We start from the raw sequence: 115343 nt of genomic DNA, 5'->3' as shown, positions 1-115343 counted from the left end.
TTCCGAGCGGCGACATCGCCGCGCTCAACAATGCCTTCGGCTTCGGCGGCCACGACATGTCAGTCGTATTCGCGAGCGCATAAACCGCGCGCACATATAGGCGTACGAAAACGGGGTCCGACGGTTGTCGGGCCCCGTTGTTCCGCATATGAGGAGTATTCGTAGGCCCGGCGGGGCTTGAACCCGCGGCCGACGGAATATGCCCGTGTGTGAGTCAACCAAAATCGCATACATCGCATTTGCGCAGGTATACCAACGAGCGCGGGGATCATCGAGGCCATGTTGAGAGCAGAGTCGATCGTGTTTTGAATGTCCTCGAAAAACCCGCTCGGCGGCTTCGTTTGGAACTTCCCGATCGCGTTATTGGATGTCCACCGGATCACCGGCACGAACCTGTTTTGACTGCTCACGTTGCCATAGCACTTTGAGGTCGTCGAAGTGGACGAATCAAACGTCCCATCTGCCAAGACGACCGACCCATCTGACCCTCGAGGCACCGGCGTGCTTTCACCAACGGCACCCATGCCCTCGCCCGTGAGCGCTTCGTTGCCGATCTGGAGCACACCTTCACCGTGGGCAAGCGCCCGCGCCGGAGTAATGACAAGTGTGAGGGCTGCAAAGATCACCGCCGCGATAACAGCGAAGCGGCTAAGGCGTTTGGCGTGCGTGAGGGTCTTAGCGTCCATGACCGGCTTTCCTTGAGTGGGCATATAACCCGAACCATGCACACGCCACCCACCCGAGACCGAGACCGAGCCCGAGCCCGAAATACGAGGGCGCATAACCCCGTGCAGCAAAATGCTTTAAGCGAGCAGATTTCTTTAGTTTTGAGGAGTACCGATGGATCCCGTACGAAACCCCTATTCCCCCGGTGGGAGCTTTCAGTAAACTCCCCGACCAGTTGTACCGGGTTCGTGGCTACACCCCGGTCACACCGGGTTCCGATTCCGGTTACACGACAGAAGTCAATTATTTGACGTGAGCAGAAGCGCTCCTTAGAACGGGAAGTCAGGAAATTCCGCTTCCGCCTCTTCCTGCCTCTCGGCAAGCTCCACGCTCCACCGTGAACGCTCGACAAGCTCGTCAAAGGTGAGCACCTCCGGTGACTTGCGGTTCGAGCGGAAACTTTCAAAGCTAAGGAATTTCGAGCCAATTCGGTTGCCTTGGGCGCGGCTCAAATCGCACATGGGCCGATCTTCAGAAACGAGCGTGGTTCAACCAAGTATGCACCGTCGCCAGTGTTGTCTCCCTCGTTGTCCCTCTCGGCAATCCATCCGGCAAGGTTCTCCTTGGCGGCGCGAACCGTCGTCGAACCCCGAGGTGTCCCCGCTGCAAACGGGAATCGAGTCGAGGCTGCGGATGAGGTAGATAAGTTTGTTCGAGCCTTCCCGGTTCAAGATGATGTGGCCATCGAGTTTTATCCCCTTCGTATCATTGCTTGGGGCCTGAAAACCGATCTCCCGAACTACGCCAGGCTCGTGCGCAACTTGAATCTCGAATTGGCGACGCTGTTTTTGCAACTTTGCCGGAATCTCTGCCATCTCTGCTCCTTCCACTGTCTCTTGAGCAGCACACACAGCTGCACCGCTACCCGGAACTTGACTAATTCAGTGCTCGCTGTATAGTTCAGTGCATGCTGACTATTACTTCGCGTCTCGACGTAATGAACCGCCTGGGTCGTGCACTGGCCGACCCCACTCGATCCCGGATCATCTTGACCCTGCTCGACCATCCCGCTTACCCGGCGGAACTATCCCGAGATCTGGACCTGACACGCCCGAACGTGTCCAACCACCTGGCATGCCTGCGCGATTGCGGGATCGTCGTCTCCGAGCCCGAGGGTCGTCGGACACGATACGAGATCGCCGATTCGCACCTGGCGCAGGCGCTGACGGCACTGGTCGATGCCACCCTGGCAGTGGACGAAGACGCCCCGTGCATCGACCCCGCCTGCTCGCTTCCCGAATGCAACGTAGCTGGGGAGGGCGCATGAACCTCACCACGGTCTTGCAGGCGATAGGCCTGTTCGCAGCTACCAACATCGACGACATCATCGTGCTCTCCCTCTTCTTCGCGCGAGGGGCACGCCAGAGCGGCACCACCGCCCGTATTTTGGCCGGCCAGTACCTCGGATTTGCCGGCATCCTCGTCGCCGCGATCCTTGTGACCATCGGCGCCGGAGCATTTCTGCCCCCGGCAGTCATTCCATATTTTGGTCTCATCCCGCTGGGCATCGGCCTCTGGGCCGCATGGCAGGCCTGGCGCGGAGACGATGCCGACGATGACGACGAGGCCAAGGTTGCCGGCAAGAAGGTCGGCGTGTGGACAGTCGCAGGCGTCACTTTTGCCAATGGCGGCGACAACATCGGTGTCTACACCCCTGTATTCCTTAGCGTGCAACCTCTCGCAGTGGTCACCTACATCGTTATCTTCCTCGCGCTCGTTGCGGTCCTGGTGGCCCTGGCAAAGTTCGTCGCCACCCGCCCCCCGATCGCGGAAGTGCTCGAACGCTGGGAGGACATCCTCTTTCCCATCGTTCTCATCGGCCTCGGCATCGTGATCCTCGTCAGCGGCGGAGCCTTCGGGCTCTGACGTAGCGGCAGTGTTCCAAAAGGCCCCGCCCGTGCCAACCTCATCAACAAGGGTCTCGTGTACGCTCCCGATTGAAGCGTCCTGGGTTTGGTTCCGCTTCTTTTACGGCCCTGTGTTGATGGGCTGGGTGAGATAGTACTCGGTTTCTACTTCCTGTGGGGTGGTGTACTCCAATGCTTCGTGAAGACGCTTGGTGTTCCACCAATGCACCCACCGCAAGGTGGCCAATTCGACTTCTCCGACCGACGTCCACGGACCTTGAGCATGAATCAGTTCCGCCTTGTAGAGGCCGTTGACTGTTTCGGCTAGAGCATTGTCATAAGAATCCCCGACTGTTCCCACACTCGGACGGATTCCGGATTCCGCTAGCGCGGTGGAATACGTCAGTGACACGTACTGGCTGCCCCGATCACTATGGTGAATTAACTGGTTTTCATGAATTCGCCCGCAGTCGTTAACGCATGCTCCAAAGCCTCCATGGGCAGCGCATCGGTACGCATCGTCGAGCGTGTAGCAACACCAACAATTTTTCGGCTGTAGACATCCACGACAAACGCGGTGTAGGCGAATCCTGACAGGGTACGAACATAGGTAATGTCGGTAACCCAAAGCCTGCCTGGCGCTTGTGCACGAAAGTCTCGCTGTACAAGGTCTGGGCGATGATCCGGTGCCTTCGGGCTAATCGTTGTCACAGGGGTTCGTCCACGCCTGCGGCCCCAAACACCAGCGAGCTTCATCAGGCGTGCGGTCTTGTCGCGGCCAATATGGAAGCCTTCACGGTTCATCGCGTGCCACATCTTGCGGATGCCGTAAACCGAGAAATTCTCCGCATGCACACGCTGAATCTCTGGGATAAGCAGGCTATCGCTTAAGGCCCTTGCACTGGGAACACGTGTAGAGGCTTTGCGGTAGCCGCGTGAAGTAATGAGGCTCTTCGCCGTTCCGATAGGGATCAGGTGATCAGTCCGCCGGCGACGAGGAGCACGCGGAGGCGGTAGTTGTCGCGGTTGCGGTAGCCGCGGGCGAGGCGCCGGTGCAGCTCGATGATGCCGTTGACGGCCTCGGCGCCGCCGTTGTTCGCGCGGTCGGTGTCGAAGTAGGCCAAGAACGCCTGCCGCCAGCGGCGCAGGGTGCGTCCCAGGCGGGCGACCTCGGGGATCGGGCAGGTGTGGAACGCGTCCAGGATCTTCTCGGCGCGGCGACGGCCCTTGGTCGTGTCCTTCGCGCGGTAGGCGGCTCGGAGGTCTTGGACGCAGCGCCAGGCGACGTAGACCTCCTCGTGGGCGGGATCGGCCAAGATCGCGGTCTCGAGGCGGGCGAGCTGGCGGTCGGTGAGGTTCTCGGCGCCGGCGCGCAGGATGGTCTGGATTCCGAACAGGGGGTCGCCCTTGCGGCCGCGGTGCCCGGTGGTGTCCTGCTGGACTCGGCGGCGTACCTCGTCGACGACCTGCGTGCCGAGCTTGACGACGTGGAACGCGTCCAGGACGGCGGTGGCGTCGGCGAGCTCGGCGTCGATCGCGGACTTGTAGCCACCGAACGGGTCCAGGGCAGCGACCTCGATCCGCGCGCGGAAGTCGACGCCGCGGTTGAGCAGCCAGTCGGTGTAGGCCTTCTTCGAGCGGCCGGGCACCAAGTCCAGGAGCCGGGCGTGCACGCGTCCGGCCTGGTCACGGGTCAGGTCGACCATCCCGGTCAACTCCTTCGGGCCGCGCTCACGCACGTCACCGTAGTGCCAGATGTGCTCATCGACCCCCAGGGACGTCACACCGGCGAACCTGGTCGGGTCACCGGCCAGACATTCGAGCTCGGGCTTGACCGCGCGCCACAGCGTCGCCCAGCCGACCCCAACCGGCGGGCGAGCCCAGCGATCGTGGCGTGCTCGCGGCGCAGCTGTCCGACTGCCCACCACACCGCGCGGCGGGTCAGGACGCCGCGAGCGGCGACCAGGGTCGGGACCTGCTCGGCGAACGTCCCCCGCGGGCACTCGACCTCGCCGCAGCGCCAACGTCGTTGCCGCCAGACGATCTGGACCCGAACGTCGCCGTGCGGCACGTCGCGCAGCACCCGCACCCGCCGGCCGCGGCTGAGCGCGACGACCCCGCAGTCCGGGCAGCACGCCAGCTGCCAGGGCGTCGAGACCGTCACCCGCATGGTGATCGGGTCGCGATCAACCCGCTCGACTCGAACGCCATCGAGCCCGAACAGAAGATCGCAGCGAGCGCAGGGATTGGTGGTCGTGCGCGCGTCGGCGCACCCCGTAGCGTGAGACACGTCGAGGTCCTCGCGAACAAATCGGGCAGCTTGGTCGCTCCTGATCCTCGGGGACCTCGACCCCTACCCGCCGCTCAACCCGCCGAACCCCTCACTCCCCACCGCAACGGTGAAGAGTCGAACAAGGGTCAGGCCCCAGGAGACTTCGCAGCTCGTCGCGCGCAAGGAGGAGGCGACCCCATGAGGTCGACCCCTCCCGTACTCGCCGGCGGTGCAGGCCGGCCCGCAGTCCGACCGGCCACCCCGGGTGAGCAGCCAGCGTCTCCGCCAGACCCGGCAGAACTTGCGCACCGCTGACTGTAAGCATATACTTACACCTGACATCGTTCGATTACGATCCGGAGGGGTAATGGACGCAGCACGGCTCGCTCAGATACTCAGTGCTCTCGGAAGTGAGCCTCGGTTGCGAATTATCGCCTCTCTAGAGACGGAGTCGACCCATGTCAGTGAGCTGGCCCGCCGACTCGGGATGTCTCGGCCACTGCTCTACCAGCACCTCAACCGCTTGGAAGCTGCTCGACTCATCGAGAGCGGCCTGGAACAGCTCGGAGAGAGCCGAGTGAGGAAACACTACTGGGTCGCTCCGTTTCAGCTTGAAATAACTCCAGACCACATTGTGCGCCTGATTAATCAAGAATAGGAAAGGGAATCTTCATGACACTTACCACTACCGTATTTGTTGTCATCCTCGCCGCCGCAATACCACTCGCGATCTTCGTTGTTCTTACCGTCTGGGTGGTAGGCACCGTCACCAGCGCACGACGCGAAACAGCGACGGCGATCGATGGTTCGAACCAACTCATCGTGGAGCACCTAAGCAACATCACCGAGCGGTTGGATCGGATTGAGGCCCAACTCAGCGAGATCCCCGAGTAATCAGGCCCTCCAGAGAGCCGGTGACCGCCACGCCCCTCTTCATGACGCTGGAGGGCGTGCAGACCATCATGCCCATTGGCCGCTCCCAGCCCTACGCACTCGTCCGCTCCGGTGACCTGTGAGCGATCCAGGCCGGCGGCCGCGGACTTTGGCGCGTCGAGCGCCCCGGGCTCGAGGCATCCAAGCCCACCCACCGTCAGACCTCCAACCTCCACGACCTTAAGAGGCTCTTCCCAGATGAGGGTGTAGCGCACGTAGAGTTCAGCATTGTCGAGGTCCTTGGTGCGAGCAGAGGTAAGAGTCCGCTCATCATCGGGGACCTCGACGCCTACCTCCAGCTACCCCGCACCACCGGCGCGCCCACACTCAGCTCTGAAGAGCCAGTAATGAATCCACGATCTGCTTGTTTAAGGACTCGGCAGATGGCCTCGACCCCAAACTGATCTTTATACGTGTCGATGTAGGAGATCATTTGGTCGTGGGTCGGTCGAGTTCCGCTGCGAAAAAACCGAAGCAGTCTTAAGAATCCCGTTTGCTCGTTTCAACTCGCGGTTTTCACGGCGCAGACGCTTGAGCTCTTCTTCCATTGTCTCGCCGCCTGAAGCGTCAGAGTCATCACGTACTGAAGCGCTGTCACGGTACCAAGCCCGCAACGTGTGGTGAGATACTCCAAGGAGCTCACCAACCTCCGTGTAGGCGCGTTGCAGTGAGCAAGACTCCAAGCGGACCATTTCGATGATCTGATGGACCGCCTTCTCCTTGAACTCGACGGAATACCTTCTAGGCATAGTTCAATCCTTCCTTAGCTGAGGTAAGAACTAAATCCAGGACGCTTCACAACCTCCGGCCTTCCAGGGGTTCTAGCGCTCCAAAGCTAAATCAAGCCGACGGTTTTCCCTTTCACGCTTACGCCGCTGGCGCTCAAGCCACGCCTGAGGCTGCTCCGGCGTCATGCTCGTCAGGTGCCACCGCTTGCGCTGTTTGCAGAAATAGGCTTCCTGGGGGTGTTTGTGCAGGCCAGACTTGCCAACCCATCGCCCGTTGTCGAGCGCTTTTTGCACCTCGCCACGCGATCCGTAGATAACTTTGCCGCTTGGACAGCGACGCTTTCCGTTACTGTCGCGGTTTTTGCGGTATCCCATGACGCTTCCTTTCAAACTGGCCGATGCAATTTTGTGTACCGCCAAGGGCTAGAAGCCTTCTCGTGGTGAGAGACTAAGAGCGACCTCGCCTTGATCCACCTGGAGTACAGCCATACCACGCCAGTCCCTCGCGCCCGGAGAAATCGGAACCATCTCGCACCAGGTGAAGCTCGAAGGGAAATGGGTCATTGAGGAGGAGGCGAAGCTCAAGGGGTCAAGCCTTCCTCTCTTCCGCGTCGGGCTAGAGCGCGCGCAAAACTCAGCAACGGCAGAGATGTCCGGTTCATGGTCTCGGGCCCTACGAAAGGCGCGATCGAACACCGGATCAAGCTCAAAATGCGCGAGGCAGAAGAGAAGCTTGCGCGAGAAATCGAGGAGCGCTCTTCTCGGCAGCCCCTCGGTGAGTACGCGCAGCGCTACCTTGATGGAATCGACGCAGGCGTTCTCGAGCGCGAACGCTCCAGCGCCACGAGAACGAAATATCGCTACACAGCAAAAACCTACGCACTCAATAGCCCGCTCGCCGACCTCAAGATCGACGACATCACGAGAAACCAGCTCACCGACGAGCTGCTGCGCCTTGGTCGCGAAGGGCTGACGGGAGAGCGCAAGCACGTCCTGACAATCTGGCGAAAACTATGGGAGATCGCCGATGGCGATGTAACCGACACCCCGCCACCTTCACCACTTGACCGGCTACGCCTTCCCCGCGACGGCGCAGTCAGCAAAAACCCGCAGGTAGTTCATAAAGACCGCGCCTACACCGATGAGGAAATCGCGACCCTCATGGATACGGTGATGAATGACCCGCGCGCCCAAGGTAATAACTCCTCTGACGCCATCATGCTGCTTCTCCAAACCGGCTGCCGTATCGGAGAAATCGCCGGGCTGCGCTGGCAAGACGTCGATCTTAAAACTGACCCGCCCGCGATCCACCTGCGCGGCCAGATCCATACAGAAGGTGGCGAGCGTCGATGGGAGCCTCGGCTGAAGTCGAAGCTCTCCTACCGCTCTATCCCGCTCACGCAGCAAGCGTGCGAAGTGCTCAAACGGCAGCTTTCACTGCGCATGAGGCCTGGAGCAACAGATGCCGAAATGGAGTTTGTCTTCGCCACGGCTCGAACCGGTAACATCCCCGACCCCCGCGCCCTCACCCGGTCAATTAAACGCACACTATCCGATGCCGGGCACCCAGAGATGAGTTCACATACTTTCCGCCGCATCGTTGAACGCAGGTTAGAAGAGTCAGGACTTTCACGAATGGATCGTGAATCCCTCATGGGGCACACCATCCAAGTGGCAGAGCGCCACTACTCCACCCACGGTGTGCCCCAGCGTGCCCTGGAAGCGTTGCAGTCGAAGAACGAAAAGTTGCACAAAGATTGCATCGGTGAGATTTCCCGAGAAAATCAAACCGAAAATTCGTCAAAAACTACGCTCTGACCTGGGCATATGGTAGGCCCGGCGGGGCTTGAACCCGCGACCGACGGATTATGAGTCCGGTGCTCTAACCGACTGAGCTACGGGCCCGTATGCGCGCTCCATTATCGCCGCTCGGGGGGTTCCTTGGAAAGTTGAGGCTCCGTGGCGGGCGCCAGCGTGGCCTTTGGCACATCCTGGCCGGATCTGGCCTCTGAATTGGCGATCTGAGGGCGGTCGCTGCTAATGTATTTCGAGTCGATCCCCCATAGCTCAATCGGCAGAGCATTCGACTGTTAATCGAAGGGTTATTGGTTCAAGTCCAATTGGGGGAGCAAGAGAAGGCCCCGGGGAGACCCGGGGCCTTCGTTTTTCTCGTGTGCAGAAGCGCCAGCCGTGACTGGAAAGGAAGAATCCATGAGCGTTCACTCACCCGAATCGTTTGAACGCCCCGAGGGCTTCGGCCCGGGAAGCGTGTGGGTCGATAGGGTCGCGACGCGCCAGTTCGTCGGCCACACGCAAAGCGGGGTTGAAATCCCGATCGGGCTCGAGGACGGGCGTGTGAGCCCCGGCGAGCTCTTGAAGCTCGCGCTCATCGGCTGCGCTGGAATGTCGATGGATCACGCGGTCGCGCGGCGCCTCGGCGAAGATTTTGCAGCCCGTCTCTACGCACACGGCACGTCTGACGAGAAGGACGACCGCTACCATGAGATCGACGAGTCGATCCAGCTGGACCTTTCGGGGCTTGACGAGCGTGAGCGAGAAAAGCTCGCTTCCGTGATTGACCGCGTCATCGACGCTGCGTGCACGATTCAGCGCACTGTCGTTCCGGGTGCTGAGGTGCGCCACGCAATTAGCGACGCAGGCGGCTCGGTAGGTACTGCGTCTCACGAGGAGGAGAAGTAATGGCGAAACGCGATATCCGCGTCGTTGGCGATCCGGTTCTGCGCACCGAATGCGATCCGATTAAGGAGATCACGCCCGGCGTGCGTGCCCTCGTGGATGATCTCCTCGAAAACGTCAACGAGGAGGGCCGCGCCGGCCTCGCCGCCAATCAGATTGGCGTGAGCCTCAGGGCCTTCTCATGGAATATCGATGGCGAGCTCGGATACATCCTCAATCCCGTCATCACGTACCTTTCGGACGAGAAGCAAGGCGGCGACGAGGGCTGCCTCTCCGTGCCTGGGCTTTGGTTCGAACGTGAGCGTTCGGCGAAAGCCGCGTGCGAGGGCATCGACCTTGACGGCAAGAAGGTCACGCTCGAAGGCGAAGGCATCGTCGCGCGCCTCATTCAGCACGAGGTTGGTCACCTCGATGGCGCCCTCTACATCGATGGCCTCGAGAAGAGCGAAAAGAAGAAGGCATTGCGGGCAATCCGCGAAACCCTCTAGACTGTTCGAAGGCCCGAGCTAGGCCGCCACAAGTATCAACGCGAATCGTGGGGAAGACGTTTCGATTGATACGAAAGGTAAGCCCATGGCTCGTGGAACCCTTACAATCCACTCCGTGTCGCGTGCCCTCGCACCTCATCTTGAATGGGCCGTCAGCGGAGTCCTCGGCGTGCCCGTACGCGTGAAGTGGCATCGCCACGAAGGCGATCCCTCGCAGTTGCGCATGGCGATCAACTGGACAGGCCCCGAAGGCATGGGCGCGCGTCTCGCGACCGCCCTTCGTGGTTGGGACAGCGTGCGTTTTGAAGTCACGCAAGAACCGCATGCGGGCGAAGAAGGCTCTCGATGGATGTATACGCCGTCGCTCGGCATTCATCACGCAGCGATCGATGCGGCGGGAAACGTCACCCTCACTGAGGATCGCATCCGCTACTGCATCGCCGCCGGAGCCGGAGACGCCGCGCGTATCGAGCACGAGATCGGCAAGGCCCTTGGTGAAGCATGGGATCACGAGCTCGAAAGTTTCCGCGCTGCCGCGAGCGGTGAGGAGCCGCGCCGCCTTCACCTCGTCGGCTAAAAGAGCCTTCAGTCCCCCCGACCGCTGATCTCTATTCTTTGAGTGAACGCAATTTCTGCTGCGCCTCTTGAAGCGCCGCCATCGTCGCGCGGAACTCTTCGGCATCCCGATCGGGTGTGAGCCTGCCGAGCTTCCTGCGAAGTTCCGAAATCTCGTGCGTGTAGCTCAGTTGCTGGAGGCGTCGCATGAGCGCGGGGCCCAGGCGGTTGAGCTGTCGCTCGTCGCGCGCGGGAAGCGGGTACGAGGCAAGATCACCGATGAGTGGCCGTAGCGACTCCCCCGCGATCTCCATCACTGCCTCGACGAACGCCCGCACGCTTACGTTGTTCTCGGCCGCCTCTTCGAAGAGGCCGGTCGCGATCACGCAATCCCACACGCTTTGGAGCGTCACGGTGCGGAAGGGCTCGTCGGGAAGAGCGTGCACATCGGCAAGGCTCACGGACGAGGGCGCCTGGAGCATGAGCGCGAGCGCTTGTAACTCAGCGGTCTCGATCGGGTCGCGGGTTTGCGTAATGTCCCGCAGGCGAATGGGCGACAGGAGAGGTTCGGTCTCCTCGGGTGCGTGGGTGGCGTCGGAATTGCCATACCCCCGGCCCTCGGGCGGGTGTTCCGACGCTTGCTGCGCAATCCGGCGCTGCTCATACACCGCTTTGCCGGCGTCCTGGACCGCCCGCTGAACGGTGCGTTCATCAAGGCCTAACCAGCCGGAGAGCCGCCGCGCGTACTCGGGTCGAAGTGCGTGGTCCCTGATTTGAGCCACCACCGGCGCGGCCATGCGCAGCCCTGCGATCTGCCCCTCGGCGGTGTCGAGATCCACGGACCTCAGTGCCGCGCGGATTGCAAACTCGAACATCGGAATGCGCGCAGCGATGACGTCTTTGAGGGCCTCCTCTCCGCGCTTCACGCGAATGTCGCACGGATCCATGCCTTGGGGGTCCACGGCCACGTAGGTCTGAGCGACGAAGCGTTGATCTTCGCGGAAGGCTTTGAGCGCGGCATTTTGGCCCGCTTCGTCCCCGTCGAACGTGAAGATCACCTCTCCCCCGGCACCGGCAAAAGCACTGCCCGCGCCGCTCGCGAGGCTCAGCGAACTCAGCGCTGACGTGTCCCCCATGATGCGGCGCACGAGGGTCACGTTTTCGGAACCAAACGCGGTTCCGCACGAAGCAACCGCCGTGTCTATTCCGGCAGCATGCGCCGCCATAACGTCGGTGTAGCCCTCCATGACGACCACCTGGCGTTTCGAGGAAATGTTCTTGCGCGCGAGGTCGAGACCGTAGAGAACCTGCGATTTCTTGTAGATAGGAGTTTCGGGTGTGTTGAGGTACTTCGGGCCCTTGTCATCATCGAAAAGGCGACGCGCACCAAAGCCGATGGTCTTGCCCGTGACGTCGCGGATGGGCCACACGAGACGGCCGCGGAAACGGTCGTAGACGCCACGCTGCCCCTCCGAGACGAGCCCGCTCAGCGTCAATTCTTTTTCCGTGAATCCGCGCCCGCGCAAGTGCCGCGTGAGGTTGTCCCAGCCTTGGGGAGCGAAACCGATGCCGAAATGCGCGGCGGCGCGCGGGCCGAAGTCTCGCTCGGCGAGAAACCGGCGGCCAATCTCCGCCTCGGGACTCGTGAGGTGCTCGCGGAAGAACTCCTCCGCGACCTCGTGCGCGGCGAGCAAACGCTGGCGCGTGCCGAAGTCAGTGCGCGGGCCCGAATCGCGATCGCCTCGCGCGTTCGACTCCTCGTAGCGCAGCTGCACGCCATAGCGCGAAGCGAGGTACTCAACCGCTTCGGTGAAGCTCATGTGGTTGATCTTTTGGACGAACTCGATCACATCTCCGCCTTCGCCGCAGCCAAAGCAGTGATAGCGGCCGATCGCGGGGCGGATGTTGAACGAGGGCGTTTTCTCGTCGTGGAAAGGGCACAGCCCCTTCATCGAGCCGAGGCCGGCGCTCCTGAGCGACACGTGCTCGGACACGATCTCTTCGAGGTTCGCGCGTTCACGCACGGCGACGATGTCTTCGCGCTTAATGAGACCTTTCACGCGCACCTTCCTCGCACTCTAAAAGGGGATCTCCGGGCCAAAGCCCGGAAGCGGCACATCGCCCGCGAGAGCGTCCGAATAGGCCCCCGAGAAGAATTCAGAATGAAGGCGCACGGCGGAGACGTCAGTGAGCGAAGCGATCTGATCCACGATAACCCGCTCGCGCTCCTCAAGGCTGTTCGCACGCTCGTAGAGCACCGTGAAGATGGGGTCGAGGTGCGCCGCGCCGGTGCGGCGAAAGAGCGCGAAAAGATCGGTAAGGATCTGCTCCTGGAGCGCGTACACACCCTGCTGCGCCCTACTCGACATGACGTAGGCGGCGGCGAGGCCTTTGAGCACCGAGATCTCCCGCTCCGTGTCTTCGGCCACCACGACGCTCCCCTCGAAGCGCGCGAGGGCATGATCGCCGTGCGCCGCTCGAGTCGCCTCAACGACCGATCCCACGAATCGACCGATGAGTTGCGAGCTCATATCCTTGAGCGCCGCCGCGGAAAAGGGATCACCCGAGTACTCCCATTGCCACACCGTCTCGGTTTCAAGGCGAGTGAGGGCTACATCCAGCTCCTCGAGGGAGAGGTGCGGGGCATACCAATCCTGCACGACGTAGAGCGCGGCGGCGCGCTCTTGGGGATCCTTGAGGGCGCTGAGCGTGATTGAGCCACCCGTGATCGCGTCCTCAATGTCGTGCACCGAGTAGGCGATGTCATCAGAAATATCCATGACTTGCGCCTCAAGGCACTTGCGATGCTCGGGTGCGCCCTCGCGCGCCCACTCGTACACGGGCAGGTCGTCTTCGTACACCCCGAACTTTGGAGAATCGGGGTTCGGTCCCTTCTCGCGCTGCCACGGATACTTAATCGCGGCATCGAGAGCCGCGCGAGTGAGGTTGAGCCCGAAACTCTTTTCACCGCCGAGCACCTTCGGCTCGAGCCGCGCGAGTAAACGCAAGGTTTGCGCATTCCCTTCGAACCCGCCGATATCGCTCGCGAGATCGTTGAGTACACGTTCACCGTTGTGCCCGAAAGGCGGGTGTCCGAGATCGTGCGAGAGGCACGCGGCATCCACCACGTCTGGGTCGCAGCCGAGCTCGTGAGCAATGTCGCGGCCGACTTGCGCGACCTCGAGCGAGTGTGTGAGGCGCGTGCGGGAAAAATCGTTGGAGCCAGCGCCGAGCACTTGCGTCTTCGCCCCGAGGCGCCTAAGAGCCGAGGAATGCAGCACCCGCGCGCGGTCGCGCTGAAAGGGCGTGCGGGCTTGCGACTTCGGGGGCTCTTGGAAGAAACGCTCGATGTCGCGCGAATGGTAAGGGGCGGGAATATGCGGTGGCACGATTTACCCTCCCGAGACGGACAGTTCCGCCTCGTGCAAACGGGCGCGATGGTCGTCGGAAATCTCGCGTGAGTCGAGCCAGCCGTCGGGCATGTGCGTGCGCTTCGGGTGGCCCGCTCTCCCTCGCGGGCCCTCGACCGGCTCGCCTGGGTACGGGGCCTCCCAATCAAGCGCGGAAAGCTTTTCCTTGAGGTCGTCGAGCGATTCCATTGTCGCGAGCGCGTGCCGTGCCTTGCCACCTACGGGGTACCCCTTGAAGTACCACCCAACGTGCTTGCGCAGATCCCGCACGCCACGGCCCTCATCCTCGAAAAATTCGATGAGAAGTTCCGCATGGCGAATGAGCACCTGGGCAACCTCACCGAGCGTGGGTTTCACGCGGTCCGGTTTACCGGCAAATCCTGCCGCGAGATCGGCGAAAAGCCACGGGCGGCCCTGGCACCCGCGCCCCACAACGACGCCGTCGCACCCGGTTTCTTCGACCATGCGAAGCGCATCCTCGGCGCTCCAAATATCCCCGTTGCCGAGAACGGGAATGCTCGTGACAGCTTGCTTGAGGCTCGCGATCGCCTCCCAGCGAGCGTGCCCGGAGTAATGCTGATTGGCGGTGCGGCCATGAAGGGCGATGGCTGCAGCGCCGGCTTCCTCCGCAATCCGACCAGCATCAAGGTAGGTGAGATGAGAGTCGTCGACGCCCATGCGGGTTTTTACCGTCACGGGAACGTCCTCGGCCGCTTTCACTGCCTCCGTCACGATCCGCGTGAAAAGCTCCGTTTTCCACGGAAGCACCGCGCCGCCGCCCTTGCGGGTCACCTTCGGAACGGGGCAGCCGAAGTTGAGATCCACGTGGTCAACGAGGTCGAGCTCGCGCAGTACGCGAATCGAAGCCGCGATGGTGGCGGGATCTACGCCGTACAGCTGAATCGAGCGCGGAGTTTCGCGCTCCCCCATGGTGACGAGGCGCATCGTTTCGGGGTGGCGTTCGACGATCGCGCGGCTCGTGACCATTTCGGAGACGAAGAAGCCACCGTCGTTCGCCGAATGACGGGCACCGAACTCGCGGCACAGAAGCCGAAACGGCATATTGGTGACCCCAGCCATCGGGGCGAGAACAACGGGAGTATCGCTCGTGTGAGGGCCAATCGTGAGGGAACGGCTCATGCGTGAAAGGCGCTCCTTAGCAGCCCGCAAGGCGCTCAGCGAGGTAACCCTTGATCTTTGATAGGGCCACGCGCTCTTGCGCCATTGTGTCGCGGTCGCGCACCGTCACGGCCTGGTCATCGAGAGTGTCGAAGTCGACCGTGACGCAATAGGGCGTACCAATTTCATCCTGGCGACGGTAGCGACGACCAATCGCGCCCGAAAGGTCCATCTCGATGTTCCACAGGGCGCGAAGCTCCGCGGCGAGGTTGTGCGCGGTGGGTTGAAGATCTTCGCTCTTGGAGAGCGGAAGAACGGCGACCTTGACGGGGGCGAGGCGTGGATCGAGCTTGAGCACCGTGCGCTTATCCACACCGCCCTTGGTGTTGGGCGCCTCATCCTCCTCGTAGGCGTCGATCAGGAAGGCCATCATCGAGCGGGTGAGGCCGAACGATGGTTCGATCACGTACGGCGTGTAGCGCTCGCCGCTCGCCTGATCGAAGTACTGCATCTTTGTTCCCGAGGCCTCCGCATGGCTCGTGAGGTCGAAGTCGGTGCGGTTCGCGACGCCCATGAGTTCACCCCATTCACTGCCTTGGAATCCAAAGCGGTATTCGAGGTCAATCGTTGCATCGGAGTAGTGCGCACGCTCCTCCTCTGGAACGTCGAAGCGGCGAACGTTTTCCGGCTTGATGCCGAGGTCGAAGAACCATTTTTCGCACGCCTCAACCCATTCGTCAAAGAACTCACCGGCGCGCTCAGGCTGCGTAAAGAACTCAATTTCCATCTGCTCGAATTCGCGCGTGCGGAAAATGAAGTTGCCGGGGGTGATCTCGTTACGGAAGGACTTGCCCACCTGGCCAATGCCAAACGGCGGTTTCACGCGCGCGGAGTTCACAACGTTCAGGAAGTTCACGAAAATCCCCTGCGCGGTTTCGGGACGCAGGTAGTGAAGGCCCGCTTCGTTATCAACGGCACCGAGATAGGTTTTCATGAGGCCCGAGAACTGCTGCGGTTCGGTGAATTCGCCCTTCGTTCCGCAGTTCGGGCACGGGATCTCGCTCATGCCTTCGGCCTTGCGCCCCTTGCGCTCTTCGAACTCTTCTACAAGGTGATCCTCGCGGAAACGGTTGTGGCAGCTGCGGCACTCGATGAGGGGGTCGGTAAAGGTTTTCACGTGACCCGAGGCCTCCCACACGCGCGTGGGCAGAATGATCGAGGAGTCGAGCCCCACCATGTCAGCGCGGGAGGTCACGAAGGTGCGCCACCACTGGCGCTTAATGTTTTCCTTGAGCTCAACGCCGAGGGGGCCGTAATCCCACGCCGAGCGCGTGCCGCCGTAAATATCGCCGGCGGGGAACACAAAACCACGCTTCTTCGCGAGGGCGATGACGTTATCGAGCTTCGACGGTTGGGGCTTCGCCACGAGATCTCCTTGGGACGCTGGGCATGCATGGCTTGCACGCTTTGTTCCACCCTAACCAGAAACCGCGAAAACGTTGCTTCTTCTCATGCATGCGCGGCCTCAGATTTGCCGCATGCCACAAGCCTCACTGATAATAGTTCTCATGAATAACTCACGGTCTTCGTTCGGTCTGTCCACCCCGGTCTCGCGCCGCGCTTTCACCCTCGGCGGCGGGCTTTCGTTCGCTGCCCTCGTTGCAGGGTGCGGCGGAACTTCGGAGAAGGGCAAGGGTTCCGACGCCAGCTCGGGATCCGGAGATCTTTCCGTCATGATCACGTGCTACCCCACCCAATACCTCGCCGAGAAGGTGGGCGGTGAGCACGTGTCGATCATCAATCCCGTGAAGCCGGGCATCGACCCGCACGGTCTCGAACTGTCGGTGCAGCAGGTGGCGCAGATGGCTGATGCTGACCTCGTGGTGCAAATCGAGCACTATCAAACCGCGGTTGACGATGCGATCAAGGCGCACGAGCCGAAGAAGCTGTTGAACCTCAACGAGTTCGTCGACATCCTTCCCGCAAGCGGCGACGACGATCACGACCACGGCGACGAGCATGATCATGAGCACGAAGCGAGCGACGGCGGTGGCGATGACCACGCCCACGAGCACGACGATCACGACCACGATGATCACGACCACGGGGGCCACCACCACGATCACGGCGGAATCGATCCTCACTTCTGGCAGGATCCCCACCGCATGATCAAGGCGGCTAAGGCACTTGCCGACGCCCTTTCGGACATCGACTCCGAGCATGCCGAGGATTACGCGAAGAACTACGAGGCACTCGAGAAGGAGCTTACGGACCTCGACGAGGAGCTTCACCAAAAGTATGAGTCGGTGGACCGCGAGAAGGCCTTCATCACGAGCCACACGGCTTTCGCTTACCTCGCAGACACCTACGATCTGCACCAGATCGGTATCGCCGGTATCGACCCCGAGAATGAACCGTCGACCGAGCGCCTGCTCGAGCTTGCCGAACTCGTGAAGAAGGAAAAGCTCACGACCGTGTTCTTCGAAACCTCCGCGACTCCCGCCGTCGCTGAGGCACTCGCGAGCCGCACCGGTGCGAAGGCCGAGGAGCTCGACAATCTTGAAACGCAGCTTGATGCGAAGAAAGATTATGCTCAGGTCATGCGAGAAAATGCCGACAAGCTCGTTGCCTCCTGGCAGTGAGTAGCGCCACCACTCACGACGCCGCCGCGTTTGAGGTTCGACATGTGAATCTCAAACGCGGCGGCTCCGTCGTACTCAAGGACGTCACAGCCCGCATTAACGAGGGTGAAGTCGTCGCTATTCTTGGGCCAAACGGCTCGGGCAAGTCGACGCTGCTCAAGGCCATGATTGGGGTGCTCCCCCTTTCAGGTGGAAGCGCTCAGATTCTCGGGCGCCCCTCGACTACGCGCGGTGTGCATGACGCGATCGGGTACGTCCCGCAGATGGCCGCGTTCAGCGGAAATATCGCGGCAAGCGCGTACGAAACAACCGCGAGCGGACTGCTCACAAGCAAGCATTTGTTTACGCGAGCCTCAAAGCACAAGGTTGATCGAGCCCTCGATTTTGTGGGGCTCGGAGACCTCTCCGGCCGCGCCGTGACGGAAATGTCGGGCGGCCAGCGTCAGCGCGTCATGATCGCGCGTGCCCTCGTACGCGAGCCGCGCATTCTGGTGCTCGACGAGCCGTTCACCGGCGTCGACGCCGGGACCCAGGAGAACATCTCGAGCCTCATCGCGAAACTTCACGCGAAGGGTACGACGGTCGTCGTTGTTCTTCACGACCTCGACCCGCTACGTGATCTCATCACGCGAGCGATCGTGATGGACCAAGGACGCGTCGTCCACGACGGGCCGCTCCCCCACGATGATCCACACGCCTCGGCGAGCGAAAGCGAAGACGGCAAACACCACGTGAATGAGACCATCGACCAGTGCCTAGGGAATGAGATTCACCCGTGAGCCCTCTCGACCTTCTCCTCTCTCCGATCGTTCGCTACCCGCTCATCATTGCGGTACTGGTGGGGCTCACCGCTCCCGTCGTTGGCACGTACCTCGTGCAAAAACGCCTCTCGCTTCTCGGTGACGGACTCGGCCACGTGGCGCTCACGGGCGTTGCCCTCGGTTGGCTCGCGGGTTCGATCTTCCAGCTCTCCAGCAGCGATGCTCTCGCGATCCCCGGCGCTCTCGTGGCGAGTGTGGTAGGCGCGGTGCTCATCGAGTACGTGCGCGAAGTGGGCCATACGAGCAGAGATACCGCCCTCGCGATCCTCTTCTACGGTGGTATCGCCGGTGGAGTCGTGATCATCCAACTTGCGGGCGGCACCTCGCAAAGCCTCATGGCCTACCTCTTTGGTTCACTCGCGACCGTGACGCACTCGGACCTGTGGGTGGCCCTCGCGCTCGCGCTCGCGATCCTCGTGATTGGCGTGGGGGCGCGCCCGCTGCTTTTTGCCGTCACGAGCGATGAAGAGCATGCGCGTGCCATTGGCCTACCCGTACGTGCCGTCAACGTTCTCATCGCCATCATGGCGGCGCTGACCGTGACGCTCGCGATGCGAATCGTTGGTGCTCTCATGGTCTCCGCGCTCATGATCGTGCCGGTCGCCGCTTCGCAACAAATCGTTCGCGGCTTCGCCCGCACAATGCGTATGAGCATGCTCCTCGGTGTGATCTGCGCGGTGAGTGGGCTGGTACTGACCGTGTACGTCGACCTCCCACCTGGCGGCGTGATCGTGCTGATCGCGATCGGGTTCTATATCCTGGGAGTTCTCGCGCAAACGATTCTTGGCCGTGCGCGAATCTCGACGGAACCGAAGGGCATGTGATTGAAGTGGCGAAACCACTGCGCACCACAAAGCAGCGCACCGCGATTTTGCGCGCGCTCGAATCGGCAAAAGATTTCATGACGGCTCAGCAGCTTCACGATCTTTTGAGAGCCGACGGTGAATCAGTGGGCCTTGCGACCGTGTACCGCAACATGCAGCCGCTGGTGGATGCCGGACTCGTTGACGTCATCATCACCGATTCCGGCGAAGCAATCTACCGCCAGTGCACCACGGAATCGCACCACCACCACCTCGTGTGCCGAACGTGCGGCAAAACCATCGAGTTCCTTCCGCCGGAGCTCGAGGAATGGGCAAACACCATCGCTCGCGAAAACGGCTTCACCCAGATTGAGCACACGATGGAAATCTTCGGCTCGTGCCCCGAGTGTTCCGCAGCATCAGCGTCGAAGTAGGCGCGATCCGCTCGAATGCTTGATTGGATCACTTCACTCCCCCTCATCCCCGCTATCGCCTTCCTTCTCGTCGTCATCTATTGCCGAGCAGGAGGCACGTACCTTTTGGGGCGCCTCGCCTACAGGCTCGCGAACCGTGGCCGCTTCCACACGATCCTCACGAGCCCACGCGTGGAAAATGCCGCGGAGAAGGTCAATAGGTGGGGTGCGCCTATCGTCGCCCTGAGCTTCCTCACCATCGGCTTTCAAACGGCCGCGAACCTCGCGGCGGGTGTGACTCGCATGCCGCTGACGCGCTACCTCCCAGCCCTCATCGTGGGGGGATTCGCGTGGGCCGTGATATACGCGACCGTGGGCCTCGCCGCTTTTGCACTGTGGTGGGAGGTGGCACTCTCGAACCCTTACGTGGCCGCGGCGATTGCCCTGGCAGCCGTCGGACTCCTCACGTTCCACATCCTTCGTAAGCGTGCCGAGCGGAACCGGGCCACGCGAAAACTTGCCCATGAGCGTGATGTGACGGGTGAGCGGGCGCCCCTCCTTCCCGATGAGACCACGAACGATGCCAACGGGCGTGGGATCTAGCAGGCCCTACGCGCTGCTCTCAGGGGAACTCGCGACTTTGTCGACCGCGCCACCGAAGCGACGATCGCGCTTCGCGTAGTCGAGGATTGCGCGCCAGAGCGTTCGCCTATCCACATCGGGCCACAGCTCGGGAACGAACAGCATTTCGGCGTACGCGGCCTCCCACAGGAGGAAGTTCGAAGTACGCTGCTCGCCCGAGGTGCGGATGAACAGGTCAACATCCGGCATTTCCGGATCGTACAAATGCGCACGGATAGTCTTCTCACTCACGCGCGAGGGCGAGAGTTTGCCACTTTTGACCTTCGCGGCGATCTCCTTTACCGCATCCGCGAGTTCCGCCTGGCCACCGTAATTGACGCACATGTAGAGCGTGAGACCCGGGTTGCTCTTCGTCAGCTCTTCGGCCTCTCGCAGTTCCTTAATCACGCTCGGCCACAGACGCTTCGCCTGACCGATCCACTTGATGCGAACCCCCCACGAGTGAAGGGTGTCGCGTTGGCGGCGAAGAACGCTGCGCGAAAAGCCCATGAGGAAGCGCACTTCGCTTGGGGATCGCGACCAGTTTTCGGTGGAAAAGGCGTACGCACTCAGATGGGTGACACCCGCCTGGATCGCGCCTGCCACTACATCAAGCAGCGCTGCTTCGCCCGCGGCGTGACCTTCTGTTCGCGGCAGGCCACGCTTATTCGCCCATCGACCATTTCCGTCCATGACTACCGCCACGTGTTTCGGGATAAAGCGTTCCTCGAGAATCGGGGCGGTTTCGCCCGAGGGGTGCTCGGGCGGTTTCACAAACGAGGGTTTCACGCGTGCTCCTTCGGCGCCGGGGCGCTTTCAATGGATCGATCCACCAAGTCTAGGGCAGTGAGCGGCCGTTCCAGGTGATAGGCAAGGATGCGCGCGATAAGCCGGCCGGCCTCCCCCTGCGCCGCGCCCTCGGTTGCGAGAGCCTCCTCCCAATCGCCCGCGAGGAGAAAAATCATATGCTCGGTCACGCTCGGCCGCGCGGCAATGGCGCCAGGGCGCCGACAATCACGGCACACGACGCCTCCTTGGGCCACATCGAACGCGTGATGTGGGCCTTCGGCGCCGCACACGGCGCAGCGTCGAAGCTCCGGGCGCCAGCCTGCCATGGCGATCGTGCGCAAAAGAAAAGCGTCGAGAATGAGCACGGGTGGGCGCCCCGAATGCACGAGCGCATGAAGCGCTCCTACGAGCATCATGTAGTGTGCGCTCGTGGGGTCGAAGCCTTCATTGGTGAGCCGTTCGACGGCCTCTCCCATGGCCGCTGCGGCCGTATATCGGCCGTAGTCACCCGCGATCTGCTCGGCATAGGCCGTGATTGTCACGACCTGCGAGACGGTATCGAGCGAGCGGCCGCGATAGCACTGCACGTCGACGCGCTGGAAAGGTTCAAGTCGCGCTCCGAACCGCGAGGAGGTTTTTCGTACCCCCTTCGCCACGGCCCGAAGCTTCCCGTGATTTTTCGAATAGAGAGTGACGATGCGATCGGCCTCCCCCAGATCCTGGGTGCGAAGAACAATCGCATCGTCACGGTACAGCCTCGAGACCACCCGACTGGCGCTCCTAAAGGATCCCGGCGCGTGCCGCCCGGTTGAGTGCTGAAACGAGGGCCTGGAGCGAGGCACGCGTAATCGAACCGTCGACGCCCACGCCCCAATAGATCGATTCGCCGATTTCCGCTTCGATATACGCGGCGGCGAGCGAGTCATCGCCTTCGCTAAGGGCGTGCTCCGCGTAGTCGAGAATCCTCAGCTTCACGCCACGTGAGGCGAGCGCCTTGACGAACGCGTCGAGCGGGCCGTTGCCGAGCCCCTCGACCGTGCTCTCGTGGTCTTCGACGCGCAGCTGTACGGCGATCCGATCGGTGCCGTCGCCTTCGGAGTGCTGAGTGACACCGCGGAAACCGTAGCGCCCCCAGCGTTTTGCCGCATCGGGGTGCGGCAGGTATTCGTCCACGAAGGTCTCCCATAGCTCTGCCGGGGTCACCTCGCCACCAGCGGTATCGGTGCGATGCTGCACGATGCTCGAGAACTCGATCTGCAAACGGCGCGGTAGGTCCAGGCCGTGCTCGGTGCGCAGAAGGTACGCCATGCCGCCCTTACCGGACTGCGAATTGACGCGGATGACGGCCTCGTAGCTGCGGCCAATGTCCTTCGGGTCAACCGGCAGGTACGGGACGCGCCACGTCGCATCGCTCACCTCGACGCCGGCCTCGGAGGCATCGGCCTCCATGCGCTCGAGGCCCTTCTTGATCGCATCCTGGTGCGAGCCCGAGAACGCCGTAAAGACAAGGTCGCCGCCGTAGGGGTGGCGCTCATGCACATCGATCTGGTTGCAGTGCTCAACCGTGCGGCGAATCTCGGGCACGTTGGAAAAGTCGATCTGGGGATCAACGCCCTGCGTCGCAAGATTGAGGCCGAGTGTCACAAGATCCACATTGCCCGTGCGCTCGCCATTGCCGAAGAGGCACCCCTCGATGCGGTCAGCACCGGCGAGGTAGCCGAGCTCCGCTGCCGCCACACCCGTACCGCGGTCATTGTGAGGATGAAGCGAAAGCACAACGCTGTCGCGCGAATGAAGGTTCCTATCCATCCATTCGACCGAATCGGCGTACACGTTCGGGGTCGCCATCTCGACGGTCGCGGGGAGGTTAATGATGATTTTCTTGTCGGGCGTGGGCTTAATGATGTCGATGACCGCGTTGCACACGCGCGCCGCGTACTCGACTTCCGTGCCCGTGAACGACTCCGGTGAGTACTCATACGTGATATCGCAGCCCTCAAGCGACTCCTCGTACTTCTTCGCGAGCAGCGCTCCCTGCACGGCGATGTCGAGGACCTCGTCTTCGTTCGCGCGGAACACGACATCACGCTGCACAATCGAGGTGGAGTTGTAGAAGTGCACGATCGCACGCTTGGCGCCCTGAAGCGCCTCATACGTGCGTTCGATGAGGTGCTCGCGGCATTGAACGAGTACCTGGATCGTCACGTCATCGGGAATGAGGTCCCGCTCGATGAGCGTGCGGCAAAAATCGAAATCCGTTTGCGAGGCCGAGGGGAAACCGATTTCGATTTCCTTGTAACCCATCTCCACGAGAAGGTTGAACATCCGGAGTTTACGCTCGGTGTTCATGGGGTCGATGAGGGCCTGATTGCCGTCGCGAAGATCAACCGCGCACCACCGCGGGGCGCGCGTCACCACGCGGTTCGGCCACTGACGATCCTCGAGAGTGAAGGGAATGTGCTCGTGGAAGGGCGTATAGCGATCCACGGGCATACCAGAAGGGGTTTGCGGCGCATCGCCGTGCTGACCCACAACGGGCGTACTCGGATCTTCGGTCGCGGAGACGGTACGAGCGTGACGGTTCATGGCCGTCACCTTACACCTGAGGGCGCAAACCTCAGGGCGGCAACCGTCGGACACTCAAACTGTGAGATGAAAACGCCCAAAATATTAGAAGCCCAGGCGGCCGAGCTGTTTCGGGTCACGCTGCCAATCCTTCGCGACCTTGACGCGAATATCGAGATGAACGGGGCGGTCCATGAGATCCCGAATACCGCGGCGCGCCCGCGTGCCGACCTGCTTGAGACGCTTGCCGCCCTTGCCAATCACGATGCCCTTTTGCGAATCGCGTTCGACGAAGAGGGACACGCGTACCACAAGCCGCCCCTCCCCTGGTGCCACCTCGGCAAACGGATCTCCATCGAGAGACTCCTCGACGATCTCCTCGACCACGACCGCGAGCGAATGTGGAAGCTCGTCGCGGACGCCCTCGAGGGCCGCCTCACGCACAAGCTCCGCGATACGGTCGCTCACGCTCTCCTCGGTGAGTTGATCATCCGGGTAGAGTGCCGGTCCTTCGGGAAGGTGCGAGGCGATGACGTCCATGAGAACGTCGATCTGTTGTCCCTCGACGGCGGAGATGGGAACAATGTCCTCCGCCTGAACGAATCGCTCAACTTCCATGAGGTGGGCGGCCAGATCATCACGGCTCACGAGGTCCGCTTTCGTCACGATCGCCACGATCGCGGGGGTCCGACGGTTGCCTCGCAACTGCCGAAGATCCTCCGCGATATAGCGGTCGCCGGGCCCGATCTTCTGATCCGCCGGAAGGCAAAAGCCCACGACGTCAACCTCGGCCAGGGTCTCGCGTACAAGATCGTTGAGGCGCTTACCCAAAAGGGTACGCGGTCGGTGCACACCCGGCGTGTCCACGATAATGATCTGATCGTTTTCGCGGCTCACGATCCCTCGGATCGCGCGCCTCGTCGTTTGGGGTTTCGAACTCGTGATCGCGACTTTGTCGCCTACCATCGCGTTCGTGAGCGTCGATTTACCCACGTTAGGCCTGCCCACGAGCGCGACGAAGCCACTTCGATGCACAGTTTCCACCTTTGCTCTCCTAGTCGTCGCTCTCGCGCGAATCGTTGGCCGTCTCGCGCGGGGCGCGGCTCACGAGGATCGCCGAGACCTGCTTGCGCCTGCCGCTCGTGCGATCGGCCTCCATGTGGAGACCGTGCGCGTCCCCTTCGGCTCCGATGATGGGCACTCGGCCAACGGTTTTCGCGAGAAGGCCACCGATCGTATCGACATCTTCATCTTCAATCTCGAGATCGAAGAGTTCCCCCACCTCGACGACGGTCATGCGCGAGGGCACGCGGTATTCAGCGTCGGAAACCTTTTCCGCCTCGTGTTCACGACGGTCGTGCTCGTCGGCAATTTCGCCCACGATTTCTTCCAGGATGTCCTCGATGGTGACGATGCCGGCGACGCCTCCGTACTCGTCGACGGGGATGCCCACGTGGACGCGCGAGGTGCGCATTTCCTCCATGACCCGGTCCGCGGTAAGAAACTCCGGGTAGAACTTCACGGGCCGCATGATCTCGGTGACGGGGCGATCCCCACCTGGATTCCACGGCGAGTGGATCACGCGCATGACGTCCTTGAAGTAAAGCATGCCCTTTAAGTCGTCAACGCCCTCTTCACCGATCACGGGGATGCGGCTGTAGCCCGAACGCACGAAGAGGCGCATCGCTTTATTGGCTGTTGCATCCGCATCGATCGTGACCATGTCGGTGCGCGGCACCATGACCTCGCGAATCATCGTGTCGTCGAGGTCGAACACGCCCTTGATCATGTTGCGTTCGTCGTCTTCGAGCGCCTCGGTTTCGCTCGCTCGATCAACGAAGTGGCGAAGCTCTTCTTCGGTGGCGAAGGGACCTCCCGCAACCTTGCCGCCGGGGGTAAAGGCATTGGAGATATGGATGAGCACCTTCGACGGCACCGCGAGCACAATGCGAGCGAAGCGCACGAGGGGGACGAGAACCGAGATTGTCTTCTCTGGAGCGCGACGCCCGAGGGTTCGAGGCGAGACGGAGGCTCCCATAAAGGACACGAGGAACGTCACCGTGATCGCGAGGAGCAACGGAAGCCACAGGCCCTCGAGGCTCTCGAACATGCAGGCCGTAATGATGACCGCGTAGGTTGCCTCGGCAAGGACGCGCCCGAGCGCAATGGTCGCGAACGTCGTGTGCGTGTCATCGTGCATCGTGAGGATGCGGTCGCGCTTCTTCTCCTCATCCTCAAAGTAGCGTTCGATGCTGTGGCGCGACAGCGTGCTCAGGGCGGCATCGGCCGCCGAGAAACACACCGCGAGGATGATCGCGATGATGGCGAGGGGAATAAGAATAGCGATCGTGTTCACGGGCGCGGACCCCCGGTATCGGAGATGCCCACCCGCGAGGTACGGCCCGCGAGGAACGTGAGGAGAAGCTTGCGCTGGAGCGTGAACATCACGCGTTCATCCTCGGGTTCAACATGGTCGTAGCCAAGCAGGTGAAGGATGCCGTGCGTGAGCAAAAGGAGCATCTCTTCTTCGGTGCTGTGCCCCGCAATGCGCGCCTGGGTGGCGGCAACGGAGGGGCAGATGACGATATCGCCGAGAAGCCCTTCGGGGGCGAGCTCGCCTTCGCTTCCCTCGCGCAATTCATCCATGGGGAAACTCATCACGTCGGTGGGGCCCTCGAGGTCCATCCACTCCTCGTGAAGGTCGCTCATTGCGCTCTCATCCACGAACGTGATGGAGAGTTCCGTTGCGGGATGCAGGAACATCGCATCAAAGACATATCGGGCAAGGTCCACGAATTCGCGCGCGTCGATCTTCGCGGTGGTCTCATTATTGACTTCGATGCTCATCGCTTGGCCTTCTTTTTCGGAGAGAACTCGGAAAGATCCCAGCGTGCGTAGGCATCAACGATGTCACTCACGAGGCGGTGGCGCACAACGTCCTTCGAGCTCAAGTGGCAAAAGGCGATGTCGTCAACGTTGCCGAGGATTCGCTCAACGACCTTGAGGCCACTCTTCGTTCCGCCCGGAAGGTCGACCTGGGTGGCATCTCCCGTGATGACCATTGTCGAATTGAACCCAAGGCGCGTGAGGAACATTTTCATCTGTTCGGCCGTGGTGTTCTGTGCCTCGTCAAGAATGATGAAGGCATCGTTGAGGGTGCGCCCGCGCATGTAGGCGAGCGGAGCAACCTCGATGGTTCCGGCGCCCATGAGGCGCGGAATCGACTCGGGATCGAGCATGTCGTGGAGGGCATCGTAAAGCGGGCGCAGGTACGGGTCGATCTTCTCGTTGAGCGTGCCCGGGAGGAAGCCGAGCCTCTCCCCTGCTTCGACCGCGGGGCGGGTGAGAATGATGCGGTTGATCTGCTTATCGAGCAGAGCCCGCACGGCTTTCGCGACGGCGAGGTATGTTTTGCCGGTGCCCGCGGGGCCAATGCCAAACACGATGGTGTTCTCGTCGATCGCGTCCACGTATTCTTTTTGCCCAACGGTCTTCGGGCGGATCGTACGGCCCCGGGACGAGAGCACGGACTGGCTGAGGATCTGCGACACGTGCTGATCCCGGCGTCGATCATCGCCGTAGAGTTCCGCCGCGCGGTGGACCGCCTCACCCGTCACGGTTTCGCCGCTCGCGGCGATTTCAATAAGGGAGTTCATGATCGCGGCTGCGCGATCGAGCGAGCCTTCCGGTCCGCGCAACGTGATCTGGTGCCCGCGCATCGACACGTCGATGTCCGGCATGATTTTTTCGATGACGTTGAGTGCCTGGTCGTTCGCGCCGAGGACGGCAACGGGGCGCAAGTGATCGGGGATCGCGACGTAGCGCTCGAGAATATCGGTGGTCTCCTGCACGGTTAGAAGAGGTCTCCTTCAGACTGGGGCGTACCGGCGAGAATATGTCCGTGTACATGGAAAACGCTTTGGCCAGCGCTTTCACCGGTGTTGAAAATGAAGCGGAACTCCCCCTGGGCCTGTTCCTTCGCAACGGCGCCCGCGGCCTTGACGACCGCGGCGAGCAGGTCTTTATTGGCGGAGAGTTCCACGATGTTGGCGTAGTGCTCCTTGGGCACGGCGAGCACGTGCACGGGAGCTTTGGGTTCGAGGTCCTTGAAGCACACGACGTTGGCGTCCTCGTAGACCTTGGTCGACGGGATCTCGCCAGCAACGATCTTGCAGAAGATACAGTTCGGATCGGTGGTGGTCATCGGCTCCTCCTCGGGTGCATGAGAGCGTTGGCCCCACCAGTCTAGTGGGCAAGCGGTGTGCGCACGTGTGGGGTCCGACGCCTTCGAGCGTGCACCTGGGGCCACGGGTGTCATTGTGAACGAGCTACTGCCATCGACCGATCACCGAGCAGAGTGCGGCAAGAGCCGCTGGTCCCGCGCTTGACGCCCGAAGAATCTCGTTCCCGAGTAGAACTGGGGCCGCGCCGGCGGCGGAAAATCGGCGAATCTCCTCGTCGCTTATGCCCCCTTCGGGACCGACGAGGACCCACACTTCCCCAGGCATTTCTCCCGCGTTCGCGGCGCGCATCGCGAGCTCGCGAGTCACTCCACCGAGCCTCTCGGTTGCACTCTCGTGGAGAGCAAGGACCATGGCCCCACGAGAAACCGCACTCTCGATGAGGGGCACAAGTTCCGCACTCGTCACAGCGGTCTCCAGGGCAGGGATGCGTGCGCGGCGCGATTGCTTGACCGCGGCGATAATGCGCGAGCGCCATTTCTCGCGCCCCTTTTCTTCCTTCACACCCTTCCACTGGACGACGCTGCGGTCCGCTTGCCACGGAATCACTCGGTCCACGCCGAGTTCGGTCGCCATTTCAATCGCCGATTCGTCGCGGCCCCCCTTAGCGAGCGCTTGGACGAGCACAAATGTCGTCTCCGGCGCTGGCTCGTGCATGGGCGCGCTGCACAGCTGAATGTCGAAGCTGCTCTTCGAGACGCTCGTGACGGTAGCTTCCACCTGGTATCCGTCCGTGTCCGTCACGAGGATGTTCTCGCCCGGGCGAAGCCGCATGACGCGCGCCCCGTGGTGCCCTTCGTCCCCGCCGATCTCGATTGAGCTTCCGGCGGTGGCGTCCTCGAGAGTGCCCTCGAGGAGAAGGAAGTTCTTGAGGCTCACAGATCGCGGAATTTCTCGCGGAGTTTCGCGAAGACGCCGCCATCGCTGTGCTGGGCATTTTTCGCCGCTGAGCGAAGGTCGGGTTCGTTACGCATCTCGCCGAACTTCGCGAGGAGATCTTTTTCGGCTCCCGAAAGCTTCTTCGGGATCTCGACGCCTACTTCGATGAGGATGTCGCCACGCGAATCGCCGCGAAGCGAGGTCACACCGAGGTTCCGCATGCGAATCACATCGCCCGGTTGGGTGCCCGGCTTGATTTCGACCTCGCGCTCACCGTCAAAGGTCGTGAGCGTGGCCTTCGTGCCGAGGGCCGCGGCCACCATCGAGATCGTGAGACGCGCGAGCAGGTCGTAGCCCTCGCGGTGGAAGATTTCATGCTCCTTGACACGCACTTCGACGAACAGATCGCCGGCGGGGCCGCCGGCCTCGCCCGCTTCGCCTTCGCCACGAAGCTGAATGCGGCGGCCGGTATCGATACCTGCGGGCACGCGAAGCGTGATCGTGCGCTCCTCCTGTACGCGTCCGTGTCCCTGGCACTCGCTGCAGGGGTTCTCGATCGTCGTGCCGTGCCCCTGGCAGGCCGAGCAGGGCGCGAGTTGCACCATCTGTCCAAGAAGCGAGTTCACGGTGCGCTGCACGTGGCCGCTTCCGCTGCACACGGAGCATTTCTTCGTTCCGGTTCCCGGTTCACAGCAATTGCCGTGGCAGCGTGAACAGGTGACAGCCGTCGGGAACGTGAGCTCTTTTTCGGAGCCGAACACAACGTCGTCGAGTTCGAGCGTCATGCGTCGGAGAATGTCGTTGCCGCGCCGCTCACGGGGAATGGGGCCGCGCCCGCGCCCGCCCATGCTACTCGCGCCCGCAAACGCCTCAAACAGGTCGGAGAAGTCGAACGTCGCTCCCCCACCGAAGCCACCGAAACCACCGCCGCCGAACGGGCTCTGCCCGCCCATGTCATACATGCGACGCTTTTCAGGATTGGAAAGCGTCTCGTAGGCTTGCGAGACCTTCTTCATTTGATCGGCCGCAGAAGGATCGGGGTTCACGTCGGGGTGAAGCTTGCGGGCCTTTTTACGGTAGGCCTTCTTGATCTCGTCCGCGCTGGCGTCTTTGGAGACGCCGAGGATCTCGTAAAAATCGTCGTTCACGAAGTGTGGTTCCTTGAGAGTTGGGTGCAGTTCTTAACCGATGAAACGGGAAATATACCGGGCGACGGCGCGCACGGAAGATATGGAGGTCACGTAATCCATGCTCGAAGGGCCGAGGATCGCAATGCGTGAAGACGGCGAAGCGCCACCAGCCGCTTCGGTATAGGCGCTCCCCACGAGGGCTGCGCGCTGAAGAGCATCACCGGAAACGCTACTGAGCTCCTCGCCGATCAGCACGTCGACCTCGCCGAAGTTCGAATGCATCTCGCCAAGAAGCCGCAAAAGCACGAGTTGCTCCTCGAGGAGGTCGAGCATGGGGCCAACTTCGCGCGAGAACTGTTCACCGCGCGCGAGGTTCGAGACGCCGCCGACGATCATACGATCCTCGCGACGCGAGGCAAGCAGTTCGCCGAGCGCCTCGAGCACTTCGGTGGCGGCAGCGCGTGTTGATGCGGATTCCTCCTCGAGGAGTGCATTGAGGTCCCCGCCCACTGAGGTCACGGGCCTCGATGCGCACACGCGATTGATGCGCTCGCGCAGGCGTTCATAGAACGCGGCATCCTGCGAGTGCTGAAGAGAAATTGTTTGCTGATCCACCCGGCCCGCATCGGTGATGAGCACAACGAGCAAGAGGGTTTCGGAAGTCTTCACGAGTTCAACGTGGCGCACGTGAGCCTGGCGCAACGCGGGGTACTGCACAACGGCGACTTGATTCGTGAGGCGTGAGAGCAGACGCACCGTGCGGGACAGCAGATCATCGAGGTCGTGGGCACCGTCGAAGAACGTGTGGATTGCGCGACGCTCGGGCGCTGAAAGGGGCTTGACCTGCGCGACGTAATCGACGAACACGCGGTAGCCCTTATCGGTGGGGATGCGCCCCGCCGAGGTGTGGGGCTGCATGATGAGCCCCTCTTCTTCGAGCACCGACATGTCGTTGCGTACGGTCGCGGCACTCACGCCTAGCTCGTGACGTTCCAGCAGTGACTTCGAGCCCACGGGTTCGCGGGTCGCCACGTAATCTTCCACGATTGCGCCGAGGATGCTGAGCTTGCGCTCATCCATGTGTCTCATCCTTTCGCGCATTAGCAGTCACGGGCTTCGAGTGCCAATACTACGCGCACTGCTCGCTCCTCGCACGGTGTGGCGATCCCCTGTGAGCGAACACGCCCCTGGTAGCGTAAACCGCCGTGAATATCGATCGCTACGGCCACGACGTCCTTTCCGGTACCGGGGATGCCTTTCACCCGAAACGCCCCGCGAGCAGGGATGTCCCCGCCGAGCGCGGGCTCGTCGTCGAGGATGTCCAAACCGGCTGGGTTGGCGCCGTTACGCGCGTGGAAAAGTCTGGCGGCATCCACATCGTCGAGCTCGAGGATCGCCACCACCGGCTGCGCACCTTCCGCCTCGGCCCGGGGTTTTTGATCGATGGGAAACCCGTCCGCCTCGTTCCCCCTACGAAGGGCGGTCCGACGGCTGCTCGGCAAACGTCGGCCCCTAAACGCAGCGCCTCGGGCTCAACCTACGTTGAAGGGGTGCGTGCCCGCGTGGCGCGGGACTCGCGGATTTGGGTGGAAGGCAAGCACGATGCGGAACTCGTGGAGAAGGTGTGGGGGCATGACCTGCGTATCGAGGGCGTTGCTGTCGAAATGCTCGATGGCGCCGATAATCTTCTCGAGCGCGTTCGGGCTTTCCGGCCGGGCCCAGGCCGCAGGCTCGGGATCCTCGTTGATCATCTCGTTCCCGGTTCGAAAGAAACGCGGATCGCCGAATCCGTGATGCGGGAGAAGGGCATGCGGGAGCATGCGCTGATCCTCGGCCACCCGTACGTGGACGTGTGGCAGGCCGTCAAACCCGCTCGCGTAGGGCTCGAGAAGTGGCCCCACATCCCCAAGGGAACAGACATCAAGGTCGGCTCGCTCAGAGCGCTCGGGCTCCCTGCCGAGTCGCAGGCGGATATCGCCGAAGGGTGGCAGAAGATTCTCGGGCGGGTGCGCTCGTACGCGGATGTCGAGCCGACCCTTAGCGGGCGTATCGAGGAACTGATCGACTTCGTCACCGCCACTCCCTGAATTGCATAGGGGTTGTGGGGGTTTGGACACGGGGCCAAATCCGACGCTTACCTCGCCCGCGCTCAAGGACCATCGGAAGCGTCGACTAAGCGGCCGAGTCCCCGCTTCTGCCAAAAACCATGCGGTGCTCTGTATTCATTCAAGATCAAGCTGTAAGCCGCAACCGAGACATCGCGCACTCCCCTAACGGACGTCACGACTGCCCGTCCGCCTCTCCGGGCCTTCATCTGCACTAAACGTGACCTAAAGCACGCGATGGGTTCAGGTAGGTGTAAAATCGGGCCATCCGCGACTTTCGAAAGCGTAGGAATCTCATGATTTTTAGGTCCGCGTGGTTTATGGTCATTTTCGTTGTTGTCGTGATGATCGTGGCGATCCTGCTTCTCGGCTTTCTCATTTTTACCGTTCTTCAACAATTCGTTGCCCGGCATAAGAACGCGGACAACGAAAGTGATCAACATGAATCGTAGGGATCACCCGAGTCTTCGCCGCTTCAAAGGCGCTCTCAAGGCAAAACATCGCGCGTAATGGCATCGGCGACAAGCCGGCCGGCGTCGGAAAGCCTCACGATCCCGTTATCCCACGCAGTCGCATCCAACCGCCCCGCCGCCACGTGCCGCTCGAGCACCTCGCGTGCCTCATCGCTCGAGGTGAGCGGATTACTCGCCGCGGAAAATCCTTCGCGAAGGCGCATCTCGAGCATGAGGCGTTCGAGCGCGCGATCCTCATCAGAGACCTGCTCGGAGCCATCCACGGGAAGCCGGTTCTGCGCAAGAGCCGCCGCGTAGCGCGAGGGGTGCTTGAGGTTCCACGAGCGGTAGCCGTCGCGGTGTCGATGCGCGCCGGGGCCGATCCCCCACCAGTCGCGGCCCCGCCAGTAGGCGAGATTATGGCGGCACTGAAACTCCTCGCCCCGCGCGAAATTCGAGACCTCGTACCACTCGAAACCCGCGGCTCGCGTGCGGTCGGCGATGAGTTCGTAGGCATCGGCCATGAAGTCCGGATCGGGCTCGTTGAGCTCGCCGCGGCGCAGCTGGCGGGCCATTTTGGTGTTGCCCTCGACGATGAGCGAGTAGGCACTCACGTGATCCGGCTGCATCTCGGTGATCGCGTCAATCGTGGTCTCGACGTCCGTGAGCGACTCCGCCGGCGTTCCATAAATCATGTCGAGACTCACTTGAAGGCCCGCTTCCCGGGCCCACGCGACGGCCCGTGGCACGGATTCGGGGTTGTGGGTGCGGTCGAGGATCGCAAGCACGCGCGGCACCGCCGATTGCATCCCAAAGCTGACGCGAGTAAATCCGGCATCGGCGAGGCGGAAGAGGGAGTCTCGCGTGACGGAATCGGGGTTCGCTTCGGTCGTCACCTCGACATCGGAAGCGAGAGGGATGAGCGAGGTGAGGTGCGCGAGCATGCGCGCCTGGTCATCGGCAGGAAGCAGCGTGGGGGTTCCGCCGCCAAAGAACACCGTGTCAACTCGGTCGTAAGAAAAGCCCGACGCTTCATCATCCGCGAGCGTGAGATCCATTTCGCGCATCGCATTAGCGGGGTATTCGGCCTGGGAGCCTCCGCCGCCGAGTTCCTTCGCGGTGTAGGTGTTGAAGTCGCAGTACCCGCACCGCACCGCGCAGAACGGCACATGAATATAGACCGAGAGGCATCGGCCCTTGGCGTTAGTTGCCGCGGCCATCAGTGATGAGCGAGGCGGGGAATTCGAACGCGATATCGGCACTTTGGAGCGCCGCGAGGCACCCCCTTGCCATAGACGTGTACACGGGCGTTTCAGTGTCGCGGGCCCAGCTAAGGAGCGCGTTGGCGCTCGCCGGATCAATCTCGCCCGTGAGCCCGCGGAATATTTCGCCGATACTGACGCCGTGCTCGGGAACCGACAGGACCTCGATCTCATCGCCCGGGCGCACAACGCCCTCGCGCACGATGCGGAAGTACGCGCCGCACTTGCCGTAGGCAGTGAAACGGCGTCCCCACGGGCCCCGCTGTTCGAGCCCCACCTGATCGGCGAAGCGCCCCATCCAGACGGCAAAGGTCTTGCAGGGTTGGCGCGGCACGCTCGCCTCAAGCTCGGCACCACCGATCCGCCAGCGCGAGCCGATGACGACCTCGTCGGTATCAATGCCCTCCGTGACCAGATTTTCGCCGAAGGCGCCGTCGGGCAGACCACTAAAACCTTCTTGGCGAGCAAGCTCCTCGCGAGTTTCGCGGGCGAACGCGTACACGGCTTTGAAAAGGCCGCCGTGATGTTCGGTATCGCCCTGCACGTCGCCGAGCACGCCGTGCGTCAAGAGCTTGATCCCCTCCGGGCGTGGGACCTTGTTGATCCCCGAGCGAATCCCCGTTGCTTCGACGTGGAAGAGGGAATCCACCGTGCACGTCGAGACCACGCGCGCCGGGGCGTCAGTAATGGTGACCGAAAGCGGTTCAACGTTCATGTTCGCGCCTCTCACTTGTTTTTGCCGTCGGCCGAGCCGCCGTCCGAGCGCAGAGCCGCGATGAACGCTTCCTGCGGCACGTCAACCGAGCCGATCGACTTCATGCGCTTCTTGCCTTCCTTCTGCTTCTCGAGCAGCTTGCGCTTACGTGAGATGTCGCCGCCGTAGCACTTGGAGAGCACGTCCTTGCGGATCGCGCGGATGTTCTCGCGAGCGATGATGCGCGAACCGATCGCCGCCTGGATGGGCACCTCGAACTGCTGGCGAGGAATGAGGTTCTTGAGCTTACCGGCCATCTCTACGCCGTAGTGGTAGGCCTTATCGCGGTGCACAATCGCGCTGAAGGCGTCCACCGTTTCGCCCTGAAGCAGCATGTCCACCTTGACCAGATCGGCCGCTTCCTCACCCTGCACGTCGTAATCGAGCGAGGCATAGCCCTTCGTTCGGCTCTTGAGCTGGTCGAAGAAGTCGAACACGATTTCGGCAAGGGGAAGGGTGTACCGAAGCTCCACGCGGTCTTCGCTCAGGTAGTCCATGCCCTTCATCGTTCCGCGTTTTGACTGGCACAGTTCCATAACGGTGCCCACGAATTCCTTGGGCACGAGAATCGTGGATTTCGCGACGGGTTCGCGGATCTCGTGAACCTTGCCCTCAGGGAAGTCCGAGGGGTTGAGAACTTCGACCTCGGTGCCGTCCTCCATGGTCACGTGGTAGATCACGCTCGGCGCAGTCGAGATCAGGTCCAGGTTGAATTCGCGCTCGAGCCTCTCGCGCACAATTTCGAGGTGAAGCAGGCCCAAAAAGCCCACGCGGAAACCGAAGCCAAGCGCGGTCGAGGTCTCGGGCTCATAGTTGAGCGCGGCGTCATTGAGTTTGAGCTTGTCGAGCGCGTCGCGAAGCGCCGGGTAGTCGGAGCCATCAATCGGGAAGAGCCCCGAGAACACCATCGGCTTCGGTTCGGAGTAGCCGGCTAGCGGTTCTTCGGCGCCGCGCAGCGCAGCGGTCACGGTGTCACCGACCTTCGACTGGCGCACGTCTTTCACGCCCGTAATGAGGTAGCCGACCTCGCCGGGGCCGAGCCCCTTCGTGGGCTTCGGCTCGGGCGAAATCACGCCGAGCTCAAGCAGTTCGTGAGTCGCACCGGTTGACATCATCTGAATTTTCTCTCGCGAGTCGAGTTGCCCGTCAACCACACGCACATACGTGACAACGCCCCGATAGGTGTCGTACACGGAATCGAAAATCATCGCGCGCGAGGGCGCATCGATGCGCCCATGGGGCTTCGGAATCGTGCGTACAACGTGATCGAGAAGCGCCTCAACTCCCTCGCCGGTCTTACCGGAAACCTTGAGCACGTCTTCGGGTTCGCAGCCCACCAGCTGGGCGATCTCCGCGGCGTACTTTTCCGGATCGGCAGCCGGCAGATCAATTTTGTTGAGCACGGGGATGATCTCAAGGTCGTTATCGAGCGCGAGGTAGAGGTTCGCGAGGGTCTGTGCCTCGATCCCCTGCGCGGCATCGACCAGCAAAATCGCGCCTTCGCACGCCGCGAGCGAACGCGAGACCTCGTAGGTGAAGTCCACGTGGCCCGGCGTGTCGATCATGTTGAGCGCATAAGCCTCGCCATCCACGACCCACGGCATGCGCACGGCCTGGCTTTTCACCGTGATGCCGCGCTCGCGTTCGATATCCATGCGGTCGAGGTACTGGGCCCGCATCGCACGCTCATCAACCACGCCGGTGAGCTGGAGCATGCGGTCGGCGAGAGTCGATTTGCCATGATCGATGTGCGCGATGATGCAGAAGTTGCGAATCCTCTCCATGGAGGTCGCGGCTGGCTCGATCTCGCGCATGTTCGCGGGGGCGCTAGTCAACGGGAATCCTTTCGACGGGCAAAGATGCCTTCATTGTCCCATGCACACTCGTTTTTGGCCCGTTCACTCCCACCATCGCACGGGTTGATACGGTCACACCATGAGCGTTCTCTCGTCACTCAAGTCCATCGCTGGCACACTCGCCCGAAACCGGCGGGTGCAGCGCGCCGCTGGCCACCTCGCCCGGGAGGGGGTTCGGGCCTTCGAAAACAAACGAAAAAGGTCCGACGCTGGCCCGGCAAGCGTCGGACCACAAACCCGCGATGGTGCCGGCCCAAGCGAAGCGCACTCCGCGCTCCCCGATCGCGCCAGCAGCGCTCCCCTGACCATCACGTATGCACCTGCGGCAGACGGCAACCCCGATCCGGGCGAGGTCGTGTGGGCGTGGGTACCGTTCGAGGAAGATCCCTCGAAGGGCAAAGACCGCCCCGTACTCGTGCTTGCTGAGGAGGGCAATGGCGTGATCGTGGCACTCATGCTTACCTCGCGCGACCGTGGCAAGGGCGATCACACCGATGAACACGGCAATCGCTGGGTGGACATCGGCACCGGTTCGTGGGACGCCAAGCACCGTCCCTCGGAAGTGAGGGTCGATCGCCTCATTCGCCTCGAAGCCTCCAAGGTGCGACGCGAGGGCGGCAAGCTCGACAAGGCTCGCTTTGATCGGGTGGCTAATGCCACACGCGAAGAACACGGCTGGTGAGCTGAAGCCCTGTGCTTTCGCGCCGGCCGCTGGTAGAGTTGACGGCTGTATGTGTGAACATACTGCGCTGAGTGCGGCGTGCTTACACCCCTTTCGTGTCTCTGGGGCGTGGTACTGCATGCGCCGGCGTGAGTTTTTCCGTTCGTGATGCGAACGTTTGACGTCTCCAGGCGATACCCCACCGCCCGTCCCCGTCGAGCGTGAGCACCTCTCATGAGCGGCGTTTCACCTCAACATCTAGAAAAGGCACCTCGTGGCAAACATCAAGTCCCAGATCAAGCGCATCAAGACCAACGCGAAAGCTCAGGAGCGCAACAAGGCGTACCGCAGCGAGCTCAAGACCTACGTGCGTAAGGTTCGCACCGCGGTTGCCGCTGGCGATGCAGATGCGTCGGCCAAGGCTCTTCGTGAGGCTTCGCGCAAGCTCGACAAGGCTGTGTCGAAGGGCGTTATCCACAAGAACCAGGCCGCGAACCGCAAGTCGGGTCTCGCGAAGCTTGTGGCGACGCTCGAGAAGTGAGCATAGTGCGCGCGTTTTAGCGTGACGGAAGGCCCCGCTTCGGCGGGGCCTTTTTCGTTGCCTCTTTAGCGGCGTGAAGTCCGACGGCTGGCCGCTTTAAATGCGAGCGCACCCCGGCAGTTGCGGATGGCAACCACCGGGGCGCGCCCTTCGTCAGCGTCGCGTTCGCAGCGTTTGCTTAATCGCGGCGTGCGCGACGGCCAGAGCCGCTCCGCGCGGCGAGGCCCGCACCGCTGATCATGCTGAGGGCTGCGAGACCTGCGAGACCCGCAGCGCCAAAGCCGGTACGTGGAAGCGCGTCCAGGCGTGCATGATGATCACTCTCGATCACGGTGTACGAGGGGTGGCGCTTTCCATCCCGCGTGGTTCGCTCATCGCCGGCGCCTTGGCCCGCAGCGGCACTATCTCCAGGCGCATCGTCTACTTCCTCGCTGACCTGCCCTTCGTCTCCGGCCGCAGGATGCTCAGCACCCTCCTCGCCACCGCCATTGGAACTGTCGTCGCCAGTGCCATCGGAGATGGGCTCTTCCGTGCCGGGTTCGTCAGTACCAGGGGCTTCTGGTGCGACCAGTGCTTCAAGGCGTGCGAGTTCCGCCTCTGCGGCTGCAAGCTGCGCTTCGGCCATACCGAGCACCGCCTTTGCCTCGGCCACCGCATTTTCGGCAGGAGCAACAGCGGCTCGAGCGTCGTTAAGAGCCGCCTCTGCCGCCAGATAGGCCGCGCGTGCTGCTGCAACCTCGGCGTACGCAGCCTCGTCAACGCCGTCAGCGACAACGCCGTCAAACGTGAGAGCCTTGGCCGCGGCGAGTGCCGTTGCAGCAGCGTCGCGCTTAGTCTTGGCCGGCTCCACAGCGGCAACTGCGGCGTTGTACGTCTCCGCGGCATTCTCGGAAGCAGCCTGAGCCCTATCCAGGTTCTCGGATGCGGCGGCGACAGCGGCTTTCGCATCGGCGAGGTTCGTGTTCTGGGCCGGTGCCGCGGCGAGCGCGACGTCGGCGCTAGCCTTCGCCTCCTCGAGCTCAGCAATGGGCGCCTTCGCCTCCGCAAGGGCCTTGTCAGCCTCTGCCTTGGCATTCTCAGTATCCGCAAGAACATTGGCGGCGTTCGTGGCTTCTGCTTGTGCGGAGACGACCGCAGCCTCGGCATTCGACAGTGCCTGCTTCGCTTCGGAAAGTTCCTGGTCGGCCGCTGCGGCCGCTGCGCGAGCGTTGCCGAGCTCCGTGCCGTTCGCGAGGTCGGCGAGGGCTAGTTGAGCCTCCTTCACGCGAGCCTCGGCATCATCGTAGGCCTTCTGTGCTTGGGCTACGGCCTGCTGCTTGGCTTGCGTATCAGCCTCAAGCTGCTTCAAATCCGATTCAGCCGTAGCGTGAACCTGCTGCGCCTGCTGAAGGGCGTTTTGAGCCGGATCGAGCGCCTCTTCCGCCGCGGTGAGAGCCTGCTTCGCCTCCTCAACCTTCACGGCGAGCTCATCGCGCTTGTTTGAGTATTCTTCCAGGTCCTTCTTCAGATCCGCGATAGCAGTCGTATTCTTTGCGAGCGCATCCGCGGACGTATTGGCATTCGCCGCTGCCTGATCACTAGCGCGCATTGCCTGAGCCAAACGCTCTTCGGCGTCCTTCAACTCAGCTTGAGCGGCATCCAGGTTGGCCTTCGCGTCCGGGGTCGCAACCGCTGGTTGTTCAGTGAGACCCTCATACTGCTTCAGAAGCTCCTCGAAGCGGTCGACGCTCATGAGCTCTTTGGACTCCGCTTCGCTAATGGCCCAACCCGTTGGTGTCTTTCCGTAACCAGCCGCCATGCCGAGGCTATGCGTTTCTGCGAAATTGAACCCGTCCACCTCATTGGCATCCGTATTGAGGCCATATCCCATGGCCACAATCTTGGCGCCAGAATTCATATCAGCAATCAATCTGTAGTGCCCTGTGGCGCTACCCACCTGCGGATATTTTGCCTTGAAATCAAAGCCATACTCCTGCTGCGATTTGAGCACAAATTTTTCGAGCCAGAACCACCCCTGAGGCAAATCATTGACGTCTGGAGTTTGACCAGCCTTAACTTTGGCCATAGCGGCTTCGTACTGCTTTTGACCGTCAACCTCCGTACCGGGCATGTAGTAAGGGCGTTGACGCGAGGTAGTGCCATAGGGATCGAAGCTTTCCCAGCCCCACGCGAGATTTTCTCCTGCACCAAAAACATTCGAATGTTTCAACGTGTGCTCTTGGGACCAGTTGGCTTTCACCTGAGACACCGCCATGAGTCGCAGGCTCACTTGCGCCTCCGGCAGTTTCTCTACATCCTTCCGCAAGCGGTTTGCTTCCTTCATCCACTTGACGGAGGCCAGCATGTTCTTAAGGCTCGTCGCATCGTTGGCGTCGTCCTCGTTCGTTAGGGAAGTGACCACCCGAGAATCAACGGGGCTTCCATCCTCTTTCTCCGCTGGCGAAACCGTAGTTTTGTCATCAAGAATCTCAAGCGCCATGGTGGCCGACTCTGTATACCCCTGGCCCTTCATCCATTCGTAGAAGCCACGTGCAATCTTCGGGTAGGTGACGGCCGTTTCTTTCAGTGACTTTTCCGCCTCAGCCACGTTCTGTTGGGCCGTCGTTACCGCAGCCTGAGCCTCCTCCACCTTTTGTTGCGCTGCAGAAAGTGCCCTACCATCAGCATCCTTCTTGGTCTCAAGGCTCGCTGTTTTGTTCTGTTCAGTCTTAAGAGCAGCAGTCGCATCGTCGAGCTGTTCCTGGGCTTGATCACGCTGACTCTCTAAACTGGAGAGGTTGCTTTGCGCCGTAGTGACAGCATTCTCAGCTTCGTTCGCCGCTTCCTGTGCTTTCTCAAGCTCACTCTTTGCCGTCTTGACTGCATTCTGCTGGTTCTCAACGGCAGTGTTTGCCTCCGCAAGCGCGGCATTTGCCGCACTCAATTCGTTCTGCGCGGTGTCGCGGGCAGCCACGGCGCTGTCGAGCTCTGCCTTAGCTTCAGTAGTGTCGGTCCCGCTCGCCGTTTCGAGCTCAGCGACGCGCGAATCGGCTTCGTCCTTGCGCGCCTGGGCGTCATTGACACGCGACTGAGCGGCTTTTTGTTCCTCTTGAGCTTTCGTGAGGGATTGCTCGGCCTCGGCCTTTGCGGCTTCGGCGTCGCTCACCTTCGTGGCAGCTTCATCGGCGGCCTTTTGCGCTTCGTCGACTTGTGATTGGGCTTCGGTCAACGCTTGCTCGGCAGCGGCGGCGTTTTCCTCAGCCTTGGCAAGATCCTCGGCCGCGGTCTCGGGCGTGGTCGATTCGGCAGCACCAAGAGTCGCCTGCGCATTCTCCAGTTCTGCCTGCGCGTCGGCGAGAGCCTTGTCCGCGGCCTCCTTCTCGGCCAGGGCCTGCTCCATGGCAACGGTCACCTGATCGAACTCTTCCGCAGCAGCCTGATCCGCGGCCTGAGCCTCGGCAATCTCGCGATCAATCTCCCCCTGCAGCTTCTGCGCCGCAGCAGCCTTGGACTCCTCAGCGGCCGCCCTCTCCTCAGTTATCGCCTCGAGATCCTTCTGCGCAACAGCGAGCTCGCCGCTAGCTACATCGCGCGCCTCGGTAGCCTTCTCGACGTCGACCTTCGCATCGGCGATCTGCTCCTCGAGGCTGCGCTCAGGGGCGGAATCACCATCAGTTTCCGGGATATCGACGCTCTCAGGGGCGGGTGCCTCGGGCGTTTCGGTACCGACGTGTGCAGCAGGGTCGGCCTCGGCGGGGGCGGCGATGGCAGCTGCGGGAGCGAGAAGTGACGTGACGGCAAGGGCGCCAATGCCAGCGTTGAAAGCACGGTGGCGAGGGGAAGCGGCAGAGCGGTTCGGCATGGGGGTAACCTCCGGTGGGAAAACAAACCACCTTATGGATACCACTGTTATGCGCGTGCCAGTAGAGGCCCTCCACAAGAGTTATCAAAGTGTTATTGAGCGTGAGGGGGAACCTCGAGATTATTCGCGACGCCAGAGCCCTAAGTCCCAATGAGACACGGAATCGGCGGTTCGCTCAACCGAGGATGGCATGAAGTTGCGCTACGAGGTCCTTCGCAAACGACAGGACGAGAAGAAGGGTGAGAAGCGCACCACCTACCACCCACAAAGCGGTTCGCCAGTCGAAACGATTCATGCCCGCCCCCTCTTCGCACGCGAGATCTCAACGATAAGGCGTTGAAGTGCCCACATCGGGTCGCGATCATTGCCTTTGACGGCAGCGTCAGCCTTCGCGAGTGACTCAAACACCGAGGCGAGGGCTCGATCCGAGTAGTGCCGCGCGAGCTGAGCGTTGTTGCGGAACATCCAATCCTGCATGCCCACGCTCTTCGCCGTCGCGCCAGGAATCGCTACCTGCGCAACCTGCCTAGCCTTACGCACGATCGTCGCCACGATAGCCACGGGAGAAAGGCCCGAGAGTTCCGCCTGGCGAAGAAGCACGAGCGCTTCACGCTCTTTGCCGGCGAGGCAGGCGTCGGCAATCGCAAACCCCGTGGTTTCCGCACGCCCCGCCGTGAGTGCCTCCACGTGGCGGAGCGTGATTGGACCGGCCTGCTGCCCCGATTCTGGCTCGGTGTCACGCATGAGCTGGGTGCTGACGGCCGCGAGTTCCATGAGGTCGGTGCCGAATGCATCAACGAGCGCTTTGACGGCATCGGAATTGACGCGGCGTCGTGCGCGTGAAAACTCGCTCATGGCGAACGTCATCTTCGCCTTCGGCGTTTTAATCTCGGCTGCATTGACCCATGGTGCTCCCGACTTCTTGACGGCGTCGAGGAGCTTCTTGGCACGTTGATCCCCCCGGTTAATGAGCACGAGCGTGACATCTTGCTCGGGGCTCTTCACGTATTCCAGAAGAGCGTTGATGAGAGGCTCCGCGCCGCGTGTCACCTCGTCGATAATGACGAGGCGTGGCTCGCCGAACAGCGAGGGTGCCGTGTATTGGAGCAGGTCACTCTTCGTGATCTCAGTCGAAATGAAACGGTGAACCTCAAGGTCCGCATGGCGTTCGCGACTGAGGTCGACGATGCGTTCAAGCGCGCGCTGGGCGAGGAGCGCCTCCTTGCCCGCGATGAGCACAACGGGCGCGGGTTCGATACTGTGCCACTGGACTTCGGCCATGGGGAGAGTCTATCGACCACAGGGCGAACATCCCGCGTCTACGCGCCATCAACCGGCTAGCGTAACGCCTATCGTTTCTATGTATACAAAGCTTCGGAGGTGGGTCGCGTGGAGATCCTGAGCGTGTTGCTCCTGTTCGTCATGGGCATACTCGCGGGCATCGTCAACGCCGCCGTGGGCTCCGGGTCTCTCCTCACGCTCCCGGTGCTCCTCGCACTCGGAGTTCCACCCGGCGTCGCCGTTCGCACCAATACGATCGGCATGTCATTCGCCACGATCGCCTCGGTGCTCGGCTTCCGCAAGGAAATCGCCGCGGAAAAAGCTCACCTCGCCCCGCTATCGATCACGACTATTCTGTGTGCAAGCGCCGGCTCAATCCTGCTGCTGCTCTCCCCCTCACGCGCACTCGATATTGTCGTCCCCATTCTCATCATCGTTGCGCTCATCCTCGTGATCGGCCAGCCTTCCCTCACGGCATGGCTCAAAAAACGACGAGAGACAGAGCCGAGTGAGCCCACAGGTCCCGTGGGGGCGGCATACGAAAGCCCGTGGCTCGTGGCACCCATGGGCGCCGCAGCAATCTACGGCGGGTATTTCACCGCCGCCCAGGGCGTGCTCTACATGGGCATCCTCGGTATCACCACCTCGCGCAGCATGAAGGACGTCAACCCCGTCAAGAACCTCATGCAGTTGTATGTAAACGCGACCGCGGCGCTCGTGTACCTCGTCGCCTTTGTCTTTTTCGACGCACACGTGTGGTGGGCTGGAGTCGCCATCCTCGCATTCGGCGGAATGATCGGGGGGTACGTGGGTTCACACGTCGCAAAGCGCCTACCGAACTCTGTTTTGCGTGCAACGATCGTCGTCGTAGCGCTCGTCGCTCTCGTGCGCCAATTCGTGTGAATTCTGAGGCGGTTACGGTCTAACGATCCTCGTCCGCGAGTTTGGCGAGACTCGCGAGGAAAGAATCGCGCGAGGCCTTGAGATGCTCGCCCATGAGCGTTTGCGCCTTTTTCGCCTCTCCTGCTCGCACAAGTTCGTAGATCCGCTTGTGCTGGTCCCACGCGGACGTGTCGCGAGTGAGCGTGAACCCGTGGTGGGCGCTGTGAAGCCACTCCACACGCCCCCCAATCTGTTGAAGAATGTTGCTGAGAACCGGGCGCATGGCGAGATCCGCGAGCCCCTGGTGCACGCGAAGATTGGCCTCGGCGATTCCCGCACCATCGCGGTTCGCGAAGGCTTGATCCCCCTGCGCGAGGGCTTCCTCAATTTCCGTGCACAGACGGCGCGAACGTTCCACATGGGCGGCGCCGGGCGCGGAAAACTCGGCAAAATTGGCGGCAGCATCATGCACGAGGGAGGTCTCGAGAGTGATGCGCAGGTCAAACAGCTCGCGCGCGTCATCAAAGGGTGGGTGGGCCACGCGGGATCCGACGTTTGCCCGCGTCTCCACGAAACCTTCGGCTGTGAGAATGCGCAACGCCTCACGGATGGGAACGCGGGAGAACTCGAACTCCTTTGCGAGCGCTACCTCGCGAAGCGGCGTGCCAGCCTGATACTGGGCGGCAATAATTCGCTTACGGAGAGTGGCGGTCACGGTCTTCGCCGCGGCGTCAGACACGCATGAACTCCCTTCCGGGGACGGCATCGAGCAACCCCCGGGTGTACTCATGTTGGGGGGGTTTCGCACGACATCGTACACCGGGCCCATTTCCACGAGCTTTCCGGACCTCATCACGGCAACGTGATCCGCGAGATTCGCCACCACCGCGAGGTCGCGGGGTCAAGCTTGTCGGGTTCTGCTGAGAGAGCCATGGCGAGATCGCCACCATTGCGAAAGCTCTGTCCCGTGGAATTACTGTCCACAATGTCGGGCCGCTCCGGTGGATCTTCGAGACTTTGGCGTGGGACGCACCCCGCGCCGACGAACGCCACGAGGCCTGCGCTAAGTACCGTTCTGCGCTTCATCCCGGAGCCCCCTTCAGAGGAGCTTTCGAGGCACCTCCCCGAAGCTTTGTATACGACCTGAAGGGTGACATCGAGTGCGTCGACTTGGTTCACATCTTGAGATCTTTTGTATGCATACTCATGGCAATGGGACAACCCTCCACCCTTCCGGGGTGCGCTCAAAGGCCAGCATTCCGTCCGTGTCGGTGCGCCTCAGCACCGCCCCTTGCCGCTCAAGCATCGTGAGCGTTCGTGGATGCGGATGCCCGAAGGTGTTCTCACCAACACCGATGACGGCGAGTGCGGCTCGCGAGCGCTCATAAAGCTCGGGCGCCTGCCGCCGGGAACCGTGATGCGCAACCTTAACGAACTCAACGGGTTCCACGACCCCCGAACGCGCAAGGCTAGCTTGCGCATTTGGCTCTAGATCCCCTAGCGTCAAGGCGCTCCATCCGGGCGCCTTCACAAGCATCGAAATTGAACAGTCATTAAGCGCGGACTCCTCTCCCCCACCCTCGCCAGCACCAACGACTCGCGCTTCCTCGGCTGAGCGCGGCCACACAACCTCGAGGGAAAGCGCCCCCAGGGTTTCCGTGCGGGGTGCGAGCACCGCTTCCACCTCAGCACGCGGGAGTTTGGGTTCCGTAGATGTATCCAGAGGGCACACCCATGCACTCTCTGGTGCCCACTGCCCCTCAAGTGCAGGGATACCCCCGTCGTGGTCGGCGTGAGGGTGGGTCACGACGAGAAGATCGATCGACTCTACGCTGGCCCGATCGAGGCAACTCGCGAGCTTTGCCGGGTCGGGTCCCGTATCGATGAGCACCGTGTGCTCGCCCGCGCGCACGAGCATGGCATCGCCTTGCCCCACGTCGCACATCACGACATCCCAGTCCCCCGCGTCGTGACTCACGATCCGTGAGCCACCAACCACGAGAAGAACGATCACAACGAAGGCAATCGCGAGGCGCACTTCTCTCCGCTTGCGAAGCCATAGCGTGAGACCCACAAGCACAATCACCCCAGCCACGGTCAGCGCCCCTGTTGCACCGACAGGAAGAGCAATATGCGCACCCGGAAGTGAGGAACTTACCTGCGCGATGAGCACAAGGATGTGTGCGCCTGCCCCGGAGACGGCGAAAAACGGCATCGCCAGCGGCGGCCAGACGTGCGCGACAAGAATGCCCGCGAACCCCACCACGGTCGCGGGAGCCACAACAATTTCGGCAGCGATATTGGCAGGTACCGCCCACACGGAAGTTTCGGGAGCGAGCAAAAGCAAGACGGGAGTACACGCAGCCTGGGCAACCGTCGGAACGGCAAGCACGAGCGCAAGATTCCGCGAGATTCGCCCACCGCTGACCTGCTGGAGGACATCCGCGAGTGGAACTGAGAGAGCGAGGATCGCCCACGTGGCCCCGACGCTCAGCACGAATCCCACTTCCCCCACGAGTGAAGGGTCAAGGAGGCACCATGTGAGTACGGTGAGAGCGAGGGCGTTCACGGCTGGGGTGCGAAATCCCCAGTAGCGACCAATCATGAGGGGCACGGCCATGAGCGCGGCTCTCAGCAGACTAGGTTCGGATCCCACGGCAGCGACATACACGACGATTCCCACCGCACCCGCGACTACCCTCGCCTTGCGTCGCACGCCGAACGCGAGAAGCGGCAGAGTGACAAACGCGTAGGTTAGCGCGATGTTTGCGCCCGAGGCGGCAACGAGGTGGGTGAGACCCGAAGTCGCCATGGCATCCTTCGTGTCTTTGTCAAGCCCGGTCACGTCGCCAAGCGTCATGCCTACCACGAGCGCGGATTCATTTAGCGGGAGGAATGCCGATGTCTCGCGCACGAGGTCCTTGCGTGCGTTGCGCCAGTCTTCGAGGAAGCGCCCTATTCGTGACGCAAATCCCTCATTCTTCTCATTCGCGACCTTCGATCGCTCCCACTCGGTGACGTCGAGGAAAAGGGTCGAACCGTCCCGTTCAGCGTAGCCCCGCGCCGTGAGAATCTCGCCCCGTGCAAGCGAAAACGGATTTTCCCCGCGCGTCTTCTCGCTCCACGTCAACACAATGCGTCCGTTGCCAGGAAGCTCCTGCTTCCCCGCTCCCACCGAAATCGTCGGCGTCACAGGCCGAGCGGATGCGCGGGCGCGTGCCGTATCCCATGCGCGTGTTTTCCTGGGTTCCGACGGTTGCTCGCCAAGAGCGACCTGCACCTCGGTCACGACGTTTCTTATCGAGAGCGCCTCGTCGAGGCTCAGCTCCGCGGCGTGCGCACGCCCGACCGGCCCGGCGATCGCCGCCCCGAGAGCAACGGCAAGGAGGGCGTGTGCCCGCACGCGCCTATCGCGAACCATGAGCATGAGGAGGCCCGGGAGGATCACGGCGAGCAGAACAACGGGGCCGAAGGCAACCCCTGCAATCGTCGCGGGCCATACCACCACAGCGTGAGGGATAAGGCTTAAACCCCGAACGGGCTTCTCGCCGAAACCGCCGACTCCAGCGCCGAGAGCGTCACACGGTGATGCGTTCACGAAGTTTCTCGAAGATCGCGGGACCAATCCCTTTGACGTCTTGGAGCTGTTCGATACTCGTGAAGGCGCCGTTTGTGGTGCGATGTTCAACAATCCGGGACGCGATGGCGGGCCCCACGCCGGGAAGTTCTTCAAGCTCGCTTTCCGTGGCGGTGTTGATGTTGAGGAGTCCGTGATCCGAAGGGTTCTCTCCCGTGGAGTCACCGGGTGTTGCACCTTGCTGCGGCGAAGGAGCGGGTAGCCCTGCGGGAATATCCTCACCTTGGCGCGGAACGAACACCTGCTCACCGTCACTCACCACTCGTGCGAGATTGAGCCGGCTGAGGTCAGCTTCATCCGTGGCGCCACCCGCCGCTTCGAGTGCCTCCCCTACGCGGGAATCGGCGGGAAGTTCCACAACGCGAGGATCCTTCACGGCTCCCACAACATGAACGAGTATGGTGTGCGGCGCCTCTGGCGAGGCTACGGGCTGGGCTGCACCGCCCACAATTGCGGGAGGGCTTGAGGCCGTGGGCGCTGCACTCGCGAAGTCCCGCGGCGAACTAGTGGAGTGCGGCGGTCCCGGTGGCGCCTCCTCATTGACGGCAACCGTGTCCTCACGTGGTGTCATCGATGTCGCCATGTGGGCACCGCCGAGGGCGAGTGCACCCGCCGTGAGAATGCCGAGGAGCACTCGAGGCTCCTTGAGCGCTGACCATCGAAACCCTCTGCGTTCCCCCGAACTCTCGCGGGACCATTCCTCGATCTCGTCCCACGAGCGCGTGCCCGTGCTCCCGTTGATGTCCGCGCGATGCCGCCCCTCGCGCCCCGTGTCAGTGTTCATAGCCTCACACTAAAAACAAGAAACGACCATGAAAATAGCCCGGCCATCCGCTGGGGATAACCGGGGCATGTGGAGGCAGAAGCGCAGCAGGACTAGAAAAACATCGCCTGCCACTCAGGAAGGAATACGAAGAACGCCGTAATAATCACGAGCGCGTACCACGCAAGCGAAAGCACAACCCATGAGCGCAGTACAGCGCGCACCGGCCCCCTCACCTCAATCACGTTCTCCTCAACGAGGAAAGCCACGAAGGAGAAGAACATGGGCGCCACCACAACCCACACAACGAGACACCACGGGCACAGCGCGCGAATCGCGAACAGCGCGTTGCTCGAGAGCCACAGCACGAAAGCAAAGGCAAAGGCAAGCCCACCGAAGGTCGCCCACTGGAACCATCGCGGAAGCTCGACGCGCGAAAGATGAAGCGCCCCCACAACCCCCATGATCGAAAAGCCGAAAAAGCCGAGGTACATGTTGGGCATGCCGAACGTTTGCCCCTGCCATGTTTGGAGGAACGTCCCGCACGAAATGAACGGGTTGATATCGCAGGCCAGCGACGCGTTCGGATCTTCAAGAATCGCGAGTTTATCCTGCATGAGCGCGAAAGACGCGATGAGGCCAAGAGTCGATCCGAGCACCAACACGAGCCCTACGGTCAATCTCGACGCGCGAGGCTTCGCATCCCGCTCGGCACGAATCTCGGCATCAATGGCAGCAATCTCCGCATCATGAGCGGAGGAGATGGTTAAATCTTCAGTCACGCTGCTTATCGTAGTATACCTTGAGGTTCGCGAAGCCCTCGTCCATACTTACGCGCGGCTTCCACTGCAAACGCTCGCATGTGCGGCGCTGATCAAACCAGTGCGCGGTCGAAAGCTGCTCCGCGAGGAACTCGGTCATGGGCGGCTCATCATAACCTGGGCGAAGCTCCCACACCTTCTCGATGACGCGACCGGCAATCCGCGCAGCAGGGCCGGGAACCGTGATCCGTGGGCGTGAGACGCCTGCGGCGTCGCACAGCCCCACTACGAAGTCGCGAACGGTGCGCGGCTCGCCATTCGTGATCACGAAGCTCTCGCCATGCACGTGCTCGATGCGGTTGAGAGCTGCCACGAACGCCTCCGCGGCGTTGTCGATGTACGTCGTGTCAATGAGCGCCATACCGCGGTCAAGGAGAGGCATGGTGCCTTTGCGGCCACGCTCGACGATGCGCTCAACAAGTTGCGTGTCGCCAGGCCCCCACACGATATGCGGGCGCAAAGTCGTCACGAGAATACCATCGCTGCCGTCAGCCTCCATCGCCACGAGCTCGGCGGCGGCTTTGGTACGGGCGTAGGGCCCGCGGGCGCGCGTGGGTTCGGGGGCGGTCGCGTCGAGTCCGACGATCGCCTCGCCAAAGTGTGCGACCGACGGCGAAGAGGTGTTCACGAGCTTTCCGCCGCCCTGCGCGCGAAGTGCATTCACGACGTTGCGGGTGCCATCGATATTGACGGCGCGGTACTCCTCTTCGGGGCCCGAGATCGAGACCTTGGCAGCGAGGTGCACGACTGCATCGTGACCGTCAACGGCGCGTCGCACATCAGCCGCTTCGGTGAGCGAACCGCACACGTCCTTGACGCCGTCGATCCCAGCGGGGCGGCGCTGAAACGCGCTCACCTCATGGCCTGCATCGCGGAGCCGCTTTGCTACTTCACCGCCGAGCATGCCGCTCGCACCGGTCACGAGAACCTTCACAGCGCGCTCCTTTCACCGGCAAGTTCACGCTCGGCCCACGCTCCGAGACGCGCCCGCTCGATCTTCGAGTTATGGCGAATATCGGTGGGGAGCGTTGTCGTCTCAAAAGCGGCGGTCACGGCGATGCCGGTCGCTGCCTCAACCGCTTCACGAATCGCAGCCTGACGCTCCGGGGTCGCAGGCTTCGGCGTCTGGCCCTTGCCCGGGCGGAACGTCGCGGGATCCTCATAGATGACCACTACCTGCTGGGTGCCCGAAGGGCCCACACCGCACACACCCGCGCGGCGCACAAACTCGAGGCTTTCCGCGGCCTTCTCAATTTGCACGGGAGTCACGGGGCCCGCCGCGGTGGTCAGCACGTGGGCGAGGCGGCCCTCGACCCAAAGACGCCCCTCGGCATCAAGTTGGCCAACATCGCCCGTCGCGTGGTAGCCCTCGCAGCGCATCGACTCGCGGGTCGTATCCCACAACATGAGGTAGCGGTCGCGAACGTGCGCAGCGCGCACCATGATCTCGCCAGCGACGCCTGGCTCTGTCGTCACAGTCGAGGCTGCGCAACCGTCGGACTCAAGCGGTGCAATTGCAAGCTCCACGCGTGGTACGGGCCCGCCCACGCACACACCGCTGCCCTCGCCTGCGGATTCGATTCCCTCAAGATCAATCGCGGCAACCGCGAGACACTCGGTCATGCCATACGGCGAGTACGAGTGCGCATTCGGCAACACATCGCGTAGCGCGCGAAGAAGAGGCGCCGGGATCGGCGCGCCGGCGCTAAAGAAGCTCGGCACACGCGAAAGCGCTTCGCGCTGGCGGTCGTTGAGATCACCTGCGGTATCGATAATGTTCTGGAGCGCCGCCGGCGCGGTGAAGACCGCGGGCGAACCGAGTTCATCAACGGCATCGGCGAGGGCGCTAGCCGTGAGCTCTCCCGGTCGTGTCACATCCATCTCAGGCACGATGCTCGGCGCACCAAGAGCCGGCCCGAGCAGAGCAAACGGCGCGAAGCCGGCAACCAGGCCGCGCTCCGGGCGAAGCTGAAGCGTGTCGCCAACGGCCGCAAACATCGCGCTCGCCTGGCGGTGCGTGTACACGGCACCCTTCGCGGGCCCTGTGGAACCAGACGTGAACAACACGAGCGCATCCGCATCCGGATCAATATCCGCGGTGTCATCCCCGCCGCCCAGCGCATGGATCTGCTCCCCCTCGCGCATAAGCTCGTCAATCGACGTACTGACGCCAAAAACGGTGCGATCAATCGTGGGGAGTGTGCGCACCGAAAGGCGTTCGCCCGGCCAACCGAGTGCCCGCGCCCCCGCGAGAGCCGTGGGGATACCCACGACGTAGTCGATGTGCGCACCCACGATCGCCCGGGTCAGGCCCTTAATGCCGAGGCCTGCATCGGCGACGACCGCGACCGCGCCGATACGCAAACACGCGTACAACACGGCGGTGAGGTCAGCGCCCGGGGTGACGAGAACGCTTACGCGATCTCCCGCCTTGATTCCGTGCGCGCGCATGCCGCTCGCGAGCTGCGAGACGCGCTTTTCAAGCAGGCTCCACGTAATCGTTCGCGGCCCTTCGGCGAGCATCTCCACGACCGCGGGTTCAAAGGCCGTTGCGGGATCGCTCGCACGCTCCGTGATGAGAGATCCGAGGCGTTGATATTCGGGTTGCTCAGCGTAGGTCGACACGGAACGCTCGCGCAGATTTTCGCCCTTGACGAGACGCTCATCGAGCCAGCGACTCACGACACCCGCAACGGGCGCGTCCTCCCACACAAGATGCGACGCACCCTCGAAGCGATGCACATCCGCGTGCGGTACACGTTCGAGAAGATCACGCAGGTAGCGGTCCGAGAACACGACATCTCGCGGCCCCCACACCATGAGGGTCGGAACGGCCATGCTCTTGAGACCTTCGGCAAGACGCTCCAAGGTCGCGCGCGACGGGTGTTCTGCACTCGCCGGGATATCGGCCACAAAGGTTTCAATTCCGCGACGGCGCGCCTTCCCACGGTACGGAGCGTAGTAGCCCTCGCGCACCTCGCGAGGCAGCGGCGGCTTGGAAAGATTGACGGTCGTGCGGAGGAAAGCGTCGGTGCGCGAGGTCGAGAACGGTAAGAAGCCAGGCGCGGTCGCGAGCTGAAGCGAGGCCGGCAGCGATTCGCCGAGCTTCTGGTGAATCGCGGTGTTCGTGAGAATCATGCCGATCACGTCGTGGCGATTATCGAGTGCCCAACCAATCGAGACGATGCCGCCCCAATCATGACCCACCGTCACGACATTGCCCGCAAGGCCGAGCGCATCCGTGAAAAGCGAGAGATCGGTGATGCGATCCTGAAGGCGGCGCTCGTGACCCGTGCGCTCCGAGTACCCCATCTCAAGCTGATCAACGGCAACGACGCGCCAGCCGGATGCGAGCATCTCCTCGTTGAACAGGCTGCGATACAGGAAGGAATAGGTGGGATTGCCGTGCACGCACAGAAGCGTGCCACGGGGCTCGACGCCTCGCTCCTCTAGCTGGCGGGCATTGTCGAGGTAGTGCCAACGGCGCACATCGCCAAACGAATCACGCACCTCAAGGGTGTGGTGCAGTTCAGGCTGCACTCCGGGAAGGTCGGGAACGTCCTGTACATCGTGGAAGTCCTTGGCGCTCACCACTGCACCTCCATCATCGCGGTGTTGAGGCCCGAGCCTACGCCGAGGAGCAGCAGCTCATCACCCTTCGCGAAACGGTCTTGGTTGAGGGCAAGCGTAAGCGGAACGGCCTCGGCGGCAATGTTGCCAAGTTCGGGGAACGTCACCGGAATGATCTCAGGGTTGATTCCCATGGCCTTCGCGAACGCACGCGTGTACACCATCGACACCTGATGGGTGATGTACCACTGCTTATTCGAATATTCGCGACCGCTTTCTTCGGCGGCGCGCCACGTTTGCGTCACGAGCTCGAGGCCGTTTTCGAGCAGACCAGCCGTATCGGTACGCATGTCGTCCATATTGCCGATGCACAGCTCGTGATGCTCGGTGCCCGCGCGCGTCTGCGTGTGCACGATCCGGTGGCCATCCGGGTGCTTATCGAAGCGTCCCACGACAGCCGCGGCAGCGCCCGAACCGAGCGTGAGCGACGCAAACTGGTTATTGAAATCCTGGCGGGTCGAGTTCTTGTCGTTGAGGCGCGCGATGGTGCGTCGCTGCACCTCTTCAACATCCTCCGCGCCCACGATGAGTGCGTAGTCGATTTGACCGGCGTCGATGAGCCCGGCGGCGAGGGTCATCGCATTAACAAAGCCGAGGCACGCATTCGTGATGTCAAAATTCATGCACGAAGCGGGCATACCGAGCGCCGCGTGAATATGGGCACTCATCGCCGGCTCGAGGTGCTGACGCGAAACGGAAGCGTTGATGAGGATCCCGATGTCCTCGCGCGTGATGCCCGCGCTCGCCATCGCACGCTCAGCGGCAATCACAGCACCCTGTTTCCACCCGTTCTCGGGATCTTTCCACCATCGCCGCTCGTACACACCGGCGACGCGCTGAAGTGTGCCCTTCGGCAACCGCAAGCGCTTGCGGGCCGGTGAAAGCATCTCGTCGATCGAGTCAGAAGTGACGGGAACCTGAGCTTCCACGGCGGAAACGGAGAGAATGGCGGCGTTTTTATGGTCAAACGCGGTGTTGGGAATCACTACTACTATTCGCTTTCGGTCTCGGTTCGCGCCTCTCAAAGCGCCCCATTATTGTCCACCGAAGCACTGGAGATTTGGTGAAAAAGTGACCAGTTCAAAGGGCTTTGGCGCTCAAACGTGACTGAGTTCTCGGCGCGCAACGACGAGCGAACGTTCGATAGGGGCGAGCTTCGCGTCGAAGTTCCGGCTCGTGCCCGTCGCGATCTCCACGATGACAGACCCGCCCCATCCACGACGCGCGAGCCTCTGCAGAATCTCGGCAACCGGCTGATCCCCCTCGCCCGGCACAAGGTGTTCATCGCGCAGCGTGTGGCCTGAACCGTCGGTGAGGTGGAGGTGGCTGAGCCGATCCCCGACACGTTCGATCATCGCGAGGGCATCATCACCCGCGGTTGACGCATGAGAGAGGTCGATCGTCAGGTGGGCGTAATCCTCATCGGTCGGGTCATGATCCGGGTAATACGGAAGGGCCTCGCGCACCCCGAGGCGCCACGGATACATATTCTCGACGGCAAGCGCGATCCCGTAGCGCTCTTCGAGCTCGGCAACGATCTCCACGAAGTTCTTGGCGTAACGCCCCTGCCATCGGAACGGCGGGTGGGCGACAACCGTCGGAACCCCAAGATCCACGGCGAGACGCATCGTGTCCTCAAGCTTCTTTTTGGGGTCAAGGCCGCCTGCGAACTGCAAAAAGAAGAGGGTCGGGGCATGAAGCGACAAAATCGGCAGGTCATACACACGCGTGAGGGTCTCAAGGCGCATGGCGTCACGGGTAGCCGGGTCGAGCGAACACATGACCTCGACGCCGTCGTAGCCCGTGTGCCGCGCAGCCTGGAATGTTTCCTCGAGGCCGAGCGGGAACAGCGACGAAGTGGAAAGCCCAATGGGAATCGTGCGACCAGCGCGGGTTCTCGGGTGTGCGGCTTCGCTTGTTTCAGTTCGGCCCGCCCCATCATTGGAGTGAGAAGCGCTGGGTCCGACGCCTGCTCGGCTCCTCTCACGCCACGCTCTCGAGTTTTTTCTCGCCTGGTTCTTACGGGTGAAGACCTTTCGGCCGTTGCCACTTTTGTCGCTTGTCGTCACGCCTTCACGCTAGCAAGGCCAGGTGCACTAAGGTTGTGGAGGATATATTCACGCGCGCCGAAGGGATGCTCAGGAGGAACCGATGGCTAAGCTCCACTTCAAATACGGCGCGATGAACTCGGGAAAATCCGACACCCTTATCAAGACGGCCTACAACTACGAGGAACGCGGCCTCGGCACCATTACCGTCAAGCCCGCTGTCGATACGAAGGGCGAAGACTGGGTGCTCGCGCGCGGAGGCGCGAAGCGACGGGTCGATGTTCTCATTGAGTCCGGGCACGACCTTCGCGAAGAAATCAAAGCGTTCATCGCTGCTCGCCCTGAGCGAAACTTTCATGTCGTTCTCGTCGATGAGAGCCAATTCCTGGACCGCGATCAAATCGACCAGCTGTTCCTCGTCGCCAAGAACGACCAGATCTCCGTCATCTGCTACGGGCTTCGCACCGATTTTCTCGCCTGTCAATTTCCCGGCTCGTCGCGCCTGTTCGAGCTTGCCGACAACTTCGAGAAACTCCCCACGATGTGCCGCTGTGGGTCGCAAGCCGAGTTCAATTGTCGAAGCGTGAACGGCGCGTTCGTGTTCGAAGGCGACCAAGTAGCGATCGATGGCGCGGGCCGCGTGACCTACGAGTCGCTGTGTGGCACGTGCTACCTCGATGAGAAAGCTCAAGCGCTCGGCCCCGCTCTCTTCTAAACACCGATGTTTCCCGTTCCCAAGCCGTCAAGGAGTGACGCATGAAAATTCTGTCGATCCAATCTGCCGTGGCCTACGGCCACGCGGGCAACTCCGCGGCGGTGTTCCCGCTCCAGCGTCTCGGCCACGAAGTGTGGCCCGTAAATACAGTTCTCTTCTCCAATCACACTGGCCACCCCACATTCCGTGGCCCCGTGATCGACGCGAAGGACGTACACGAGGTCGTTCTCGGCATCGAAGAGCTCGGCATCCTCGGCGAAGCCGACGCTGTTCTCAGCGGTTATCAGGGCTCCGCTGCCGTCACTGACGTCATCCTCGATGCCGTTGAGCGCGTCAAGAAGCACAATCCACGCGCCGTGTATATCGCCGATCCAGTGATGGGCAACGCGGGCGAAGGTTTCTACGTCGATTCCGATATCCCGCCGCTCATGGCGAACAAGGTTGTTCCGGCCGCGGAGGTGCTGACTCCGAATCACTTCGAGCTGGGCGTGCTCACGGACACCGATGTGTCCACTCTCGAGGGCACCCTCACTGCTGTCGAACAACTGCGCGCCGAGGGCCCCGACACCGTTCTTGTCACGAGCGTACTCACCGATAAAACCACGCCCGGCACCCTCGAACTTCTCGTGGCCGATTCTTCCGGCGCTCACCTTATTTCGACACCGCGCCTGAAGCGCAAGGTTCACGGCAGCGGCGATGTGACGACGGCTCTTTTCACGGCACACTTGCTTGGCGGCGCCGGCCCCGTTGAGGCGCTCGAGAAAACTGCCGCGTCGGTGTTCGAGCTCATCGACCGCACCCTCAAAGTGAATGCACGTGAGCTCTTGATCGTCGAAAGCCAGGACGCGTTCGTCAATCCCGACACGAAATTCAAGGCCCACCCCCTCCCTCACTGAATTCCATAGGGGTTGTGGGGGTTTGAATCCACAGGGTTTAGGGGATATTGGATCCTAGGTCGTTTCGGCTTTGACTCTATAGGGTCCTGAAGCTTTGATTCCAGCGCACTTGCGCGACATACGCCGCGTCATGAGGGTGGAGAAAAACGGCGAGAGCATTTCCGAAACGGTGCCGCCTGATTTTTCCCGACCCTTGCCTTGCCCCACGGGAGGCTAGTTTTTAGTTCTTCTTGCGCGGTTTCGTTAACGTTTTCTTCTCCGCGTCCGGGTTCAACGGCCCCAGCGTTTCCTTACCCCGCTGGGGAATACCGAGATACTCCGTTGGCTCTTCATCCCCCACAAGACGCGCCTGACGAAGATCCGAATACATCCACTTCGGTTCAGACCTCACCTGCACAGTGCCATCAATCGGCTGCCACGCACCCCCACCAACCGAAAACTCCCCACTAAAAACCGTCACCAACGACACCTCATACCACCCCTCAAACGCATACCCAAATGAGCGCCACGCTCGTAGTTACTGGCCTTAGGCGCCGTGAACAGGGAGTGACGCGGATCTCTCTCGCAGTAGACATAACTACACCATCCATCCGGTACACTTACGTTGTTCACGATTAAACGATTAAGGAGACGCGCATGTCCACGATGACGAAACGGCGACGCTGGTCGCTGCTGGTGACTGTCGGAGCGGGGCTCCTACTGATCACCCTCGACAACTCGATCCTGTACACGGCATTGCCGACACTGACCGAGGACCTTCAGGCATCAAGCACCCAGAGCCTGTGGATCATCAACGCCTACCCCCTGGTGATGGCGGGCCTGCTGCTCGGTAGCGGGACCCTCGGTGATCGCATCGGCCACACGCGGATGTTCGTCGTCGGCCTGGTGATCTTCGGGTTGGCGTCCCTGCTCGCAGCGTTGGCGCCGTCGCCCGAGGTGCTGATCGGTGCACGCGCTGTGCTCGCTGTCGGTGCGGCAGCGATGATGCCGGCAACCCTGGCACTGATCCGCACGTACTTCACGGTCGAGCGCGAGCGGAATTTTGCGATCGCGATCTGGGGCAGCCTCTCCGTGGTGGGTGCCGCGCTGGGCCCCATCCTCGGCGGAACTTTGCTCGAGAACTTCTGGTGGGGCTCGGTGTTCCTGGTGAACGTGCCCGTAGTGGCGCTGGCGCTGGTTGCTACCTGGTTGATCCGCCCGGCCAATGACCCGGATCCTTCGAAGCGCTGGGATGCCGTGTCTTCGATACTGGTGATGATCGGGCTCGTCGGAACGGTGGTGGCCATCAAGGAGATCGGCCACGCGCCCCCGTCTGTCGCGACCATTGTTGTTGCGCTGCTCGTTGCTGCCATCGGGTTCTGGCTCTTCGTGCGCCGTCAGCGGCGCCTGGAGAATCCGCTGCTGGAGTTCTCCATCTTCCTCAACCCGGCGTTCAGTGCTGGCGTGCTCGCCGCGGCGTGCGCGATGTTCGCCATCGGTGGCATCCAGCTTGTCACCACGCAACGGTTCCAGCAGGTCGTCGGCTTCAGTCCGCTGGAGGCTGGGCTTTTGGTTGCCGTGATTGCCGTGGGCTCGTTGCCGACAGCGCTCCTGGGTGGTGCCTTCTTGCACCGTGTCGGGCTGCTCGCGCTGATCACCGGTGGTCTCGCCGTCGCCACCGGCGGCGTCGTGGTGACGGTAGTCGGGTTCCAATCATCCTTCGGCGTGCTGGTTCTCGGCCTTCTGGTGACGAGTGCCGGTCTCGGAGCTGCCATGTCGGTCGCCTCCACCGCCATCATCGGGAACGTGCCGGTGCGCCGTGCAGGCATGGCCGCTTCCCTCGAAGAGGTCTCCTACGAGTTCGGCAGCCTCATCGCCGTGTCCGTGCTCGGAAGCCTGCTCACGGCCATCTATACCGCCAGTGTTGTCCTCCCCAACGGCGCACCGGCGGCGGCTGGTGACGGTATCGCCGAGGCACTGGAGGCGGCGCAGGGAGACGCCGCCATCATTCAGGCGGCCTCCACGGCCTTCGACTCCGCGTACCTCGTCGTGATGCTAGTCGTTGCCGGCGTCCTGGCAGCGGCCGCTGTCATCACGGGAGTGCTGCTGCGTCGGTACCTGCCTGGCACGCAGTCGCAGCTGCACTCCGAGCACTGACCACGAAAGGACCGCTCATGCGGACCAGCAAACGAGACTCCATCCTCCAAGCCGCCCTCCACGTTGTCGAAACCGACGGCGTCACGGCCGTCACGTACGAATCGGTGGCCGCCGCCTCCGGACTCACCAAAGGTGGGCTGCTCTACCACTTCCCCTCGAAGGACGCCCTGGTGCTCGCGCTGCACGAGCATCTTGCCGAGCGCTGGGACCACGAGATGATCAACGTCCTGGGCAAGGACCCAGACGAGGCAACGCAGGACGAGCGCGTCGCCGCCTACGCCCGCGTGAGCGCTCGCAGCGCCACTGGCCCCGAGCTGCTGTTCATGCTCGAGGCGAGCACCGACAGCGAGCTCAACAAGCCGTGGAGAAGGGTCATCTCCCGATGGATACCCGACCCTGCCGAGATTGACCCGACTGACCCTCGGGCGCTGCAGAAGATGGTCGCGTACCTTGCCGCCGACGGACTCTGGCTTAGCGAATCCGTCGGAGCCGCCCCCCTTCCGCCCGAACTGCGCGCCGCGCTGGCAGAGCACCTCGCCCACTCCGTTGCGGACGCAGCCGGAACCTCGAGCAACGCGGCGAACCGATGAGCGCATCCATCTCGCAGATCTGAACCGATCCAGGTTCGCTGCCGCTGCCTTTCGCCTTCTCAAGAGGCTGCTCGTTCGCGGCCTCGTCGAGTCAGTGCCATACAGGGGCACCCCAGCGGGACAGTTACGGCGCAGTAGTTTGCTGTTGCCAATAGGCTCGGTCTCGCCATTTTTGCGACACATCTGTCGCACTGGGTATACCCCATCGACACATCCTTACTCGGAAACGGCCTACCGGGAAACAAAGTCGTCAACACCGTCCCATCACCAAAATCCCAGATATATTTCACCGGCGTCGCCCGCACACTCACAGCTTGACCGAGCATCTCCACCTCAAAAGTCTGCACCCGAGACTCCGCCCAGACCACCATGTCCAACCCGATCGGGATCCACTCACCCGGCGGTCCCAAATGCGCCTCAAGCGGCTCCACACCAAGCGACCGAAAATCCTCCTGCGACACCACCGGCATCACAGAACCACCGCCACCCGAGCTCGAAGACGGCGACGAACACCCCGACACACGCTCCGTCCCCAAAATCGGCGCCCCCGTCGATACCTCTACCTCATGTCCCACCACAACTGACGCCCCCGGAAACGCTACCGGACACGCTGCCCGCGCAGTGCGACAAAACGACGTCACAGCAAGCAACCGAAACACATCAGGCCCACCACTACGACAACCCAAATCCCGATCACTCGCCGACACCCACACCCGCCGCGGGCCATCCGTCACCGCATCACGCTTGCCCGAAGGTTTATCCGGCGCCCGCCCATTTGACCCGCCATTAATGGGGCCTCCAGGTTTTCTACCCTCGATTGTCAAAGATCCAGTTTCAGCGACTCCATCAAAATCAATATCTGAGTTCTCTTCACCTAAGACCGGTGCCGACCAACTTGAAATGGCGATTGCCGCACCAATCAACAAGCCGAAAATTTTACCGCGAGACATCGTCCGCCCCTTTCCAAACACCCTCTTGGATCTTCCAAGATCCGTTCAGGTAACGGAGGCGAAATGCTGATGCTTTTCTTTCACCTTTAACCGTTTCACTACTTAGGCCCGGCTCTGTCACCACCACATCGTTGACGGTGTATCAATATTCCACTTGAGTGAAGTCGTCGTTAGTCTCAACGACCCAAATATCATCTTCAGAGATCTCGGCGGGCGAAATATGTTTAGACTTCTTCCGCCACCGATCTATGCCGTCAATAACACGTTGGCAATTTTCGCACTGACGGGAATCAACCACGTTCCCTAGCGGTTCCGTATCGCCCGTGGCATACCCGTAATACATCCATCAACAAAGTACCTAGCTGTCTCCTGGGCGCCCTGATCGGTTTCGTACTTTATGCCCGTGTAGTCCTTGAAATCAGGAGCCTCAAGCGCCGCGTTTTCCGGCGGAAGATTCGGCGTGCGGCCGGACGCTTCACCACCGCCATCACTGCCACCACCCGAATCTGCACCGCCAGCATCACTGCTCAGCGGAGAACTGGATGACTGCGCGGCAGGCGTCGGACCACCCGCAGACTCACCACCACAGCCCACGAACCCCGCCGCCACCACAACCGCGACACTCAACGCACCAAGAACCTGTGCCCGCCCACTCCGCATACACTCCCCCATCCAGCTCGACGCGGCCCCACTCCCCCGAGCGAGGCCTATGTCACATAGCCAACCAGACCGCTAAAGCCTGCGCAACGGGGGTTTGGAAATTGTGGAAGCTCTTCATGGGCGAAGAGAGTTTGGCGAGCCGGCATCCGCTCGACTTAGCGGCGCCTCGCCTCGGCCAGGCGCGTCAATGACGACTGGGCGGCGGCGCAGCATGGAAACGGGGGCCTGGGCGGGCCACATGCACCGCGCCAAACCCCCGCAACCCCTATGCAATTCGAGGAGGGGAACTACGGGAGGATTCCGCCCTCAGCTCCGAGGGTCACGTCACCTTCAATCCGGACGCCCTCATTGAACGTCCAATCCCCCTCAACGGTGAGCGAAGACGCGTCTTTAAGGCTCGGCGCACCACCCGGGAAACGCTTCTCGAAGTCACCCACGAGCTTGTAGGGGCTGTCGGCGAGCTTGACGAGCGGGGCCTTCTCGATGACCTTCTCAAGAGCGTAATCCTCGGTGAGCTCGTAGACATCGGAGCGCACGAGCAGCAGGTCGCTCGTTGTTTTCACCGGCAGGAAACGCGAGCGGTCCACCACAATCGCGGTCGCGCCCTCGAACACCTCGATGGCCGCTCCCATCGCCGATTCAATCTGGTAGACGGGGGTGCTTGACTTATCGGAAGGATCAACAGTCTTTTCGTTGCGGATGAGTGGAAGGCCCATGACACCCTCACGCTCGGTGAGGATCTCCTTGAGCTTCACGAGATCAAACCACAGGTTGTTCGTGTGGAAGAACGGGTGGCGGTGTTCATCGGTGAAGTACTCCATCTGCTCCGCCGGGGTTTGGGCGGTATCACGCAGGATGAGGCGGGAGTCGGATTTGCGGATCGCAAGGTGCCCGCCCTTGCGGTCTGCGGCCGTGCGGCGGCACAACTCCGCGGCGTACGGTGCACCCGAGGCGGCGAACCACCCGGCGATTTCGGGCGAAGGAACCGTGCCGAGGTTGTCCGAGTTCGAGATCGATGCGTAACGAAAGCCCTGCTCAAGAAGCGCATCGAGCACGCCCGAGGTGAGAAGCGCCGTATAAATATCGCCGTGGCCCGGCGGGCACCATTCCAGCTCCGGGTTTTCCGGGAACTCCACGGGGGTGAGGTCATCGCGCTTGAGCTTTGGCTCCTTGTTCTGGAGGAAGTCAAGCGGCAGATCCCCCACCTGAAGATCCGGGTACTTCGCGAGTACTTCGAGGGTGTCCTCGCGCGTGCGGAAAGAGTTCATAAACAAAAGCGGGAGGCGCGCTCCGGTCTTCTTACGGGCCGCGAGTACCTGCTCAACGATAATCTCGAGGAAGCTCTTTCCCTCACGAACGGGGAGGAGGGACTTCGCGCGGTCCATGCCCATCGAGGTGCCAAGGCCACCGTTGAGGTTAATGACAACGAGCTTCGAGAAAGCATCCTTCGCAACCTCGGGATCAACCTCGACATCGGCAAGTCGATCCACCTCGGTGAGCGGCGAGATCGTCTCTTCCGGGATCGAACCGGTCACGCCTTGCGCAAGCTGGTGGTAAAAATCGCTGAAGACATTGATAGCGGCTTCGGCCACGCCCGCCTCGCGCATTTTCTGCTGAGCAAGCGTGAGTCCGGTGGCATTCGTGTCGTTGTCGTAACTCATGAGTCCAGGATAAGGCGCTTCCCTCATAAAACGTCGTAGAATTGGTGCCCTATGAGTACTGTGCTTTCTGCTGTCGCCTGGCCCTATGCAAACGGACCCCGCCACATCGGCCACGTTGCCGGATTCGGTGTCCCCTCCGATGTTTTTTCGCGCTACATGCGCATGGCCGGGCACGACGTGCTCATGGTCTCGGGAACCGATGAACACGGAACCCCGATCCTCGTGGCTGCCGATCAAGAAGGAATTACGGCGCGCGAGCTTGCCGATCGCAACAACCGCGTGATCGTTGAAGACCTCGTGAACCTCGGGCTCTCCTACGACCTCTTCACGCGCACGACTTCCGGCAATCACTACGCGATCGTGCAGGAAATGTTCACGACCGTGCGCGACAACGGCTACATGATCGAAAAGGTGACGCGCGGCGCAATCTCCCCGTCGACCGGCCGCACACTCCCCGACCGCTACATTGAAGGCACATGCCCGCTGTGCAAGACGGCCGGTGCCCGCGGCGACCAATGCGACGCATGCGGCAACCAACTCGACCCAACCGACCTCATCGACCCGGTCTCGCGCATCAATGGCGAAACCCCACAGTTCATCGAAACCACCCACTACTTCCTCGACCTGCCCGCACTCGCCGATGCACTCGGCAAATGGCTCGATGAGCGCGAGGCCACGGGGCTGTGGCGCCCGAACGTGATTCGCTTCAGTCAGAACATCCTCAAGGACATCAAGCCGCGCGCGATGACCCGCGACATCGACTGGGGAATCCCCGTTCCCGGCTGGGAAGATCAGCCCACGAAACGCCTGTACGTGTGGTTCGATGCCGTGATTGGCTATCTTTCGGCGTCGATCGAGTGGGCGCGCCGCTCTGGCGACCCTGAGGCCTGGCGCAAGTGGTGGAATGACCCGGAAGCCCTCTCGTATTACTTCATGGGCAAGGACAACATCGTTTTCCACTCGCAGATTTGGCCGGCTGAGCTCATTGCGCACAACGGCGGCGGCAGCAAGGGCGGTGAGCCGGGAAGGCTCGGCACGCTCAACCTTCCGACGGAAGTCGTGAGTTCGGAGTTCCTCACGATGGAGGGGAAGAAGTTCTCGAGTTCGAAGGGCATTGTGATTTATGTGCGCGATGTTCTCGAGCGTTATCAGGCCGATGCCCTGCGCTACTTCATTTCCGCGGCAGGCCCCGAAAACCAGGACGCCGACTTCACGTGGAGCGAGTTCGTGTCGCGCACGAACAACGAGCTCGTTGCTGGATGGGGCAACCTCGTGAACCGCACCGCTGCCATGATCGCCAAGAACGTGGGTGAAATTCCCGCAGCGGGCGAGCTCACGGAAGCAGACAGCGCCCTCCTGACGAAGATCACCGAGGGCTTTGACACCGTCGGAAACCTCATTCGCACCCACCGCCAGAGGGCGGCCATCTCCGAAATCATGCATCTCGTGGGAGAAGCGAACGCGTATGTGTCGGCGACCGAGCCGTTCAAGCTCAAAGCCGAAGAAGAGCGCCCACGCCTGCTCACGATTTTGCATGTGCTGGCACAGGCCGTGACCGACCTCAACACGATGCTCTCGCCGTTCCTGCCGTTCTCCGCGAACCAAGTCGAGAAGGTTCTGGGCGGCACGCTCGAGATCGCGCCGATGCCACACATCGAAGAGGTTGAGGATCTCGATGCCGACGCTACCTACCCCATCATCACGGGCGATTACACGCACGTTCCTGCTTGGGGGCATCGCGATGTCACGGTGGGCGCTCCGGTCGCAAAGCCCAAGCCGATTTTCCAGAAGCTCGACCCCAGCATTGTCGAAGAGGAACTCGAGCGCCTCGGTATCGCGAGCGAATAGTTCGGGAGAAGCGCTGTGAGCACCGTTTCTCTTGTGTCAACAGCGGTTGCTTTAGCGCTCTGCCTCGCACTCACCCTTGCGCTCAGGCGCGCATGGACGATACCAAAGTGGGCTGATCCCGCCGTGGCACTGCTGCGGGCGCTCGTGCAACTCGCGATCCTCGCGAGTGTTCTCAGCATCGCGATTACGCAGGTAAGCTACGTTTTCCTCGCACTGCTCATCATGCTTGGTTTCGGCATTTGGACCTCCTCACGCCGACTCGGGGCCAATGCACGCACGGTCGCGCTCGTCGCAGGGGCCATGACCGCCGCAGTCGCGATCTCCGTGCTCACGGTGTTCCTCACCGGTGCACTCGAGTTCACGGGCCAGAACCTTCTCGCCTTTGGCGGCATTATCACGGGAAATGCGATGAGCGTCGTGACGCTTTCGGGCCGCAGGCTTTCGCAGGACGTCGCTGAGCATTGGGGTGAGATCGAAGGGTGGCTCGGCCTCGGTGCGACAAACCGTCGGGCAGTGCGCGATATTGCCTCGAGGGCGATGAGCGAGGCGCTCATTCCAAACGTTGATCAAACGCGTGTGACGGGCATTGTCACGATGCCGGGGGCATTCGTGGGGGCCGTCTTCGCGGGTGCCTCCCCCCTCGAAGCAGGCCGGTTCCAACTTCTCGTGCTTGCAGGCATCATGGCAACGGGGACGGTCGCGGCGGCGCTCGTGATGTGGGGCTCGGACCCCGTCGCGAGCGGGCGGCCCTCGCGCGCCGTAAGCGAGAAAAAATCCCACCTCGGGTAGGGTTTTTGCATGATGCACACCGAAACACCCGCCCTCATAGGCATCGCCCACGGCAGCCGCAACCCCGCCGCTGCGGTCGCCACCGAGTCACTTGTGGCCAAAGCGGGCGCGATTCTCGGGGTCGAGGCTCACGCGGCGTACCTCGAGGATTTCGCCTCCCCGTCGATTCCAGAGGTGGCGGGCGCGCTTGCCGACCACGGGTACTCCTCGGCGATCGCTGTACCTCTCCTTTTCACTGAGGCCTATCACGCAACCGAGGATGCGCCGAGCGAGCTGCGTGACGCGACGCTCGCCCACGGCCTCGATCTCGTCCAGGCTGACGTGATCGGCACGGGTGAGGATCTCGTCGATGTTCTTGAGACACATCTTGCCGGCACCGAAGATCAAAGCGCACTAGGCGAGATCGTTCTGCTCGCCGTTGGTTCCTCTCGCCCCGGCGCTAATGAAGCGGTGGAGGTGCTCGCGATCGCACTCGCCAAGCGTACGGGCCGGGATGTGCGCGCGCGTTTCGCCACGTGTGCCCCGCGCTTAAACGACCGTCTCGAAGCCGCCACCACGCCGGGCACGGTTCTGCCCCTTTTCACTGCGCCCGGGCTTTTGCTCGATAAGGCACGTGAGCGCGCCACAGGGGCCGGCTGGCAGGTTCTCGCGCACCTCGGCGATGCTCTCGCTCCGATCGTGGCGGCACGCTACGAAACCGCACTGGAAGCGATCAGCGCCCGCGAGGACTGAGCTTCTCCCCCATGAGCTTGACCATCGCCCCAAGGCGCTCGCGCTCAGGGTACAGCGGCACAAGACCCTCGTCTTCGAGAGGTTCGGCGGTGACGTGTCCGACGGCAACCGGACGCACATCGCTGCCGAAGGCTTCGAGGAGCTCCTCGCGAGCACCCATTTCGGCGGCCACCTCACACAACGCCACGACGGCCGGGGCCGCCGTGAACGTCACGGCATCAACCTCGCGAGCGATGATGCTCTTCACGAGATCGTGCACGGGCGTGACGTCTTCCGCGAGCTCCCACCGGTAGGGAGCCACCACATACACTTCACGGTCGCCAAGCGGGGCAAGCGCCTTTTCGGGAACGTAGCCGTGACGCTGAAGGCCCACGGGGCCCTCGGCAATACCGAGGTCGAGGGCGAGTTCGACCATCGACGTGCTCGTTTCCTTTTCACTGCTCGGCGCGTCGGGAAGGCCCCACTTACGAACCGCGCCGCGCCCTTTGGCGCCGCGGCAAATGATCTGAGTTGACGAGAGGTAGTCGAGAACCTGCTGCTTGAGGGGCTCGTCGAGAATCTGGAGCCACGAGTTGATGCCCTGCCCGGTCGTCACGAAAAACGTGGGCGGCGCCGCCTCGAGCAGAGCGCGGGTCTCGTCGATGAGGGCGGTATCGTCTTCTACCGGCACGATCCGCATCGTTGGGGCATGTACGGTCCTCGCACCAGCTCGCTCAAGAGCGGCGATCTGGTCGTTGGCACGGCGTGCCGCGGTCACGGCCACGCGAAGGCCCTCGAGGGGACGCTCGTGAGAGTCAATCGGGCTCGTGGGGTTGGGGTGACTCACGCGAGTTCCTCTCCTTCGGTAGGGGTATCGGTGCGGGATTCGATGATTTCTGCCGACGCTTCCCTGACGTTTACGACGTCGCCTATGACGATGACCGCGGGATTCGTGACGCCTCGGGCGCGCGCCTCGTCGATCGCGGCGCCGAGGGTTGTAAAAGTGTGCCGTTCGTTCGCGGTGTACCCCTGCTCGAGGAGTGCAACGCCCGTAGAATCGGGCAGGCCGGCCTTTCGAAGCCCCGCGACGGTTGAGGGGAAGGTCGCGACTCCCATGAGGATCACGATGGTGCTTCCAAGAGACACGAGAGAAGAGAGTTCGGCCTGGTTGAAGGGCTGATGGCCCGACATGATCGTGACGGCGCGCGTGACCTCACGATACGTCGCTGAAACTCCCGCGTGTGCGGGAACGCTCAGGGCGCTCGTCAGGCCGGGAACAACGTCGACTCGGATCCCCTGTTCCGCGAGGAACCGCCACTCTTCGCCACCGCGCCCGAAAATAAACGGATCGCCGCCCTTGAGACGCACAACCCGCGCACCCGCGCGGGCGAAAGCCAGCATGGTCTCGTTGATCGAATGTTGCGACATTTTGTGGCGGCCCGGGGCTTTACCCACATCGATCACGAGGGCGGCGGGCGCGAAGTCCACAACGTTCAGTGCAATCCCAAGCCGATCAAGAAGAACGACGTCGGCACGCGCAATCGCGGTAAGTGCGGCCACGGTCAGGAGGCTCGGATCTCCTGGGCCACCGCCTACGAGCGTCACAACGCCGGCGGGATTCTCCCCATTTTCCGACGGTTCCTCAGCCTCATGGAGCGCAATCTTCTCGGCGTGGGGCGCACAAGCGTCGGAGCTGATCTCCCCACGTAGCTCCGCCGCCCACTGGAGGGCAAGGTTCTCAAGCCCGTGCTCCCTCGCAAGCCGATCGAACCCGTGCGCTCGATCGCGAGCGCGCGAATCGCCGATGTAGACCGTAGCGCCCTCAAGCGCGAGGGCTTGCGCCGCCCGCCAGCTGGCGGGGCCGCGATGATCGGAAAGATCCACGACGCGGCCCTGCCATCGGTGGGCTACTGAGAGAGCAGAAGCCTTCACGAAGTTACTTGCGCTCGAGAACCTGCGCGGCGGGAACCTCCTGGCCGTGGGCATCGCGGAAGGAAATCACCGGGCCAGAGATCAGTACCTGTTCACGCTCTTCGAGGGTGGCCGGGCGGTTCTGATCGCGCATCGGCACGCGCGCGAACAGCGGATCCGGGGTCTCGGGGGCGTTGATGAAGGACCGGAAGCGCGAGAGCTTCTCGGGATCCTTCACGGCCTCGACCCACTCGTCCTTGTGGTTGTCCACGAACTTCTGCATCTCGTGTTCCCACTGCTCGCCCATGCCGAGCGAATCCTCGAGCACAGCTTCCTTGACGTGGTCGATGCCGCGGGCCTCAACCCACGATGCGGTCCGCTGAAGCTTATCGGCATCCGAGATGTAGTACATGAGGAAGCGGTCAACGTACTTCACGAGTTCTTCGTCACTCAGGTCGTGCGCGAATTCGTCGGCGTGGCGCGGGGTAAAGCCACCGTTGCCGCCTACGTAAAGGTTCCAGCCCTTATCGGTCGCGATCACGCCGATGTCCTTGCCGCGGGCCTCAGCACACTCACGTGCACACCCCGATACGCCGAGCTTGAACTTGTGGGGCGAACGAAGCCCCTTGTAGCGGTTCTCAAGAAGCACGGCCATGCCAACCGAATCCTGCTGACCGAAACGGCACCAGTCCGTTCCCACGCAGCTCTTGACTGCGCGAAGGCTCTTGCCGTAGGCCTGGCCCGACTCGAAGCCGGCCTCGACGAGGCGGGTCCAAATGTTCGGGAGCTGCTCGAGGCGGGCACCAAAAAGGCCGATGCGCTGAGCGCCCGTGATCTTGGTGTAAAGGTTGAAGTCACGCGCAACTTCGGCGAGAACCACGAGGGCTTCGGGGTTCACTTCGCCACCGGGCATGCGCGGGATCACCGAATAGGTGCCATCCTTCTGCATGTTCGCGATGAAGCGATCGTTCGTGTCCTGAAGCTCCTGGAGGCCCCTGCCGAGAATGTAGTCATCGCGGAGCGACGCAAGAATCGACGCCACGACCGGCTTACACACGTCGCAGCCGTTGCCCTGACCGTAGCGACCGATCACCTCGGGGAAGCTCTTGAGGTCGTGTTCTTTCACGATCTGGAACAGTTCGGCGCGGGGCATCGAGAAGTGCTCACAGAGGCCGCGCGACATGGCAATGCCCGACTTTGCGAGTTCGTTGCCGAGAATCTTGGTCAGGAGAGGAACACACGAGCCACACTGCGTGCCTGCCGTGGTCGCCGCTTTGATTGAGGGAATATCGTGGCACGCTTCGGCGAAGTCGCCCTCACCGTTGATCGCTGCCTTGATGGTGCCCGCGGAGATGTTGTTGCACGAGCAGACGATGACGTCGTCGGGCATGTCGCCCGAGTCGGGTACCTCGCCGCCACCCGCAGCGAGGTAAGCGGCGGGATCGCCCGGGAGCTCGCGACCAATGTAGGCGCGAAGCGTCGAGTAGTTCGAGGCATCACCCACGAGGATGCCACCGCGTAGAACGGCTGCATCGGGGCTCATCACGAGGCGCTGGTAGATGCCGCGGGTGGGATCGGCGTAGACCACATCGAGCGAATCCTTTTCAGCGCCCTTCGCGTCGCCGAAGCTGGCAACGTCGATGCCGGAAAGCTTGAGTTTGGTTGAGCCGTCGATCTCGCCGAAGAGCTTGTCGCCTCCAAGGAGCTGATCGGCAACAACCTCGGCCATCGTGTTCGCGGGAGCCACGAGGCCAATTGTTCGGCCTTCCATCGCGGCGCATTCGCCGATCGCCCACACGTGCTCAACGGAGGTGCGGCAGTCCTGGCCAACCATGATGCCGCCGCGCGGCCCCATTTCGAAGCCGTTGACTTTGCCGAGCTCGTCGCGAGGGCGGATGCCCACGGCGAGACACACGAGGTCGGCATCGAGTTCTGTGCCGTCGGAAAGCTTGACGCCGCGCACGTTCGAGGCGGCGGCGTTGATTGCTTCCTCGTCTGCTGTATTGCCCTTGCGGTACTCCACGCGCGGGAGCACCTGTTCGAGGCTCACACCCGTGTGCAGCACGATGCCGCGCTGCTCGATGAGACGATTGAGGAGGTTGCCACCACCCTCGTCGAGCTGAGCAGGCATAAGCCAGCCCGCGAGCTCAACCAGGTGCACTTCGTAGCCTTCGCTTGCGAGACCGCCGGCAGCCTCGAGGCCGAGCAAACCGCCACCGAGAACAACTGCCTTGCCCGTGCGCTTATCGTCGTTTCGTAGCCCTTCGACGGTTGCACTCATGCCGTCAACGTCATCAACGGTGCGGTACACAAAAACACCCTTCGTGTCCCAGCCGCTAATGGGCGGGGTGAAGGCGTTCGAACCGGTCGCGAGCACGAGCTCGTCGTAGCCGTAGACCGTGCCGGAAGACGTACGCACGAGTTTCGCGTCGGGTTCAATGGAGTTCACGCGGTCGCCAAGGCGCAGGTCAATGTGCGGATCTTCCCACAGCGAGCGATCACCGAGGGTCAGGTCGTAGCTCTTATCCCATCGCTTCGCGAGGTTCACGCGATCGTAGGGCTCGACCTTCTCTTCCGAGATGACGGTGATCTTGTAGGCGCCGGCTTTGTCGCGCGACTGCATCGTTTCAGCGAATCGCTGAGCCGCAGGCCCGCCGCCCACAACGACGACGTGCTTGACGAGGGTTTCCTCGCTAGCGGTTTCAGAGTTGGGGGCAACGTCGGTAGTGCTCACGGCAGCTCCTACTTCAAGGCTAAGGGGTGTAGACGTCTGTCCACCCTACACAAAATCATTCCTCATTTTCGAGTACAGTGGAGGCCATAAGCGAGGGATTTTTCGCGCCAGTCCACACGAGCACCCCGAGGGGCTTTGGTCCGCGAAAACGCCGGCCTCACGTCGTACCGGTCGCGCTCCCCCGCCTTCGACACTGCCCGCCACTTGACCGACAAGCGAGGACACCCATGAGCAACTGGCAGAGCATCTGCAAAGAGAGCGACATCAACCAGGACCTGCCCGAAGCCGCACTCTTCGGCACCGAACAGGTTGCCGTGGTGAAGGCGTGGGACGGCAAGATCTACGTGGTCTCGAATGTGGATCCGCGCACCCAGCAGGGCGTCATGTCGCGCGGCATCGTGGGTGACCGCACCGTGGAAGGCACTTCACGTGCAACCCTCGCGAGCCCCATCTACAAAGAGGTCTACGATCTCGAAACCGGCAAATGCTACGGGAGCGATGCCTACGTTCTGCCCGTCTACGACTCGCGCGTGAGTGACGGCGTGATCGAGGTGGACCTCGATTCGAAAAACCCCGCCTAGCCTCACCTCCTCTTAAAAGGTCGCAGTGTGAGCGCGGCGACCGTCGGCATCAAAAACACCCGAGGTGCCCCTGCGCGGCGACGTCATGAGGTGAGTATCGACGATCCCGATCGCCTCCATCAAAGCGAAACAGGTCGTGGGCCCTACGAACGAGAACCCTCGCGCTTTGAGATCTTTCGACATTCGTGTCGAGGTCTGATCGTGCGAGGGGATCTCTTCCAACGCCCGAGGAGCGTAGGTTTCCTCGGGAACATACCCCCACAAAAACCCCGCGAGATCGGTGCCCTCCTCTCGCAGCGCCCGAGCGGCTCGCGCGTTGCCGATGGTCGCCTCGATTTTCCGACGGTTGCGGATGATCCGCCGATCCTCCATGAGGCGCTCGATATCGCTCACCCCCATAGCGGCGACCTGGTCGACCGTGAATTGATGGAAGACCTCGCGGAAAGCCTCGCGCTTGCCCAGAATCGTTTTCCACGACAGCCCGCATTGAAAGACTTCGAGGCTTAGGCGTTCGAAAACGCCCTGTTCATCGGTGACGGGCATTCCCCACTCGGTGAGGTAGTAGTTCTCCATGAGCGGGCTTGCGCTCGCCCAGCTCGGTAACTGCTTGACTGTGCTGTTCATAAGGCGAGGCTAACGGCCTTCCCTCAACGTAGTGGAACGTCATGTGTCTTTGTGGAGGGCACGTCTTTGTGAAGCTTTAGCCGCTAGGTGCATAAAAGCGGGCCCCACCGTGTCGGTGGGGCCCGCCTCAGACGCCTTATACGCGGGGCTTACTTGCCCTGTTTCGCCTGCTGCTCTTCGTAGGCCTTGCGGACCTCGTCCATGTTGAGGCCGCGCACCTGCGAAATAAGCGAATCGAGATCAGCCTGGCGAAGTGCACCGGGCTGGCCGAAAACGGGGATGCCGTCACGGTAGGCCACGATCGTGGGGATCGAGGTCGCACCGTACTGCATCTGGAGTTCGGTCTGGTCCTCGGTGTCGACCTTCGCGAAGGTGAGATCGGGGTTGTCCTCCGAGGCCTTCTCAAAGATGGGCGCGAAGCGCTGGCAAGGGCCGCACCACTCCGCCCAGAAGTCGATGAAAACGATCCCGTCTTTAACGAGTTCGTCGTGATTGTCCTTGGTCATTTCTACGGTAGCCATGTTCCATCCAACTCTCTGATCGGTTCACTTATTTCCGTTTAGTTGCCCGGCGTGGCCGCTACCACACGGGCGGACATATCGTCCTCCGGCGGCTGCCAGGTGTGTGCGTCGGCGGCGGCTTGTTCGCCGGTGCGGATGTCCTTCACTTCGCCCGCGCCCCCCTCGGCGGGGAAGAACACGAACGGAATGCCGCGACGGTCCGCATACTTGATCTGCTTACCAAATTTTGCCGCGCTCGGCGCGATCTCGGCGGAAATGCCGCGCGAGCGCAGAACGCGAGCGACCTCGACGCTTGCCACTCGGTGCTCCTCATCCGTGACGGCCACGAGCACGACGGTCGGTACGGCCCTCGGGGCCGTCACGAGCGAACGCGTCACGAGCCTTGATACGAGACGTGAAAGACCGATCGAGAGGCCAACGCCCGGATACGAGTGGCGGTTGTCGGTCGCGAGCGTGTCATAACGGCCGCCAGAGCAGATCGAGCCAAGATCCTCATGGCCCTCCACGAACGTTTCGAACACCGTGCCCGTGTAGTAGTCGAGCCCACGCGCGATCGAAAGATCCGCAATGCATGCGCCCGGCACCGAAGAGTTAACGGTGCGGATCACGAAGCTCAGTTCCTCGAGTGCGTTCGTGATGTCGTCGCTCGAGACCCCGAGCGCCCCAACCTTGTCGGCGAGATCCTCGTGAGTCGCCTTGATACTCGCGAAGGCAAGGCAGGCGTCGGCCTGCTCTTCGCTTGCCCCCACCTGTTCGATGAGGAGCTTGCGCACCTCCGCTTCACCCACCTTTGCGAGTTTGTCGAGTTGGCGCAAAACGCCCTCGATATCGCTCAGGCCAAGCGCTTCAAAAACCCCCTGCGAGAGCTTGCGATTGTTAATCGAGATGGTGAAACCGGGAATCGGAAGCTTGCCAAGCACTTCGGCCATGACGATCGCGACGTCGGCATCCATGTGCGACGGCAGAGTATCCTGCCCGATGATGTCGATGTCGGCCTGGTAAAACTCCCGAAAGCGACCGTCTTGGGGGCGCTCGCCGCGCCACACCTTCTGGATCTGGTAGCGGCGGAACGGGAACGCAAGGTCGTTCTGGTGCTCAAGCACGTAGCGCGCGAGCGGAACGGTGAGGTCAAAGTGAAGGCCGAGTTTTTGGCTTTCCTTTTCTCTCTCCTCCTCTTCAGCCTGAAGGCGTGAGATCAGGTAGACCTCTTTGCTGGTCTCGCCCTTACGGAGGAGCTGATCGAGAGGCTCAACCGCACGCGTTTCGATGTTGGAGAAGCCATGCAGCTCGGCAACCTCGCGGAACGTGTCCATCACGTGCTGCTCGATTCGGCGTTCGGCGGGAAGCCATTCGGGGAATCCGGAAAGTGGCGTCACTTTCGCCATGGGCACTTCTCCTTTTGCGGTCGTGGTGTCGTGTGCGCGAAACCCGCTTTAGAAAGCGGTGCGCAGGTATCCATTATCGGCAAGTTCATCGCGGAAGGTGCTGAGCGGGCCGTGCCCCGGCACGATCACGGCTTCAGCGTGCTCAAGCGCGAACGCACGAAGCTTGGTGAGCGAGGCTTTCATGTCCTCGGCATTGCCACCCGGAAGATCGGTGCGACCAATCGTGCCTTTGAACAGCACGTCGCCCGTGAACGCAAGCGCGGGTGCGGTCATCGCGCGCGGCGTGACACCAACGAGTGGATTGATCTGCACCTCACCGTCGAAAAAGTAGAGTGTCGACCCTTCGGTGTGGCCGGGGTAGGAGTGCGCGACGAGGCGAAGGGTCCCAGCTTCGAGGACGTCACCATCGGCGAGGGCATGTACTGCCCGAGGCTTCGTCCATCCACGCTCGTCCCAGCGGGGGCGAATGTGATGCGTAAAGGCCGACGGTAGCTGGCCCAAGGGGTTCTCAAGCCTGTATTCATCCGCTTTGCCCACGTACACGGGTACGCCGTACGTCTCGGCAAGCAGCGACACATCGGCGACGTGATCGAGGTGGCCGTGGGAAACGAGGATCGCGCGAAGTTCACGGTCATTCTTCTCGAGCAGCGCACTCACCTCTTTCGCAACGTCGAGACCGGGATCGACGAGGAGCGCATCGCGGTCGTTGTGGAGAAGCGAGCATGTCGCGCTGAGATAAGGGGATACAACAAAATCGAGGGTGGCACGCTCTGCATTCATACTCACCATCGTGCCCCTTTTCCCAGAAAGACACATGAAATTCCGTTAGCAGTGTTATCCGCGATACAGTTTTACGTGATGCCGTGACCCAAGCGCCGCCGTTGGTGCGAGGCAATACGCCCCGCCCCCTGTCCGAGGCACTCCGGTGCCCTCGAATCCTAGGAGAAGCTCGTGAACGAGAACGACCAGAAAACCCCCGAGACCACCGCGCCTGAAACTCCCGAAGCCGTCGAAACACCCAGCACGACCGAAGTGCCCGAGGCTACCGAATCATCCACGGCAACGGAGTCTCCTGAATCCTCGACGAACGGTTCGGAAGCCGAGCTCACGCCTGAGGCCTCCGCCGCAGCCAACGACCTCGAGGCAAAGGACGCATCGGGTAACGCGGCAAAGCCCCAGACACCGAAACCCGCCGCTCCAAAGCCGCAAGCGCCAAGGCCCGGGGCCCCGAAGCCCGGCTCCCCCGCGCAGCTCAAGGGCAAAGCCCCCCGCACTCCCCTGGTGCCCATCGTTCCCACCGCAACGAGCTATGACGACGCCAAGGTCACCGAGGCACTCGCTTACGGTGAGGTCAACGCGGAAGGCACGGTCACGGTGAAAGACGGCACGCAGATCCGCGAGATCGGTACCGTCGAAAAGGGCACCGAGCGCGACAAGGCTCTCACGCCTTTCGCCCACGCATATCTCGACCTGAGCGCGTTTCTCGATGTTGTGGATCAAAAACTCCAGGTCCCCGGGCTCACCCAGGCCGATCTCAATCGCATCCTTGAGCAGATGCGAAAAAACATGAAGGAACCGAAGGTTGTTGGCGATATTCCCGCGCTTCGCGAGCGCGCCCATGAGCTTCGAGAAAAGGCCAAAGAACTGATTGGTGAACTTGAAAAAGCTCGCCTTGAGGCTCGCGAGGAATCGACCAAGAAGCGCACGGCCTTTGTCGAAGGAATCGAGGACCTCGTCGCAACTGATTCGCACCGCATTTCCTGGAAGAAGGCTGCCGCGCGCATGCGTTCGATGGTTCCGGACTGGAAGGAAATGCAGAAGAACGAGGTTTCGCTCGAGCGCGAGGTCGAAGACAAGCTCTGGAAGCGCCTCTCGGCTGCCCGCAGCGAGTTTGACCGCAAGCGGCGCGCCCACTTCAGCGAACTCGATGAGCAGCACGCCGAAGCGGAGAAGATCAAGGCGCGTCTCATTGAGCAGGCCGAGGCGATTCAAGACTCGGAAGATTTCGGCCCCACGGCACGCGAATTCCGCTCGCTGATGGACCAGTGGCGTGCGGCTCCGCGCGGCAACCGCAAGAAAGACGACGCCCAGTGGGCCAAGTTCAAGGCCGCGCAGGATTCGTTTTTCGAGCGCCGTAACGCGGACCTCAAGAAGATCGACGCCGAGCAGTCCGAAAACCTCAAAGTTAAAGAAGGCCTCCTCGCCGAAGCCGAGGCACTCCTGCCCATCACCGACCTCGGCAAAGCAAAAGAACAGTTCCGCTCGATCGAAGACCGCTTCGATGCCGCGGGGCGGGTTCCGCGCAACGCGATGCGCCGCGTCGACGAGCGCATCCGTGCCGTGCGCGCCGCTTTCCAGAAGGCTGAGGACGACGAATGGCGTCGCACCGACCCGCGCACGAAAGCCCGCGTTGAAGGTGCTTCCTCGCAGCTACACGCCGCGATCGCTAGCTACGAGGACGACCTCGAAAAGGCGAAAGCCACAGGCGATGCAAAGAAGATCGAGAAGGCGCAAGCCGCTCTCGATGCGCGGCGTGAATGGCTCGAAGTGATCGAGCGCAGTGCAAAGGATCTCGGCTAAGCTACGGCTCACGAGGTACGCCTCACGCTCCGGAGAGAAAGTTCTCCACAATGAAAGGCGGGGTTCCAGCGGGACCCCGCCTTTCGTGTGACCCTTGAGCCATGACTCGGCACTCACACGCCACAGCGGCACTCGCTCCCCTGCTTCGCGACGCTGCCCGCTCGCCGTTTGCGTTCGAAGCAGGAAACGACCTTCTCGTTTCTCCCGGCGCATCCCTCCCGTTTTACGCACGCGACATACCGCTCGCACCGATTGGAGCCGGCTTTGCCGTCATGCTCACTCACGACATGGGGGTTCGAGAAAGAGCAGCCGCCGTCGGAATAGCCCTTGAGCGCTCTCCCCAGGCTGCGACTGCTCCCGGCGCCGTGCTCGCCGACCACACAGCCGCGTGGGTGTGGTGCGGAGGTGAGCCCCACGAATGCCTCATCGTCGCATCCGAGCGGCACAGCCAAAAACACGAGGGCATCCACCTGCGGAAAATCACCATCACCACGGGAGACGTCGCCTACCCGGCCGGAGTCCCTACCCTCGCGCCTCACCGCGTGTTCGCCGAATTAACGCGTGCGAGCGCCCCGAAGGGCGCGAGCGACTTCGCCGAAAGGCTCGTGGCGCAGGGCTGGGTCACAAGCAGCGACCTCACGAGAATTGCCTTTCGTGCCCGTCGCTCAGGCCGCGGCCGCGGTTATTCAGGTCCACGCACGGGGAGGGCACTCTACAAGCGACTCGCCGTACTCGCGCGAGAGATTGAGGAAAGACTCGAGGCCCACAGCCCAGCGCCGGGCAATCAGAGGGTGGATCCCATCGGTTTGCCGTCGCTCGTCACGCGGTAGGCATCGAACACTCCCGAGACCTTTCGCACCTGCTTGAGCACTGTTCGAAGATGCGACGGATCAGCAAGCTCGAACGAGAACAACGCGATTCCAATCCGATCCGGCAAAGAATGAGCGGAAGCGGAAAGGATATTGACCTCAAGCTCCGAAATCACGTCAGCGAGATCCGTCAGGAGCCGCGCGCGGTCGAGCGCCTCCACCTTGATATGCACGAGGTACGCCTGGTTCGTGGCACCCGACCACCTCACGGGAACAAAACGATCCCCTTGCTGTTCGCGCATTTGAATCGCGTTCGCGCACGCCGCATGATGCACGCTCACGCCGTTGCCACGCGTCACGAAGCCCACGATCTCGTCACCAGGAACGGGCGCACAACACTTGGAAAGCTTCACCCAGAGGTCGCGCTGACCATCAACGACCACTCCCTGATCAGCGTGCGTGGTACGGCGTGGTTTCGCGAGTGCCCTCGAGGGCACGACCGACTCAACGATGTCATCTTGTGCCCCTTCCGCGCCACCAACCTCAGCAACGAGGCGACCCACAATGTTCTCGGCGCTCACATGGTGTTCACCGATCGCCGTGTAAAGGCCATCAACCGAATCGTAGTTGAGGTCTGCAGCGACGTTCGTGAGCATCTCGTGCGTGAGCATCCGTCGAAGAGGAAGGTTCTGCTTGCGCAACTGGAGAGCAAGCTCATCACGTCCGCGCTCGAGGGCTTCCTCGCGTCGCTCCTTCGAGAACCACTGGCGGATCTTCGTGCGCGCACGTGTGGACGCCACAAAGTTAAGCCAATCCTGGCTCGGGCCTGCCCCTTCGGCCTTCGATGTGAACACCTCGACGACGTCGCCAGTGGCGAGCTCCGACTTGAGCGACACGATCTTGCCGTTCACGCGCGCGCTCATCGTGCGGTGCCCGACTTCCGTGTGCACCGCGTAGGCGAAATCTACCGGCGTTGCCCCCTGCGGCAGAGAAACCACGTCGCCCTTCGGGGTGAACACATACACCTCGTTCGAGGCCATCTCGTAACGCAGCGAGTCGAGGAATTCATCCGAATCGGTCGTGTCTCTTTGCCAGTCAAGGAGCTGGCGCAACCACGACATATCCCCACCCACGGCCGCATCCTGGGGTGAATCATCGATTTTCTCCCCGCGAGCGGTCGCCGCCTTGTACTTCCAGTGCGCGGCAACGCCGTACTCGGCGCGCCGGTGCATATCCCACGTACGGATCTGAATTTCGACTGGCTTGCCGCCCGGACCGATCACGGTGGTGTGGAGCGACTGATACAGGTTGAACTTTGGAAGCGCGATGTAGTCCTTGAACCGGCCGGGCATGGGGCTCCAGCGCGCATGAAGAATACCGAGCACCGCGTAGCAATCGCGCACCGTATCCACGAGCACGCGGATTCCCACGAGATCGTAGATGTCGCTGAAGGAACGCCCGCGCACAATCATCTTTTGGTACACCGAGTAATAGTGCTTCGGGCGCCCCGTCACGGTGCCCTCGATGTGTGCCGATTTAATGTCTTCCTGAATCGTGCCGATCACGCCTGCGAGGTATTCCTCGCGCGCCGGGGCGTGCTCAGCCACGAGTGCGACCACCTCGTTGTACAGCTTCGGGTACAGCACCTGGAAGCTCAGGTTCTCGAGTTCCCACTTGATCGCGTTGAGGCCGAGGCGGTGTGCGAGAGGAGCGTAAATCTCGAGTGTTTCCTTCGCCTTGCGTTCGGCGCTCGAACTCGACACGTACTTCCACGTGCGAGCGTTATGAAGGCGATCGGCAAGCTTAATGAGCAGCACGCGAATATCGCGGCTCATCGCGATGATCATCTTGCGGACGGTTTCGGCCTGGGCGGCCTCGCCGTAACGCACCTTGTCGAGTTTGGTCACGCCATCAACCATGACCGCGATCACTTCACCGAAATCCTCGGTCAGTTCCTCGAGCGTGTAGTCGGTGTCTTCAACCGTGTCGTGAAGGAGGGCAGCAGCGAGCACATCGGGCGGGGAGCCCATGCCTGCGAGGATAGTCGCGACCGCAATGGGGTGCGTGATGTAGGGCTCGCCGCTTTTTCGAAACTGCGGGCGATGCCAGTACTCGGCAACCTCGTAGGCCCGATACACGAGGGCGAGATCGGCGTCAGGATGCAGCTCCCTGATCGCTTCGATGAGCGGCACAAGCAGAGGATCATCCTTCGTTCCCCATACGCTACGCGGGCGGGAGTCATCACGATCCGCGTCCATGCCGCTCACCGCCTTCCTCATCGTTGAATCATCCCAGTCTAGAACGTTTTTGCTCACGGCCTGCACCGGGATGCGACTCTTCAGTTCTGAATGCTCCAGACCGTGTGCAAGGGAATATCGCCGAGCTTGTCGCGGCCGCCCAGGCCAAGAAGTTCGATCAGGAAGCTCGCCGCCACAACCTCGGCACCGAGCGACTCCACCAGCTTGATCGTGGCCGCAGCCGTGCCACCAGTTGCCAGAAGATCATCGAGCACGAGCACGCGAGAGCCCTTCGGCACGGCATTCTCAGCGATTTCGATCGTTGCACTGCCGTACTCAAGGTCGTACGTCAGCGACGTGGGCTTACCGGGCAGCTTTCCGGCCTTGCGAACAGGCACGAAGCCCCGATCCATCTCGTACGCGAGCGGTGCCCCGAAGACGAATCCGCGAGCTTCGGTACCGACGATCAGATCCACGTCGCCCGGAACGGTGCTCGCCCAATACTTGATGACGCTCTTCATCGCTTTCGGATCGCGCAGCAGCGGGGTGATGTCGCGAAACAGCACACCGGGCTGTGGGAAGTCCTGATAGAGCCCGATGTGGGTGCGCTCGATCTCGGCGATTTCGGGGGGAACTGGAGTGGTGGTCATGCCGTGGCAACGTCCTTTTCATGTGTGCGCTCAACACGCGCGGTGTGGTTTTTGATGGCTTTCTCGCCCTTGCGCAAGTCCACAAGGAAACTGGGCGCGAGAAAGATGGAGGAATAGGTACCGGCGATGATGCCCACGAAGAGGGCGAGCGAAATGTCCTTGAGAGTGCCGGCACCCAAAATAAATGCGCCGATCACGAGGATCGACCCGACGGGAAGGAGCGCCACGACCGAGGTGTTGATCGAGCGCACGAGGGTTTGGTTGGTAGCGCGGTTCACTAGCGATGCAAAAGTCGCATCCGTTTGCTCCAGGAAGCCCTCGGTATTCTCACGCACCTTGTCGAACACCACCACGGTGTCGTAAAGCGAGTAGCCCAGCACCGTGAGGAAACCGATCACGGTCGCTGGTGTGACCTCGAAGCCGATCGCACCGTAGGCCACAACCGTGAAAAGAAGGTCGTGCATCAGTGCGGCCATTGCCGCAATCGACGACTTCACGTTGCGGAAGTACAGCGCCATCACGATGGTCACGAGGAGCATGAAGATCACGATGCCTTGGATGGCCTTGGCGGTGACATCCCCACCCCAGTTCGGGCCAATGAACGAGCTCGAGACGTCCTCTGCCGGAACGCTATAGGCCTTCGCAAGGTCAGCGCTGAGTGCCTTGGTGGCGTCGGTGGAGAGTTCCTCGGTTTGCACGCGAAGAATGTTGCCGCCCACCTGGGAGATGCGCGGTTCATTCGTGGGGACGTGCTCGCGAACGACGTCACGTGCGAGCGACTGGTCCGGATTTTGCACGTGCGAGATCTGGAATTCGCTCCCGCCCGTAAATTCAATGCCCCAATTGACACCACGCACACCCGTGATGACCGCGAGGATCACGAGGATGGTTGCGGAGGCGAGGTACCACCACTTGCGGCGGGTCACGATGGGAAGCGAACGCTCACCGGAATGCAGTTCGTTGCCGAACGTGGAAAAGCGCGACATCAGCGATCCTCCTTCGGGGTCGTGGTGGGAGCGGAGGAATCCCCGCTCGTCGCTGCGTGCGAGCCAGAGCGCTCAACTAAGGTGTCCGAAGTGTGCGAATCCTCCGCAGCTTCACGAGCAAGCCGCGCCTTTCGCTCGGCGAGCGTTTCAGTTCCGACGCTTGCCGAGCCTTGATCGCCCACTTTCTTCTTGCGGCTCTTCCCGCGCTCCTCAGGGCTGCGGAAGCGCGCGCGTCCGGCATACGCGGGAAGGTCGCGGCCGAGCAGCGCCGGGTCGAGACCCGAGGCCGGGTGCCCCTTGCCGAAGAAATTCGTGCGACCGAGACTCTGAAGAAGAGGGTGGGTGAACAAGAAAACCACGAGAAGGTCGAGGATCGTCGTGAGTCCGAGCGTGAAGGCGAAGCCTCGAACACCGCCAGCACTCACGAGGTAAAGCACGACCGCGGCAATGACGTTGACGGCATCGGAAGCGAGAATCGTGCGCTTCGCGCGATCCCAACCGTGATCAATTGCCGCGACGATTCCGCGGCCATCGCGGATTTCATCACGTACGCGTTCGAAATAGACGATGAACGAGTCGGCGGTGAAGGCGATCGACACGATCAGGCCGGCAACGCCCGCAAGTGACAGGCGGTAGCCGATCTCCGGCATGTTCGACATAAGCGTGATGATCAGGTAGGCGAGCACGCCCATGATGGCGAGTGAGGCAGTCGTGACGATCGAAAGCACACGGTATTGGAAGGCCGCGTAGATCACGACGAGAATGAGGCCGATGAGGCCCGCGATGAGACCCGAAGTGAGCTGATCGGAACCGAGGGTCGCCGAGATCTGCTGCTCGGATTGCACCGTGAACTCGAGCGGAAGCGCACCGAATTTCAATTGGCTGGCGAGTTCCTTCGCCTGATCAGCCGTGAAGTTGCCCGTGATCGTGGACTGTGTTGTGGTGACCGCTTGCACTTGCGGAGCGGAAATCACGAGCGAGTCGAGAACGATACCGAACTGCTGAGTTGCGCCCTGGCCGCCATACAGCGCAGAGCTCATTTCCCCGAAGGCCTTGCCTGCGGCGTCATTGAAAGAGAGGTTGACCGCGTAGTACCCGGTGGCCTGCCCCGCTTGGTTGTGATCAGCACCGGCGTTCGCATCCTTGATGGCCTCACCGGAGACGACAACGGGGCCGAGAATGAGCTTCGAGGTACCGCCAGCCCCGCACGCGACGACTGCCTCGTCGTCACGCCCCGAGATCGTGTGATTGTTGAGAGTATCCGGGTCGGTGCAGTCGAGTTTTGCGAATTCTTCTTGGTCTACGGTGTTCAGCCAAGCTTGGCTCCAGGCCTTCTCACCTTCGTAGGTGTTCACGCCCTCGCTCGAAGAAGACGACTTCTCGCCCCCACCGTCCGATGCCGACGCCACATCCTGGGCAACGGGCCCGAGGGATGCCGCGTCCTGCCCCGAGGTGCCGTCGCTTGCACCACCAGCATCCGAAACCCCCGCATTGGGCCCGACCTGGAGGAGAACGGGCCTAAAGCTCATCGTCGCGGTGCGTCGAAGTGCCTCGCTCGTGGCTTCATCGATTTTTCCGGGAACGTTGACGACGATATTCGTGCCGCCCTGGACGGTGATCTCCGTTTCGGCAACGCCCATCGCATTGACGCGTTGGGAAATGATCTGTCGCGCTTGCTCCATCTGCTCGGAGGTGATGGTCTCGCCGTTGTGAGATTTGGCTTGAAGAATGACCTGGGTTCCGCCTTCGAGGTCGAGCGCGAGTTTCGGGGCGGCCTTCCACCCGTTGTTCGCCACGCCGAAGCCGAGGATGCCCCCGAGGACGAGAATCAGGACGGTGAGCGCCGAAAGCGCTATGCGTCGTGCTGGCATGAACGGTCCTTTATGTCACACGAAGGCGACGCGCGAAGCTTCCGCGCGTCGCCCTTTACGGTTCAGTTTTTGGTGTCGTCCGCGAGGAAGTCCGAGGACTTTTCCGCATCGCTGCGAAGGTCGGCGTCAGAGACCGACGCTTCGTTGCTGCCAGCGGCCGACTGCTCGTTGGCGCTTTCACCGAAGCTCTCGGTGCGCTCAGCGATGGCATTGCGATTCCACTTGAGCTGCGAGCCATCCTCGGTTTCGAGAATGACAGTGTCGCCTTCTTCTTCGACGATCATGCCGTAGAACCCGGAGTGCGTGCGCACTTCATCACCGACGCCGAGGGACCTCACGAGCTCCTGATGCTGCTGAACCCTCTTGCGCTGACCGCGCGACATGAGGAACATCGGTACGGCCATCACGACGAGCATGATGATCAACAAAAACATGGGGTTTTGCACGAGGCGAGCCTTCCATCGGGGGTCACAGTCTCTTCCACTCTACCCGCGCATCGCCCTCAATTTCCCATTCAGGTAAAGCGACCGTCCTCACGTCCGGAAACATCGAAGAGCGTAGAGTCATGCGCCGAATCAGGAGCCGGAGCGTCGAGTTCGAGGTGCCGCCACGCGGCCGGCGTGGCGATCCTTCCGCGCGGAGTACGCCCGAGGAGTCCCTCGCGCACGAGGAACGGTTCCACGACGGTCTCGACGGTTTCTGTTTCCTCGCCCACGGCGATCGCGAGGGTCGAGAGACCGACTGGCCCGCCCCCGAACTTCGTACAAAGCGCATGAAGCACGGCGCGGTCGAGTCGATCAAGCCCGCGAGGATCGACTTCGTACACCGTGAGCGCCTCGAGAGTGGACTCCATCGTGATCGCGCCGCCGCCACGTACTTGGGCATAGTCGCGCACGCGTCTCAAGAGCCGATTGGCGATACGAGGTGTGCCTCGCGAACGAGAAGCAATTTCGTAGGCGCTCTTCGCCTCAATCTCGATCTCCAAACGCGCAGCACTGCGTGCGATCACACGAGACAGTTCCTCGGCAGTGTAGTAGTCAAGGTGCCCCGTGAAACCGAAACGATCGCGAAGAGGCGAGGGCAACATGCCAGCACGCGTCGTTGCCCCGACAGCGGTGAACGGCGGCAATTCGAGTGGAATAGCCGTGGCACCAACGCCTTTCCCCACCACGACATCAACACGGAAATCTTCCATCGCCATGTAAAGCATCTCTTCGGCCGGGCGGGCGAGGCGGTGAATCTCGTCGATGAAGAGCACCTCCCCTTCCTCGAGGGACGACAGAATGGCGGCGAGGTCACCCGCGTGCTGTACTGCCGGACCGGAGGTGATCTTGAGCGGGGAACCGAGCTCGTGGGCGATGATCATCGCGAGAGTCGTTTTACCGAGCCCAGGAGGCCCCGAAAGGAGCATGTGCTCGGGCGGCGTTCCGCGCATCGAAGCGGCGTCGAGAACGAGCGAGAGCTGCTCACGCACCTTCTTTTGGCCCACGAAGTCCGCAAGTTCTCTCGGCCTCAGTGCGCCCTCGGCGGCGCGGTCGAGCGCACCGGCCTCGGCACCGATAATCCGCTGGAGGGTCTCGTTCGACTCTTCGCTCTCGCCGTTCACATGTGAATGCTCGATCATGCACGGCCACCTAGATGACGCAGGGCAAGGCGCAACAGCACGCCCGAATCAAGGTTCGCACTCGAGCCCTTCTCGTTCTCCTCGTAAGTCGCAAGCACCGCTTCGACAGCTTCACGCGCGCCTTTCTCGGGCCAACCAAGGCCTTGGAGCCCCTGCACGACGTCCTTTGCCGCACGTGTCTCAAGAACCGATTCTTGCGCGGGATTTGCTTCCAAAGGTGCAGGCTCCCCGCCCGCTTTGGGACTCGAGGCGAAAGGAGCGACCTTATCTTTCAGTTCGAGCACCATGCGCTGCGCGCCCTTCTTGCCAATGCCCGGGACCGACGTGAGGGTCTTCACATCCTCATCGAGCACCGCACGCGCAAATCGAGAGGGATCCATGACCGCGAGCACGGCAATGGCGATGCGCGGCCCGATCCCCGAGACGGATTGAATCGTACGAAAGAGGTCGGTTTCATCCTTCGTGAGGAAACCGTAGAGGGTCATCGAATCCTCGCGCACCACAAGCTCGGTGTGCACGAGAACCTCTTGCCCCGTGCGGACGGCGGAAAGAGTTTGAGGTGAGGTGTTCACCAAGTAGCCAACACCGCCGACATCAAGCACGAACGAATCGAGAGCGATGGCGCTCACGGCGCCGCGAAGGGAAGCAATCACGCCCACGATTTTAGAACACGCGTACGACTACAGACGGGAGGTCGACTTCTCCTGGGCGCGTCGAGCCTTCCGCTCGGCTTCAGCCCACTGAGCTTGGGCACTCGTGCGCCGGGCACCGTCGGACCCTAACTTGACCGGTCCAGAACCGCGCCACAGTTGCGTAATGGCGATCGCCACCGCATCCGCGGCATCGGCCGGTTTCGGCGGCGCGTCAAGCCTCAGAATTTTGTGCACCATGTTCTGGATTTGCGCCTTATCCGCGCGGCCATTGCCAGTGATCGCACGTTTAACCTCGGAAGGAGTATGCATCGCGACCGGAATCCCCCGCTCGGCGGCAAGCACGATCGCGAGGCCCGACACCTGCGCCGTCCCCATGACCGTCGAGACGTTATTCTGCGAAAACACGCGCTCGATCGCCACCATGTCGGGGGCATACTGCTCGATCACGTGTGTAAGCCCGCGGTAAATCTCGAGGAGACGTAAATCCACCCCCTGGCCCCTGTTCGAGGTAATGACCCCCACGCCCTCGAGGCGCACGGCGCGGGCGGGGCCGCCATCGACAACCCCGAACCCGCACCGGGTGAGACCGGGATCAATACCCAGGACTCGCATCAAAGCCCCCGACGGAGGAACTATTCAGCCGCGAGCTGTGCGGCCACGTCCTCGGGAATGTCGAGGTTCGAGTACACGTTCTGCACGTCGTCGCTATCCTCGAGGGCATCGATGAGGCGAAGCACTTTGTGGGCGCCCTCGAGATCAACAGCCGTACGCATGGTCGGCACGAACGACGCTTCTGCACTCTCGTAGTCGACCCCGGCCTCCTGGAGTGCCTTACGGACGTTCACGAAGTCGGTGGCCTCCGAAATAATCTCGAAAACCTCGCCCTCGTCATTGATTTCCTCCGCGCCCGCATCGAGCACGATCTCAAGAAGCTCGTCTTCGGTGTGACCGGCTTTCGCCACGGTGACAACGCCCTTGCGGTGGAAAAGGTAAGACACCGAGCCGGAGTCAGCCATGTTCCCGCCATTGCGGGTGAACGCCACGCGCACCTCGGACACGGCGCGGTTTTTATTGTCGGTGAGACATTCGACGAGGAGCGCAACGCCGCCGGGTGCATAACCCTCGTACATGAGGGTTTCGTAGTTCACGCCCGCGCCGTCGAGGCCGCCGCCGCGCTTGACCGCTCGATCGATGTTGTCGTTCGGAACGGAGCTCTTCTTTGCCTTCTGGATGGCGTCGTAAAGCGTCGGGTTACCGGCGGGGTCGGGGCCGCCAATGCGCGCCGCAACTTCAATGTTCTTGATGAGCTTCGCGAAGAGCTTGGAACGCTTGGCGTCAATCGCCGCTTTCTTGTGCTTCGTCGTTGCCCATTTAGAGTGACCTGACATCGGTTTCCCTCATTCGTCGTCAATTATCGCTGAATCATTGTACGCGCCGGTACGACGGGAGTCGTCAGCGCAGCTATCACACGGCGCGTTTCGGTGAGTTGCGAAAGCAACAGTGCCTCGGATTCCTTGATTCTCGAGGACGTGTGTCCCGCAACTGCCGCCTGCCTCTGGGCTGCGAGCCGAAGCGCAAGGCTCTGGAACTCCGCCATGGTCCACGTCGCTACAGCACCAAAACTAGACGCCCACGCCTTCGCACGTCGCCGCCCGCGCAAGCTCACGAGCATATCGACCTCACTCGGAGTGAACCATCCCGCGCGCCCGTATTCCGAAAGCCGCCTTCGGAGCATACGTTTCTCACGCCACCGAAGGAAGACCATGACCAGAACAAACGTGAGGAAAATTGGCACTTCAATCACGGCGTACCAAAAGAGCAACTCTTTGAGGCTCGTCACGCCATTGAGCGCGAGGAGCATCGAGCCGCCATTCCACAGGGCGTGAAGCCCCATGCCAAGACCGAGACCGCCTGCTCCCAAGAAGAAGTAGAGCGGAAGGCTGCGCCTCTGTGCCGCGATGCCAATGCCCAAACCTACGAGCGAGGTAAAGGAGGCGTGTGCGAACGGCGAAAGCAGGCCGCGCATAAAAAATGTTTGCCAGAATACGGTCGAGTTCCCCATCACCTGAGCCTCGGCGAAAGACCGCGCAAAATAGGTGATGTTCTCAGTGAAAGCGAAGCCGGCCGCGATCAGTACCGCGTAGATCACGCCATCGATCGTTCCCGAGATGTACCGCCTGCCGAAGAGGAGCAGCAGTACGAGACCAAACGCCTTCGTTGTTTCCTCCACAACCGGCGCCTGGAATGCCACCGAGAGAAACTCCTGAGCAGTGGCATCCTGGGTTTGGAGCGCGATGATGATCACCACGGCGGTGCCGAAGATGTAGGTGAGCGAGATCGAGCCGATCGCCCCCCATAGAAAGGCGTAGGCCATCGTGAAGCGCGGTTGAGGGGTCGTTCGGTCAAGCCACCACACGGCGAAAAGCACGATGCCAAAGGGCACAAGCGCAGCCGTGAGCGAGACGAGGCTTGTGCCGATCCCAAGCGGCACAATCACTAGCAGGAAAAGAGCTGCTGCGGCAAACGCGAGAACAGCGAAGGCAAGGGTAAAGATGACCCACGTGGCGAACTTTCCGCGCTTCTTTTTTTGCTGCTCTCGCTCGGCAAACGACGGCATGACATGTGCAAGATCCGCGGGGATTTCACGCTCCACGTCGTACCCGTACCCGAGCGCCTTTCCAGTAGTGCTCACGTGCGCTCCTTCGTGCCTTTCTCCCCCGCTGCGGGCCACGCGGCGGCAAACATCTCGCGAGTCTGCGAGAGCAAGAAGGGCAAAGCCTTCGTGCGCCCCACGATCGGGAGGAAGTTCGCATCACCGAGCCAGCGAGGCACCACGTGCTGGTGCAGATGCGCGGCGATGCCGGCACCGGCAACCTCGCCCTGATTCATTCCAAGGTTGAAGCCCGCGGGCTTCGAGACCGCTCGCACCACGCTCATGGCGGTGCGCGTCAGTTCCGCAATCTCCGTGTACTCTTCCCGCGTTAATCCGGTGTAGTCGCTCACGTGACGATACGGGCACACGAGCAGATGCCCCGAGTTGTAGGGGAACAGGTTGAGGATCACAAACGCGAAGTCGCCTCGGTGAACGATGAGTGCGTCCTCATCGCTCTTGTCCGGCCCCGTGCAAAACGGGCATTCGTCGGTAGCCTCCGCGCTCGAGGGTTTGCCCTCCCCCTGAATGTACGCCACGCGGTGCGGTGTCCACAGGCGCTGGAGGGAGTCGGGGGTGCCGGCGAAAGCGTGCGCGCTCTCGAAGGCCTGCCCGACTCCGTCCTCGTGCTCTGTGTTCATCGGGTTCACACCTGAGCCTTTGTGCGAATGGCCTCGAGGATCCGCTCGACGGCGTCATCAACGGGAATACCGTTGTCCTGGCTACCGTCGCGCATCCGGAAGCTCACGGCGCCGGCGTCGCGATCCTCACCGCCCGCAATGAGCATGTACGGCACCTTTTCCTTCGTATGGTTGCGGATTTTCTTTTGCATGCGGTCGTCTGAGGAGTCGACCTCCACACGAACTCCGTGCGCACGGAGCTTTTGGGCGACCTCTTCGAGGTACGGCACGAATTCGCCAGCGACCGGAATGCCAACGACCTGCACGGGCGCAAGCCACACCGGGAACGCACCCGCGTAGTGTTCGGTGAGCACGCCGAAGAAACGCTCGATCGACCCGAAGAGTGCACGGTGAATCATCACGGGGCGCTGACGCGAACCATCGGGAGCCGTGTACTCGAGGTCAAAGCGTTCCGGGAGGTTGAAGTCAAGCTGGATGGTCGACATTTGCCACGTGCGCCCGATCGCATCCTTCGCCTGCACGGAAATCTTCGGACCGTAGAAGGCTGCGCCGCCCGGATCGGGAACAAGGTCGAGGCCCGAGGCGGTCGCTACCTCTTCGAGTGTGCGGGTCGCTTCTTCCCACACGTCGTCGCTGCCCACGAACTTCTCGGGGTTCTTGGTCGAGAGTTCAAGGTAGAAGTCGTCGAGACCGTAATCTTTCAGAAGGTCGAGCACGAAGGTGAGCAGGGTCGTGAGTTCGTCGCGCATCTGCTCGCGCGTGCAATAAATGTGCGCGTCGTCCTGGGTAAAGCCGCGTGCGCGCGTGAGCCCGTGGATCACGCCGCTCTTTTCGTTGCGGTACACGGTGCCGAACTCGAATAGGCGCAGCGGAAGCTCGCGGTAGGAGCGGCCGCGGGAGGCGAACACGAGGTTGTGCATCGGGCAGTTCATGGGCTTGAGGTAGTAGTCCTGGCCCTGCTTCGTGACGTTGCCTTCGGCATCGCGCTCTTCATCGAGGTGCATCGGGGGGTACATTCCGTCGCGATACCAGTCCAGGTGACCGGAGGTCTCGAAAAGCTGCCCTTTGGTCGCGTGCGGCGTGTACACGAAGTCATATCCGGCCTCGACGTGGCGTAGGCGCGAGTAATTTTCCATCTCCATGCGCACCATGGCGCCCTTGGGGTGGAAAACGGCGAGGCCGGAGCCGATTTCATCGGGAAAGCTGAAGAGGTCGAGTTCGCTACCGAGCTTTCGGTGGTCGCGCTTTTGCGCTTCTTCGAGGCGGAACTTGTAAGCCTTCAGGTCGTCTTTTGTGGCCCACGCCGTGCCGTAGATGCGCTGAAGCATGGGGTTCTTTTCGCTACCGCGCCAGTAGGCCGCCGCCGAACGCATGAGGGAGAATCCGTTGCCGATGAGGCGCGTCGAGGGCAGGTGCGGGCCGCGGCACAGGTCGGTCCACACGACCTCGCCTTTTTTATTGACGTTGTCGTACATCGTGAGGCCGCCGTCGCCCACTTCGACGCTTGCGCCTTCAGCTGCGGTGTCCGCGTTTGACTTCAGGCCGATAAGCTCGAGTTTGTACGGCTCATTCTTTTCTTCTTCGCGCGCATCGGCATCATCGATATCGCGACGCTGGAAGCGCTGCCCTTCCTTGACGATGCGCTGCATGTCTTTCTCGATCGCCTTGAGGTCTTCGGGCGTGAAGGGCTCGGCAACATCGAAGTCGTAATAGAAGCCGTCGGTGATGAACGGCCCGATGCCAAGCTTGGCGTTTTCGTCACGGTGTTGGACGGCCTGGGCAAGCACGTGCGCACATGAGTGACGCAGGATATTGAGGCCATCTTCGCTCGCGATATCCACGCCTTCGACCTCATCGCCGTCGGCAGGCGCAATGTAGAGATCCCTGAGTTCACCGTTGATGCGAAGCGCGATGATTTCGCGGCGGCCCTCATACAGGGTTTCGCCCGTGGTCCCCTGCTCGATCGTGGTGGGCGAGCCGTCGAGGACGATGGAAAGCTGGGACACGGGTAACTCCTTTAATCTCGGGGGCGAACCGACCTACGCTGCCGGCTCCACCGCACAGTCTAACGACTACCCACGAAGTGTTTCTGCGCCGGTTTTGCATGCGAAAGGTGTGAAAAGAGAATCAATGACTTGCGAAACGATGCCCGGGAGGCGAACGATGAAAATATGACCGCTCAGCATGTTTCAGCCGCCCCTTCCACCCGCCCTACCAAGATCGCCATCGTTGGCGCCGGAAGCGTCGGAGCGTCCGTTGCCTACGCTGCGATGCTGCGAGGAAGCGCGCAAACGATCGCCCTTTATGACCTTGCGGCCGAAAAGGCGGAGGCCGAAGCACTCGACATTGCTCACGGTTCGCAGTTCGGCTCGGGGGCCACCGTCATCGGTGGCGGTGACATTACGTGCGTCGCCGGCGCCGATGTCGTCGTCATCACGGCCGGCGCCCGCCAGAAACCGGGGCAGTCTCGCCTTGACCTCGCCGGCATTAACGTCAAGATTCTGCGTTCACTCATGCCGCAGCTCCTTGAGCAGGCCCCCGAGGCGATGTTTATGCTCGTGACGAACCCGTGCGACGTGCTCACGGTCGCGGCACAGCAGATTACCGGCCTTGAATCCTCGCGAGTTTTCAGCTCCGGAACCGTGCTCGATTCGAGCCGCCTCAAATTCCTGATCAGCAAGAAGATCGGCGTGAACCCCCGCAGCGTACACGCGCGCATTATCGGCGAGCACGGCGACAGTGAATTCGCGGTCTGGTCAAACGCCAACATCGGCGGGATTCCGCTTCGTGAATGGCGAGGGGCCGACGGCACTCTCGCTTTCACTGAAGCTGACCTTGATGCGGTGCGCGACGAGGTCGCAAACTCGGCCTACGCCATCATCCAGGGGAAGGGCGCCACGAATCTTGCGATCGGTGTTTCCGCCGCGCGTATTTGCGAAGCGATTATCAATGACGAAAAGGCCGTGCTCACCGTTTCCACCGTGCTTGATGACTACCGCGGCGTCAGCGGCGTAGCGATGAGCGTGCCGAGCGTTGTGGGCCGTGGCGGTGTTGAGCGCGTTCTCAACATCCCCCTCGACGAACGTGAAACTCTGCTTTTCCGAGCCTCGGCTGGACAGCTCAGCGCGATTCAGGAGGAGCTCGGCCTCGAGCTCGAATAGGTCACACGAGCCCCAGCTGTTCAATCGCCTCGGCGAAGCCGCCTTCGCGCGGGCCGCGCATCACAAATGCGGGATCGGCGATCGCGCGGGAGGCGTCGGATCCTTCAACCGGTACCGGTAACCCCACCCCTTTGAGCATGCCGATATCGTTCATGCCGTCGCCGAAACCCACCGCCCGCTCAATCGGGATTTCAACGTGCGCGAGCATGCGCTTCACACCGTCGATCTTGTCGATCGCGGCAAGCTGGAGTTCACCGGAGGTCTCTTGATCGTCACCAAGCGAGTAGGGCATGTCGCGCACCTTCGGGCCGATTTTCCGGGCGATCTCGGTGATAGCCACGGGGATTTGCCACGCCACGACTTTCGCGAAGGATACCCCCGCAAGGCTTTCACGAAGAACGAAGGCGTCGAGCAGCTCCGACGCTCCCCCACCGAGGGTCCCCACTTCTTTCGCGGGGAGCACCTCTTGAGTTGAGAAGGAGCGCGTGAGTCGCTCGCGAATGTACCGCTCGGCAGTGTGATTCCCGACGGTAGCCTCGGGAGATTCGAGCACGAAGGGAAAATCGCCTGCCTCCTGAAGAACACGCAGCGTGCGCTTCGCGAGATCGTCGGGGAATCGAGAATCCTCGAGAATAAGGTCGCCAAATTTCACGTAGGCGCCAGCGGAACCAATGACGCCATCGAGGGCATCCTCGACGTCGTGCGGAATGAGGGAATGTGGGCGCCCCGTGCAGAGAAAGGCGAGATGCCCGGCCTCGCGGACCCGTTGGAGGGCCTCGACGTGCGCTGCGGGGACGATGCCGTGGTCGGCAAGGGTGCCATCGAAGTCGAGAAAGAGTGCGTGCTGTTCGCTCATGCTGCCACCTTCTCACGTCAAGGAACACGAGAGATGACAAAAGGCGCCCCGCGGGGCGCCTTTATTTGTGGGCGATACTGGACTCGAACCAGCGACCTCTTCCGTGTCAAGGAAACGCGCTAACCAACTGCGCCAATCGCCCGTATGAGACCGTGCGGTCTATTTATGCGTGGTCATAAGCCACACGAGAGGTGGGTACGGGATTCGAACCCGTGTATACGGCTTTGCAGGCCGCTGCCTCGCCTCTCGGCCAACCCACCACGTGGAAACCTGAGATTCCAGAGCGGATGACGGGACTCGAACCCGCGACCCTCACCTTGGCAAGGTGATGCTCTACCAACTGAGCCACATCCGCATTTTTGGCCGATTGCTCGGACCAACGAATAGATACATTACGTCAGGATGGCCCCCGGCGCAAAGCGAAAGGCCCCCTTTTGACCCAGATCACCTCGGAGCCCACCCGCGCCTTCTCCACTAGCGAAAACTCGCGGCCCGTAAAGAAAGCTCCGGAAACGCCGAGCCTCGGTAGTGAGGGACGAGACTCTCTGGAACCCCGTTCGTTTGGGTCGGCTCCAATAGCAGAATCCGCGCTCCCCCAAGCGCCTGCGAGCCTCACCACAAAAGAGGCCCGCGAGGGCGATCAAAGTTTGGGACCCGGCTCCGGTGGTGTACTGTTGTCTAGTCGCACAGAGCGAAGCCGAAAAATTTCGCGGCGCTCATGCGGGCGATTGGCGTAGTGGTAGCGCGCTTCCTTCACACGGAAGAGGTCACTGGTTCGATCCCAGTATCGCCCACGCGGATGTGGCTCAGTTGGTAGAGCATCACCTTGCCAAGGTGAGGGTCGCGGGTTCGAGTCCCGTCATCCGCTCCAGTAGAAAGGCCTCGTGCACGCGCACGGGGCCTTTTCTCATGCTCGTGCACTTCGGCTTTCTGCCAGGCCAGCGCGACACAATGACGGTGCAGACCTGTTCACGTGCAGCTACCCGCTGCCTCAGCGCAAGGAATCTTTCACAGTGCAGATTTGGCCAGGCTCCCCCTATCCGCTCGGTGCGACTTTCGACGGCAGCGGCACGAACTTCGCTCTCTATTCAGAAATCGCCGACAAGGTCGAGCTCTGCCTCATAGGCGAAGATCTCTCCGAACGCCGCGTAGAGATGACCGAAGTGGATGCTTTCGTGTGGCACGTGTACCTCCCTGCTGTTCAGCCGGGGCAGCGCTACGGTTTTCGCGTGCACGGGCCCTATGATCCGGCGGCGGGGCATCGATGTGACCCTTCGAAGCTGCTTCTCGACCCCTACGCGCGCGCAATCGCAGGGATGCCCGATACGGATGCGAGCCTCCTGAGCTATGACCTCGAAAACCCCCATGAGCTCAGCAATCTCGATTCGAAAGACCACACGATGCACTCCGTCGTGGTCTCCCCCTACTTCGACTGGGGCAATGATCACCCTCCGGCGCACGAGTACCACGATTCGATCATTTACGAAGCGCACCTCAAGGGGTTCACGGCGACGCATCCGGAAATCCCCGAAAGCATCCGCGGTACCTACGTGGCGATGGGACACCCCGTGGCGATCGACTACCTCACGTCCCTCGGTGTCACGGCGGTTGAATTCTTGCCGCTTCACCAGTTCGTTCAGGACGGACATCTCCAGGATCGAGGGCTTCGCAATTACTGGGGCTACAACACGATCGGCTTCTTCGCCCCACACAATGAATACGCCTACGCGGGCGATACGGGCCAACAGGTTCAAGAGTTCAAACAGATGGTGAAAAACCTCCACGCTGCAGGCATCGAGGTCATTCTCGACGTTGTGTACAACCACACGGCCGAGGGCAATCATCTTGGACCCACGCTGTGCTTCCGCGGGATCGACAACGCGAATTACTACCGCCTCGTGGACGAGGATCTCGCGCACTATTACGACACGACCGGCACGGGCAACAGCCTGCGCATGCGCACGCCACACGTCCTTCAGCTCATCATGGATTCGCTCCGGTACTGGATTACCGAGATGCACGTCGATGGTTTCCGGTTCGACTTGGCCTCGACCCTCGCGCGCGAACTCCACGAGGTCGATCGCCTCTCGAGCTTCTTTGACATCATTCAGCAGGATCCGATTATTTCCCAGGTCAAACTCATCGCGGAGCCGTGGGACCTCGGCGAAGGTGGCTACCAGGTCGGTGGGTTCCCTCCCCTGTGGTCTGAGTGGAACGGGAAATATCGCGATGCCATGCGCGATTTCCATCGCGGGGAATCGGGCATGCTCGCGAAGTTCGCGAATCGTTTCGCTGGCTCGAGTGACCTGTATCAACACACGGGGCGCACGCCAATCGCCTCCGTCAACTTCCTCACGGCTCACGACGGTTTTACCCTGCGCGACCTCGTGAGCTACAACGAGCGACATAACGACGACAACGGCGAAGGTGGCAACGACGGCGAATCGAATAACCGTTCGTGGAACTCGGGCGCGGAGGGGCCGACGGATGACGAATCCATCCTCGATCTTCGGCTTCAACGCACGAAGAACATGATGGCGACATTGCTGCTCAGCCAGGGCGTGCCCATGATCCTCCACGGTGATGAGCTCGGTCGCACGCAGATGGGCAACAACAACGTGTATTGCCAGGACAACGAGATCTCATGGATGAACTGGGAGATTAGTCCGCGCCAGCAGGAGATGCTGAACTTCACTCGCATGCTGATCGAGCTTCGCCGCGCCCACCCGATTTTCCGTCGCCGCCGCTTCCTGCTCGGCGAGGTACGCGATGGCGCGGAGTCGACCCTGCCTGATGTCGCGTGGCTCGGCGTTGACGGCACCCCGATGACGGACGACGAATGGAACGACCCAGTCGCGAAATGCCTCACGGTCTTTTTCAATGGGAGTGCGATTCCTGAGCCGAATAAGCGTGGCGAGCACATTGTTGATGACTCAGCACTGCTCATGTTTAACGCCTCTGAAACAGACGTGGAATTCACGGTGCCGGGCGAAGAGTACGGCCTCGAATGGGTGGTGACCGCCTCAACGTCGAAGTCGCTGAACCAAGGCGACACGGTTAAGGCCGGCCAGGTGCTCACGCGCCCTGCGTTCACCACACTCGTTCTCGGCCGCGGGCCCCTGACTCCCCCTGGCGAAAACGACGACGCTACGTCTCTCACCACTCCCCTCACTCCGCATACGTCAGTGCTGACTCCCGCAGCACCAAGCGAGCCCGAAGGCGGAGACGGCCGCGAGAAGTACTGAGACACGCCTCATCAACGAGAGGGATCGCCCATGCTCGATGCACCTACGAGTACCTACCGTTTACAGATCACCCCCGAGTTCACCTTCCAGGACGCAGAAAAACTCGTGCCGTACCTCGACCGGCTCGGGGTCACTCACGCGTTCATCTCGCCGATCCTCCAGGCTTCACCTGGTTCAATGCACGGTTACGACGTCGTGGATCACTCGCACGTGAGCCTGGAGAACGGCGGTGAGGAAGGGCTGAGGAGGCTCGCGGATGCCTTGCACGAGCGCGGCATGGGCCTCATCGTCGATGTCGTCCCGAATCACATGACGATTCCCACGCCAATCTGGCACAACAGCGCCCTGTGGTCAGTCTTGCGGGAGGGGCAAGAGAGCGTCTACGCCTCGTGGTTCGATATCGACTGGCGAGGTGAACACGGGATCGTGCTGCCCGTTCTGGGCAGTCCCGTGGCAAAGGCGATCCTCGACGAGGAGTTCGAACGAAGTGAGGCGGAGGTGCCGCAACCCGATGGTTCGGTGCGCACCGAGAGCGTCCTTCGCTACTACGATCACGTTTTCCCGCTGGCGAAGGGCACCGAGGACCTTCCCCTCGTGGAATTGCTCGAGGCCCAGCACTATCGCCTCGCGTATTGGCGTATCGGAACCGACGAGTTGAATTACCGCCGCTTCTTTGACGTCGAAACCCTCGCCGCCATTCGGGTCGAGGACCCCTCGGTCTTCGAAAAGACTCACGAAACGCTCATCCGCCTCCAATCCGAAGGCATCATAGACGGCTACCGGATCGATCACCCCGATGGCCTCGCGGACCCCCGCGGGTACCTTCGACGCCTCGAGGGCGCGACCGGTGGCGCTTGGACAGTGATCGAAAAGATTCTCGAGGGCGAAGAGTCGCTCCCCGAGGATTTCCCGGTCGCGGGAACAACGGGCTACGACGCCCTCTGGCGCGTCCAAGGGTTGTTCCACGACCCGGTCGGTGCCACGGAACTCACGCGCCTGTGGCAGGTTTTCACTTCCGACACCCGTTCGTTCGACCAGATCGTGCGTGAAAGCGCAAAAGAGATCATCGACGGCTCACTGTGGGCTGAGATCTCGCGGCTCGTTCGCCTTGCGAGGCGTATTTGCGATGCGGACATCATGCTTCGGGACACGACCACGCGTCGGCTCGAACAAGCCATTATCGAACTCCTGATGGCGATGGACCGCTACCGTGCGTACATTGTGCCGGGTGAAAAAGCCCCCGCTACCGAACGCGAGGTGCTCGCAGAGGCCGCTGAGCGCGCGGCCCTCGAGATCGGCAACGACGCGGATGACCTCGCTGCGCTCGAGACCATCACCGCGCTCGCTGCCGGCCAAGGGCAGTTCATGCCCGACGGCACTCTCGATCCGCTGCGTGCCGAGTTCGTGACGCGGTTCGCGCAAACGTGCGGACCCGTTCACGCAAAGTCGCTCGAGGACACGGCCTTCTACCGCTACCACCGCTTTCTCGCGGTGAACGAGGTGGGAGCGGATCCGAGGCGCATAGGCGTGGATCCCGAGGCGCTTCATGCCTTCTGCGTGCATATGCTCGAAACATTCCCCGCCTCGATGACGACCCTCTCGACGCACGACACGAAGCGCAGCGAGGACGTGCGCGCGCGGCTATCGGCGCTCACCGAGTATCCGTCGGAATGGGCCACGTACGTGGCGCGCCTGCATTCCGCAAGCACTCACCACCGCGGTCCTCTCGTGGACCCCCACATCGAACTTTTCGTGTGGCAGACCCTCGCAGCGATGACAGATCTTCCCGGTTCGAGGCTCGCTCCCCTCACGAATGAGCGCCTCACGGGCTATCTCGAGAAGGCGATGCGCGAGGCGAAGGTGCATACGGCATGGGTCGATGGCAACGAGGAATACGAGCGCGAGGTGCTCGACTTCGCGCGGTGGGCTCTCGGCAGCACGCAGGTGCGCGCGATCCTCGACGAGTGGACGTCGCTCACGTTCGACTCGCAGCGCACGGCGATCCTCGGCCAGAAACTCATCCAGCTCACCATGCCCGGCGTTCCCGATGTGTACCAAGGCAACGAGACTCTCGATCTGAGCCTCGTGGACCCCGATAACCGCCGCCCGGCGAACCACGATGCGCACGCTAGTCGGCTCGACGCCCTTCTTGCCGGTGAGGCGCTAGACGGCATCGCCGAAGAGAAGCTCCTGCTCGTGCACCGCGCCCTCAAGGCCCGGCGCGATCGACGCGAAGCTTTCATAGGTCCCGATGCCACCTACCTGCCGCTCCCCACGTCGTCCGCCCACGCGGTCGCGTTTGCCCGTGCCCGCGCTGGCGGCCCTGCCGAGGTCGTGACCATCGCCACTCGTCTTCCGCATGTGCTCGACACGCGCGCTCAAGGCTGGCGGGGTGCACGGATCGTGATCGACGAGGGACGCTACACGAACGTTCTCACGGGCGAGAGGATCGAAGGCGGAACGCTCGAGCTCGACGCGCTGCTCGCCGACTGGCCCATCGCGCTCCTCGTGCGCGAGGATGCCGACGGCCTGGAGGAGGGTGGAAGATGAGAGACTATTCGCGCTTCGAGGTTTGGGCGCCGAACGCCCGCGAGGTCGCCCTTGCGCTCGAGCCGCGCACTGGCACACATCGCCGTGAGATCGCGATGGAACGCGGCGATGGCGACTGGTGGCACGCTCCCGGCCTCGCGGCACAGCCCGGTGACCGCTACGGCTTCCTCCTTAACGGCTCGACATCACCGCTGCCCGACCCGCGCTCGCTTTCACAACCGGAGGGCGTACACGGCCTGAGCGAGGTCTTCGACCCGCGATCCTTGAGCTTCACGGCTCCGTGGAAGGGCATGGACGTTCGCGGGAAGGTCATCTACGAGCTGCACATCGGTACGTTCGCCGCAGATCGCACAACCGGGACCGCGGGCACATTCGACTCCGCGATCGCACGCCTCGACCAGCTCAGTGCGCTCGGCGTCAATGCGGTCGAGATTATGCCCATCGCAGCGTTTCCCGGTGAACGCGGCTGGGGGTACGACGGCGTTGGTCTTTACGCCACGCACGAGGCCTACGGCGGCCCCGCGGCCTTGGCGCGTTTTGTCGACGCTGCGCACGCGCGCGGCCTCGCCGTCATCCTCGATGTCGTGTACAACCACCTCGGTCCCGACGGCAACTACCTCGGGCACTTCGGCCCGTACTTCACAGATACTCATTCCACGCCGTGGGGCCCCGCGGTCAATCTCGACGCCGATGGTTCAAGCGAGGTGCGCGCGTTTATCATCGCGAATGCGCGCCAGTGGCTGCGTGATTTCCACCTCGACGGGCTTCGACTTGATGCCGTACACGCACTTCGCGACGACTCTCCCACGCATATTCTTGCTGAGCTCTCCCGAGCCGTAGAGTGCATGAGTACCGAGGCGGGTCGCCCGCTTTCGCTCATCGCCGAGTCTGACCTCAATGATCCCGCAACGGTCACGCCCGTGGCCGAGGGTGGGTTGGGAATGCATGCTCAATGGGCCGATGACATTCATCATCACTTACATGCGTGGGCGAGCGGGGAGCGCGAGGGCTATTACGTCGACTTCGGAGAAGCGAGGGGCGTCAAGAAATCTCTCGAGCGAATCTTCGAGCACGATGGCTCCTTTTCGACCTTTCGGGGGAAGACCTGGGGCCAGAAGGTTGATCCCGCAAGCGGCGATTACAACGCGCACGCCTTCGTCGCGTTCATCCAAGACCACGATCAGGTGGGCAACCGAGCTGCGGGTGACCGCCTCACAGAGACGATCGGCTTCGGCACCCACGCGGCACTCGCATCGCTCTATCTCCTCGGTGCCACGACACCGATGGTCTTCATGGGCGAAGAGTGGGGTACGAAGGTGCCGTTCGCGTTTTTCAGCGACCATGGCGAAGAAATCGGCCCACTCGTGAGCACGGGTCGAAGGGAAGAGTTTGCACGCATGGGCTGGGGGGACGCGGTTCCCGACCCCCAGGCGCGCACCACCTTTGAGGAGTCTTTCCTCGACTGGAGTGAAACTCAAAGCGGAGAGCACGCGGCGCTCCTCGAGTTCTACCGCACTCTCCTTACCCTTCGGCGCGAGCACAACGATTTCCAGTGCGGCGATTTCGCCTCGATCGAGGTGGAGGTGCTCACCGAGGGGGCCATCCTCATGCATCGGGGACGTTACAGCATTCTTGCCTCACGCGGGGACGCCCCCGTGACGTGGCAGTCGCCCTCTCCCGTGCGGAAACTAGCCTCGTTCGGTGGGGCACACCTCGAGGGAGAGAGCCTCACGCTCGAGGGGGCGGGGGCACTCGTGTGCGAAAGGTCCGACGCTTGATGGCGAAAATCGACCCAGACACGACCGCACCGCTCTCCCGCCTCGTGGGCGGCGGCGCTCCCGCATTCGAGCGCATCACGCTCGATGATGAAGGGGCGCTTCGTCTCGGTGACGTGCTCGCATTTCCCCCCGATTGCGTCCACGTGCGCTCGATGATGAATCAGAGCCTCGACGGGGCCATCGCCGGTGAGGATGGCTCCTCCGCTTCGCTCTCAAATCCGTGGGATTTTTTCACGCTCACAGTTCTTCGCGCGCTTCCCGACATCATCGTGTGCGGAGCGACCACGGTGCGAAGCGAGGACTTTCGCCGCCCCTCGGGCCGGAAGAATCTTCGCCGCGAAAGGCTGCGTCCGTGCAGCGCGGAGTTCCCTGCCCTTGCGATCCTTACGACAAGCGGCGAGATCCCGCCGAGCATCGATGAGGACTGGCCGACGTTTCTCGTGTGCCCTCCCGAAAAAGGCGCCGAAGTCGCGCGCGCGAGTGGTTTTTCGCGCGAGTCAATCATCGAAGCGGCTGGCGCCCGTGCGATTGTCTCGGCGCTCGCGGACCGCGGTTTTCGCGGAATCCAGGTTGAAGGTGGTCCTCGCGTCAATGGAATGTTTTTCGATGATGGGGCGTTCGATGAACTTGTATGGACACGCTCGGCGATCACTGTGGGAGGCGAGGCACCCCGAGCAAGCGTCGGAAAACCGCACCGCCTCTCGTGGCACCTCACGGACCTTTTCCACAGTCCCGGCGCGTGCATCGAACGCTACACAACCGTCAAGTCCAAGGAGGACCAATGACCACACCCTTCGGTGAGGGCCAGTACCCGTATGCTCTTTCTCAAGATGAGTGGCGTGAGCGCCTGACCGCTGACGAATACCATGTGCTTCGCGAAGCCGGAACCGAGCGTCCGTTCACGGGAGAATACGAGGAAGTGCGGGCAGCCGGGACCTACGCGTGCCGCGCGTGCGGTGCAGAGCTTTTCCGCGCAAGCGAACAGTTTAACGCCCACTGCGGTTGGCCCGCGTTCTGGGCACCTTCCGAAAGCGACCGCGTGGAATTGCGTGAGGATCGCAGCCTCGGCATGGTTCGCACCGAAGTGCGCTGTGCCTCATGTGGATCGCACCTCGGGCACGTTTTCAGGGGTGAAGGGTTCCCCACGCCCACCAACGAGCGCTACTGCATCAATTCCATCTGCCTCGTTCACAGCGACGATGCGGAGGCTTCGACCGAGTAACTCAGCCGAGTAACGCGGTCGCGGCGCGCCTCCCCCGCCATCACGACACGGGGCGATAGGTTTGCAGCCGTGGCCATTCATCACTTTCCTCAGGAGCGCGAAGAATTCGTGAGCGCGATCGACGCGCTCACTGCCGCTCCCCTCCGCCACGAGGTTCAGTGGGAAGAAATCCCCGCGCCTTCTCGCCTGGCACCCTTTTCATGGGCGGCCGAGGCCGACGTCGTCATGCACGACACCGACCTCGCGAGCGGAAAGTTCATCGTGCTCTACGACCCGAACGGCAAGGATGACTGGAAGGGCCGGGCCAGGGTCGTGACCCTTATCCAAGCCCAACTGGAGCACGAATTCGCCCTCGAATCGATGCTCGGCGATGTCGCGTGGAGCTGGGTCACCGAGTCGCTTGAACTTGCGGGCGCCGAGGCACACGAACTCGGATGCACCGTGACGCGCGTCGTGTCGCAAAGTTACGGGGCGCTCGCGGCACGCCCCACGACTGTGGACGTCGAGATGCGTGCTTCGTGGACACCGGATTCGCTCGCCCTCGGGCCTCACTTTGGCGCGTGGTCCGCGATTCTGTGCGCTGCCGGTGGTCTCCCACCGCAGCCGCTATCCGTAAGCCCTCTTCACCCCTCGCACCGTGCGAGGGCTCCTCATCTTTCTGCCGCGAAGGACCGCTAAAGGATCCATGACTGACGCGAACGCTCAGGCGACGGAAACCGCATCCGCGCCTCTCATTAAGAAGCCCGCGGGAGGAACTCCAGCTCTCGTGGCGACCATCCAGGGCATCCTCGAGTGGTGTGAGCGCGTTGAAAGCGGCGAGGACCTTGCGATCGATGTCGAACGGGCCTCGAGTTACCGGTATTCCGCGAAGGCCTACCTCGTGCAGATCAAAACCGAGGCGGCCGGAATTTTGCTGCTCGATCCGCTCGCGTGCCAACTCCCGGGAACTTTCACGGACATCATGAACTCTCACCCGTGGATTCTGCACGCCTCTCGACAAGACCTTCCCTCACTCTCGATGCTCGGGCTGACACCACCCGCGCTTTTCGACACCGAGGTCGCCGCCAGACTTCTGGGACTGCCCAAGGTGAATCTTGGCGCCCTCACCGAAGAACTTCTCGGTGTGCGACTCGCCAAGGAGCATTCGAGCGCGAATTGGTCGAAGAGGCCGCTTCCGGAATCATGGCTCGACTATGCCGCACTCGATGTGGAATACCTCGCCGAGCTCAAGGCTGCTCTCACGCGGCGGCTCGACGAGAGCGGTAAAGCCGCATGGGCTCAAGAAGAATTTGCGTTCGAAGCAACATTTGCGCACCCCGACACACCCGATGAACCATGGCGCAGCCTGCACGGGCTCGGTACTCTCAAAAGCCCGCTTCAGCTGGCGGTCGCACGTGCGATGTGGGAGCGACGCGATTCGATTGCTCGTCATGCCGATATCGCGCCGTTCATGGTGCTTCGCGATAAACCACTCGTGGCCATGGCGAAGGCCTCGAGCAAAGGCCGCGAAGCATTCGACAAGGCGGCACCGAAAAATCTCAAGCATCGCGAGCAGTGGTGGCGATGCGTACGCGAAGCACGCGAACTTCCTCGCGTGCACCTCCCCTCGACGCGAGCCGCGGGCCCCTACCCCAATCACCGGTCGTGGTCGAAGCGTTTCCCGGAGGTTCTCGGCGCCTACAAGAAGGTTCGTGAGGGGCTTCTTGCGCGCGCCGATGAACTACACATGCCGGTCGAGAATCTCATTTCTCCCGGCCATGTGCGCCACTGGGTGTGGAATCACTTCAACGCCGAGGCGGAACACCGTATACCTCACGCGAGCCCCGAACAGATCGAGCGCGAACTCGAGGCCGTAGGCGCGCGGCCGTGGCAAGCTGCACAAGCGACGCCCGCGATCATCGAATCGCTGCGCGATCACACTCCTCCGAGCACCTAGATCGCGACGTCCTCGCCTTTCCGCACGCGTGACGTGTAGGCGAGGGTTGCGATGAGAAGTGCACTATTGTGGAGGCGGCCCGAAAGCGCAGCACTTTCGAGATCGTCAAGTGGCACGGTGCGCGTGAGAATCTCAGCTTCCTCGTCGACGCGCGTGAAACCGATGGTCGCAGCCTTCGTACACTCGTGCGCCACGTACACGCGAATTTTCTCGTTTGAGCCCCCAGCGCTCGGGTAATAGTCGAGCAAGTGGCGCGCGCTCTGCGCTGTGTACCCGGTTTCTTCCTCGAGCTCACGTAACGCTGCCGCGGCGGGATCTTCGCCCTCCTTGTCGAGGAGGCCCGCGGGAAGCTCCCACATGTGAGCACCGGCGGGGTGTCGGTATTGCCTGATCACAATCGCTTCGCCCTCGACCGTGAAGGCGAGAATCGCCACTGCACCCGTGTGCGAAACGTAGTCGCGGGAAAAACGCACGCCCGGAGCGAAATCGACGCTATCGCGAGCGACGTTCCACACGAGCCCTTCGTACACGGTTCGACTCTCGGCAACGGGCCGTGGGCAGAAATCGTCGGCAAGCGTGTCCTCGTGAATGTTCATGCACTATCGCTCCTCGTCGCGTGTGTCGGGAAAAAGCGCGCCCTCGAGCTGCGCTAATAAATCGCCCTCAGTGGGAAGTTGCTCCGCGCGTCGTCGCGAGGCCTCGCGCATCTGTTCAAGACGCGCGCGGGAACCGGGCACGGTGGGAAGCACGGCTATGAGCCGCTCGGCGATCTCTCGCGCCTCCCCCGGCGCGGCCAAAGGGATCTCCTCACCCGTCACCCACCGGGTACCGCCCGCATCCGTGGCGATAACCGCGGCGCCCTCGCTGATGGCCTCCTGGAGCGCGACGGGCTGGCCTTCCCAGAGACTCGTCTGCACAACGACATCGGCCTCGCGCATGAGGGCGCGTGGATCTTCTACCCGGCCGAGAAGCTCTATGGGGAGCTTCTCGGCGGTAATTCGTGAGGAGAGGTTTTGGCGTTCGGGCCCCTCCCCCGCGATCCTCACGCGAAGCGCGCCGGGGTACCGTTCCTCCACGATCCGTGCAGCCTCGCACAGGCACGCAAGGTCTTTCTGAGGCGCGAGGCGCGCAACACACAAGACCTGAAGAACATCGCTCTGGCCTGGCCCCCGTTCACCGTCGAGCGCCGCGCCAGGTGCCGGGATGACTGCGCCCTCAACCCTGCGTGCTCCGCGGGCACGCGCGGCAAGTGCGAGGTCCGGCGACACCGCGAGTATGAGAGCGCTCTTTCGCGACGCAAGGGTGAAGAGCGCCCGTCCAATGAGTGCTGCAAAGCCCGAACCTGGCATGCGGTTATGGAGCGTCGTGACAAGACGCACGCGCGCGCGAAGCTTTGGCGTGAGCGCGAGGGCCGCGATCGCTCCCGCTCGCGCACCGTGGGCATGAACCGTGAGCAGCTCCCCGTCGGCGCCTTCCACTTCCTCCCGGACGATCTCCCGCAGCGCCCGGCGTGCACCCAATGCTTGACGCGGCGACGCCCCGGACGCGATTACGAGAGGCCTGTGGTGGATGCTGGATGCGCTGGCGTTGCAGGCAGCCTTGGATACGAGGGCCTCTTCCCCCGCGTCCACAACGCGCACACCCGCACGTGCGAGAAGGAGCGCTTCCTCGCGCACGTGTGCGAGAAGACCGCCTTCTGCGCGCGGCCGCACGAGAATCACACGGCGCATACCGCTACGCTTCCTTCGGGATTTTCACGAGGCGCGAAACGAGTCCAAGCACGGGGGCCGCGAGCGCACGATCGGCGAGCATGAGCACGCCGAGGCACACAGCTGCCCCTGCAACACCGGTGCCGATGCCGAGAATAAGCGTGCCCCACACGCCACGGAACAGTTCGCCCAGCAGCTTCGCAAGCCCAAGCCCAGCGATCGACCCGAGCGCGGAGGCGATGATGGACGCAAGAACCGTCGTGACAAGTGGTCGCACGTGTTCACGGACCAACACACGTTCGCGAATAAGGTTGAGTGCACCGATCGCGGCAATCCACATTCCTGCGGAAATGCACAGCCCAAAAAGAACCCCGGCGGTCGCCGTCGTTCGCGGCGGTGACGTCACAACTGTCACGAGGATCAGCACACCTGCAATTCCCCAGCCGGTTGCGCCGATCGCGAGCGCTTCTCCGGGCCGAAGCGCCGCGTAGAGCACCTTGGTCGTCAGCATCACAATCCCGTACGCGATGAGTCCCATGGCAAGTGCCGCCGTGACAGCGCCAACCCCGCGGATACCTGAACGATCGACCACGACGAAAAACCGATCGATCGGCATGCCCGCACCCCAGAGCGCCGCACCGCCCACCGCTGCAAAGGCCACGACCGTTTGCACCGAGCGCAGCGTGAGGGCCGAAAATTTCACCCGATCACCAAGGGCACGAAGTTCGGAAAGCTCGGGAAAGACGCTCGTCATCACGGGAACGAGTAGTACCGCATAAGGCAAGAGATACACGGCCTGACCGTACTGGAAAAGCGGAAGGGTTCCCGTGCCGCCCGCACGAACGGCGAGTGCGAGGATCAGTGCCGTCGTGAGCTGCTGGGCGCCGACGGTGGCAAGGCCTGAGCCCGCAAGTCCCAGCGCGCGCGAGCGCACGCCCCGGGGAAGGGCAAGGCGCGGCCTATAGGCGAAACCGAAACGCACCGCCGGAATCAGCACGCACAGTGCCATAGCCACGACACCGAGCGTCGTGCCCCAGCCGAGCGCGGCCTCGGAAACGGTCGAAAGGGTGGCAGGCGAAACGCCCACGGGAATGGTGAGGGCATAGATCCCGTAGGTGCCCATGACGACCACGCTCGAGACGAGAGGTGCAAGAGCAGGCCAAAAGAACTTACGGCGGGCCTGAAGGTAGGCACCGAGCACGATTGTCACGGCATAGAACGGTAGTTGAAGAGCGAAGACCCGCATGAGGCGGGCGCCGAGGTCAATCGCGGGCGTCTGGGCCGCGAGGGCGCCGCTGCCGAGAATAACCTGGGCGAGAACCGGAGCGACAACCCACAGCACCGCAGCGAGCACAAGCGTGAGCAGCACACTCCACGTGAGCAGCGCCGAGACGATCCCCGAGGCACTCTCATGCGAAACGAGGCGACTTCCGCCGTGATGCTCACGAGGCGATTCCTCAAGGACTCCCGCAATAAGCGGAATCACCATGCTCGCAAGCGCACCACCCGCAGCAACTTCGAACAGGACGCTCGGCACGAGGTTGGCGCTCGCGTACGCGGTTCCGATCTCACCCGCGCCGACGCTTGCGCCGAACACGAGGTAACGCACAAATCCTGCGAGACGCGCGAGGACCGTGATAGCGGCGATAAGACCCGTAGCGCGCACGAGCGAGGAGGTTCGAGAGGTAGCCGTCATGACCTCCCCCATTCGTCAAACGCTGTGAGAACTTCAGAGGAGACAATGAGGCGCGTGAAGCTCACACGCTCACTAAGGAGTGTGAGACTCACGGCCACGCATGCCACCGCCGCGCGAAAACCACGTGAAGAGGAAAGTGCTGCCATGGCCCCCGCATTCGCGCCGAGCACGTTGGCACCGGCATCACCGAGCATGCCACGCGCACCAAAGTCGCGAGGTGCGGCAAGAAGCATCGCCGCCGCATGCGCGGAGGCAAGGCGGGCACGCGCGCGCGAGGAAGGTGCGCCCGACGGACCTGCAAGGGCAAGAATCGCCCCGAGCGTCGTTGCTTTAAGCGCCCGCGAGGGGCGAAGATCGAAAAGATTCGCGAGGTTAGCGCTCGCGGCAATAAGAACGGTATCGAGACCGCAATCGACCACGGCGAAAGCAGTCGAAGAGCAGGAAGCGTCGGCCCCTCTCTCTCCCCGAGCCCTTGCGCATTCTCGCGCGAGCACGCCGGCTGCCGCGGCAATACCAAGAATTTTCATGTTCCCTGTCGTGAGGCGTCCGTGCGCGAGCGCCCCCACATGCCCCTTGAGTCCCTTCGGGGGCGCTTCACCGCCGCGCATGAGGACTGGCTCGAGCACATCGTCGCCAAGACCAACCGCACCTACGAGAGCCATCGCTGTTGCTGATTTCGCGCCGAGACTCACGAGAGCACCCGCAGTGAGCGCGCACGCGACCTCGATCCCCTCGGCCAACGTGACATGCTCGCCGCGAAAGTTGCGGCGCGCGAGGTGCTTGAGTAGCGAAGCGGGGGCCCTATCGAGAACCTCGGCACATGCGCGCGAGGCTATTGCCGCCGCTCCTGCCCCAAGCATGATCGAGCGCACAGTAGCGTTCATTGCCCACCGCCATCGCTTGCGGGAGCGTCTTCGTTCTCATTCGCCTCGGTGTGCGGCTCCTGCGAATCCTCATCTCCCTTTTCTTCTGCCATCGCTTTTGACGCCTCACGAATCGCCGCCGCGTCGGGGGTAAGGGTCTCGGCATCGGAAGCTGAGCCGAACGCTCCAGGCATGTCGACTTGGGCCGCGGCAAGCGCAAGCGTCAGCGTCGCGGGACCCGAGGCATACGTGAGCATGTCGATGCTTGCGACTCGGTCGCGAAGATCGCCCGAGCGCACATCCGATACGATCCCTTCCGAACTGCCGCGCGCGGTCGAAGAACCGGCAACGGCCATCGATACACCTCGCCGGTCGAGAGTCGTCACAAGCGAAAGACGAGCCTTCTGGAGATTATCCGCGCGGTTCGAAGCCGAGTCTGGTGAATCGCTCGTCACCGCAAACAGCGATTCTTCACCCGAGAGCAGAAGCACGGAATCGACAGCGAAAATATCGCCTTCGAGTGTAAGGACACCGCTCGCACTCAAGACCTTCGCAATCTCCAGACGTGCCGCATCATCAAGGTCCTCGCTCGGTGCGAGGACCCGCGCAACGATCGACGCGAGCATCTCGGAGGTTGAGGCGCCTCTCGGCTTCACGCCAGGCCACGTTTTCGTGATCGTCGCGAGGGCAGATCGGCGCTCGCCCTCCGCCGCGGGATCCCACAGCGCCTGACCAAGCTCAATGCGCGGGCCGCTCTCTCCGCCAGCGGCATCCACAAGCGCGCGCGTGGCCTCGGCTTCCTTCCTGAGCGAGGAGTGATCCGCAATCGTCGCGACCTTCTCGCCGCGCATCGTGTTGGTCACGAGTCCTGCGCCAGACGATTCCACGAAACCCTCGAGATCGTCATTTTCGGCGGTGAGTGCGTCGTTCGACGCCCGCATCTCATCGCGTTCCACTCTCAGCTGTTCGACCTGTGCGGTCAAAGTCTGCCCAACACCGTCGCGGAGGGGACCCGCGCCGAGCACGATACCAATCGCGAGCGCGAGGAACACCGCCACGAGCGAGACAAGATGATAGCGAAAGTCGATCATGGGATTGGTCCTCCCTGGGTAAACAGAGCGGTGAAAAAGCGCAAGGCATCATCGAGCCTCGCACCAAGAATCTGGATGAGTGCTTGGCCTCCGTCGGTCACCGAAAGTGCAACGGCAAGTGCGAGAAGCCCCGCGACAACGAGGAAAACAAGCTGAATGGTCGAGATGCGCTGGCGATACAGGCGCGAGACTCCCTTGGCGTCCACGAGTTTTGATCCCACACGCAAACGCGTGAGGAAGGTCGAACTCATGCCCGCTCGGCCCTTGTCAAGAAATTCCTCGAGAGTCCCGTGTGTGCCCACGGCGACGATCACGTCAGCACCTCGATCGTCAGCGAGGAGCATCGCGATGTCCTCGCTTGTACCGGAGGCCGGGAACGTCACGGCGTCGTCCGCGAGGCCAAGCTCACGAATGCGCTCCATACCCGGTGCACGGCCATCGCGGTACGCATGCACAACAATTTCAGCGCCGCTCTTCAACGCGCGGTCGGAAACCGAATCCATGTCACCGATGATCATGTCGAGCCGATATCCGGCATCGAGAACGGCGTCAGCGCCACCATCAACACCGATGATGACTGGCCTGTTCTCGCGAATGAACGGCACGAGGGTCGCGAGGTCCTCACGGTAGTGGTAGCCGCGCACAACGATCAGGACCGGCCGCCCCTGGAAACGCGTGTGCACTTCGGGCGTTCCCACACCGTTAATGAGCAGTTCTCGTTCTCGGAGCATGTACTCCATCGTGTTGGAGGCAAAGGCTTCGAGCTGCTCGCTGAGCCCCTCGCGGGCCTTCTCGAGCTTTTCCTCGAGAACCTCTCGTGAGTACAGTTCCGCTTCAAGCCGCTCGCCGGTACTCAGCGAGAGACCATTCTCGTCGATCTCGACGAACCGCCCTTCGCGCACCGTGTCGAACAAATCCTGATCCAGGACGTCAAAAACGGGAATACCGGCGTCGACGAGGATCTTCGGACCGGCGTTCGGGTAGCGGCCCGAAATCGATGGGGCGGCGTTGAGCACAGCACCCGGATGGCGATCTACGAGCGCTTCGGCGGCGACACGATCAATGTCCTCGTGGTCGATCACCACGATGTCGCCAGGCTCAACGCGTTTCGTCAGATCCTTGGTGCGTGCCCCAACTTTCGCCCGACCAGCGATCGGGAAATCATATTCACTACTCACGCGCTACGGACCCCCGTTGAGGTCGCGAGCAATTCCGCTGCATGCTCGAGTGCAGCATCGCTTTCCGCATCCCCCGCGAGCATTCGAGCGAGCTCCCGTACGCGTGCCTCCCCCTCGAGCGGCTCGATCCGAGAGAGTGTGCGCTCCTCGCCATCCTCGACACGCGTTTCTTTCACGATTCGCACGTGGCAGCCGGCCCACGATGCCACCTGCGGAAGGTGGGTGACGACGATGACCTGGGCACTTTCGGCGAGCCGCGCGAGCCGCTCGCCCACGGCACGAGCCGCACGCCCTCCGATCCCGGCATCGATCTCGTCAAAAACAAAAACCGGATGGACGCCGCCGCGCGACGCCTCGGCAAGCGAAGCAATAGCGACCTCGAGTGCGAGCATCACGCGGGAAAGCTCGCCGCCTGACGCGCCGGTGGCGACCGGCATGAACTCCGCACCGGGGTGCGGTTGCATCGTAAACGTCACCTGGTCACTGCCGCTCGCGGTGCGCGCCGCGGGTTCAACATCAATGCGAAGCGCCGCACCTGGCATCTCGAGCTCCGCGAGCTCGCTTTCAATTTCCCCCGCAAGCCGAGTGGCCGCCTCGCGCCTTTGAGCGCTCAACGCCGATGCCACCTCAGTAAGCTCGCCCTCGAGCTCCCTGCGGCGCCTCTCGTACTCTTCGAGCTGCTTCGCTCCGTCCTCGAGCTCATGGAGAGCCTCTAGTGCCTCGCGCGAATGATGCAAAAGCGCACTCACACTCTGCGCTCCTCCAAGACGTGGGCCGAGGTCGCGCACGAGAACGCTGAGTTCGTGCAGGCGCTCCTGCGCTTCCTCGAGTCTTCCCGGCGAAGCCTCCCACCCGTCGCGCACAAGCGAGATCTCGCGTGCGATCTCGCTCGCGTCTTCACGCAGCGCAAGAAGGCGATTGAGGATCTCTGGGGTTCCGGGCGCCGAGCCAAGCGAAGCGGCAGCAGCATCGGCATGGGTCAGTACACTCGAAGTCTCATCGCCGGCAAGGTGCATGAGCGCACCCTCGAGCGCCGCGAGGGTGTCGGCAGCATCGCTCAAGCGCGCAATTTCCTCCCGCAGAGCGTCATCCTCACCTTCGAAAGTGCTCGCGGCCTCGATCGCCTGGAGAATCTCGTTCAACTCAACCTCGCGCCGCTCGCGATCCCGAAGCGCATTCGAGAGGCGCTGGACGTTTTTCTCGAGGGAAACACTTTCAGTGAAAAGGGCACGATGCTGGGCGAGCAAGCGTCGGCCCTCCTCCCCCAGAATCAAGTCGAGTGCCGCAAGCTGCGCGGCCGGCTCTCGCAGGCGAAGCTGATCACTCTGCCCGTGGATCGTGATTTCTGCCCCCATGACCTCGCCGAGCGTGCCCACGGGAACCGGAGCTCCGCCAATGTGCGCGCGAGAGCGCCCTTCTTTCGTCACGCGGCGCACCACGAGAACTTCGTCGTCTTCCACCTCTGCGCCCAGCTCATCGAGTCGTGCAAGAACGGGCGCGCCTTTTTCAAGGCCCACGCGCCCTGAAACAGTGCTCGACACACCGGCCCGCCGCGAATCAAGACGGCGCCCCATAAGAAGGCCGAGGCCCGTAATCACCATGGTCTTGCCCGCACCGGTTTCGCCCGTGAGCGCCGTAAAACCGGGCCCAAAATCGATCGAGGCATCGTCGATAACCCCGATGCGGCGAATCGAAAGCGATCGCAGCATTCAGCTCTCCTCCGCGCCCGGCTCGTACCGCGCATCGGGATTGCCACCGCGCCAGCCCTCCACGGGAAGCTTGAACTTCTCCACGAGTCGATCCGCAAACGGGGTCTCCGCAAAACGCGCAAAATGGACGCTGCTTTTCGAAAGGTGAGTCTCGAGACGTGAGCCGGGTGGAAGTTCAACCTGGCGGCGGCCGTCGAGCGTTAACAGGGCGGGCGAAGGCGAGTCAGGCGAAATCTCGATCTCCACAACGGAAGAGCGACCCATCACGAGCGGCCTCGCAAAAAGCGCGTGCGCGGCGAGGGGAACCAGCAGCATCGCGTCGACCTCGGGCCACATCACGGGGCCACCCGCCGAGAACGCATAGGCGGTCGAGCCCGTGGGGCTCGACAAGAGCACCCCGTCACACCCGAACTCCGAAACGGGGCGTCCGTCGATACCTACTACGACGTAGATCATGCGCGCCCGCTCACTCTTTTCAAGGCTCGCTTCGTTGAGAGCCCAATCGGCGTAAAGGAGGGCACCGCTCGCAGCAAAGGCCTTCGTGCGGATCACGCTTCGCGCTTCAAGAACGTAGTCGCGTGCAAGGAGCCTGCGCACGGTCGCACCAAGCTCCGCCACTTCACTCTCCGCGAGGAAGCCCACGTGCCCGAGATTCACGCCGTGCACCGGAATGCTCAGCGGGCGGATCAACTCAAGCGCGCGAAGGATCGTGCCATCGCCGCCAAGGACGATGCACAGTTCAGTTTCTGCCGGCAGTTTTTCGTGGTCGAGAACCTCGAGCTGGCCGGCACCAATCGTCTCGACGAGCGCACGGGCTTCCGGCTCATCGGTGCACGCGGCAATTTCTTCGGCCTGCGCCCGCGTCAAGGTTGGCTTCACGCCAGCAGCGTGGAGGTCTTGAGCAACTCTTCGCGCCGCTTTGAGAGCCACGACGCGGCCCGTGTGAACGTACAGCAAAAAACGCCTCAGGACTCTCCTCCTCCCGGAACGTGCGGCGCGCCCAGCTCCTACGAGCCAGCGCAATCTTCGCGACGACAACCCTCGGCTTCGGCAAGGGCACCCTCGATCATTCCACATTCACCCTCGGCCGCGCGTGTGCCAAAGGGCAATTTTTCGCACAGAAGAAAAAACTCGATATTCCCGTCCTGCCCCCGAAGCGGGCTCGGGTGCACAGCCAGGAGCGAAAGTCCGACGCCTCTGGCGCACTCGACGATGCTCATAAGCGCGTCGCGCCAAGCCCTGGGATCGGTCACGACGCCCGACTTTGGCAGCCGCGCACGCCCCACCTCAAATTGAGGTTTGAGCATGAAAAGGAGAGGAGCACCCGGTTCCACGAGCCCCGCGGCCACCTCAAGAATGTGGGTGAGGGAAATAAACGACACGTCGGTGACCACGAGATCGGGAGTGCCCACTCCGTTCGGCTCTGCCGCGGCGAGCACGGATCTCGTGAGAGAGCGCGCATCAGTACCCTCGAGGTTGGCGAGTCTCTCCTCGCGATCAAGGCGTGCGAGAAGCTGCCCGTGGCCAACATCGACCGCCCACACGTGGCGTGCACCGCGGCGGAGGCACACGTCGGAAAAACCTCCGGTTGACGCTCCCAGGTCAAGCACCCGCGCCCCCTCGATGCGCGGAGCCCGCGCTCCGAGCCGCTCGAGCGTTCCCTCGAGTTTGAGGGCCGCACGCGAAGCGAACTCTCCCCCCTCGGGGATGTCACGCACCTCAAGCACGTCAGTGGCGCAGACGCTCATCGAGGGCTTTCGGGCGAGGCGACCATTCACGAGGGCACGTTCCTCCTCGACGATACGGCGTGCATGGGTACGTGAAGGCGCGAGGCCGCGCGCAAATAGCGCGGCATCAAGACGCGGCACGACGGAAACGCTACTTTCCAAACGGCGCGAAGAGTTCGCCTGACTCCGCGCGGATCTCGCCTTCGAAAGCACTTTCGGGGAAACGGGCATTGACGAGCGACACGACGACCTGCGCTGCACGCCAGCTGGAGACATCTCCTGTCACGATGATGTCGCCTCCCTCAAGACGAGCTGAAGTCCCTCCCAGATGCGCACGCTCGCCGTCAATCACGGGGTGCGCGGCGCTCTGCGCAAGGAACGAGAGGTTCGGGCGCACGAACACAGGGCGCTGGATCGCCGGCGCGTGCGCGGCATCAAGCCAGCTCGAAACTCCCGTGAGCGTGTGAAAAGTGGGAACTTGCGCGCGATTGCCGCCTTCAAGATCGGTATCGAGGCGATCCCCAATCGCGAGCGGGCGCGTCGATCCGGCAGTTTCCGCCGCGACCGTAAACATTGCCGGCTCAGGCTTGCCTGCCGCGATGGCCTTCACCCCAGTCGAAAACTCGAGCGCATGCACGAGCGCGCCATTACCGGGGGCAAAACCCTTTTCCGTGGGCAGGGTCGAATCAATATTGGTGGCAACGAAAAACGCACCGCGGCGAATGGCATAGGCCGCCTCCGCGAGATCAGCCCAGCCAACGGTCGGCGCGAAACCCTGGATGACGGCCTTGACATCCTCGCGGTCTTCACGCGTCACGGTATAACCATGCCGCTCGACCTCTTCCACAAGCCCACGGCCGCCCACGACGAGGATGGTGCTGCCCGGCTCAACATGCTTCTTCACAAGGCTCATCGCCACCATCGGCGAGTTCACGACCTCGTTCGCATGGGCCTCGTAGCCGAGCGATGTCAGGTGGTCAACCACCATGTCTGGCGTGCGCGAGGCATTGTTTGTGGCGAAGGCAATCGCGAGGCCCTTAGCTCTAGCATGGGCCATCGCCTCGACACCGTGCTCGATCACGCGCGCACCGTTCATGAGCGTCCCGTCCATATCAAACAGGAGCGCATCGAAAAGATCGACGAACGTTGGTTCAGGAAGTTTCACGTCATTCCTCCTCGGAAGGGGAATCAGCATCGGAGGGACCTGGGGTCAGGGGAGATGAGGGAGTCTCAGGAGAAGCGGGGGGCTCGGCTGACTCGCTCGCCTTTTCGAGGTCCGACGACTGCTGAGCATTCAGGGCTTCAATTTTTGCGGCTTCACGCTCGGCTTCTTCGAAGTCTGCTTCCACGTCGAACACACCGATTTCTTCCTCGGTGCGCTCGATGGCTGCCTCGCGAGGACGCGGGGCGCGCCCAAGGCGCGCATACGCGTCGGTTTCTTCGTTGACGTCGGCATCGGCGGCGAGCGTGACCCACTTTTTGGCCTCGTCGGCCCGACCTGCGGCCTCGAGGAGATCTGCGTAGGCGAGCCACAGCCTGAACTGCCATTTTCCATCGACCTTGGAGCGCAGCGCGGGAATCTCGAGGGTGGCGATCGCCGTATCTAGATCGCCGAGGTCAGCATAGGCGCCCGCAACCACCATCATGAGTTCAATCGTTTCGGCGTTGGTAAGTTTTGCCGCCTCTTCGGACTGCGCAATGTCGAAGGCTTTTTCTGGCCTGCCGAGCCCGCGTTCGCAGTCGGCAACGATCGGCAAAAGATCGACGTTCCCACTCATGCGCATCGCTGCGCGCATTTCGCGCATCGCACCGCGGTAATCTCCGGCCTCGTAAAGCAAGGCGCCGTAAAGTTCGCGTACCGAGGCAACGCGCGCTCCGAAACGCGCAGCCCATTTAGCGTGTTCGAGTGCCCGTTCCGGTTCGCTTTCCGTCAGCATCGCGCAGGCTACGAGGTGGCGAGACACTCGCTCCATTTGTTCCTTAGTAAGAGCCTTGAGCGTGCCACGCAGTTCGGGGGCGAGCTCACTGCCGGTAATCTCCGCGGGAACGAAGGGCTCGCGACCTTCGCGCAAACGCTCCTGCCGATCCGCCTCAAACCCCTCCGCGCTCGACAGACGTTCGCGCTGCTCAAAACGCCTCTGATCACGGTCACGGCGGAAGCCGCGATCTCCGCGACCCGGGCGACCTTCGCGACCCTTGAATTCGCCTCGGCGGCGATCACCCTCGCGTCGGGGCTTGCCGTCGCGACTCCACCGACGCTCACCATCACGACGCGGCCTATCCTCACGACCCCGGCGACGCTCACCATCACGACGCGGCCTATCCTCACGACCCCAGCGTCGTTCACCATCACGATCATCGCGCTTTGTGCGGCGATTCTTCCATTCACCGTCGCGGCCAGCGCGGGTGTAGCGCGAGCTGCGATCAGATCCGTAGGACCGTCGCTTGCCCTCGCGACCGGTTCCGCCCCGCTGATCGTGTTCACCGCGCACATTCTTACGCCCTTCTGCGCGCCCGGCATCGGAACGCGGCTTACGCGATCCATACTCGCCTTTGGCGCGGGGGCGGTCATCGCGGGCAGACCGCGAGTCTGATTCAAAGCTTTCGTTGTCGGACAATCCGCAACTCCTCACAGGGGGCGCGCCGGGGCACGATCGTGCAGCACGCGGGGAACTCTCATCGTTGGCGGTCCCGCGCAAGCGCGGTACACAACGTAGTTCTACGCTAATAGACGCGAGCGGTCCGAGGCCTCCGTAGGCACCGTTTTCCGGCCAAGTTCACACTGGTAAGGAGCATTCGGTGATCACTACAGGAAAGCGGGGGTTAAACGTGTTGGGCCCTGGTCGCTGCGACCAGGGCCCAAACCCGAAAGAATAGTTCGGCGGTGTCCTACTCTCCCACACCCTCCCGAGTGCAGTACCATCGGCGCAGTTGAGCTTAGCTTCCGGGTTCGGAATGGAACCGGGCGTTTCCCCAACGCAATGACCACCGAAACA

Annotated in this window: 102 protein-coding genes, 7 tRNA genes, 1 rRNA gene and 3 pseudogenes (1 of these 113 running past the window's edge); 41 read left to right on the top strand and 72 right to left on the bottom strand. The window is 62.1% G+C overall.

Features of this window, described 5'->3' with window-relative positions:
* On the top strand, positions 1 to 83 hold the end of the coding sequence (locus tag D8M36_RS00565) for a beta-ketoacyl-[acyl-carrier-protein] synthase family protein (RefSeq protein ID WP_126845901.1). Its footprint begins 1156 nt before the window's first position; the window shows 83 of its 1239 coding nt (coding positions 1157-1239); the start codon falls outside the window, past its left edge; it ends in the stop codon at positions 81 to 83.
* A 912-nt stretch (positions 84 to 995) separates the two neighbouring features.
* Here the strand turns inward: D8M36_RS00565 and D8M36_RS00560 are convergent.
* Positions 996 to 1187, bottom strand: a complete 192-nt coding sequence (locus D8M36_RS00560) for a hypothetical protein (protein WP_126845899.1) — start codon at positions 1185 to 1187, stop codon at positions 996 to 998.
* A 446-nt stretch (positions 1188 to 1633) separates the two neighbouring features.
* Between D8M36_RS00560 and cmtR the strand changes: the two genes are divergently transcribed.
* Both cmtR and D8M36_RS00550 read left to right on the top strand, forming a co-directional pair.
* Complete coding sequence (gene cmtR / locus D8M36_RS00555; RefSeq protein WP_126845897.1) at positions 1634 to 1993, top strand: Cd(II)/Pb(II)-sensing metalloregulatory transcriptional regulator CmtR; 360 nt, start codon at positions 1634 to 1636, stop codon at positions 1991 to 1993.
* Positions 1990 to 2592: a cadmium resistance transporter gene (locus D8M36_RS00550; protein ID WP_126845895.1), complete on the top strand. Its 603-nt coding sequence runs from the start codon at positions 1990 to 1992 to the stop codon at positions 2590 to 2592. The genes cmtR and D8M36_RS00550 overlap by 4 nt, the downstream gene beginning before the upstream one ends.
* A 102-nt stretch (positions 2593 to 2694) precedes the next feature.
* Here D8M36_RS00550 and D8M36_RS00545 read toward each other — a convergent pair.
* Both D8M36_RS00545 and D8M36_RS00540 read right to left on the bottom strand, forming a co-directional pair.
* Positions 2695 to 3527 (bottom strand): annotated as a pseudogene (locus D8M36_RS00545) (IS3 family transposase); the annotation flags it as partial.
* Positions 3528 to 3544: 17 nt separating this feature from the next.
* Positions 3545 to 4863 (bottom strand): annotated as a pseudogene (locus D8M36_RS00540) (ISL3 family transposase).
* Between the two features lie 349 nt (positions 4864 to 5212).
* Between D8M36_RS00540 and D8M36_RS00535 the strand changes: the two are divergent.
* Both D8M36_RS00535 and D8M36_RS00530 read left to right on the top strand, forming a co-directional pair.
* On the top strand, positions 5213 to 5503 hold the full coding sequence (locus tag D8M36_RS00535; protein ID WP_016664487.1) for an ArsR/SmtB family transcription factor: 291 nt from the start codon (positions 5213 to 5215) through the stop codon (positions 5501 to 5503).
* Positions 5504 to 5517: 14 nt separating this feature from the next.
* The gene (locus D8M36_RS00530; protein WP_016664486.1) at positions 5518 to 5739 is read left to right on the top strand and encodes a hypothetical protein; all 222 of its coding nucleotides are present in this window, start codon (positions 5518 to 5520) and stop codon (positions 5737 to 5739) included.
* A 343-nt stretch (positions 5740 to 6082) separates the two neighbouring features.
* On the opposite strand, the pseudogene D8M36_RS00525 reads toward D8M36_RS00530, so the two are convergent.
* Positions 6083 to 6527: pseudogene (locus tag D8M36_RS00525) on the bottom strand (transposase); the annotation flags it as partial.
* Between the two features lie 72 nt (positions 6528 to 6599).
* Positions 6600 to 6881, bottom strand: coding sequence for a hypothetical protein (locus tag D8M36_RS00520; RefSeq protein WP_126845893.1), 282 nt, complete (start codon positions 6879 to 6881; stop codon positions 6600 to 6602).
* 285 nt (positions 6882 to 7166) lie between these two features.
* Between D8M36_RS00520 and D8M36_RS00515 the strand changes: the two genes are divergently transcribed.
* On the top strand, positions 7167 to 8324 hold the full coding sequence (locus D8M36_RS00515; RefSeq protein ID WP_126845891.1) for a site-specific integrase: 1158 nt from the start codon (positions 7167 to 7169) through the stop codon (positions 8322 to 8324).
* 10 nt (positions 8325 to 8334) lie between these two features.
* On the opposite strand, the gene D8M36_RS00510 is transcribed toward D8M36_RS00515, so the two are convergent.
* Positions 8335 to 8411 (bottom strand) — tRNA-Ile (locus D8M36_RS00510).
* Between the two features lie 151 nt (positions 8412 to 8562).
* On the opposite strand from D8M36_RS00510, the gene D8M36_RS00505 reads away from it, so the two are divergent.
* The 4 genes from D8M36_RS00505 to D8M36_RS00490 all read left to right on the top strand — a co-directional run bounded on the left by D8M36_RS00505 (position 8563) and on the right by D8M36_RS00490 (position 10268).
* Positions 8563 to 8635 (top strand) — tRNA-Asn (locus tag D8M36_RS00505).
* Between the two features lie 82 nt (positions 8636 to 8717).
* Positions 8718 to 9206, top strand: coding sequence for an OsmC family protein (locus D8M36_RS00500; protein ID WP_126845890.1), 489 nt, complete (start codon positions 8718 to 8720; stop codon positions 9204 to 9206).
* Positions 9206 to 9691, top strand: coding sequence for a peptide deformylase (locus D8M36_RS00495; protein ID WP_065247748.1), 486 nt, complete (start codon positions 9206 to 9208; stop codon positions 9689 to 9691). The genes D8M36_RS00500 and D8M36_RS00495 overlap by 1 nt, the downstream gene beginning before the upstream one ends.
* 85 nt (positions 9692 to 9776) lie before the next feature.
* Positions 9777 to 10268, top strand: coding sequence for a DUF3145 family protein (locus D8M36_RS00490; protein WP_074296869.1), 492 nt, complete (start codon positions 9777 to 9779; stop codon positions 10266 to 10268).
* 31 nt (positions 10269 to 10299) lie between these two features.
* Here D8M36_RS00490 and dnaG read toward each other — a convergent pair whose 3' ends face one another.
* The 4 genes from dnaG to D8M36_RS00470 are packed head-to-tail and all read right to left on the bottom strand — an operon-like array spanning position 10300 to position 16201.
* The gene (gene dnaG, locus D8M36_RS00485; protein ID WP_126845888.1) at positions 10300 to 12306 is read right to left on the bottom strand and encodes a DNA primase; all 2007 of its coding nucleotides are present in this window, start codon (positions 12304 to 12306) and stop codon (positions 10300 to 10302) included.
* A gap of 18 nt (positions 12307 to 12324) precedes the next feature.
* Positions 12325 to 13635: a deoxyguanosinetriphosphate triphosphohydrolase gene (locus D8M36_RS00480; protein WP_126845886.1), complete on the bottom strand. Its 1311-nt coding sequence runs from the start codon at positions 13633 to 13635 to the stop codon at positions 12325 to 12327.
* Positions 13636 to 13638: 3 nt separating this feature from the next.
* Positions 13639 to 14796, bottom strand: a complete 1158-nt coding sequence (gene dusB, locus D8M36_RS00475; protein WP_126845884.1) for a tRNA dihydrouridine synthase DusB — start codon at positions 14794 to 14796, stop codon at positions 13639 to 13641.
* Positions 14797 to 14812: 16 nt separating this feature from the next.
* On the bottom strand, positions 14813 to 16201 hold the full coding sequence (locus tag D8M36_RS00470; RefSeq protein WP_126845882.1) for a glycine--tRNA ligase: 1389 nt from the start codon (positions 16199 to 16201) through the stop codon (positions 14813 to 14815).
* 142 nt (positions 16202 to 16343) lie between these two features.
* Between D8M36_RS00470 and D8M36_RS00465 the strand changes: the two genes are divergently transcribed.
* From D8M36_RS00465 to D8M36_RS00445, 5 genes are read left to right on the top strand one after another with little or no spacing between them, the layout of a single operon-like run.
* Positions 16344 to 17417 carry a metal ABC transporter substrate-binding protein gene (locus tag D8M36_RS00465; RefSeq protein ID WP_126845880.1) on the top strand — a complete coding sequence of 358 codons (1074 nt, stop codon included), beginning with the start codon at positions 16344 to 16346 and terminating at the stop codon, positions 17415 to 17417.
* 44 nt (positions 17418 to 17461) lie between these two features.
* Positions 17462 to 18196, top strand: a complete 735-nt coding sequence (locus D8M36_RS00460) for a metal ABC transporter ATP-binding protein (RefSeq protein WP_161970172.1) — start codon at positions 17462 to 17464, stop codon at positions 18194 to 18196.
* Complete coding sequence (locus tag D8M36_RS00455) at positions 18193 to 19062, top strand: metal ABC transporter permease (RefSeq protein ID WP_126845877.1); 870 nt, start codon at positions 18193 to 18195, stop codon at positions 19060 to 19062. Before D8M36_RS00460 ends, D8M36_RS00455 begins: the two co-directional genes overlap by 4 nt.
* Positions 19063 to 19067: 5 nt before the next feature.
* Positions 19068 to 19475, top strand: a complete 408-nt coding sequence (locus D8M36_RS00450; protein ID WP_311201293.1) for a Fur family transcriptional regulator — start codon at positions 19068 to 19070, stop codon at positions 19473 to 19475.
* A gap of 15 nt (positions 19476 to 19490) precedes the next feature.
* Positions 19491 to 20057, top strand: a complete 567-nt coding sequence (locus D8M36_RS00445; RefSeq protein ID WP_126845873.1) for a DedA family protein — start codon at positions 19491 to 19493, stop codon at positions 20055 to 20057.
* 6 nt (positions 20058 to 20063) lie between these two features.
* Here the strand turns inward: D8M36_RS00445 and D8M36_RS00440 are convergent, their stop codons facing one another.
* The 11 genes from D8M36_RS00440 to hrcA all read right to left on the bottom strand — a co-directional run bounded on the left by D8M36_RS00440 (position 20064) and on the right by hrcA (position 30759).
* Positions 20064 to 20864: an isoprenyl transferase gene (locus D8M36_RS00440; RefSeq protein WP_126845871.1), complete on the bottom strand. Its 801-nt coding sequence runs from the start codon at positions 20862 to 20864 to the stop codon at positions 20064 to 20066.
* Positions 20861 to 21631 (bottom strand): DNA repair protein RecO, encoded by a 771-nt coding sequence (gene recO / locus D8M36_RS00435; protein ID WP_126845869.1) that lies wholly within the window; start codon positions 21629 to 21631, stop codon positions 20861 to 20863. Before recO ends, D8M36_RS00440 begins: the two co-directional genes overlap by 4 nt.
* Before the next feature lie 13 nt (positions 21632 to 21644).
* Positions 21645 to 23357, bottom strand: a complete 1713-nt coding sequence (gene leuA, locus D8M36_RS00430) for a 2-isopropylmalate synthase (protein ID WP_202974859.1) — start codon at positions 23355 to 23357, stop codon at positions 21645 to 21647.
* A 177-nt stretch (positions 23358 to 23534) separates the two neighbouring features.
* A complete protein-coding gene (gene era, locus D8M36_RS00425; RefSeq protein ID WP_126845865.1) occupies positions 23535 to 24473 on the bottom strand; it encodes a GTPase Era in 939 nt (312 codons plus the stop codon).
* Positions 24474 to 24483: 10 nt separating this feature from the next.
* Positions 24484 to 25785: a hemolysin family protein gene (locus D8M36_RS00420; protein WP_126845863.1), complete on the bottom strand. Its 1302-nt coding sequence runs from the start codon at positions 25783 to 25785 to the stop codon at positions 24484 to 24486.
* Complete coding sequence (ybeY, locus tag D8M36_RS00415) at positions 25782 to 26276, bottom strand: rRNA maturation RNase YbeY (protein ID WP_065247736.1); 495 nt, start codon at positions 26274 to 26276, stop codon at positions 25782 to 25784. The genes D8M36_RS00420 and ybeY overlap by 4 nt, the downstream gene beginning before the upstream one ends.
* Positions 26273 to 27280, bottom strand: coding sequence for a PhoH family protein (locus D8M36_RS00410; RefSeq protein ID WP_126845861.1), 1008 nt, complete (start codon positions 27278 to 27280; stop codon positions 26273 to 26275). Before D8M36_RS00410 ends, ybeY begins: the two co-directional genes overlap by 4 nt.
* Before the next feature lie 2 nt (positions 27281 to 27282).
* On the bottom strand, positions 27283 to 27633 hold the full coding sequence (locus tag D8M36_RS00405; protein WP_126845860.1) for an HIT domain-containing protein: 351 nt from the start codon (positions 27631 to 27633) through the stop codon (positions 27283 to 27285).
* Between the two features lie 124 nt (positions 27634 to 27757).
* Complete coding sequence (locus D8M36_RS00400) at positions 27758 to 28549, bottom strand: 16S rRNA (uracil(1498)-N(3))-methyltransferase (RefSeq protein WP_161970171.1); 792 nt, start codon at positions 28547 to 28549, stop codon at positions 27758 to 27760.
* Positions 28546 to 29697: a molecular chaperone DnaJ gene (gene dnaJ, locus D8M36_RS00395; protein ID WP_126845856.1), complete on the bottom strand. Its 1152-nt coding sequence runs from the start codon at positions 29695 to 29697 to the stop codon at positions 28546 to 28548. The genes D8M36_RS00400 and dnaJ overlap by 4 nt, the downstream gene beginning before the upstream one ends.
* Positions 29698 to 29730: 33 nt before the next feature.
* The gene (gene hrcA, locus D8M36_RS00390; protein WP_065247731.1) at positions 29731 to 30759 is read right to left on the bottom strand and encodes a heat-inducible transcriptional repressor HrcA; all 1029 of its coding nucleotides are present in this window, start codon (positions 30757 to 30759) and stop codon (positions 29731 to 29733) included.
* 125 nt (positions 30760 to 30884) lie between these two features.
* Here hrcA and D8M36_RS00385 point away from each other — a divergent pair, with 125 nt between their 5' ends.
* Entirely contained in the window at positions 30885 to 31766 is an 882-nt protein-coding gene (locus D8M36_RS00385; protein WP_126845854.1) for a DUF3097 domain-containing protein, read from the top strand.
* Positions 31767 to 32080: 314 nt separating this feature from the next.
* Positions 32081 to 32236, top strand: a complete 156-nt coding sequence (locus D8M36_RS10040; protein ID WP_153246489.1) for a hypothetical protein — start codon at positions 32081 to 32083, stop codon at positions 32234 to 32236.
* 35 nt (positions 32237 to 32271) lie between these two features.
* On the opposite strand, the gene hemW is transcribed toward D8M36_RS10040, so the two are convergent.
* The 3 genes from hemW to lepA are packed head-to-tail and all read right to left on the bottom strand — an operon-like array spanning position 32272 to position 36066.
* A complete protein-coding gene (hemW, locus tag D8M36_RS00380; protein ID WP_126845852.1) occupies positions 32272 to 33456 on the bottom strand; it encodes a radical SAM family heme chaperone HemW in 1185 nt (394 codons plus the stop codon).
* Positions 33440 to 34213: an MOSC domain-containing protein gene (locus tag D8M36_RS00375; protein WP_126845850.1), complete on the bottom strand. Its 774-nt coding sequence runs from the start codon at positions 34211 to 34213 to the stop codon at positions 33440 to 33442. The genes hemW and D8M36_RS00375 overlap by 17 nt, the downstream gene beginning before the upstream one ends.
* A gap of 11 nt (positions 34214 to 34224) precedes the next feature.
* Positions 34225 to 36066: a translation elongation factor 4 gene (lepA, locus tag D8M36_RS00370; protein ID WP_126846610.1), complete on the bottom strand. Its 1842-nt coding sequence runs from the start codon at positions 36064 to 36066 to the stop codon at positions 34225 to 34227.
* Positions 36067 to 36187: 121 nt separating this feature from the next.
* Between lepA and D8M36_RS00365 the strand changes: the two genes are divergently transcribed.
* Both D8M36_RS00365 and rpsT read left to right on the top strand, forming a co-directional pair.
* The gene (locus D8M36_RS00365) at positions 36188 to 36790 is read left to right on the top strand and encodes a type II toxin-antitoxin system PemK/MazF family toxin (RefSeq protein WP_126845848.1); all 603 of its coding nucleotides are present in this window, start codon (positions 36188 to 36190) and stop codon (positions 36788 to 36790) included.
* A gap of 253 nt (positions 36791 to 37043) precedes the next feature.
* On the top strand, positions 37044 to 37310 hold the full coding sequence (gene rpsT / locus D8M36_RS00360) for a 30S ribosomal protein S20 (protein ID WP_074296910.1): 267 nt from the start codon (positions 37044 to 37046) through the stop codon (positions 37308 to 37310).
* 178 nt (positions 37311 to 37488) lie between these two features.
* On the opposite strand, the gene D8M36_RS00355 is transcribed toward rpsT, so the two are convergent.
* Together D8M36_RS00355 and holA are read right to left on the bottom strand one after the other, a co-directional pair.
* Positions 37489 to 41151, bottom strand: a complete 3663-nt coding sequence (locus tag D8M36_RS00355; RefSeq protein ID WP_126845846.1) for a hypothetical protein — start codon at positions 41149 to 41151, stop codon at positions 37489 to 37491.
* 291 nt (positions 41152 to 41442) lie between these two features.
* Positions 41443 to 42432: a DNA polymerase III subunit delta gene (gene holA / locus D8M36_RS00350; RefSeq protein WP_126845845.1), complete on the bottom strand. Its 990-nt coding sequence runs from the start codon at positions 42430 to 42432 to the stop codon at positions 41443 to 41445.
* 108 nt (positions 42433 to 42540) lie between these two features.
* Between holA and D8M36_RS00345 the strand changes: the two genes are divergently transcribed.
* Positions 42541 to 43335, top strand: a complete 795-nt coding sequence (locus D8M36_RS00345; RefSeq protein ID WP_126845843.1) for a sulfite exporter TauE/SafE family protein — start codon at positions 42541 to 42543, stop codon at positions 43333 to 43335.
* Positions 43336 to 43354: 19 nt separating this feature from the next.
* Here D8M36_RS00345 and D8M36_RS00340 read toward each other — a convergent pair whose 3' ends face one another.
* From D8M36_RS00340 to D8M36_RS00300, 8 genes are all read right to left on the bottom strand, one after another.
* Complete coding sequence (locus D8M36_RS00340) at positions 43355 to 44053, bottom strand: GntR family transcriptional regulator (protein ID WP_161970170.1); 699 nt, start codon at positions 44051 to 44053, stop codon at positions 43355 to 43357.
* Positions 44054 to 44518: 465 nt separating this feature from the next.
* Entirely contained in the window at positions 44519 to 46912 is a 2394-nt protein-coding gene (locus D8M36_RS00330; protein WP_126845839.1) for a ComEC/Rec2 family competence protein, read from the bottom strand.
* Complete coding sequence (locus D8M36_RS00325) at positions 46893 to 47735, bottom strand: ComEA family DNA-binding protein (RefSeq protein WP_082991085.1); 843 nt, start codon at positions 47733 to 47735, stop codon at positions 46893 to 46895. The genes D8M36_RS00330 and D8M36_RS00325 overlap by 20 nt, the downstream gene beginning before the upstream one ends.
* A 92-nt stretch (positions 47736 to 47827) precedes the next feature.
* Positions 47828 to 48496 (bottom strand): vitamin K epoxide reductase family protein, encoded by a 669-nt coding sequence (locus D8M36_RS00320; protein WP_065247718.1) that lies wholly within the window; start codon positions 48494 to 48496, stop codon positions 47828 to 47830.
* Positions 48489 to 49469 (bottom strand): NAD-dependent epimerase/dehydratase family protein, encoded by a 981-nt coding sequence (locus D8M36_RS00315; protein ID WP_065247717.1) that lies wholly within the window; start codon positions 49467 to 49469, stop codon positions 48489 to 48491. The genes D8M36_RS00320 and D8M36_RS00315 overlap by 8 nt, the downstream gene beginning before the upstream one ends.
* Positions 49466 to 52129 carry an alpha/beta fold hydrolase gene (locus D8M36_RS00310; RefSeq protein WP_065247716.1) on the bottom strand — a complete coding sequence of 888 codons (2664 nt, stop codon included), beginning with the start codon at positions 52127 to 52129 and terminating at the stop codon, positions 49466 to 49468. The genes D8M36_RS00315 and D8M36_RS00310 overlap by 4 nt, the downstream gene beginning before the upstream one ends.
* Complete coding sequence (locus tag D8M36_RS00305; protein WP_065248730.1) at positions 52123 to 53148, bottom strand: 3-oxoacyl-ACP synthase III; 1026 nt, start codon at positions 53146 to 53148, stop codon at positions 52123 to 52125. The genes D8M36_RS00310 and D8M36_RS00305 overlap by 7 nt, the downstream gene beginning before the upstream one ends.
* A 114-nt stretch (positions 53149 to 53262) precedes the next feature.
* Positions 53263 to 54234, bottom strand: coding sequence for a sugar phosphate isomerase/epimerase family protein (locus D8M36_RS00300; protein WP_065247715.1), 972 nt, complete (start codon positions 54232 to 54234; stop codon positions 53263 to 53265).
* A gap of 82 nt (positions 54235 to 54316) precedes the next feature.
* Between D8M36_RS00300 and D8M36_RS00295 the strand changes: the two genes are divergently transcribed.
* Both D8M36_RS00295 and pdxY read left to right on the top strand, forming a co-directional pair.
* Positions 54317 to 54928, top strand: coding sequence for a thymidine kinase (locus tag D8M36_RS00295; RefSeq protein ID WP_016664435.1), 612 nt, complete (start codon positions 54317 to 54319; stop codon positions 54926 to 54928).
* A gap of 41 nt (positions 54929 to 54969) precedes the next feature.
* A complete protein-coding gene (pdxY, locus tag D8M36_RS00290) occupies positions 54970 to 55824 on the top strand; it encodes a pyridoxal kinase PdxY (RefSeq protein ID WP_016664434.1) in 855 nt (284 codons plus the stop codon).
* Positions 55825 to 56044: 220 nt separating this feature from the next.
* Here pdxY and D8M36_RS00285 read toward each other — a convergent pair whose 3' ends face one another.
* The gene (locus D8M36_RS00285) at positions 56045 to 56284 is read right to left on the bottom strand and encodes a hypothetical protein (protein WP_016664433.1); all 240 of its coding nucleotides are present in this window, start codon (positions 56282 to 56284) and stop codon (positions 56045 to 56047) included.
* 176 nt (positions 56285 to 56460) lie between these two features.
* Between D8M36_RS00285 and D8M36_RS00280 the strand changes: the two genes are divergently transcribed.
* Both D8M36_RS00280 and D8M36_RS00275 read left to right on the top strand, forming a co-directional pair.
* Positions 56461 to 57960: an MFS transporter gene (locus D8M36_RS00280; protein ID WP_065247713.1), complete on the top strand. Its 1500-nt coding sequence runs from the start codon at positions 56461 to 56463 to the stop codon at positions 57958 to 57960.
* 17 nt (positions 57961 to 57977) lie between these two features.
* Positions 57978 to 58550: a TetR/AcrR family transcriptional regulator gene (locus D8M36_RS00275; protein WP_021353195.1), complete on the top strand. Its 573-nt coding sequence runs from the start codon at positions 57978 to 57980 to the stop codon at positions 58548 to 58550.
* Positions 58551 to 59803: 1253 nt separating this feature from the next.
* Here the strand turns inward: D8M36_RS00275 and D8M36_RS00270 are convergent.
* A complete protein-coding gene (locus D8M36_RS00270) occupies positions 59804 to 60160 on the bottom strand; it encodes a hypothetical protein (RefSeq protein WP_126845834.1) in 357 nt (118 codons plus the stop codon).
* Positions 60161 to 60447: 287 nt separating this feature from the next.
* On the bottom strand, positions 60448 to 61821 hold the full coding sequence (locus D8M36_RS00265; protein WP_065247711.1) for a UTP--glucose-1-phosphate uridylyltransferase: 1374 nt from the start codon (positions 61819 to 61821) through the stop codon (positions 60448 to 60450).
* 51 nt (positions 61822 to 61872) lie between these two features.
* Between D8M36_RS00265 and metG the strand changes: the two genes are divergently transcribed.
* The 3 genes from metG to D8M36_RS00250 are packed head-to-tail and all read left to right on the top strand — an operon-like array spanning position 61873 to position 65190.
* On the top strand, positions 61873 to 63669 hold the full coding sequence (gene metG / locus D8M36_RS00260; protein WP_126845832.1) for a methionine--tRNA ligase: 1797 nt from the start codon (positions 61873 to 61875) through the stop codon (positions 63667 to 63669).
* Between the two features lie 15 nt (positions 63670 to 63684).
* Positions 63685 to 64458 (top strand): ABC transporter permease, encoded by a 774-nt coding sequence (locus tag D8M36_RS00255; protein ID WP_126845830.1) that lies wholly within the window; start codon positions 63685 to 63687, stop codon positions 64456 to 64458.
* Positions 64459 to 64467: 9 nt separating this feature from the next.
* Complete coding sequence (locus D8M36_RS00250) at positions 64468 to 65190, top strand: sirohydrochlorin chelatase (RefSeq protein ID WP_126845828.1); 723 nt, start codon at positions 64468 to 64470, stop codon at positions 65188 to 65190.
* On the opposite strand, the gene D8M36_RS00245 is transcribed toward D8M36_RS00250, so the two are convergent.
* Genes D8M36_RS00245 through nirB form a run of 3 tightly spaced genes read right to left on the bottom strand, consistent with a single transcriptional unit; the run spans position 65171 to position 69814 of the window.
* The gene (locus tag D8M36_RS00245) at positions 65171 to 66016 is read right to left on the bottom strand and encodes a uroporphyrinogen-III synthase (RefSeq protein ID WP_126845826.1); all 846 of its coding nucleotides are present in this window, start codon (positions 66014 to 66016) and stop codon (positions 65171 to 65173) included. The genes D8M36_RS00250 and D8M36_RS00245 overlap by 20 nt on opposite strands.
* Positions 66013 to 67101, bottom strand: coding sequence for a uroporphyrinogen-III C-methyltransferase (gene cobA, locus D8M36_RS00240; protein WP_161970169.1), 1089 nt, complete (start codon positions 67099 to 67101; stop codon positions 66013 to 66015). The genes D8M36_RS00245 and cobA overlap by 4 nt, the downstream gene beginning before the upstream one ends.
* A 4-nt stretch (positions 67102 to 67105) precedes the next feature.
* A complete protein-coding gene (gene nirB / locus D8M36_RS00235) occupies positions 67106 to 69814 on the bottom strand; it encodes a nitrite reductase large subunit NirB (RefSeq protein WP_126845822.1) in 2709 nt (902 codons plus the stop codon).
* 227 nt (positions 69815 to 70041) lie between these two features.
* Between nirB and nirD the strand changes: the two genes are divergently transcribed.
* Positions 70042 to 70395: a nitrite reductase small subunit NirD gene (nirD, locus tag D8M36_RS00230; RefSeq protein WP_126845820.1), complete on the top strand. Its 354-nt coding sequence runs from the start codon at positions 70042 to 70044 to the stop codon at positions 70393 to 70395.
* A gap of 12 nt (positions 70396 to 70407) precedes the next feature.
* Here the strand turns inward: nirD and D8M36_RS00225 are convergent, their stop codons facing one another.
* From D8M36_RS00225 to D8M36_RS00210, 4 genes are all read right to left on the bottom strand, one after another.
* A complete protein-coding gene (locus D8M36_RS00225) occupies positions 70408 to 71019 on the bottom strand; it encodes a DNA-3-methyladenine glycosylase I (RefSeq protein WP_126845818.1) in 612 nt (203 codons plus the stop codon).
* 149 nt (positions 71020 to 71168) lie between these two features.
* Entirely contained in the window at positions 71169 to 71540 is a 372-nt protein-coding gene (locus D8M36_RS00220; protein WP_126845816.1) for a thioredoxin family protein, read from the bottom strand.
* 38 nt (positions 71541 to 71578) lie between these two features.
* Positions 71579 to 72925, bottom strand: a complete 1347-nt coding sequence (gene hisS, locus D8M36_RS00215) for a histidine--tRNA ligase (protein ID WP_126845815.1) — start codon at positions 72923 to 72925, stop codon at positions 71579 to 71581.
* A 48-nt stretch (positions 72926 to 72973) separates the two neighbouring features.
* Positions 72974 to 73705, bottom strand: coding sequence for an MBL fold metallo-hydrolase (locus D8M36_RS00210; protein ID WP_161970168.1), 732 nt, complete (start codon positions 73703 to 73705; stop codon positions 72974 to 72976).
* 171 nt (positions 73706 to 73876) lie between these two features.
* Here D8M36_RS00210 and D8M36_RS00205 point away from each other — a divergent pair, with 171 nt between their 5' ends.
* Together D8M36_RS00205 and D8M36_RS00200 are read left to right on the top strand one after the other, a co-directional pair.
* Positions 73877 to 75505 (top strand): DUF349 domain-containing protein, encoded by a 1629-nt coding sequence (locus tag D8M36_RS00205; protein WP_126845812.1) that lies wholly within the window; start codon positions 73877 to 73879, stop codon positions 75503 to 75505.
* A gap of 101 nt (positions 75506 to 75606) precedes the next feature.
* The gene (locus tag D8M36_RS00200; protein WP_126845810.1) at positions 75607 to 76335 is read left to right on the top strand and encodes a hypothetical protein; all 729 of its coding nucleotides are present in this window, start codon (positions 75607 to 75609) and stop codon (positions 76333 to 76335) included.
* On the opposite strand, the gene D8M36_RS00195 is transcribed toward D8M36_RS00200, so the two are convergent.
* From D8M36_RS00195 to thrS, 12 genes are all read right to left on the bottom strand, one after another.
* Positions 76290 to 78572 (bottom strand): RelA/SpoT family protein, encoded by a 2283-nt coding sequence (locus D8M36_RS00195; RefSeq protein ID WP_126845808.1) that lies wholly within the window; start codon positions 78570 to 78572, stop codon positions 76290 to 76292. The genes D8M36_RS00200 and D8M36_RS00195 overlap by 46 nt on opposite strands.
* Positions 78573 to 78652: 80 nt before the next feature.
* Positions 78653 to 79201 carry an adenine phosphoribosyltransferase gene (locus D8M36_RS00190; protein ID WP_074296935.1) on the bottom strand — a complete coding sequence of 183 codons (549 nt, stop codon included), beginning with the start codon at positions 79199 to 79201 and terminating at the stop codon, positions 78653 to 78655.
* A complete protein-coding gene (gene secF, locus D8M36_RS00185; protein WP_126845806.1) occupies positions 79198 to 80187 on the bottom strand; it encodes a protein translocase subunit SecF in 990 nt (329 codons plus the stop codon). The genes D8M36_RS00190 and secF overlap by 4 nt, the downstream gene beginning before the upstream one ends.
* The gene (gene secD / locus D8M36_RS00180; protein WP_126845804.1) at positions 80187 to 82058 is read right to left on the bottom strand and encodes a protein translocase subunit SecD; all 1872 of its coding nucleotides are present in this window, start codon (positions 82056 to 82058) and stop codon (positions 80187 to 80189) included. The genes secF and secD overlap by 1 nt, the downstream gene beginning before the upstream one ends.
* 62 nt (positions 82059 to 82120) lie before the next feature.
* Entirely contained in the window at positions 82121 to 82504 is a 384-nt protein-coding gene (yajC, locus tag D8M36_RS00175; protein WP_223845674.1) for a preprotein translocase subunit YajC, read from the bottom strand.
* A gap of 68 nt (positions 82505 to 82572) precedes the next feature.
* Complete coding sequence (gene ruvB / locus D8M36_RS00170) at positions 82573 to 83682, bottom strand: Holliday junction branch migration DNA helicase RuvB (RefSeq protein WP_126845803.1); 1110 nt, start codon at positions 83680 to 83682, stop codon at positions 82573 to 82575.
* Entirely contained in the window at positions 83679 to 84335 is a 657-nt protein-coding gene (gene ruvA, locus D8M36_RS00165; protein ID WP_126845801.1) for a Holliday junction branch migration protein RuvA, read from the bottom strand. Before ruvA ends, ruvB begins: the two co-directional genes overlap by 4 nt.
* A 27-nt stretch (positions 84336 to 84362) precedes the next feature.
* Positions 84363 to 84947: a crossover junction endodeoxyribonuclease RuvC gene (ruvC, locus tag D8M36_RS00160; protein ID WP_126845799.1), complete on the bottom strand. Its 585-nt coding sequence runs from the start codon at positions 84945 to 84947 to the stop codon at positions 84363 to 84365.
* A gap of 20 nt (positions 84948 to 84967) precedes the next feature.
* Positions 84968 to 85723, bottom strand: coding sequence for a YebC/PmpR family DNA-binding transcriptional regulator (locus D8M36_RS00155; RefSeq protein ID WP_065247691.1), 756 nt, complete (start codon positions 85721 to 85723; stop codon positions 84968 to 84970).
* Between the two features lie 23 nt (positions 85724 to 85746).
* A complete protein-coding gene (locus tag D8M36_RS00150) occupies positions 85747 to 87027 on the bottom strand; it encodes a PrsW family intramembrane metalloprotease (protein ID WP_074296948.1) in 1281 nt (426 codons plus the stop codon).
* Positions 87024 to 87626, bottom strand: a complete 603-nt coding sequence (locus D8M36_RS00145; RefSeq protein ID WP_126845797.1) for an HIT family protein — start codon at positions 87624 to 87626, stop codon at positions 87024 to 87026. Before D8M36_RS00145 ends, D8M36_RS00150 begins: the two co-directional genes overlap by 4 nt.
* Before the next feature lie 5 nt (positions 87627 to 87631).
* Entirely contained in the window at positions 87632 to 89632 is a 2001-nt protein-coding gene (thrS, locus tag D8M36_RS00140; protein ID WP_126845795.1) for a threonine--tRNA ligase, read from the bottom strand.
* A 165-nt stretch (positions 89633 to 89797) separates the two neighbouring features.
* Here thrS and D8M36_RS00135 point away from each other — a divergent pair, with 165 nt between their 5' ends.
* Positions 89798 to 90787, top strand: coding sequence for an L-lactate dehydrogenase (locus D8M36_RS00135; RefSeq protein ID WP_074296954.1), 990 nt, complete (start codon positions 89798 to 89800; stop codon positions 90785 to 90787).
* A gap of 1 nt (position 90788) precedes the next feature.
* Here the strand turns inward: D8M36_RS00135 and D8M36_RS00130 are convergent, their stop codons facing one another.
* From D8M36_RS00130 to D8M36_RS00115, 4 genes are all read right to left on the bottom strand, one after another.
* A complete protein-coding gene (locus D8M36_RS00130; protein WP_074296956.1) occupies positions 90789 to 91643 on the bottom strand; it encodes an HAD hydrolase family protein in 855 nt (284 codons plus the stop codon).
* Between the two features lie 68 nt (positions 91644 to 91711).
* Positions 91712 to 91785: transfer RNA gene (locus D8M36_RS00125), tRNA-Val, on the bottom strand.
* Between the two features lie 47 nt (positions 91786 to 91832).
* A tRNA-Cys gene (locus D8M36_RS00120) sits at positions 91833 to 91903 on the bottom strand.
* A 22-nt stretch (positions 91904 to 91925) separates the two neighbouring features.
* Positions 91926 to 91998 (bottom strand) — tRNA-Gly (locus D8M36_RS00115).
* 367 nt (positions 91999 to 92365) lie between these two features.
* Here D8M36_RS00115 and D8M36_RS00110 point away from each other — a divergent pair.
* The 9 genes from D8M36_RS00110 to D8M36_RS00070 all read left to right on the top strand — a co-directional run bounded on the left by D8M36_RS00110 (position 92366) and on the right by D8M36_RS00070 (position 102374).
* Positions 92366 to 92437: transfer RNA gene (locus D8M36_RS00110), tRNA-Val, on the top strand.
* 1 nt (position 92438) lies between these two features.
* Positions 92439 to 92514, top strand: a tRNA-Gly gene (locus D8M36_RS00105).
* 142 nt (positions 92515 to 92656) lie between these two features.
* Complete coding sequence (gene glgX, locus D8M36_RS00100; protein WP_074296958.1) at positions 92657 to 94888, top strand: glycogen debranching protein GlgX; 2232 nt, start codon at positions 92657 to 92659, stop codon at positions 94886 to 94888.
* A gap of 30 nt (positions 94889 to 94918) precedes the next feature.
* Positions 94919 to 97438 (top strand): malto-oligosyltrehalose synthase, encoded by a 2520-nt coding sequence (gene treY / locus D8M36_RS00095; RefSeq protein ID WP_126845793.1) that lies wholly within the window; start codon positions 94919 to 94921, stop codon positions 97436 to 97438.
* Positions 97435 to 99216 carry a malto-oligosyltrehalose trehalohydrolase gene (gene treZ / locus D8M36_RS00090; RefSeq protein ID WP_074296962.1) on the top strand — a complete coding sequence of 594 codons (1782 nt, stop codon included), beginning with the start codon at positions 97435 to 97437 and terminating at the stop codon, positions 99214 to 99216. The genes treY and treZ overlap by 4 nt, the downstream gene beginning before the upstream one ends.
* A complete protein-coding gene (locus D8M36_RS00085) occupies positions 99216 to 100001 on the top strand; it encodes a dihydrofolate reductase family protein (RefSeq protein ID WP_126845791.1) in 786 nt (261 codons plus the stop codon). The genes treZ and D8M36_RS00085 overlap by 1 nt, the downstream gene beginning before the upstream one ends.
* Positions 99998 to 100438 carry a peptide-methionine (R)-S-oxide reductase MsrB gene (msrB, locus tag D8M36_RS00080; protein WP_074296965.1) on the top strand — a complete coding sequence of 147 codons (441 nt, stop codon included), beginning with the start codon at positions 99998 to 100000 and terminating at the stop codon, positions 100436 to 100438. The genes D8M36_RS00085 and msrB overlap by 4 nt, the downstream gene beginning before the upstream one ends.
* Before the next feature lie 69 nt (positions 100439 to 100507).
* A complete protein-coding gene (locus D8M36_RS00075; RefSeq protein WP_074296966.1) occupies positions 100508 to 101116 on the top strand; it encodes a DUF3000 domain-containing protein in 609 nt (202 codons plus the stop codon).
* Positions 101117 to 101123: 7 nt separating this feature from the next.
* Positions 101124 to 102374, top strand: coding sequence for an HRDC domain-containing protein (locus tag D8M36_RS00070; RefSeq protein WP_074296968.1), 1251 nt, complete (start codon positions 101124 to 101126; stop codon positions 102372 to 102374).
* Here D8M36_RS00070 and D8M36_RS00065 read toward each other — a convergent pair.
* From D8M36_RS00065 to D8M36_RS00015, 11 genes are read right to left on the bottom strand one after another with little or no spacing between them, the layout of a single operon-like run.
* Complete coding sequence (locus D8M36_RS00065; RefSeq protein ID WP_074296969.1) at positions 102371 to 102970, bottom strand: NUDIX domain-containing protein; 600 nt, start codon at positions 102968 to 102970, stop codon at positions 102371 to 102373. The genes D8M36_RS00070 and D8M36_RS00065 overlap by 4 nt on opposite strands.
* A gap of 3 nt (positions 102971 to 102973) precedes the next feature.
* Positions 102974 to 104104 carry a glycosyltransferase gene (locus D8M36_RS00060; protein ID WP_074296971.1) on the bottom strand — a complete coding sequence of 377 codons (1131 nt, stop codon included), beginning with the start codon at positions 104102 to 104104 and terminating at the stop codon, positions 102974 to 102976.
* 4 nt (positions 104105 to 104108) lie between these two features.
* Complete coding sequence (gene murJ / locus D8M36_RS00055; protein ID WP_161970167.1) at positions 104109 to 105779, bottom strand: murein biosynthesis integral membrane protein MurJ; 1671 nt, start codon at positions 105777 to 105779, stop codon at positions 104109 to 104111.
* Positions 105776 to 106663, bottom strand: a complete 888-nt coding sequence (locus D8M36_RS00050) for a hypothetical protein (RefSeq protein WP_126845787.1) — start codon at positions 106661 to 106663, stop codon at positions 105776 to 105778. Before D8M36_RS00050 ends, murJ begins: the two co-directional genes overlap by 4 nt.
* On the bottom strand, positions 106660 to 107733 hold the full coding sequence (locus D8M36_RS00045; protein WP_126845785.1) for a copper transporter: 1074 nt from the start codon (positions 107731 to 107733) through the stop codon (positions 106660 to 106662). The genes D8M36_RS00050 and D8M36_RS00045 overlap by 4 nt, the downstream gene beginning before the upstream one ends.
* Complete coding sequence (gene steA, locus D8M36_RS00040) at positions 107730 to 108911, bottom strand: putative cytokinetic ring protein SteA (protein WP_065247674.1); 1182 nt, start codon at positions 108909 to 108911, stop codon at positions 107730 to 107732. The genes D8M36_RS00045 and steA overlap by 4 nt, the downstream gene beginning before the upstream one ends.
* A complete protein-coding gene (locus D8M36_RS00035; protein WP_126845783.1) occupies positions 108908 to 110620 on the bottom strand; it encodes a DNA repair protein RecN in 1713 nt (570 codons plus the stop codon). Before D8M36_RS00035 ends, steA begins: the two co-directional genes overlap by 4 nt.
* The gene (locus D8M36_RS00030) at positions 110621 to 111577 is read right to left on the bottom strand and encodes an NAD kinase (RefSeq protein ID WP_126845781.1); all 957 of its coding nucleotides are present in this window, start codon (positions 111575 to 111577) and stop codon (positions 110621 to 110623) included.
* Positions 111578 to 111627: 50 nt separating this feature from the next.
* A complete protein-coding gene (locus D8M36_RS00025; RefSeq protein WP_238638324.1) occupies positions 111628 to 112488 on the bottom strand; it encodes a TlyA family RNA methyltransferase in 861 nt (286 codons plus the stop codon).
* 10 nt (positions 112489 to 112498) lie between these two features.
* Positions 112499 to 113512, bottom strand: a complete 1014-nt coding sequence (locus tag D8M36_RS00020) for an HAD-IIA family hydrolase (RefSeq protein ID WP_238638322.1) — start codon at positions 113510 to 113512, stop codon at positions 112499 to 112501.
* 1 nt (position 113513) lies between these two features.
* Positions 113514 to 114320 carry a hypothetical protein gene (locus D8M36_RS00015; protein WP_126845775.1) on the bottom strand — a complete coding sequence of 269 codons (807 nt, stop codon included), beginning with the start codon at positions 114318 to 114320 and terminating at the stop codon, positions 113514 to 113516.
* Between D8M36_RS00015 and D8M36_RS00010 the strand changes: the two genes are divergently transcribed.
* On the top strand, positions 114300 to 114941 hold the full coding sequence (locus tag D8M36_RS00010) for a hypothetical protein (protein WP_161970166.1): 642 nt from the start codon (positions 114300 to 114302) through the stop codon (positions 114939 to 114941). The two genes, D8M36_RS00015 and D8M36_RS00010, sit on opposite strands and share 21 nt — an antisense overlap.
* Before the next feature lie 282 nt (positions 114942 to 115223).
* Here D8M36_RS00010 and rrf read toward each other — a convergent pair.
* A 5S ribosomal RNA gene (gene rrf, locus D8M36_RS00005) occupies positions 115224 to 115340 on the bottom strand.
* Positions 115341 to 115343 lie beyond the last annotated feature (3 nt).

The sequence above is a fragment of the Dermabacter sp. HSID17554 genome (assembly GCF_003989295.1).
Classification (GTDB): Bacteria; Actinomycetota; Actinomycetes; order Actinomycetales; family Dermabacteraceae; genus Dermabacter; species Dermabacter vaginalis.
Note: the sequence above shows the minus strand (reverse complement) of the source record. Positions and strands in the feature narration are given on the sequence as shown.

Coding starts and splice junctions, on each gene's coding strand:
- msrB (WP_074296965.1), top strand. CDS start 99,998: ATGACCACACCCTTCGGTGAGGGCCAGTACCCGTATGCTCTTTCTCAA.
- D8M36_RS00210 (WP_161970168.1), bottom strand. CDS start 73,705: ATGAATGCAGAGCGTGCCACCCTCGATTTTGTTGTATCCCCTTATCTC.
- hisS (WP_126845815.1), bottom strand. CDS start 72,925: ATGGCGAAAGTGACGCCACTTTCCGGATTCCCCGAATGGCTTCCCGCC.
- pdxY (WP_016664434.1), top strand. CDS start 54,970: ATGAAAATTCTGTCGATCCAATCTGCCGTGGCCTACGGCCACGCGGGC.
- D8M36_RS00520 (WP_126845893.1), bottom strand. CDS start 6,881: ATGGGATACCGCAAAAACCGCGACAGTAACGGAAAGCGTCGCTGTCCA.
- leuA (WP_202974859.1), bottom strand. CDS start 23,357: ATGCCCGTGGATCGCTATACGCCCTTCCACGAGCACATTCCCTTCACT.
- secF (WP_126845806.1), bottom strand. CDS start 80,187: ATGTCGCGCTTTTCCACGTTCGGCAACGAACTGCATTCCGGTGAGCGT.
- D8M36_RS00085 (WP_126845791.1), top strand. CDS start 99,216: ATGGCGAAAATCGACCCAGACACGACCGCACCGCTCTCCCGCCTCGTG.
- D8M36_RS00265 (WP_065247711.1), bottom strand. CDS start 61,821: ATGAGTTACGACAACGACACGAATGCCACCGGACTCACGCTTGCTCAG.
- D8M36_RS00495 (WP_065247748.1), top strand. CDS start 9,206: ATGGCGAAACGCGATATCCGCGTCGTTGGCGATCCGGTTCTGCGCACC.
- D8M36_RS00325 (WP_082991085.1), bottom strand. CDS start 47,735: ATGAACACTGACACGGGGCGCGAGGGGCGGCATCGCGCGGACATCAAC.
- D8M36_RS10040 (WP_153246489.1), top strand. CDS start 32,081: ATGATTTTTAGGTCCGCGTGGTTTATGGTCATTTTCGTTGTTGTCGTG.
- D8M36_RS00500 (WP_126845890.1), top strand. CDS start 8,718: ATGAGCGTTCACTCACCCGAATCGTTTGAACGCCCCGAGGGCTTCGGC.
- D8M36_RS00145 (WP_126845797.1), bottom strand. CDS start 87,626: ATGAACACAGAGCACGAGGACGGAGTCGGGCAGGCCTTCGAGAGCGCG.
- D8M36_RS00015 (WP_126845775.1), bottom strand. CDS start 114,320: ATGGAGCGAGTGTCTCGCCACCTCGTAGCCTGCGCGATGCTGACGGAA.
- D8M36_RS00200 (WP_126845810.1), top strand. CDS start 75,607: ATGACTCGGCACTCACACGCCACAGCGGCACTCGCTCCCCTGCTTCGC.
- cmtR (WP_126845897.1), top strand. CDS start 1,634: ATGCTGACTATTACTTCGCGTCTCGACGTAATGAACCGCCTGGGTCGT.
- D8M36_RS00270 (WP_126845834.1), bottom strand. CDS start 60,160: ATGCGGAGTGGGCGGGCACAGGTTCTTGGTGCGTTGAGTGTCGCGGTT.
- D8M36_RS00035 (WP_126845783.1), bottom strand. CDS start 110,620: ATGCTGCGATCGCTTTCGATTCGCCGCATCGGGGTTATCGACGATGCC.
- metG (WP_126845832.1), top strand. CDS start 61,873: ATGAGTACTGTGCTTTCTGCTGTCGCCTGGCCCTATGCAAACGGACCC.
- D8M36_RS00250 (WP_126845828.1), top strand. CDS start 64,468: ATGATGCACACCGAAACACCCGCCCTCATAGGCATCGCCCACGGCAGC.
- hemW (WP_126845852.1), bottom strand. CDS start 33,456: ATGGCCGCGGCAACTAACGCCAAGGGCCGATGCCTCTCGGTCTATATT.
- D8M36_RS00550 (WP_126845895.1), top strand. CDS start 1,990: ATGAACCTCACCACGGTCTTGCAGGCGATAGGCCTGTTCGCAGCTACC.
- D8M36_RS00515 (WP_126845891.1), top strand. CDS start 7,167: ATGGTCTCGGGCCCTACGAAAGGCGCGATCGAACACCGGATCAAGCTC.
- D8M36_RS00465 (WP_126845880.1), top strand. CDS start 16,344: ATGAATAACTCACGGTCTTCGTTCGGTCTGTCCACCCCGGTCTCGCGC.
- D8M36_RS00365 (WP_126845848.1), top strand. CDS start 36,188: ATGAGCGTTCTCTCGTCACTCAAGTCCATCGCTGGCACACTCGCCCGA.
- treZ (WP_074296962.1), top strand. CDS start 97,435: ATGAGAGACTATTCGCGCTTCGAGGTTTGGGCGCCGAACGCCCGCGAG.
- D8M36_RS00445 (WP_126845873.1), top strand. CDS start 19,491: ATGCTTGATTGGATCACTTCACTCCCCCTCATCCCCGCTATCGCCTTC.
- D8M36_RS00135 (WP_074296954.1), top strand. CDS start 89,798: ATGACCGCTCAGCATGTTTCAGCCGCCCCTTCCACCCGCCCTACCAAG.
- ruvC (WP_126845799.1), bottom strand. CDS start 84,947: ATGCGAGTCCTGGGTATTGATCCCGGTCTCACCCGGTGCGGGTTCGGG.
- D8M36_RS00195 (WP_126845808.1), bottom strand. CDS start 78,572: ATGGACGCGGATCGTGATGACTCCCGCCCGCGTAGCGTATGGGGAACG.
- D8M36_RS00355 (WP_126845846.1), bottom strand. CDS start 41,151: ATGCCGAACCGCTCTGCCGCTTCCCCTCGCCACCGTGCTTTCAACGCT.
- treY (WP_126845793.1), top strand. CDS start 94,919: ATGCTCGATGCACCTACGAGTACCTACCGTTTACAGATCACCCCCGAG.
- holA (WP_126845845.1), bottom strand. CDS start 42,432: ATGGCCGAAGTCCAGTGGCACAGTATCGAACCCGCGCCCGTTGTGCTC.
- nirD (WP_126845820.1), top strand. CDS start 70,042: ATGAGCAACTGGCAGAGCATCTGCAAAGAGAGCGACATCAACCAGGAC.
- D8M36_RS00070 (WP_074296968.1), top strand. CDS start 101,124: ATGACTGACGCGAACGCTCAGGCGACGGAAACCGCATCCGCGCCTCTC.
- D8M36_RS00060 (WP_074296971.1), bottom strand. CDS start 104,104: ATGCGCCGTGTGATTCTCGTGCGGCCGCGCGCAGAAGGCGGTCTTCTC.
- D8M36_RS00295 (WP_016664435.1), top strand. CDS start 54,317: ATGGCTAAGCTCCACTTCAAATACGGCGCGATGAACTCGGGAAAATCC.
- D8M36_RS00535 (WP_016664487.1), top strand. CDS start 5,213: ATGGACGCAGCACGGCTCGCTCAGATACTCAGTGCTCTCGGAAGTGAG.
- D8M36_RS00560 (WP_126845899.1), bottom strand. CDS start 1,187: ATGTGCGATTTGAGCCGCGCCCAAGGCAACCGAATTGGCTCGAAATTC.
- murJ (WP_161970167.1), bottom strand. CDS start 105,779: ATGACGGCTACCTCTCGAACCTCCTCGCTCGTGCGCGCTACGGGTCTT.
- D8M36_RS00050 (WP_126845787.1), bottom strand. CDS start 106,663: ATGAACGCTACTGTGCGCTCGATCATGCTTGGGGCAGGAGCGGCGGCA.
- D8M36_RS00530 (WP_016664486.1), top strand. CDS start 5,518: ATGACACTTACCACTACCGTATTTGTTGTCATCCTCGCCGCCGCAATA.
- hrcA (WP_065247731.1), bottom strand. CDS start 30,759: ATGGATGAGCGCAAGCTCAGCATCCTCGGCGCAATCGTGGAAGATTAC.
- D8M36_RS00190 (WP_074296935.1), bottom strand. CDS start 79,201: ATGACCACCACTCCAGTTCCCCCCGAAATCGCCGAGATCGAGCGCACC.
- D8M36_RS00280 (WP_065247713.1), top strand. CDS start 56,461: ATGTCCACGATGACGAAACGGCGACGCTGGTCGCTGCTGGTGACTGTC.
- D8M36_RS00405 (WP_126845860.1), bottom strand. CDS start 27,633: ATGACCACCACCGATCCGAACTGTATCTTCTGCAAGATCGTTGCTGGC.
- ybeY (WP_065247736.1), bottom strand. CDS start 26,276: ATGAGCATCGAAGTCAATAATGAGACCACCGCGAAGATCGACGCGCGC.
- secD (WP_126845804.1), bottom strand. CDS start 82,058: ATGCCAGCACGACGCATAGCGCTTTCGGCGCTCACCGTCCTGATTCTC.
- D8M36_RS00225 (WP_126845818.1), bottom strand. CDS start 71,019: ATGAACAGCACAGTCAAGCAGTTACCGAGCTGGGCGAGCGCAAGCCCG.
- D8M36_RS00375 (WP_126845850.1), bottom strand. CDS start 34,213: ATGAACGTTGAACCGCTTTCGGTCACCATTACTGACGCCCCGGCGCGC.
- D8M36_RS00065 (WP_074296969.1), bottom strand. CDS start 102,970: ATGAACATTCACGAGGACACGCTTGCCGACGATTTCTGCCCACGGCCC.
- ruvB (WP_126845803.1), bottom strand. CDS start 83,682: ATGATCGAGCATTCACATGTGAACGGCGAGAGCGAAGAGTCGAACGAG.
- D8M36_RS00155 (WP_065247691.1), bottom strand. CDS start 85,723: ATGTCAGGTCACTCTAAATGGGCAACGACGAAGCACAAGAAAGCGGCG.
- D8M36_RS00130 (WP_074296956.1), bottom strand. CDS start 91,643: ATGAGCGAACAGCACGCACTCTTTCTCGACTTCGATGGCACCCTTGCC.
- dusB (WP_126845884.1), bottom strand. CDS start 14,796: ATGAGCCGTTCCCTCACGATTGGCCCTCACACGAGCGATACTCCCGTT.
- lepA (WP_126846610.1), bottom strand. CDS start 36,066: ATGCGCGAGATCGAGCCAGCCGCGACCTCCATGGAGAGGATTCGCAAC.
- D8M36_RS00220 (WP_126845816.1), bottom strand. CDS start 71,540: ATGGCTACCGTAGAAATGACCAAGGACAATCACGACGAACTCGTTAAA.
- D8M36_RS00275 (WP_021353195.1), top strand. CDS start 57,978: ATGCGGACCAGCAAACGAGACTCCATCCTCCAAGCCGCCCTCCACGTT.
- D8M36_RS00045 (WP_126845785.1), bottom strand. CDS start 107,733: ATGATCGACTTTCGCTATCATCTTGTCTCGCTCGTGGCGGTGTTCCTC.
- D8M36_RS00490 (WP_074296869.1), top strand. CDS start 9,777: ATGGCTCGTGGAACCCTTACAATCCACTCCGTGTCGCGTGCCCTCGCA.